The sequence below is a fragment of the Bradyrhizobium barranii subsp. apii genome (assembly GCF_011516635.5).
GTDB classification, from domain to species: domain Bacteria; phylum Pseudomonadota; class Alphaproteobacteria; order Rhizobiales; family Xanthobacteraceae; genus Bradyrhizobium; species Bradyrhizobium barranii.
In genome coordinates, this window is the sequence record NZ_CP096255.1 from 1,085,929 (window position 1) to 1,197,846 (window position 111,918).

A 111,918-nucleotide genomic window follows, 5' to 3' on the forward strand; every position below is an offset into this window, starting at 1 on the left:
CGCACAACCCCGGTTGCGCGATCAACGATCATGATCTTCTTGCCGGAGTAATCGACAAAGACCTTGTCGCCGGCCGGATGGTCCTGCCGCATCGTCGGAGACAGCCGCCGCTCGAATTCCCGGAATAAATCGCAGAACCGGCTGTAGCCATAACCTTCCGGATGGACCGCCCGGTACTCCTCCCACAGCACCATCAGATTGACGCCAGGCCGCTTCAGCTCACAGGCCAGCGAGGCCCAATCCGGCTCCCGGCGCCGGCGGAAGCCGCGCCTGACGCCGGCATGGGCAAACAGACGTTGTTCAAGAACGGCGTCGGTCAGATCGCCCGCCAAAGGCCACGCCAGCCCGGCAGTCGAGGCACGCTTGAGATTGTCCTGGATCGTGCTGCGCGCCACCCCGAGCGTGCGCCCGATCTCCCGGGCGCTCACCCCATCACGGGCAAGCCGCAGCATCTGTCGTATCTGTCGCATGGTCAGTTCTCTCTTGGCCGGCATCCGCTTCCCCTCGTGGATCAACGAGGGACTTGATGCCTGAAGGACTGACCCAAACGAAAACGCCGACTTCCAAAACCCGGCCGGCTTCAAATCGGAATGCCGGCCGGTTTCATTTCGGAATCGTGGCCGGCTTCAAATCGGAACGATGGCCGGCTTCAAGTCGGAATACCCGGCCGGAATAAATCGGAATCCGCATGCAGTGCACGTGGCGGGACAGGACCGATCGCACGGCGTAGCTCTTGCGGCCGAAGAAGAGCTTATTCTGCGGTGTCTTGGCGCAGCCATCATCATGCAATGGAATGCTCTGCCGACGACGCTGCAACGGGAGATCTTCGACACCGCCGGGTCGATTGGCAAGTTACTGGAGACAGCGGCGCTCCGCGGCCAAATCGCCCGATTTCTTCACAACCACAAGGATGATGCCGGTCGCGGCAAATTTCCGTTAACAGAAGACATGCCTGCCGATGCGAGATCGCGCAGTTTGGCTCTGTCACGGTGGGACAACGAGGGAGGCGCAGTTCGCGACGGGCTGCCGATATAACCGGACGCCAACAACAGGAGGGTTTCCATGTCACTTACACAGTTTCGGGTCGATGACGGCCCACATGCCATGGACGGGCTACGGCTTCTTGCTCGGGATGGAAATGAACAGATCGAGGCGTTCATGGGCCGGAAGGTGATGGACGTTTGGGCGGAGTCTGTCGAGCATCGCGGAGGACGACAAAGCCTGTTTCGCGATCAATACAATGCCCTTGGCAGACTGAACCTTGCCGCACTTCAGCGGATTGTGAGTGCGAAATATCAGCGAGGCGCTGCATTCAACCGCCAACATCCCTTTGTCGAGATTCTATTCTCCGACATTACGGAAAGCGGCGAGGCTCTAAATTTAAGTGAGCTCGTGCGAGAGGCGTTGCCGTCAGCATTTCATCGGATGACCTGAAAGTTGCGCACCAGAGTGCCGCCACTGGAGTCAAGGGAACGATGCGCGTCCCGCCGCATTATCAATCATCGTGATAAACGCGATCTGAGGGATAACCCATCATGAAACGGTTTCTATTAATCGGAGTTGCAGCTTGCAGTTTTGCGCTCGTTCCAATTCTATCTGCATCGGCAATGCCGAGCGCAAATCCGAATGCACTTGTCGGCACCGACACCTCGATCATCCAGGTGCACGGCTGGGGCCATCACGGAGGCCGAGGTCATCACTACGGATGGGGTCGAGGCCATCACTACGGGTGGGCCCACCATCGTCGTTGGTGAAGCGTCACTGGCGAATAATGATGACTCTCGTGGAAGCCGCCAGTCTGGCGGCTTCTTTTTTGCGACAGTTCGCATCGGGGGCACCGATTGGCCGGACGACAAGCATCAACGTGGCTCAACTGGCCGGTCAGCGACTAACAAGCTCAGCTAGGTCTTACCTGGCACCCCTCCGGCCTCGATAGCCGCGACAAGCTCGGGCGCGAGGTGCGCGGACAAACGCTGAATGATGTTGAGCAACTGCAGGATTTCTTGCTCACGCAGGGCGTCAATCTTGTTGTGTAGCAATTCTATCTCTAGTTCAGCCTTCACGTTTATCCGGTAATCGTGTTCGGCGTGCCTGCGGTCAATCTCCGATTGCCGGTTCTGGCTCATCATGATGATGGGTGCTGCGTAGGCTGCTTGGAAAGAAAGCACCAGGTTGAGCAAGATAAAGGGATAAGGGTCCCAATGGTTGATGAATGCTATCATGTTCAGAATGATCCAAATGCCAAGTAGGACGCTTTGGATGATGATGAAGCGCCAGGAACCAACTGTTTCAGCAACCCGGTCGGCAAGCATCGCGCCCGGCGTCAGTGCGAGCTTGGGTACATTGCGGGCTGGCTTTTGCGACCGAAGTTCTCGCAATCGCTCTTGGTCTTCCTGGCTTAAATGCACTTTGTGGCTTTGCTCGTCGGTCATTCGTTGCATCCACCGTTAAGAGGGCCATGACAATCTGACTCAGGCCGCTTTGGGATGAGAAGTTGCCGATCAGGCGTGCGGCGCGCCGAGCCAGGATGAAAACGTTACTACGTTGACGCAAGACGGAGAAAGCTGTGGGCGATTTGCCCTTAGTCTATCTAGTCCAGTGCGACGATGAAACGGATACAACTTGTCCTGTCACTCGTAGATCATTTCCGCCCCCACATGGTTCGAAAAGAGACACCTTAACGCCTGGGCATCCTCGTGACGGATGAGATTGTCGTTGAGCTGCTGCCGACGCGACATTCCTATCGGACGACATCCCGAACTAGGGGCCGAGGGCACCAAGGAAAGGCGAGAGAATGAGCACGCCAGGGTCATCGGGGTTCTGTGCAGCGACATACTCCTTGGCGACCAGGTTCATCCCGTCGCGCAACGGAGTGACAAGAGCCGCGCGGCTGAGCCGAAAGAAGCCGGCGAGCGAGCGCTGGGAAAAGCTCCGGTTCAAGTATTGAACCGGTGCTTGAGACCCTTGCTGTAATCGAGCCGATCCACCCCAATGATGAGTTGGCGCCCGCGCAGGCTCTCCTGCAGCTGGCCATCAGAAATAGTGCCCCCTGCACGGCGAAGGATGGCGTCATGGAAGGCGGTCAACTCCTCCGCCGTCTGGAAGCCGAAGAGATCGTAAGCGCACAGTGATTTCAGCAGGTCGCCGGAGTGAGGAAGGGTCGCCAGCACACCCAAGGAAGGAAACGGCGTATGCAAGAAGAACCCGATCCGTTGTGTGGCACCGCCGCATGACAGGATCTTCGGGAGAACGCCCGGTCTACGCAGCCCACACCGACAGGATCAAAGCCGCCCCAACAGCAGCAATACGAGGAGGACGACCAGGATGGTACCGATGACACCCATGCCACCGTGGCCATAGCCGTAGCCGCCGAAGCGGCCGCTGAAGCCACCAAGCAGGAAGATGACGAGGATAATGATGATGATAAGTCCGATCGACATTTGTCCGGCTCCTTTGGCGTCTCTTGGTAGATCGAGTTTGACGATGTCCGGCGCCCGACATTAAGTGGCCGGTACCCGGTATTCCCCTGCTGGACAGGGCTACTCCTATTGGCCGCCGCGCAAGCGCGCTGAGCGGGACGATCTATTGCCGAGACCGCCGCGCCCAACAGCGTCGCTCATGCGCTCAATAAGGGGAGTAGTATTGGCGGCGATAGGGATAGGGGTCGCCGTAGTAACCTGGCGCGTACCCCGGCGCGTAGCCCGGCCCGTAATAGCTGGGGCCGTAAGCCCCATAGGCGGCGACTCCGGCCGCGGCACCCAGGATGCCAAGGCCAATCGCAGCCCCCGGAGCGCCATAGTAGCCGCGACCACGGTAGTGGCGCCGGTAGTAGACCTCCGTCGCGCCGGACGAAGGCGCCGCTTGTTTCAGAAGAGCTGCGCTGGGCGGGATCGGAGCAGCTCTCGATGGGAGCACCGAGCCGAGCATCGCCGCAGCGAAGAGCGCGACGGCAAGCGAGCATTTCATTGTCTGCTGGTACATAATCGTATCCTCTCGAATTTGGAGCATCTCAAGCGGCAAGTCGTTCGCCTGCCGCTGGCCGCCAAAGAACATCAACGCAGGGCGGCTCTTGAGGAGCGCCGATGCGGCGGCGGATCCGAGGATTCGTCGTTCTAGCGAACCATAGACCCGCCTCTGTACTAGCGCCCCGACGTAACCGACTACTTGGCGCAGGTCTTGTCGGCCTTCAAAGCCGCCTGTGCCGAGGCCTTTGTCGTGTGAGCGGCGCCGACAACCTTCATGCTGCCGCCGGCAGCAGGCTGGCTCTCGACGATCTCACACTTCATGGTCGCGGCATCCTGAGCCAGGTAGAACGATGAGGGCGATTGGCCCACGGTTGCATGTTTCGCGGGATCGTGAGCACGGATTTCAGGGGATCGTGAGCAGAGATTTCAGACGATCGTGAGCACGGATTTCGCGGGATCGTGAGCAGCTTTTCAGCAACTCAGCCCGCTTCGGCCGACAACTCAACCGGCTTAGGAACTGCCTCGTCAGTGAACGAGGAAGGCCGATGCCCACCCAGAGATTGTCGATGCGCCGGATCAAAGAGGTTCTCCGCTTAAAACATGTTCAAGGCTTGCCGGAGCGAGCCATCGCGCGCACCTTGGGCATCAGCAACGGCGCCGTGCACAGCTATCTACGCCGAGCCGGGGCTGCCGGGCTGAAGTGGCCGTTGCCGGCCGGAATGAGCGACGAGGACCTGGAGCTGCTGCTTTTCCCGGCGCCGAGGCCTGCGTCGCAGAGCCCCCAGCGGGCCGTTCCCGACTGGGGCTATGTCGACAAGGAGCTGCGCCGACGCAACGTGACCCGTCGGCTGCTGTGGGACGAGTATCGCGCCACCCATCCCGATGGCTTCGGCTACACCTGGTTCTGCACGACGTACGAGGCCTGGAAGGGGCGAGCCCGGCCTTCGATGCGGCAGACGCATCTGGGCGGCGAGAAGGTTTTCGTGGATTTCGCCGGCGACACCATCGACGTCATCGATCCCTCAAACGGGGAAGTGCAGTCGATGAAGCTGTTCGTCGCGGCGATGGGCGCCTCCAACTATACCTATGCCGAGGCCTGTCCAAGCGAGGGGCTCGCCGACTGGATCCGGGTCCACATCAATCTTTTCGCCTTCCTCGGCGGCGTGCCGACATTCGTAGTCTGCGACAATCTCAAGGCCGCCGTCACCAATCCCGACCGCCACGATCCCGGCCTCAACCGAACCTATGCCGAGATGGCGAGCCATTACGGCACGGCCATTCTCGCAGCCCGGCCGCGGCGCCCAAAAGATAAGGCAAAGGTCGAAGTTGCGGTGCAAGTCGCCCAGCGATGGATTCTGGCGCGGCTGCGCAACCAACGCTTCTTTTCGTTGGCGGAGCTGAACGCAGCCATCAAAACACTCGTCGTCGAACTCAATGCAAGGCAGATGCGCGACTTTGGCGCCAGTCGCGCCGAACTGTTCGCCGAGCTCGACAAGCCCAAGCTTACAAAGCTGCCGGACCAGGCTTACGCTTTCGCACGCTGGAAGCGATGCCGGATCGGCCCCGACTATCATATCGAGATCGATGGACACTGGTATTCCGCGCCGTATCGGCTCATCCGTGAGCTTGTCGACGCACGCATCGATGACAGAACGGTCGAGATCTTCCACAACGGCCGCAGGATCGCCAGCCACGCCCGCGCGCCCAACCGGCGGGGCCACACCACCATCGCCGACCATATGCCCAGCGCCCATCGGCGCTACGGTCAATGGACGCCCGCCGGAGTGATCGTCGCCGGCGAGCGGATCGGTCCGTCGACCGCCGCCTTCTTCCAGGCCGTGATCGCGGCCCGGCCGCATCCCGAGCAAGGCTTTCGCACCTGCCTCGGCATTCTGTCACTGGTCAAAAGCTACAGCGCGGAGCGCGTCGAAGCGGCCTGCCGGCGCGGCATTCTGATCAAGGCGCGATCCGTCGCCTCGATCCGCTCCATCCTCCAGAACGGTCTGGATCGTACCTTTCTCGACGAGCCCTCCGAACACCAACCCCTGCGCCACGGCAACATCCGCGGCCGCGATTATTTTCACTGAAGCCAAGGAGACCTGTATGCTCAACCATCCCACCCACGAACGCCTGATCGAGCTCGGCTTGAGCGGCATGGCCAAGGCCTTCGAGGAGCAGCGACGATCGCCTGATCTCGAAGCCTTGCCGTTCGAAGATCGCATCGGCCTGCTGGTCGACCGGGAAGCGGCGGAACGCGACACCAGGCGGCTCACCACGCGCCTCAAGCTGGCCTCGCTCCGCCAGAATGCCTGCGTGGAGGACGTCGATTTGCGCACGCCGCGGGGTATCGACCGGGCCGTCTTCGCCAAGCTCGCCAGCGGCGACTGGATCGATCGCCACGAGAATTTGCTCATAACCGGGGCGACCGGATTGGGCAAAAGTTGGTTAGCCTGTGCCCTCGGCCACAAGGCCTGCCGAGATAATCGCTCGGTCCTCTATCACCGCGTCCCAAGATTGTTCGAAGCGTTGGGGCTCGCGCGGGGCGATGGACGTTATGCCCGCTTGCTCAAAACCCTTGGCCGCGCCCAGGTTCTGATTTTGGATGATTGGGGATTGTCGGTGCTCACCGCTGCCGAGCGGCGCGATCTACTGGAAATCCTTGACGATCGCCATGGCCGCTCCTCCACCATCGTAACCAGCCAACTCCCTGTGGACACATGGCACGAAGTTATCGGAGATCCCGTCGCTAGGCGACGCGATTCTGGATCGCCTCGTCCACAACGCTCACCGCCTCCAGCTTGCTGGCGAAAGCATGCGAAAACGCAACGCCAAAACCATCACCCTTGACGAGCAGCCAGAACGCTGACCCTATCACCGCCTCGGCCGGAGCGAGGCTGCTCACGATCGTCTGAATTCGGCGCTCATGATCGCGCGAAATCGCTGCTCACGATCACTGAAATATGCACACGGTCTTGCCCGTTTCAGCCGCGAATGAGGGCGTACCGAATGCGAGAACAGCGATCGTCGCTAATAGAATTATTTTCATAGTATCCACCAATTCTTGTGCGTCCGGAGTCGGACAAGGAGTGAACAGCGCGCACCTGGTAAGGGTTCCAGCTCTGGCGGATTTGTTTGCGTCTGAACTTGACGTGGATCGATCACAGCTCTCATCCGTCAGCGTTTTCAAAGCACTTTCCACTCTCTCGTAGCCGGATCGTGCGGCTACCGTCTTTTCGAAGCGACCCCGCACCTTGACGGCTTGAATTTGGCTGCGCTGAACTTTGGCATAAAGCGCCTCGGGCGGAGCACAATGCTCTCAATCACCGATGGATACGAAGAATAAATCGTGATGATATTGTGCCCCAACCCAACGCGCATTTATGATCAAAATTGCTCAGTCACGAAAATCGGAACGGGATTTTGCTGTCGATCGGTCGGGATCATTCATCTTAATATCCCCCTCAGGCCCCACGTGCCCGAAGGACAGCTCCTCTCTTGTGACCCTATTGGGAGACGAGCGGACACAGCGGTGACGAGTAGTTGGAGTGGCACGCCGGAGAAGCGGCGGCGCAACAGGAAGCGCCCATCATGAGCACGAGAAAACTGTTCCAGAAAGGCGCGCGCGCCGCGAAACTGAACGACTGATCAGTGTGGCTGCCGACGGTCCTGCGTCGATCTATGGTGTGACGCGAACTTCTATGGACATCCCGGCGAAGGCGCCGGTGCTGCCGACGAAGCTGCCAGACACCGGGATCGTCTGCCGAATGTCGCGCGCGACCGCGACCGGAATCAGGTTGAAGCCGCCGAGGCTGCGGTTGGTCGGGTCGAACGTGATCCAGCCGGCTCCCGGTACGAAGACCTCCGCCCAGGCATGGGTTGATCCTGCATCGCTCGATCCCACGCTTTGTTGTTCTGGATTGTAAAGATAGCCGGAGACGATCCTGGCTCCGAATCCGAGCATGCGTGATGCTTCGGTGAACAGCACCGCGAAATCCCGGCAAGACCCCCAGCCGCGATTTAGCGTTTCTGCCGGCGTCTGGGTCCCCTCAACCTCACGGCTCTGGTACTGGACGGCTTCTGAAACGCCGACGCTGAGGTCCTTTAGCAGCGACAGCGTATCGGTCCGACTTCCTCGAACGAACCTTTGTGCCCAGCTTCGCAGAACCTCTGCCGGGTCCGCGAACTGGGGGAGAGCCAGGGCGCCAAGATCGGTCCCATCGTCGTCAGAATAGCGGAATGGATAAGACATGGCCGAGACAGCGATATCGAACAGCGGCCATGCAACCGCGTCGAGCTGAAGCTCCGCGACGCTGGCGATCACCAGGTTGGAGGCTGTCTTCTGAAACGTGGCCGTTGCGATTGCATTGCCAAACACATCGTGCGCCCAGGTGAGGTCTGCATGCGGTGTTACCGTGACGTTGCTTGAAATCAAACGAAGCTCGCGGCTTTCGCGCGGACGAAGCATCAAGCGGTGCGGTAACAGGCGCACGTGTTCGTTGAATCGATAAGTCGTCGTGTGAAGAACCTTCAGCGCAATCAACGAAAGCTCCAATCAGCGGCAGGGTCTGACCAGGAACCTCATCAGGTGGTCCCCTCGGGAAGTATGGCCGAGTTGAACGTGCCCATGCAAATGTCGATCCAGGCGACCCAAACCCGGATGGGTTTGTGGTCGAGACACACGGCAAGAATCCACGCGGCAGCTATGGTGTCGACTCCCAATACATGGTGACAGCTCTCCTGATCAGCAGGACGGCGATGGTCGCCGAGCCGTCGCCCGGTTCATTTCATAAGCTCCGACCGAGGGGCAGGTCATGAGTCTTCGAATATTGCCCTAGCTAGGTTAGCGCCTAATATTCTCAGATAGCTGGAACGATTGATCTTGGGAGTTCTTGGTCCTCAGCGATCGGAGATTTATCTCCGAGAGCCAAGCCCACCGACCGGTCGACATTTTGCCCCAATGCCCGGCGGAAGCTTAGCGGCCTCAGATGTCCCCGCACTGAGGCCGTTGCCTTGATCGAGGCGAACGTGTTCACGTGGCGCGAAGACGGCTTGACGAACCGTTTCAGGAATAGTGCGAGCAGCCAAGCGTAATCCCGTCTTGCTATGTGGCCAGGACTGACAAGAGAACCGGCCGAATTTCGCCAAGGGCGCCTCAACCAGCCGAGGAAGGGGAGGTTCAGATGATGATGCCAGCGAAAGCTGAGGCGCCACCTCAGACCGTCTTCTTGCTGGAGATCGACGGTCAGCCGATTTTGGCGTTCAGAGCCGCGACGTTTCACCACGCCAGAGAACTCGGCAAAAGGAGGACTGGCTGCAAGAGGACTTGAAACGCATGACGTTCGGGCACAGGCCGCTTTGGGATGGGAAGTCGCCGATTAGGGTGCGTCGCGCCGAGCCAGCAGAAGAAGTGTATTACGTTGACGCGAAAACGGAGAACGCTGCGGGCGACTTGCCTTTGGTCTATCTGGTTCGGCGCGACGATGAAACGGAGACAACTGTATAGCGCGACAATCTGGATGGGAAGCACTGTCACCCTGATTGATGTGGTGGAACGGCCCGCTCCGACAGCATCATCGTGCTAAAACGTGGTCGTTGTTCGAACGCCACAAGGAGGGACCGTTCCATGAAGCAGGTTAGCACCATCGGGTTGGATTTGGCGAAGCACATTTTTCAAGTTCACGGCGCGGGTGCCGATGGCTCGCCGGTGTTCAACCGGAGACTACGGCGCAGCGAGGTCCTGCATTTCTTCTCGAAGCAGCCGGCCTGCCTTGTCGGAATAGAAGCCTGTGGCAGCGCTCACTATTGGGCACGCGAGATTGCAACTCTCGGCCATGAAGTGCGGCTGATCCCACCAGCTTACGTCAAGCCGTTTGTGAAGCGTGGAAAAACGGATGCGGCGGATGCCGAGGCCATCAGCGAAGCCGTGACTCGCAAGACCATGCGCTTCGTTCCGATCAAAACGGCCGAGCAACAAGCCGGAATGATGGTCCTGAAGAGTCGCGCACTTCTGGTGAAACAGCAAACGCAGACGATCAACGCCCTGCGCTCGCATCTGGCTGAGTTGGGCATCATTGCCGCCGCCGGCCGGACAAAGGTCGAGGCGTTGGTTGCAATCGTACGGGATGTAGCAGATATCCGCTTGCCTGCGGCAGCGCGCTTCGCGCTGACGGCAATTGCCGATCAGATCGAGGCTCAGGCGGACCAGATTGACAAGCTCGAGCGAGCCATTGTTGCCGCGGCAAGGACCGACAAGGACATGCGCCGACTGACTACCATCCCCGGCATTGGAGCCATTACAGCGGCGACCATCAAGGCGCTGGTGCCAGATCCCGGCGGCTTCAAATCCGCTCGTCACTTTGCTGCCTGGCTGGGACTGACGCCGCGACAGCATTCGAGTGGGGGCAAGGAGCGGATGGGGCGAATCTCGAAGATGGGAAACCCCGAACTTCGGAGCCTCCTCGTTCTTGGGGCGACATCCGTCCTGCGAATTGCCCGGAAGGCTGATCGGGCGCCGCCATGGTTGAAGTCGTTGCTCGCCAGACGTCCGTACAAGGTGGCAGCGGTCGCACTGGCCAACAAGACAGCGCGAATTGCCTGGGCGCTCTTGAACAGGGGCGGGATTTATCGGCATCCGGAGACGCTAGCGACGACTACGGCTGCCGCTTGATGAATACAGCAGTTGTCAAAGATATCTGACCGGCGCGGGCCGGCAGAGGGCAAGGAGCAATAACAGGCGATGAACCCACGGGACGAAATCCCGACACGAGTGAGGCTGGCGCGACAATGCGCTTCAAGCGCGTCTGATTGATTTAGCCCCTTGTGTCGCGGACTTCATCGAGGCCAGCGGTCATGCGCCGCGCTTTACAGGCCGTATACATGACCGCACCGCTCCCATGTGTGAAGTCGACTGAGAAAGCTCTTGCGCCCGCGGGCCGTTCCATACATGCCTGCGCGGCAGACAACTGGTCCCGTCACTCGTGGATCATTTCCACCCGGGAGATGATTTCGAAGTAACACCTTATCGGCGGAGGCAACCTCGTGACGAGCGAGATTATCGCGACCTGCTGCAGCGCTGCCACGTTCCTGCCGGACGACATCCCAAGTTAGCGGCTGAGAGCGTCAAGAAAACTCTCGCGCCATGCCGCAATGCTATTGCGACGCAGTACCGCCATCATGGACCGCCAACGCTCGCATCGCTCCCCAAGTGGCATCCCCAGCGCTGTCTGCAATGCTTCGGCGACGGCATCGGGGTCATACGGGTTGGCGATCACGGCAGCGTCGAGTTCGTGGGCCGCGCCGGCGAAAGGCGAGAGAATGAGCACGCCAGGGTCATCGGGGTTCTGTGCAGCGATATACTCCTTGGCGACCAAGTTCATTCCGTCGCGCAACGGAGTGACAAGAGCCACGCGGCTGAGCCGAAAGAAGCCAGCGAGCGAGCGCTGGGAAAAGCTCCGGTTCAAATACTGGATCGGCGCCCAATCGAGTTCCGCGTAGCGACCGGCCACGTCGCCCGCCAGCGCACCGAGCCTCTGCCGCAGCGCACGGTATTCAGGAACGTCGCTGCGGGTTGCGGTGGCGATCTGCAGCAAGCGGACATGGTTGCGGTATGCGGGATAACCCTCGAGAAAGCCGGCGAACGCTTTGAACCGGTGCTCGAGGCCCTTACTGTAATCCAGCCGGTCCACCCCAATAATGAGCTGGCGCCCCCGGAGACTCTCCTGCAGCCGACGTGCCGTTCGGGATCTCACAGCGCGACTGGCCATTTCGGCAATGCCTTCAGTATCGATCCCGATCGGAAAGGCGCCGGCGCGCAGAACCCGATCGAAAGCCTGAACGTGGCCATCGGACAAAACCGTGCCGCCTGCGCGACGAAGGATGGCGTCATGGAAGGCGGTCAAATCCTCCACCGTCTGGAAGCCGACGAGATCGTAAGCGCACAGTGATTTCAGCAGGTCGCCGTAGCGAGGAAGGGTCGCCAGCACCCCCAAAGACGGAAACGGCGTATGCAAGAAGAACCCGATCCGTTGTGCGGCCCCGGCGCGGCGAAGTTCCTCGGCCATCGGGATCAGATGGTAGTCATGCACCCAGACAAGGTCACTCGGCCTAAGCAGGGGCGCGAGGGCGTCGGCGAGCAGGGCATTCACCCGCCGATAGGCGGCCAAGTCCCGGCGGGTAAAGTTCATGAGATCGAGCCGATAGTGGAATAAGGGCCACAGTGCCGCGTTGGAGAAGCCGCTGTAGTAGCCGTCATGGTCCGCGCGGGTAAGATCGACGGTGGCGTACGTCACTCCCTCGGTCTCGAAAACGTTCGGCTGTGGTGTTGTTTCTCCTAGCTTGCCGCTCCACCCAAACCATAAGCCTCCAGCCTGATGCAGAGCGTCGACGAGGCCGGTCACAAGCCCGCCGCTGCGCTGCGCAGCTTCTGCCGGCAAGGCGACACGGTTGGAGACGATGACCAGGCGGCTCAAGCGGGTTCCCTCCGCGCTATCAGGGCTGCGTCAAACCGAGCCGCTAAAAGATCTCGGCCAACACGGCAGTCGCGAACGATCGAGCGGTGGATCCGCCGGGAGCCCACATTCGTCGCCCCCAGTCATCACGCGAGAAGCCACACTTCTCTCTAACGGAACCGACGGTGCCGTTATGGGCATTCTGGACGCTTGAGGTCGGGCGCGCGCAACGCATGGATATTGAGCGGCAAGATCAGGGCGTTACCTGTAAAATACATAAATCTTCTCGCAGTAGTCATGAATTCGCACAGGATACGCTGACGAGGTGGATTGTCCGGCGCCGTCTCAAGCTGTTCTTCGCCAGGACTGCGCCGGCAGACGCCCCGAGTGCGCCTTTCGATCTCAGCCAATGCGACGCCGAGCGAGGGCACGGTCCTTGCTGTATGCCGAGGAGTGGTCCTCCGAATAGATCAAGAGTTGACGGGGAGGGCTTGCCGCGATGCGGCTCCATCGAGCGGCCGAGCAGGTTCGTCAGCTGCCAAACTGTGTCTCCCTCTGCGGGTGGTGAACCTTGGGTCCGTACGCCGCGCGAGCAAACCGTTGCAACCGCGGCATTCACTGCCGGAAGGATCGGTGCTTCGGATCGAACCCGCGATCGAGCGAATGGCGCTTATTGCCAAGATGTGCGACTATACAGAATGATCAAAAAGAAAGGTCGAAGGCCAACTTCGGGAGAAGAAATGGCAACCGCTCTCGACCGTTGGGACGAGGAAGGCGGAGCGCAGGACGTGGCGTGGCCTTTACCCTATGACGCCAGCGATTTGCGCGACGTGGAGCGCAGAGTCTTGGAATGTCTGGGTGCCGCCCTTGTCAGCGAATGGAATGATCTGCCTACTGACGTCCAGCGCAGGCTCTTCGAGCACGCGGCCTCGGGTAAATCGCACGACGCCACCCTGTTGAAGACGCGGATCGCCCGTTTCCTGCACGATCATAAAGACGCTTCGGATAGGCGCTAAGTGTCTGTTCCAAAACATGTTGAGTCGAATGAATCGGTTGTGATTCAAGGTGAGCGGCCTGATTCGATGGGGACGCGCCGCCAATGTGGACTACCGAGAACCGTGCACGCTACGACCGCAGCCGCCTGCGCTATCCGAGCGACTTGACCGACGAGGAGTGGGCGCTGATCGCGCCTCGCATCCCGCCGGCCAAGCGCGGCGGCAACAAGCGTACGGTGGACCTGCGCGAGATTGCCAACGGGCTGATGTACATCCTGAGCACAGGTTGCCAGTGGCGCGCGATCCCCAAGGACCTGCCGCCGCGCTCGACGCTGTATGGCTACTTCGATCTGTGGAGCTGGAACGGCACGCTCGATAAAATTCATCACGCCCTCTATGTCGAATGTCGCGAAAGGGCCGAGCGCGAGGCTTCTCCCACCGCCGCCATCATCGATAGCCAGAGCGTGAAAAGCGCTGAAAAAGGGGGCCTCATGATCTCCATGGCTACGACGCGGGCAAGAAGATCAAGGGCAAGAAGCGGCACATTCTCGTCGACACGCAAGGCCTCTTGATGCACGCCATCGTGCATGCGGCGGACATCCAGGATCGCGACGGCGGCGTGCTCCTGATGGCAACGTTGTTCGGCCTCTATCCCTTTCTTCTGAAGCTCTACGCCGACGGCGGATATCAAGGGCCACATTTCCAGAAGGGGCTGCGTAGCGCTCTGAAGCGCGTGAACCTCGAAATCGTCAAACGCTCCGATCAGGCTCACCGTTTCGTCGTCTTGCCCAAACGCTGGATCGTCGAGCGTACCTTTGCCTGGCTCGGGCGATGCCGAAGACTGTCCAAAGATTGGGAATGCTTCAATCACAGGGCGCTCGCCTTTCTCAAGCTGGCCTCCATCCGACTCATGCTGCGAAAGCTATGCAATCCAAGGTAATCTTTCCGGACAGACTCTAAGTTCCTGCGATCGCTAAAGGTGAGCCGATCGCGTCCAAACGTCATTTAAGTGATCCGGTATTCTGATCGGGGGCGGGCATCTGGTTGAATTCGCCTCAATGCATCTTCGTTTACAAGAAATGATGCTTCTATGGCGTCGTCGTCGGTCCACGACCGTGTCGGGATTGGAATCAACTAACCCCTATTGTCGAACAGGCGTTGCAATATTCGCTCGGTCGCCACGATAATTTTGGTCGTGGACGTGTCTTGCGTTCAACCCACTGCCGTTCCATGCGGCGAAGGAAGTTCAACGGATATTTGTCAACGTTAGGTCAGCCTCGCTGACACGCTTTTACGTGCCTCAAAATCATCAACTAGAGTAGAGGGCACTCGCCGGAGCCGCGCCCTCGGCGTTTCCTCCCCCGGTCCCTTACCCTGGGTCCGCGCGAACCAATGTGGACTGGAGAGATCGTTGATGGACGCAGCCTTCCGGAAGTGGCCGGCCAAACCTGGATACCGCTTCGATGCGCAGCAGGATGTGCGGCGGATCTTTGCACCTTGGCGAAGATCGCTCATGCCGGCTTCCCGTGATGCCTCAGTTTGCATCGAGCAAAATTTTGTAGCCTGCATTTTTGAGAGCGGAGAGGACGGCTGTTGCGATAGTCTTGCATTCGTTGGGCTCTTTGTAAGTTTTCGGCCACACCGTCCCGTTTCCCGCGTCCGGAAAATCAACGAAAGCTGATTGAATAGCGCGTTCGATGATCCTTTGGAGCTTCTCATCCCGTATCATTGCCTTGGCTCCCGCTTCTCGACGATCGTCGCAATATCACCAGTTTACCTAGAGCCGTTGCGGTACGCTGCCAATCGCTGGAGCGCACGATATCCTGAAGGAGCAAAACCTATTTTCGTCCCTCGGATGATCAGCGCAGGCGAGCGTAGGCCTCACCTATTTGCGACGCTCAAGCCAGGCCTCTTTGCGGCTGGCGACGTGGCGGACGGCGTCTATCGACGGGCTGTTACGCCGGTCTCGGGTGCATGACGGCACTTGAAGCCACTCGCTTCCTCTTGGCCCAATGTCCTTCCAGCCGGCGTGCCTATTCTATTGAAGATCGGCTCAACCCTTAGTGTCTGTTCCAAAACATGTTGAGTCGAATGAATCGGTTGTGATTCAAGGTGAGCGGCCTGATTCGATGGGGACGCGCCGCCAATGTGGACTACCGAGAACCGTGCACGCTACGACCGCAGCCGCCTGCGCTATCCGAGCGACTTGACCGACGAGGAGTGGGCGCTGATCGCGCCTCGCATCCCGCCGGCCAAGCGCGGCGGCAACAAGCGTACGGTGGACCTGCGCGAGATTGCCAACGGGCTGATGTACATCCTGAGCACAGGTTGCCAGTGGCGCGCGATCCCCAAGGACCTGCCGCCGCGCTCGACGCTGTATGGCTACTTCGATCTGTGGAGCTGGAACGGCACGCTCGATAAAATTCATCACGCCCTCTATGTCGAATGTCGCGAAAGGGCCGAGCGCGAGGCTTCTCCCACCGCCGCCATCATCGATAGCCAGAGCGTGAAAAGCGCTGAAAAAGGGGGCCTCATGATCTCCATGGCTACGACGCGGGCAAGAAGATCAAGGGCAAGAAGCGGCACATTCTCGTCGACACGCAAGGCCTCTTGATGCACGCCATCGTGCATGCGGCGGACATCCAGGATCGCGACGGCGGCGTGCTCCTGATGGCAACGTTGTTCGGCCTCTATCCCTTTCTTCTGAAGCTCTACGCCGACGGCGGATATCAAGGGCCACATTTCCAGAAGGGGCTGCGTAGCGCTCTGAAGCGCGTGAACCTCGAAATCGTCAAACGCTCCGATCAGGCTCACCGTTTCGTCGTCTTGCCCAAACGCTGGATCGTCGAGCGTACCTTTGCCTGGCTCGGGCGATGCCGAAGACTGTCCAAAGATTGGGAATGCTTCAATCACAGGGCGCTCGCCTTTCTCAAGCTGGCCTCCATCCGACTCATGCTGCGAAAGCTATGCAATCCAAGGTAATCTTTCCGGACAGACTCTTAAGCGGCCGGCCCAAAAATGTATGGTTGAATTACATAGTGATTTCAATTACATAAGAGTTCGCGGTTTTGTTCTGAGTGGCGCGCCAGTCGCACAACTTCCCATTGGAAATCAATAACTAACGCAGATACAAGCGCTTAGCTGCCGCGCGGTGGTATGAAGCGGTGGTTGGAAATGCGTGTGCTAATGGGCGTTATCAAAGACCGACACAATACCTACTACGCATTGAAAACTGTGCCTGCGAAGCCGAAGGGACTGCGAGCGGCTGTCGCGCTTGAGCTGAAGAACGGCAAGACCTCACAGGCAAACCTGAAGCGGTCGCTGGGCACCAAGGACCTCCGCGAGGCGAACATACGCGCCAAGCCGGTGTTGGCGGAGTTCGACCAGATCATTGCCAGGGCGAAAGCGCGCCTTGCGGCAACCACGGTGCCTGTGGTCAAGCGCACCAGCCTGAACGATACCGAAATCAAGCGTGTGACCGAGTACGTGTACGCAACGGCGCTGAAGGAAGATGAGGCGCTAAGATTTTCGGGCAGGCTAGAGCTAATAGGGCCACATGGCGAGAATGTTGACGCGGATGCACATGGGGACATCTTACGAGACTTTCAGCAGCAGTTTGCTGTCGGGGATGTTTCTTTCGCCGAGCAGCGCGCCCAAAATGCCCTAGCTAGCTTCGGTATTACGTTGGACCAAAGCTGCACGGCCTATCACAACCTTTGTATCGAAAGCGCCAAGGCGCTCCTTAATGCCCTTGATGATATTGGGCTTCGTTATGCAGGTGCAGTTATTGAAACGCCGCGCCTACCAGATTCCAAAGCCTTAGAGGGCCATGGAGAAGGCGGGACGCTGCAAGATGCGCTAGCTGGCTGGAAGCGTCACCGGACGCGCCCCAAGCGCACCGTGGACGAGTTCGGGCGCAGCGTGGATATGTTTATCCAGCTTCACGGCAACATGTCCGTAGCGGCGATCAAGAAGGCCCACGCGCTGGAGTTTCGCAAAGCTCTTCAGGACGTGCCCCGCAACCGAACTGGCGACTTGCTGCGCGCAACCCTTCCGGCTCAGGCCACCTGGGGCAGAGAGCACCCAGAAGAGCCAAGGATCACCGCAGCCACCATCAACAAGCAACTTGGCGCTGTGCAGTCCATCTGCATCTGGGGCAGCGATAACGGGCTCGTGCCGGACGATGTGCAGTGGACGGACCCCTTCAGCAAGCTGCGATTGCCGGAAGAGCGTTCGGAGCGAACGTCGTTCGATGTTGCTGAATTGCAGCAACTATTTAGCACACCGCTATTCACCGATCACCGCTTTCCCCTCGGGGCCCATGGGGCCGCTGGGTTTTGGTTGCCGGTGCTGGCGCTATTCACAGGCGCACGGCAGGCGGAATTAGGCAGTCTCACCGCAGCCAACGTGCAGACAGACGGCGAGACGGGAGTGCCTTTGCTCTACTTCGTAACCGAGAGGGCACGGGGGAAGCGCGTTAAGACGGATGCCTCCGAGCGTGTTGTGCCCGTGCATCCCGAAGTGATCCGCTTGGGCTTCCTCAGCTATGTGGGGGAGCGACGTAAGGCCGATGGTGCAGACGCTTGGCTATTCCCCTCGGTGTCTCCGGACGAGGGCCGCGCAGGCGTACCTGCATGGTCACAGTGGTTTGGCCGTTATCTGCGCGCGGCGGGCGTGACGGACAAGGCTAAGGTTTTTCACTCCTTCCGCCACACGGTGAAGGACGCGCTACGGCGTGGACGCGCCGATCACGAGATACGCGAGGCCCTTATCGGGCACGCGCAGGCATCCTCGGTGAGCTGGGGCTACGGCGCTAACGCCATGTTGTCGCGGTTCGGTGCGGCAGCACTGTCAGATGCCATCAACCGCATTTCCTATCCCGGCCTTGTCCTGTCGCGGGTCAAGCCACTGGGCGTACCACCGCGTACACGCGACAACACCGAGACAACTAAGGGACACCGGACGCAGACCGGGGAACAAGGATAGCACGGAGTTTCTAGCTATGGCATACGCAGAGACGCGAGACGGCAAGCCAACGGGCTTGTGGGTAGGCGAGGTGGAGCGCAAAGACGCGGGCAGAGTGTTTAGTCAGACATTCGCGACACAGAAAAAAGCCGAGGACTACGAAGCGTTCGTGCGCAGCGTCAAGCCCGCCAAGATGAAGCGGGTTTTGGCCGTGCGGCTGCCCGTCCGCAAAACCAAGAAGGAGGGCTGACCGATGCCCATTCGTACAGCTACACGCGGCACCAAGGTAAGCCGATGATCGCGCAAGTCGGCTAATCTACGAGAAGCGGACGAGGCCCTAGCAATCGTTTTGACTCTTAGAGCCTGACTCAAAATTGCATTGCTGTTTTTATCGCTGCGATGCGCCTTGTCATGAGTTGGACAGAGGCGAGGAAGAGCCAGGCAGTTGCGCTTTCGATGGTTCGCTCGAAGTCCTTGGCCAATCTGCGGTTGCGGCCGAGCCAGGCGAAGGTTCGTTCGACCACCCAGCGGCGCGGAAGCACCTCGAAGCCCTGTGCGGCATCGGAGCGCTTGATGATCTCGACAGTCCACCGGCCGATCTTTTCCAGCACCGCCTTGAGCTTTTCGCCGGCATAGCCGCCATCGGCGAAGATATGGCGCAGCCAGGGGAAGCGGTAGCGAATGCTGCACAGGACATCTGGCGTGCCGTCACGATCCTGGACGTCGGCAGCGTGAACGATCGCTCCGACCAGGAGCCCTTGGGTGTCGGTGACGATGTGGCGCTTTCGACCCTTGATCTTCTTTCCCGCGTCGTAGCCGCGAGGGCCGCCACTTTCCGTGGTCTTGACCGATTGGCTGTCGATCACGCCGGCCGTCGGCGAGGCCTCCCGGCCGATCGCCTCGCGCGCCAGCATCAGGAGTGCGTGGTTGATCGATTGCCACAATCCGCTGTCGCGCCATTGGTAGAAATAGTACTGCACCGTGGTCATTGGTGGAAACAGAGTGGGCGGCAGCATGCGCCACGGCAATCCGCCGCGCAGCAGATAGAGTATTGCCTCGACGATGTCGCGATAGCTCCATTTCGGGCGCCGCCCGCGCTTGGCCCGCACAGGAAGCAACCTCTCCAGCACGCCCCATTCCGCATCCGTCAAGTCGCTTGGCAAACGCAGCTCCTCTCGGGCAAACTGTGCCCGGGTGATATCAGTCCACATTCTCGATCCCTTTGATGCTTCGCAACACCGATGGAATCAGAACTCGCTGATATCACTCAACTTATTTTTCGGTCGGACACTTAGAACTTTCAGTCAAAAATTACACGCCGCCAGTATGGCTTTTTTCGAAATGTAATCACTAAGCATAAACATATTTAGACGGAGCTTGTTATGACGACAAATATTAGTATCACCGCCACTGATGTCGATGCTCTTGCGCGTATTGCGTACGCCGAGGCCGGAAATATCTTCAACGACTACAAGACCGCAGGATATAGCGACGCCGACGCTGCGAAGATGTCCTATGGAATGGTGATAGATATAATAATTAATCGTGTCGCAGCTGGTTCGTCTACAATATACGGGTCCACCATCCAGGCCGTGATTGATAAGAACAATGGTTCGGTCTGGCAATTCTCAGCAGTCCAGTTTGCAGGGGATGTCCCGATCGCTGTTGAACTACGTCGGGTCGACGTTGCCGGAATGAATATTACGCAGCCCTCGTGACGTGGGCAACGGACTTGATTGTCATGCGATCGTGGTGAGCTTGAAGGGCCGCACGCAGAACCGACAATTGCTTATGCGCCTTCAATCGTCGGAAGCCCTTGTTGGCCTCGATCATACCGGCCGCGACCCATCGCAAGGCCATACCGGCATCCCGCCAGCGTTTAACGTTGCGCGTGACGCGGCGAATGGTGCCCATCATGTTCTCGGCGATATTGGTACAGGCGAGCGATCGGCGAAGCTCCTTCGGCAACTTCAACCGGACGACAGTCAGGATTTCGTCGAGGCCTTCGAGGATACTGGCCGCAACGCCGGGCCATTGCTGGTCGAGTCGACGCGCGAGATTGCGGATCAATTTTTCAGCCTTGTCGGCGTCATCGAGCTCCCAGGCCTGGCGCAGCACCCGGCGGGTGGCCGCATGATGCTCTTTCGGCAGGCGTTCCATGATGTTGCGCGCCTTGTGGATCTGGCAGCGCTGGATCGCAGCGGCCGAACCGAAGGTGCGGCGGATCGCCTTCGACAACGCCTTCGCGCCGTCGGCGATGAACAGTCTTGGCACCGTCGGGTCGAGCCCGCGCGAGACCAGGTTGTCCAGCAGGGCCTGAACCGTTGCTGCATTCTCGGTCGCCCCTTCCACCAGCGCCAGCGGATGCTTGTTGCCTTCGCCGTCAACCCCGATCGCGGCCACCAGCACGAGATCGTCGTCGAGATGCAGCCCGTCGATTTGGACCACCAGAAGGTCGAGCGCGGACAGATCGGCAGCCATGAAGTCGGCCAGCCGCGCCGCCGACAGAGCCACGAACCTCCGCGAGGCCGCCGACTTCGAAATCCCCGATCCGGGCGGTGCCGGCACGTCACCCTCGGGCAGCCGGACGGCGCGGCCGAACCGGCGCGTCGACACATTGATCAGCATCAGGTTCATCGCCCAGCGACCGAGCCAGTCCTCCTGCGCCGCCGTTTCCCAGCTCGGGATCGTGACCTCGCGGCCGTCCATGCCCCGGACCCGCGGGCGATCGACCTCGATCTTGCCGCCGTGGAAACCGATCCGCCCCCGCGTTCGGCCCCAACGGTGCGCCCGCCGCGCCGCATCACGACCGTGGCGCGGCCCGCAGGCCGCTGTCACATCCGCCTCCATCATCGTGCCGAGCGCCTCGATTCCTGCCGCAAGGCAGAACCGATCGAAGCTCGCTCGCACTTCCGCAAATGATTTCTCCACAGCCCCGGTCGCCGGCCAACCAGCCGGTGTGATATCTCTCGTCATGGCGTTGCTCTCCTTTGTGGAATCAGCACCCCGAGCCTACCGGCTCAAGGTGGGCAACGCCGACCTCTTCAGAAATTCAACAGAACCCGGGACATCCCCAGTTTGCAGGCGGGTCTTGGACAGACCTCAATGCGCCAAGCCCTTCAATGAAAACGTTGGTCGAGGATTATTTGGAAAGTCGCGCTAGCGGCGTGTCATCCATCATTGGGAAAGCAACTGATTATTTGAACCCGACCACCCCTGATGGACTGGACGCTTGGCAGGGTACGGACCCCGGTAAGGGTTGGGGTCAGATAATGAAGAATATGTCGTACGTCGGTGCGTTTCCCTTCAATTCCGATGGCACGATTAACACCGGAACAGGAAACGGCATTGTCACTCACGTGGCAGGTAACGCGAATAACCTTCGTCCAGACCCCTACACCATCACCTATGATGGTAACACGTCTCCCGAGTTTACATACGGACATGATCGTGTAACTCCTTTCTTAGCTATACCGGAGGGCCCCGGGGCCGTTGACCTATCGTGTCCACTTCCCACGGTAATTACGTCTGATATTCAGCCCTGCTTCAATTCGGCAATTTCTGCCGCAAGCCCGCTTGTCATTGACTTGTCTTCCGGTCACACGGGCATAACGCTCACAACGTGGAACGCTTCGACCAGTGAGACCTTTTTTGATCTGAATGCGAATGGCTTCGCCGTCCAAACCGCATGGGTGAGCGGCGATACCGGGCTGCTCGCGAGAGACCTCAATAGCAACGGCACAATTGACTCCTCGGCGGAGCTTTTTGGCTCGCCTACCGTTGACGGATTCGCAAAGCTCGCGGCGCTCGATTCCAACCACGATCTGCGCATCGACAACAACGATACCGACTGGAGCACGCTTGTCGTCTGGACCGATGATAACGGGGATGCCGTCACCCAGAGCGGAGAGCTTCATTCGCTCGCCTCGCTCGGTATCGCGAATATCGACCTGGCGGGCGTTGCCTCGTCAACGTCCACTATCTCGGGCAACCCGATCAGCCACACGAGCAAGGTGACTTTCACGGGTGGCGCGACGGCGACAATCGCGGATGCATGGTTCGTGCACGACAATACGAATTCCTATTACGCGAGCGATTACACGCTCGATGTCGAAACCCTGTTCCTGCCGGCGCTGCGCGGCTATGGCACGCTGCCTGATCTAACGATTGCGATGAGCCAAGATTCTGATCTCAAGGACTTGGTCACGGCCTTTGTGAGCAATTTCTCGCTCGCCGATTTCGTAGATGCCGTAAGCTTGAGATCCGACCTGACAGACATCCTCTATACCTGGGCGGGTATTTCGAACGTCGATGCTCACAGTAGAGGCCCCTATGTAGACGGCCAGCACCTGGCTTTTCTTGAGCATTTCCTTGGCACCGAATTCTTGCTTTCGGGTACTAATAACCCGAACCCCTACAGCCGCGCAGGCTCGATGCTGGAAGAGGCTTATCAGACGACTTTCAACATGCTCTCCACACATATCTTGTTGCAGGTCGGTGCAGCACAACTCTTCGAAGGGCCGGTTACATACAACGCCGCGACCGGCGTGGTCGATGGTGACATGGCCTTGTCGCAGGACGCGCTCGACACACTCGCCGGGCTGGCTCCGGCCCCAGGTTCAGACAATGCGGCGTTCTGGGTCGCAGTCGGCAGATTTCTCGAAGATACCAAAGGGATTGCCAATCTTACCGGCACGGAACTTTCTTGGCTGGATGATGCCGTGAACGGTACGGACTCGTCGCTGCATTGGACGGATGTGTCCGGCTTAGTGTTCGCTGAAATCCAAGGTAGCGGCACTGACGATACCCTGGTTGGCGACGGCAGCGCAAACATCATCCACGGGAACGACGGAAACGACACGCTCTCTGGGTCTGACGGCAACGACACTCTCTATGGAGATGCCGGAAACGACACCCTCTCCGGCAACGGAGACAACGACACCCTCTACGGCGGCGATGGCAATGACACGCTCTATGGCGGCTCCGGCAACAATGTTCTAGATGGTGGCGCGGGAGGCAACATTCTGAATTCCACTACCGGCAATGATACCTTTGTTTATGGTGGTGGTGAGGATTTGATCCAGGACACGGGCGGCACGGACACGATCTTGTTGCCCACTGGCGTAGTGGCCGGAGATTTATCGTTCAAGCGGGTTTCAACCGCGAATACTACAAACCAGTTTGACGATCTACTGATCGAGATCGATGGAGCTGGGTCGATTCAGCTCGAAGCCCATTATTACTATACAACTCTCCACAGCATTGAGACGATCACTTTCTCAGACAGCTCGACGCTCAATCTAACCACTATCAATCCCGATGTGCTTTTGACCTCGGGCAACGACTCTTTCACTTTTAACCCGAGTGCTAATATTAATATCAACGGCTTTGAAGGCGATGACATCATCACCTTCCAAAATGGAGGAACGCATACGATCGACGGCGGTCTGGGTAACGATACGCTGAACGGCGGATACGGCAACGACACCTATATAGCGGGCGCTGGCTTCGATACAATCAACGACGCTGGGGGAACCGACACGATCGTTATACCCGTAGAGTTTGATGCGGGTGATGTAACTTTCTACCGGATTAACAATTCGAGCGGCCCTACTTATAACTTAGTGTCCGACCGAAAAATAAGTTGAGTGATATCAGCGAGTTCTGATTCCATCGGTGTTGCGAAGCATCAAAGGGATCGAGAATGTGGACTGATATCACCCGGGCACAGTTTGCCCGAGAGGAGCTGCGTTTGCCAAGCGACTTGACGGATGCGGAATGGGGCGTGCTGGAGAGGTTGCTTCCTGTGCGGGCCAAGCGCGGGCGGCGCCCGAAATGGAGCTATCGCGACATCGTCGAGGCAGTACTCTATCTGCTGCGCGGCGGATTGCCGTGGCGCATGCTGCCGCCCACTCTGTTTCCACCAATGACCACGGTGCAGTACTATTTCTACCAATGGCGCGACAGCGGATTGTGGCAATCGATCAACCACGCACTCCTGATGCTGGCGCGCGAGGCGATCGGCCGGGAGGCCTCGCCGACGGCCGGCGTGATCGACAGCCAATCGGTCAAGACCACGGAAAGTGGCGGCCCTCGCGGCTACGACGCGGGAAAGAAGATCAAGGGTCGAAAGCGCCACATCGTCACCGACACCCAAGGGCTCCTGGTCGGAGCGATCGTTCACGCTGCCGACGTCCAGGATCGTGACGGCACGCCAGATGTCCTGTGCGCAGCATTCGCTACCGCTTCCCCTGGCTGCGCCATATCTTCGCCGATGGCGGCTATGCCGGCGAAAAGCTCAAGGCGGTGCTGGAAAAGATCGGCCGGTGGACTGTCGAGATCATCAAGCGCTCCGATGCCGCACAGGGCTTCGAGGTGCTTCCGCGCCGCTGGGTGGTCGAACGAACCTTCGCCTGGCTCGGCCGCAACCGCAGATTGGCCAAGGACTTCGAGCGAACCATCGAAAGCGCAACTGCCTGGCTCTTCCTCGCCTCTGTCCAGCTCATGACAAGGCGCATCGCAGCGATAAAAACAGCAATGCAATTTTGAGTCAGGCTCTTAGGAATATCAATCGAAGGTTTGGGACAAATCTCTGTAGCCGCAATGTTTTACGGCAGCGGTTACGCAATTGAGAACATGCATTTCCTTTCCGACAATAGCACATTGTCCCTGACTTCTCTTTCCATTACGACGCTCGGCACCGCGGGAAACGATGCGCTCACCAAGCCGAGCTATAATGCCGGATCGAATGATATATTCGATGCCCGCGAGGGTAACGACACCATGAGCGGGGGCGCTGGCGACGATACCTACATATTCTCAGCGGGCAACGACACGATTTATGAAGACGGCGGAGATGACACGATAAGAATTCGCGATCAGTACGCACCTGAAGATGTAACAATCGCGTTCGTTCAGGGAGGCAATTCCAACGATTACGCTCTGCGTCTCACCGACAGCGACGGCAACACGGTAACGGTTTATAACGACACTTACTCGACCGCATTCCAGATGGAGCATGTCGCTTTCGCGGACAGCACCGTCTGGAATCTCTCTTCCATGGAGATCGAAACGCACGGAACCTCCGGAACCGACTACTATCTCAACGGTCATGATGCAGGCGATGCCAGCAGCGCGGATGCTATTTATGGTTATGCTGGTAACGACACGATCAACGGCGGCAACGGCGACGATCTGCTCTATGGGGGGATGACAATGATTACATGGGCGGTGAGGCAGGCAACGATATCGTTCATGGGGACGCGGGTGCCGACACCATTTTTGGCGGCGATCACGACATGCTTTATGGGGATGATGGTGACGATCAGATCACCAACAACGCGGGTTCATCCTATGCGGCGTCAACAGAGGTATATATGTTCGGCGGAGATGGTGCTGACACCCTGCATGCAGGTTTCGGAGCCAACATCATGAACGGCGAAGCAGGGGCCGATATGATCTACGCTAAGTCGGGCGCTCAGGACACCATCGTATTCGACGCCGCGACCGCCTTCAGCGGAGTGGATTACATTGATGGATTCACTTCCTCTGTAGGTAACGATAAGCTCGATATTTCCGACATTCTTGATGGTCACTATGATCCGAACAATGACGTGATCACCGATTTCGTGCAAATCCAGACGAACGGGAACGATTCCGAACTTTATGTTGATGTGACAGGAACCGGCACCTTCGGCTCTAGCCAACACATAGCGACCATTGGGTGGTTAACTGGGCTGACTGACGAGGCAGCGCTTGTGACAGCTGGAACGCTCTTGGCGGCTTAAAGCCAAGATCAGAGGCTATGGGATTTTCCTTAGCTGCCACCCCGGCGGGCGAAATGAAATGCTCACGGATAGCAGTGTTGCCTACCCTGAATGCCGCGGTGCCAGTGCTCCCTTCCTGCTGAGTAGGCTCGACTGTTACGCCGTGACCTGACAGGGCGCGCTCTCGGTTCAATTGTAAGCGTAGCTCTGCGGCCCTTTTGAATGGCGCTTGACGCCTATTTTGTTCGCGTGGCGCGTCGCCGCGGCTTCCTTGTGTCGGACAACGCGTTGACGGCGGCTTCGAGTGCCTTCCGGTCGACGACGTTGGGATCGAACCGCTCCGGGCCCCAGAGGCGCATGTGTCCGTGCTCGGGATGGGCGGGGTCGCTGATGGCGGCGAGGTATTCGGCATAGCCTGGCGCACCGCCGACGTCTTCCGGAGGACAACGACCGGCGGCCTCGAGCAGGAAGGGAAGCCCCTCCGTCGTGGTGTTCTCGAACCATTTTTCGAGCTTGATCACATGGTCCCAGCTGTCGCCGAAGTCATAGAGATAGTGGATCGTCTTGGCGCCGGTCTCGCGAACGATATCGCACAGCCGCGCTTTGCGGGCATCCATGGGCTGGTGACCGTAATCATTGTCGGGGTCGGGAATCCCCCAATGTGCCTCACCAGCAAAGAACTCGAAGAGGTGACTGTTCGTCCAGCCGAATGCCTCCTGAAGCGTCAGATGCAGCCGATCAAGGCGCAGGGTGACGGGTACGACAAGGCGACGCATCACCTCCGGCTTCACATCCTTGAGGGTCACCTTGATCCGGACCGCGGTCGTGTTCAGGCTCATGCCGCCAGCCTCGGATCGCGTGTATGCATCGTATAGGTCGACGCCCAGGGAAGCAGTTCGTCCAGTCGCGCTGCAGGCCAACCATTGACGAGCTTGGCGAGAACGTCAGCGAGCCAGTGCTCGGCACTGACGCCATTGAGCTTACAGGTCTCAATGAGCGAAGCCAGCAATGCCCAATTCCCGGCGCCTTCGTCGCAACCGGCAAAAAGAGAGTTCTTGGCGTTGAGCTTGATCGGTCGCATCGCACGCTCGACAGCATTCGTGTCCATTTCGATGCGCCCATCATCAAGATAGAGCGTCAGGCCGTCCCAATGACGTAGTGCATAGCGCAAAGCCTTCGCCGTGTCGCTCTTCTGCGCAAGGTGATCGAGCTTGGCCTCAAACCACTGCTTCAAGGCTGCAACCAGAGGCCGGGTATGCGCTTGTCGGCCAGCACGGCGCTCGTCCGCAGATCGGCCGCGGAGGGCCTTCTCGACCGCGTAAAGCTGGGCGATGCGCTCAAGAGCCTCGCGGGCAACCGGAGCTGGCGCAGGCGCAGCCTCCCGCTCGATCTTCACAAACTGGCGCCGCAGATGCGACCAGCAGAAGGCGAGCGTCCCGGACAGGGCGTCCGCACGCGTCTCTCGGGTCATGGTCTTGTAAGCCTGATAGCCGTCGCAGTGGATGATGCCGCGATAGCCCTCCAGCAGCCGCAAGCCATGAACGGCGCCGCGGCCCGGTGCATAGGCATAGACTACCCCAGGCGGATCAGGTCCGGCCCAAGGCCTGTCATCGCGTGACAGCGCCCAGAAGTAGCCGGTTTTTGTTCTGCCGCGCCCCGGATCCAGCACCGGCGCCGGGGTCTCATCGACACAGAGCTTCGAGGAGGCGAGCAGAAGCTGGCGCAGACGATGCCACACGGGCTTCAATTCCTGGGCGGCATAGCCGACCCAGAAGGCGAGCGTGGAACGATCCAGCGCTATTCCGTGCGTCGCCAGCATCTGCGCCTGGCGGTAAAGCGGCAAATGCCAGTGATACTTGGCATCGATCACATGCGCGACCAGCCGCTCGGTGGGCAATCCTCCCCTGATCAATCGCTCGGGAGCCGCGTGCTGCAGGACGACGCCATGACAGGCGCGGCAGGCCAGCTTGGGACGGCGGGTGATGATGACGCGATACTGCGCCGGAACGACGTCGAGCCTCTGGCTCTCATCCTGACCAATCTCGAAGAGGTTGCCCTTACAAGACGGGCAGCAGCTCTCGGCCGGCATCATAGTCTCGATGACGCGCGGCAAATGCTCCGGCAGCTGACCACGGTTGGCTCTGCGCGCGGCAGCTCTCTTCTCGCCTGTTTTGGGATTGGCACGATTCTCGGCGGCTTCGAGAGCCGCAACGGCCTGATCGATATCCTCCAGAACAAGCTGCAGCTGATCAGCGTCCAGCTTTTCCGAGGACCGACCGAACTGCGCATCTTTCGCAAGCTTGAGCAACCGCTCGAGCCGGGCGCAGCGATCCAGCAGAGCCGCGGCAAAGGCACGCAACTCGGCTGGATCGCTCGGTAGCTCATCAGGCAAATCACTCATTGGCCCGAGCTTGCCATGCTTCGCGTCACGATGCAGCGATGATTTGCATTTTTACGCAAGCGCTTTCGGCTGCGGGATCCGAGGCGCGTGCATGCGCGTCCAATCCATGCCGGCCAGCAGTGCTGACAGCTGGGCCCCATTCATCCGCATCACACCGGCCACGATGGGTGGCCATTTGAAGCCGCTGCCATCGAGCCGCTTCCAGTACATCACAAGGCCGCTGCCATCCCAGACGACGATCTTCACCCGATCGGCGCGCTTCGCACGGAACACCACCGCCACGCCCTTCATCGGGTCATGGCCCAGCGTATCCTTCGCCAGCAGCGCCAAGCCCTCTGCACCCTTCCTGAAGTCCACAGGTTGCGTCGCCACGTAGATCATGAGGCTCGCCGGCATCGTCAGCATGAACGTGTCCGTCGCAGCGCAATGAACACATCGCTCAACGCAGCAAGGCCAGGCGCCCCGCGCACCTCCACGCGCGCGCCCTGGAACTCAACCGTAACAATGGCTGCTTCCGGCGAACCGGAGGGCTCTGCGGCCGCAGGCAACGCTAATTCCGACACCACCGGCACGAACGACAGCGTGTCCGCCGACGCCGGCAATACCAACTGGCCCAAACGCGCCCGGCGCCGCCAATCATGCACCTGCTGGGGCCGGCAGCCATGGCGACGAGCGACGTCTGTTACAACCGCCCCCGGTTCGAGGCTTTCCGCCGCAATCTGCGCCTTCAAATCATCCGGCCAGCGCTTTCGACCTGCGCCAGCGAACACTTCAATACGCGGTGACAACGGTCGTCTTATGTCGTCAGAATGGTCGTCCATTGTGAGCACCCTTCCAGAAGATGACTCTTCTAACGGTGCTCTCAAGACTCCGCACAAACAATCAGACGGGCCTCGGCGCTACGCTTACGTTCAATTCCAAGCCCTTGCGGGTTCTGACCGCGTTTCCCCACCTTCCGTGCTGCGCGTGTGCAGGCGGGAGATGCCCCTCCCGTTCAGAAGAGTTGAACCGCTCCCTTTGCCGCCCTGTCTTCGGTTGGGCGTGTCGAACAATTCAGCAAAGGAGCAAATCATGGCACGCAGCTTCAATCACAAGGCAGGCAACAAGGCCCGCGAAACCAAAGCCCCCGCATTCATCGCGTGGCACGTCGCGGAGAAATCCGACAGCAAGTCCTTCTGGACCCGCATCGGCGCAGGCTGGGATCACGAAGACGGCAAGGGTCTCACATTGCAGCTCGACCTGGTTCCTGTCTCTGGCGGACGCATTGTTCTTCGCACTCCTGCGGAAGCAACCGAGGAGAGGGGCGCGTAAGCGCCTCTCTTCCTTTTGCGGAGGAAATTGCAATGACCCTGTATATCGTAACCTTCACAGAGCTGCGCCATTACGAGATGGCCGTCGAAGCCGACGACGAGAAGAGCGCCATCGCGCGCGCCAGGATTGCGCCGGAGAATCCGGTCTGGATTGCGGTCGAGCTGGACCGCTATGAGGCAACGCCTGTTGCGAGAGGTGCGGCATGAGCGCGCTTCCCGCCCGGCCTCTCGCCGAGGCTGACCGCATCGCCGGTTTCCGGCGCGCGACTTGCAGCATGGCGGGAGCAAAGGAACGCTGGCGAGAGCGGTCAATTACGGGCCTTTCCAATCAAGCGCTTGCCGAGGCTCTTTCCTATGAGCTCGGCATTTTTGGCGGATGCGGCGGCCCGGATTGCCTGTCGCTGACCTACAAGGGCGCTGGTCTCAAAATCTGGATAAGCTGGGAGACCCATAACAGCCACCAGATGAAACCAACTTTCTCTGGCGAGACAACCATCGCAATGGCGCGTCTCGTTTACGGTGTTCGCGACTCCGAGGAGGTTCAGCTCGCATTGTTCTAGGGGGCCGGGTGCGTCACACCCCGTGCTCGTCAGCGGCGCTGCGATACGGGTAGATCGTCAGCTCGTTCGCATCGTTGATGCGGACAGGCTGGCCGTTCTCGTCGACCATGGTGAGATAAATCGTAGTGAACTTTGCGCGGTAGCCAGCTTCGTATTCCCGCATCTTGCGCGCGGCCTCGATGAGGCCCTCGCGCAGCTCGTCCATGCCGAGCGGCGCATTGTCTTTGCCCCGTATCTTGATTTTGAGACAGCTGCTCTCGTCCTTCGCTGAAGGTGGCTTGCCGCTGCTTTTTCGGTATCGTGGAGCCATACCTCTATTGTACGTCGCCGCGGTCATGGACGGTAGAAAATTTCGGGCATGGCTTCACCATTTGCGGTGCGTCAGCAGGCTTGCGCGCCCCGCCTTGGGCAGCGCTGGCCTTCCTGAACCCGAAGGGAGCTTTGCGCGTCCGCCGCCGCCTGTGCTTGCCTGCATGCTGCGCAGCGTACCTAGCTCACCCACCGAGCCGCAACCGGGTTCGCATGTGTGATAGCTGCGGCCATCATCCGCGCGCCAGATTTTTGCCTGACAAGAATTCTGGCCGCAGGCGCAATGGACAAAGGTGCCATTGCCGCAGCAAGGACAGCGCCAAGCAGCGAATGAAAATTCCTTCACATCGAAGCTGCGCAAGGCGGGAAGAGAAGAGGCGGCAGTCGCGGCCTTTGCCGTGCCGATCTTCTCAATGCTGGCGACCGCGAACTTTTCAGCGGCGCTTGCACGGTCGAACAGGACGCTAACCCGCCCTATTCGTGAGAGCGCGGTATTTTGGTCCGACTGGTGCATCCGCACACCTCCGCTGACGAGGCGCACAGGATTGCCTTCGGCTTTTCACCGCCTGACGACCGGTACTTTGCAACGCGCTTGAGGGATGGGTTGGGTGAACGCGGGCGGACGCCCCACCGGTCAAGGACCGAGCGGCAGCAGCGCGCCGGGCAAGCTGCGGATCAGGTCGGCTTCGGGACATGCCGCGGCGAACGCAAGGCGAATGCGGCTCTTGGTCTCGACAACCCGGGCGGCGATTTTCAAGAGCCGAAGACGCAGCGTCGCGAACTCGGCAGTGGCCAATTCCCGGACTTTGGGAATGGCGTCGCGCACGGTCAGCATCAGCCAATAAGCGGCGGTATGGAGAACGAGGCGGACTTGATTGGCGAGCGCCGAACGGCAACTGGTGCGATCGGAGGCGAGCTGCGTCTTATGCAGCTTGATCAGATTCTCGGCTTGGCCGCGCGCGCAATACAGGCTGTCGTAGATCCACTCGGCCGAGCCGACATCGAGGCTGGTGACGACGAAGCGGATGTCGAGGCCGAGCATCGTCGCCTCAATACGGGCGACGGTGCGTCGTTCGCGATCCCGGGACTTTGCCTTGTGGCGCGTCTCGGTATAGCCGCGCAGAACCGGCAGGTTCTCGATGGCGCGTCGCGTGCGGATGTCGTCGGCGACCGCGTCGACTTTTCTGGCGAGCGGCTTGGTGCCGGACAGACCGAAGATGTAGTCGATGCCGTTGGTCTCGCACCACGCCATTGCCTCCGGCCGGGCATAGTGCCCGTCGCCACGGAACGTAATTCGCGTGTTGTGCCACCGCGTCCGGATATGCCGTACCAGGCGGCGCAGATGGGCACGCACCTCGACGCCGCCCGGCGTCTTGCCGGGCCGCAGCACGACCGCCACGGGCCGGCTCTTCTCCGTGTCGTAGACGTGGATCGGCAGGAAGCAGCGTTCGTCATAATGAGCGTTGAACAGCGAGAGCTGCTGATGGCCGTGGACGACATCGCAGGTATCATCGATGTCGAGCGTGACGGATGCCGGCTCGCGCGGGTAGCTATCCATCCATGCGTCGACCAAAGTGTAGGTCAGTCGGATCACGTCGCGCAGGCGCGGAGCATTCTCCAGGCGCGACAGCGTCGGTTGGGAACACAGATCGCGACCCGTGTCCGGCAGCCGTCCGCAGGCCAGCTTGAATGCGGGATCGGACCGCAGATGATCGAGGTCGTCGGCGTCCTCGTAGCCGCAGCAGATCGCGAACATGCGCGCGCGGAACATATCGACCAGGCTGTGCACGACCCGCGTCGGATCGCGCCGATCCGGGAACACCCGGGCCAAATTGTCGGCCAAGCCGAGACGCCGCTCGGCCATCGCCAGAAGCATCACGCCCCCGTTCGAGGTCAGCCGACCGCCATCGAAGGCAGCTGTGACTTTCTTGGCGTGAACGGCTGGAAACGAGAAGGGCAGAATCGTATCGTCGGTCATGGCGGGCGTGGTGTTCGCGGCTGAAGGTGATGGGGTTGGCTTTGCAACCGAATCCTACGCCGCATCAGCGCTTTACACCACGCTCGCCAGCCTCTCAGGCGCCCTCTGACGAATAAGACGGGCTAAATGGCTCTGCCGTTTTTGCGCAGACAAAGTCAATCCGGCAGGATTCGACCTTGCCGGACGCTCTTCGGAATTCCGCAACCTTTCGGTCGAAATCCGCTTTCGTCGCGAGTTCGGAGGAAGCCTTTTTCGCTGGTAACGCGGCAGGCTTCAATGTCAGCCAGTTTTTCATCATTTCCATCCTTTGCGCGCCCTGATGATCTCGCGCGCTTCGTTGATCTGTGTTGCAAAGACGTTTGGCCCGATGACATCGGGATGTACCGCCTTCATGAGCTCAAGAAAGCGCGCCTTCAGCTGAGCTTGTGTAAGCGCATCAGAGCTCAGCCCGAGGGTGCGGCAGGCAAACTCGAACTTGTCGACTGGTTCAGGCTTGCGTTCCTCTTCTTCGCGCATGGTCTCATCTTTTGCATCTGCCTTGCCGCCGCCGTGAAAAGCGCGAAGGAACTCTTCGAAGCTCGCATAGTCGCCGCGCACCTCTTCGTAGAGGCGGCGTAGCTCAGCGCGTTGCCGCCTTTGTTCAAGGAAAGGCGCGAGGTAGCGCGCATGGAGCCAAGAGGCCGCAATGCGCACAGGCAGAAGAGGAAGCGCGAGCGCTGACTTGAGCGCCGTCCGCCCGTGATCGACGGCGGCGGTCAGAAGTGTTTCAAGCGCGGAGATCGCAAGGCGAACGAACCATTCGATTGAAGCGAAGGTGAGCGTGAGAAGCCGCGCGAACACAAGGACGGCTGCGAGGAACGCCGCGTAAGAGAGTGCAACGAAGAGCGCGAACACGGCCACGCGGACAGCCATGTTGTCGGCGGCAGGAATACTGTAGCCGAGCCAAGTCAGCAGCTGGCCCGAGAATCCCATGCTCATGAAAACGCCGATCAAGATCGTCCAGAAGCCACCCCGGTCATTGCCGGTCTCAGCTTTCAGTCTCATGCCAGCCATGCCTGCGCTCCTATTCCCCATATCCAAGATTGAGAGCGATCCAGGTGCAGTTCTGCCCGCGTGATATGTCCCGCGCCTGGTAGTCGAGCGCGCCGTGCGTTGTTAGGTAGGTGCAGATGGTCCCGCGCTTCGATCCGCCGCTAGCGGTTTTCAGCGAGATGCCGAGCCCCATTGCGTTTACCAGCCAGAACAACAGGAGCGCCATGACGACAGGAGATGGCCCTGCGAGCCACGCGCACAGGCGCAAGGCGAGCCCCTGAACCGCCCAGTAAGGCACTCGCGTATCAAGAGGAGGCGTACTCGTCTGATAAGGGTTCTGGTTGAAATGTCCACGAAGGCCAGCCCGCTGCCAATACTCTGTTTTGCGAAGGAGAAGAGGCTTCAGATTATCGACGAAAACGATCTGCGACTTGCTCTCGATGTGCATGACCTCTTCGATGGTCGCGAGGCGGCGCTGCGCGTGAGACGATGAAACCCCGCTTGGCGTTTGCGTCGTCACCTCAATCGTCCCGTCACCGCAGAGCTCCGAGATGTATTGAGCGGTTTCAAGGTCGCTCGCGCCGATGAACTGCTTTAGGCCCGCATTCGAAATGAAGGTTTGCCAGTTCTGGCCGTAGAGCTGCTTGAGCTGCCCGAGGTTCTGAATGACAGGCCACAGCCACACCCGGTATTTGCGGAGCGTTGCAAGCCCGCCCGCAATGCGGTCCATGCGCTTCAGCGCAGGGAACTCGTCCATGACGAAAAGGACGCGCCCGCGTGAGAGAGGCTCCTTTTGCATCGTCCAGAGGGCACAGCCGACGATGAGCCGAGCATAAGCCGCATGAGTTTCGACATATTCGAGCGGAATGACGACCGAGACGACGCAGCCAGGCAAGCGGCCTTTACCCCCCGAACCTTTGAGCTCGGAAAGCTGCGCCGTCGAGGTCGCGAGCGCGCGCTGCATGACAGGGTCTTCGATGAAGTTCGTGTCTTGCTTCATCGTCGAGAGGATTGCCGAAAACTCCTCCGTCGCTTGCGCCTCGCGCCTTTCCAGCTGCGTTGCCTCACGCTCTATGATGCCGCCAGCAGCCGTGTTGCTTTTCATAGCGGTAAGCAGCCCCCCGCCATTCGGCGGGGCCTGCCGAGATGTATTTGCGCAGGGTCAGCAGGGTCTGCCGCTCGACAGGCTCGCTTGTCATGATGTGCATGAGGAAGGCGCGAATGCCGCTTCGCGCTTCCTCCTTGAAGTAGGCGGACGAGCCGTTCTCGTTTCCCGTCCGGGTCACGATCATGTCGGCGATCAGTTCAGCATCGCTTGAAAACGTCTCGCTCTCTGGATCGAGAATTCCGAGGGGATTAATGCTGTGCGAAGGTAGCGACCATGGCGCAGCGGTGTGCATTCCCCATGGATTGAGGCAGTGGAAGCCATAGCCTTTCTCGCGCCATGCGCGGGCGGCAATCGCCGTGTTCTCCCCGCCGGGGTCGATCAGGAATATCCAAGGATGCTGAAGGAGGTTGGGGATGATGGCGGACGTTCCCTTACCGGAGCCCGTGGGGGCGACGGTCAGGACGTGGCCCGAGCCTCGGTAATAGACAGGGAGGTGCCCCGTCCAGTCGCCCAGCATGAGGCCGCCCTTGCGGAACATACCCTTGCGGCTCGCGACCCAAGGTGCGAGCCAATCGGCCGAGCCGAAGGTTGTAGGCCGCTCCTTGCTGCGCCATCCCCAGATGGCGGCCCCCGCGACACCAACGGCAATATATGCAAGAGTGCTCGTATCCATGGCCGCATAGTGAAGGCGGCAGGGTACGAAGGTCTTGGCCAAGGATTGGTCAGATAATGAGCGATGCGCAAGCGGCTACAAGGAAGCGCGCGCCCCGCAAGACCCAGTTCAATCTGGCGGAGCGGGAACGGCTACGCGCGGCGCTGCGAAACTACATGCAGGAGAACAGGATTGGCGTGCCCGCGCTTCAGCTGCGCATCGCGGAAGGGACAGACAGGTCGCCCGACCTTCTGCCCTTGAAGACGCTACAGCGCTTCCTTGCCGATTGCGGGCGGACGAACGATGCCTTCTTGCAACCCTGTTTTCAGTTTGCACAGAGCTTACCCAGCACCGGGAGGTCAGACGACTTTGCCCGCGAGCTCGCGGGCTACTTTGGGCTTCTGGCGGCAGGTGAAGGAGGAACGCCACGGAGCGCGCCGGTCCGGTTCGCCGGTCGTTATAAAGTTTCGGCGAAGCGCCGCGAAAGGAAGGTGCGGGTTTTCGAGGGCGATGAAACCGAATTCGCGCTCGGCTACTCGACATGCACAGTTCAAGGGAACGAGCAGGCGCGATTTTCCTTCCGAGAAGACGTGTTCAATCCGGGCATGGTCGACCCGGTCCCAGCGAGCGGCGCACGGCACAGCTTTGAGGGCGCGCTTCTCTTTTTTGACCCTCTCGTATTTGTCGTCGCGAAAAATCTCCTGACCCGGCTGCCGCGTGCCTATTGGCTGCGTGAGTTCGAAGGAGGAACGCTCATGGGGTACGGAATGGAAGCCGCGTTTCTTCATGAGACGGATACCGCACGGCCATACAGCAACCCGGTCGATTTCTCGTTCGAACGAATTCATGAGGAGGCAACGTCGTGAGCGCGAAGGCCGCACCTAGCGCACGGACCGGAGACAGCGCAGGAACGGCGCGGCTCAATGCGGACCTTTTGCAAGCGGCTTATCTTGGCGATTTACCAAGCGTCGCGCGCGCGATTGATGAGGGAGCGGACATTGACTGCGTGCATGAACAGACGGGACTAAGCCCGCTGCATATCGCCGTAGGCACAAACAACCTCGCGCTGACAAAATTTTTCATCGACGCAGGAGCCCTTATCGGTCCTGACAGGTCCGGCAGATGGCCGACTGTGATTGCTGCCGAATGCAGGGCCGATGAAAATCTTTGCGACTACATCGTTGAAGAGGAAGCAAAACTGCTTCACGTTAAGTGACCAATGTTTGACCAACGCACTAAACAGTGCTATTTTCAGTTACTTCTCGCATGTGGTTGCGTCCGCTTCAGCCGATACAACCTTTACATGTTTGTAAATCTTCCCAACTACAATCAGAAAAAGAGTCGTTAGTGCGGATTACAAGATGTGCGCGGAGAGTCCGCGCAATCTTGGCAAGGGGGCTTCTTGAAGCCAGCCCCCGTTGCATCCCCCGCATGATCGGCAGCTCCCAGGCATCGAGCCGGTAACTGCCGAAGCAGCGTTTCGCCGCTGCAACACGACCAATGAAGCGCGTCATTGGATGCGCGGTTAGGGCGGGCATGTCGCGGAGTGGTTCTGATACGAGACAGCGTCAGCTGACGCTCTCTGCACGTTTCAACGTCGCGGAGGCCGAGGCGATACGGCTGATGGCCGATCGCACCGGCACGAGCGTTGCCTCCGTCATCCGCTCGGCGACATTGAACCTGCCCGCCCCACGACAGTCCCGCCGCCCAACGGTGAACCATCAGGCGGCTGCCCGCATTCTCGGCGAGCTTGGCCGTATCGCGGACACGCTGCGTGCGGCAGCCGCGTCGGGCCGTATCGATCCGAACGAGCCCCACGTTGCCGCCGCGTTCCGCGATCTCGCCGAGATGCGCACGGTCTGCTTTCTAGCCATGGGCCGCGAGCCATGATCTTGAAAGGCAACCAGCGCGCAGGCGGCGCTGATCTCGCGAGCCACCTTCAGAACGAGTTCGACAACGAGCTTGTCGAGGTGGCCGAGATCAGGGGTACGGTCGCGCAGGATTTGCATGGCGCGTTCGGCGAGTATGAGGCCATTGCCGCGGGTACGCGGTGCAAGGAGCCTCTTTACAGCCTCTCGATCAATCCGTCCGCGCCGCTCTCCCGCGACCAGTACCGGGCCGCCATTGACCGCGTCGAGCAGGGCCTCGGGCTCAGCGGCCAAGCTCGTGCTGTGGTGTTCCATGTCAAGCACGGGCGCGAGCACTGCCATGTCGTCTGGTCGAGAATAGACACCGCGAAGATGCGTGCGGTGCAGCTCTCTGACGACCGCCAGAAGCTCCGTACCCTTGCGCGCGAGCTTGCCCATGAGTTCGGCCTTCCGCTCCCTGATGGGCTTGCGCGAGATGCGGGCCAGGACCGCCAGCGCAAGAAGGACATGACCCTTCAGGAGAAGGCGCAGGCCGAGGCGACGGGGATTACTCCCCCTGACCGCCGCGCGGAAATCACGGATGCCTTCCGCCGCTCGGACAGTGCGACGGCGTTCCGGGCGGCGCTGAAAGAAAAAGGCTATGTCCTTGCCCGAGGCGACAAGCGCGGATTTGTGGTCGTCGACCGTTTCGGCAAGGTGCATAGCCTTGCCCGCCAGATCGATGGCGTGCGCACGCGCGAGCTGGAGGACAAGCTCGCCCCGCTTGCGTCCGAGGCAATCCCCTCCGTCGATGGGGCGCGAGAGGCTGTCCGCCAGGATGCCTCGGATATCGAGACGCTCGTCGATGCCCGTGTAGCGTCGCGAATGGCCGAGCATTCGGGCCAGCTCGATGCCCGCCAGGCCGAGCGCCGGAAGAAGCTCGACTTACGCAAACAGGATATGCTCATCGTCCAGAGCGGGGAGCGCATGGCGCTTCATGCCGCTCATAAGTCCGAGGCAGGAAAGCCTTTTGCGCGGGTTGCAGGCGCAATCTTTGCACTGCTTGACCGGGTGCCCGGCCTTCGGTCTGTTATCGCGCCGCTCCGCAGAAATACGAAGATCAATGCAGCTGAGCGTCATCGCGTTGAGTGCGAGGCGCTGGAGCGCCGTCATCAACGCGAGCATTTCATGCACGAGCGGCGGTGCAAGGCGTTGGGCCGCCTTGAAGCCCGTGAAAAGCGGTCCCTTGAAACCTTGGTTCGGCGACAGCTACGTGCCGCCGAGAGCCTGAAAACCGAGAAGTGGCAGGCTCGCCAAAGGCAGCTTGACGTGAATAAACTCGACATGACAGTTCCAGCCGAAGGTTTAAGTACACCCGCGAAAGACGGCTGGAAAAAACGCGCCAAGGGTATTGGCCACAACAAGGGACAGAAGCAGGATGGCCCTAAGGGCTATCGTTACAAGAGGGAGGACTGATGCCGCGGAAACGATCAGACCCGCCCGAGGCGGGCACAATGTTGCAGCCAGATCAGGCCGCGCTTGTCTTTGACATGAACGGGCGAATGTCGCTCGTGCTGCCTAATCTGCCGGATGACGCGCCAGTGCCACCGGCCTGGTCGCTCTTGCTCGCCATAGCCGCCCGCTGTGAAGACCCGGAATGGGTGATGGCTACGATTGAAGCGGGCTCGCCTTCGCGGCCTCATTGAGAAGCACCGTTAGGCCCAACTGACGGCGGCTCGCGCCGCTTCAGCGCTCCGGCGTTTTTACCGAAGTTGCACTCGTAACACTCGGGCTGGATATTATCGATGTTATCGGTCCCGCCGTGAAAAACTGCGAGCTTATGGCCCTTCGTCCAGACGGTCTTATAGCGAGGGTCAGGCCGCTTCGAGATTTCATCCCAAGGTCTATTGCATTCCACGCAGCAAGGGGTCGCCGCAAGAAGGGCTTTCCATTCCTTCGCTGTGTGGCTTCCTCCATTCGCGACTTTGCGCTGATTGCGGACTTTGCCCCGAGCGTTTCGGCAATCCATGCAGCGGTTCCAGCTATTGAAACGGCTGCCGCCGCATTTCGTGCAAATACGCCCTTCCGACACTGAAGCTCTTTCCCCAACAAGCCTCGCCGCGCGGCTACTGCGGCGGCCAGCGACGATAAATCTCAGTCAGCAAGTGACCGTAGATGCTGATTGGCCCGTGGCCAATGATGCCTAAAGAGCCCGCGATTTCATCCTGCCAGTAAGCTACGCCGGTAAGCCGCGATTCAAGTGGGCTATACCGGCCCTCGGCATCCTTCTTGAGATAGACGCGCCAGATGCCACCGCCGCTTGTTCCGCGAAAGTTGGTGGGCAGGACGGCCTCGGACTGTGGCTGAGGTTTGAACTGCAATTGGTCCCATTGCCCGACCTTTGGTGCGGCGATGACGCTGCCTGGGCAGACCAGGCCCTCGACCGCCAATGTGCTTTTCCTCCCGTCAGAGCTTGCGGGTGCTGTCAATTGACCAACCACCCCTGCCACGGCTTCAAGCACCTCAGCGCCTTCCGGCCTCTCAGAGCTTGCCTTATCCTTGCCTATGTCAAGGTCGAGGACGGAGCCGCTCGCTGATAAATCTGAAAACTGCGCAGGCGGGATGGGGATGAAGGCCAAATCCGGGCCGTCCTTGCCACCGGGCGCTGTATAGAAATTCACGGCATGGGCGACTGTCGCCTCGCCTGCAATGCGCATCCTCTGGTCCCGCGTCTGCGGAAGACCGAACAGAGCAGCGCCGAACTCGCCAGCCTGCGGCAATTCAGCGAGGACATGCCCGCATGTAAGAATGCCTTGAGTTGACCGGCAGCGAACCAGCGTTCCCGAGCCAAGGGGTGCCGGATTCCCCCCGTCAATCAACACGAAGCCAATGGTGTATGGAGAAATTCGACTATCGATTATCGGCCCAAAATCAAAGCTCACTCGCAACCTCTTTCTGCAATGGCAGAAAGATACGCGAATGGGCGAGGAGCCTCAAGGTCGTAACTAGTTCTATGAAATCATAGCACAGACAAGGACATAGCTGTTCCCAGTTTCATCCTCTGTGGCGCGCCATTCCGCTACAAAACTGGGCACTCCAAAACCTCCCATTTCTGCGCCGGGCGAGATCGTCGCACCGCTGCTCACTGTTCGTCACCGCGTAAGCCTGGAGCTGGTGACGGCCTTTCCGGCCGGCCTCGGCGGAGCGAAAAATCGCGTGGCATCGCCGAATGTGCGGCCGGTGCGCTTGGTCGGCCGCAGCGTCATGGCACCACGGCGAAGGAGTCGTGCCCATCTTTATCGGCCGTGTGGCGCCGGTTAGATTGAGGACTCGTCAGAGACGCCCGGACATGTCGGTGAATATGGAGATGACCCATGAAGCTCGCGCATGACGGAATCCAGCTGTCCTTCGACGTTGCCGGCACGGGACCGCTTCAATTCCTGTTCGTCCATGGCCTCGGCGGGGATCGCACGCATTTTGCGCCGCAGATGGAGTATTTCGCCCGTCAAGGTCGGGCATTGAATGCCGAGCTGCGGGGGCATGGTGAGAGCGACAAGCCGCAACAGGCGTATTCGATCGAAGGCTTCGCCGATGATCTCGTCTTTCTGTGCAACCGACAGCAGATCACAAAGCCGATCATCGTGGGTCAAAGCATGGGTGGCAACATGGCGCTCGAAATCGCCGCCCGCTATCCGGACTTTCCTGCAGGCCTGGTGCTGCTCGACTCAGGGGTGCTCTTCCCTGCCTCGGCAGGGACGGTGTTCGCCGGGTATCTGGAGGGCTTAAGGGGCGCGAATTTTGCGGACGAGGTACGGAAGATCGTGGCGGACTCCTGTCTGCCGACCGACCGATGCCGCGCCCATGTTGAACAGACCTTTCTGGCGACGCCACAGCACGTGCTGGTGTCCACGTTTACAAGTCTGTTTCCCTGGGATGTGCATCGGGCGCGTGAATGCGCCCAGGCGTGTCGGGTCCCGGTGCTCTACATCGAAGCGGCCCATCGGCTCGCGGATCTGGATCGTTTTGCGGAGCTGTGCCCGCAGCTGGTCACGGCCAAGGCCGTCGGCTCCGGACATTTCCTGTCGCTGGAGGTGCCGGAGCAGATCAACCCGATGATCGACCGGTTTATCTCGCTCTACGTGCGAAGACCCGGGTAAGCTTCGTCATCGGCCGTGACGCGCCGCGACCGGCGTCCGTCGGGAAGCCACAATGCGCTGCCGGGCAAGAACGAAACCCTTTGCCGGCCGGGCGAAGCCGGCCGGAAACAAACCGGGCCTAACCTCCCCGGAGCTTTCCCGTCCAACCCGATTCAAGGGAGGATTTTATGAAAGCAGCGCTCTTTGTCCTGTCGCTTCTTGGCCAACCCACGATTCCGATTTCAGACCGTGTGCCCATCTTCAATGTGGAAGCCCTTTGCCGGGATGTTTCCGCTGACGACAAGGCCTCAGGGCTCACCCTGGCGCAGGACGCCGGCGAGTGCGTGCGTGACGAGACAATTGCGCAGCAACAGCTGAGCTCGACTTGGCTGACTGTTCCGGGCCCCGCGCGCGATAGTTGTGAAGGCGAGGCTGCGGCAGGGGGAATAGAAAGCTATGTCGATCTGCTCACCTGCCTGCAGATGGCAGGCTGGGCGAATCCGACTCCGCCGCCGAAGCCCCCGCTCAGGGGAGCGAGCAAGATGCGGAACGCCAAGAATGAGCTGCAGAACGAATTGAAGAATTAGCTGCGCAGGTGACAATGGGGACGAGAAGACGGCGGAGCAGCTTCTTGGCAGGTCGCGTATCATAGCGTGCGCGTTCGCCGGCAGCGGAGTCCTGCGAGCGATGCGACGAAGTTCCGGGCGCCGGGTGGCGGTCGCCATCAATGATGGGCCGACACGCCCTTGACGCATTGGGTCAACAGATCAACGCTGGCGAATTGGCTGACATCGCCCAGGCTGATCATGCCGACCATCCGCCTGCTCTTGTTGATCACGGGCAGCCTGCGGATTTTCAGCGTCTCCATGTGATGCACGGCTTTCGCCAGATCGTCGTCTTCCCGGCAGCAATGGATGCCTTCGGTCATTACGTCCCGCGCCGTCATGCGCGCGGCGTTGAAGTTCTTGCTCGCGAGGCCTTTGCAGACGATGTCGCGATCGGTCACCATCCCGATCAGATGGTCGTCATCGCCGATCGGAATGCAGCCGATGTCGTGCCCTTGCATCAACTTCGCGATCTCGGTGATCGGGGTGTCCGGGCTGACCCAATCGACACCCTTGTGCATCACGTCCTTGACCTTCATGGAGGACCTCCGTTGCGAACGCAGCCCCCGTGACGCGATTATACTACGAACCGGGCGCGACCGCACGCGCGCCGCGACGAAGGCGCAGGAAAAATCATCCCGCTGCCATGCTGCGTCAACCGTGCGTGCTGAAGCGTCCATGCGGCGCATTGGCCGTCAGCCGTTCGAACTGTGCATGCGTCAGGTGAAGCAGCGTCTCATGGTCGCCGGCCTCGATATAGATCTCGGGCTGCGCCCGGATGCTGTCATCGACGATGAGATCGAGCCCGTAGCATCGGCCTACCGCCGGAACGGCTCCATGCGCGCAGTCCGCGAACAGCCTGTTGATCTCGGTTTCGTTCGCCATCACGAGGTCCGCGCCGAGCTTCTTCTTCAAGTCCGGCAAGTTGAGACGGTGCGATGCCGGAACGATCGCGAGCATATAGCCGCCGTCATGGCGCAGCACGACGGCCTTGGCGAAACGATCGCCCGAGACGTGGCAGGCCTGCGCCGTGCGCGCGGAGGACATGGTGAAAACGTGCGGGATCTCGACATACTGGATGTTCTCGGCAGCCAGGTATCGGTGGAGCGTGGGGGCAATGGTCATGGCGCAGCCTTTCGGATGGATATGCGAGCCATCCACCGTGGGGCTGCCCCGCCGCACGATGGGCGGCCGCATGATTGCCGGATGCCAACATAGGCCTCGCGCTCGAATGCCGCAATCGGGTCGGGCGTTCGGATCGCTCCGGGCGCGCCTTTCCGCTTCGTTTGCCGCCGATCGATTGTGGCCTTTGCTGCGCTTCCTGTGTCTTACGGGATCCTTGCCACAACGTTGGGCCGGTTCTCCCTGAGCCACGCGACGGCCTCGGGTCCATCGACGACGCACGCGAAGGTTTCCCAGGTCGGGTCCTCCAGGGATTCCGATTGCAATCGCTTCGCCGCATACTCGACGAGGTCGTGCAGGCCTTCGTATCCTCGTCGGTGCTCGAGGGACTCTGCAATCGCCGTGCTGGTCCAGCCTCGTCGGGCCAGATCGACAATGCTCGGAGCGTCAGCCTCGCTGAACCAAGGTGTGGCATCGAACTCGATGCAGCGGACATTATCGGCGGTGTGGCAAGTGGCGTGGATCATGGGGCTCCTCCGTTCGCCGGCTAAGTTTCACATCGCTGCCTCGCACGCTCTCAGACTTTGACCAGATCCCCCAGCAGGTTCGCCGCCACCGTCAGCTTGGCAAGCGTCAGGCCGCTGGCAGCAATCTCCTCGACCGAGCGGCGGATGCGCGCCGCTTCGGGGTGAGCCGCGAGCCAGGTCTCGACAGCCTGCTGGCCGGACTGGCCGGTTGCCAGCATATCCGCGGCCAGTCTTCTCTCGGCGCTGGCGATCTGCTCGACGGCGCGATCGACCGCCATACGTTCGAAATAATCATTTGCCGGCACGCTGCGCGCGGCGGCGATGATGCGGTCGAGACGGAAATTGGCTTCCGCAGCGAAGAAGGTCGCGGCGGCATCGCCGATGGCGCGGGAGGTGCGCTCGGCGACCGTCACGATATCGGGTGCCGCAATCAGAGGGTCGAGATCGGCGAGCTCGCCGGCGAGGCCGGCCGGGACGCCGGCATCGGTGAGCTCCTGGCGCCGCTTGCCGCGCGCGGCCTGCAGGTCCGGCGGCAGGGTGGTGTCGAGGGAGGCCGCGATCTCGCGGATACCCGGGCCAAAACGTCCGATCACCGCCTCGAGGCCGTCCTTGAAATCGACATTGCGCACGTACCAGACCATGCGGGAAATCAGGAGATCCTGGACCGTCGCGTAGAGGCCGAGCTGCACCTGCCCGTCGATCCGGGTGTCGAGCGCGTCGATCGCGTCATTGAGCCGCCTGAGCTCGTAGATCGCGTCCACCGCCACCTGCGCCATGACGATGGTGGGGATATCGGCGTCGGTCTCGTCGGTCAGGCGCACGATACACGCCGGGCCGCCGCGGTTGATCACGGCATTGACGAGACTGGTCGCGATGATTTCGCGTCGCAGGCGATGGAGCTCGACCGCGGCCGGGAATTTATCGGGAACCTCGCGCGGAAAATACAGGGACAGTCTGCGGGCGAGGTAAGGATCATCAGGCACGCTGGTGAGGAGCAGGTCCTCGTAGAGCGTCAGCTTGGCGTAGGCGAGCAGCACGGCAAGCTCGGGCCGTGTCAGGGCCTGGCCGCGCCGCGTACGCTCGGTGAGCGCTGCGTCGTCGGGCAGGAATTCCACGGCGCGGCTGAGCAGGCCGCGCTGCTCGAGCGACTGCATCAGGCGGGTGAGGAAGCCGGTCTCGGCCACGCCCTTGCGCTCGGCGAGCGAGAGCGCCAGCGTCTGCAGATAGTTGTTGCGCAGCACCAGCGTGCCGACCTCGTCGGTCATCGCGGCCAGCAGGCTGTTGCGGTCGGCGAAGCTGAGGCGTCCCTCGCGTTCGGGGCGCGCCAGCGCGACCTTGATATTGACCTCGACGTCGGAGGTGTTGACGCCGGCCGAATTATCGATGGCGTCGGTGTTGAGCTTGACGCCCTTCTGCGCCGCTTCGATCCGGCCGCGCTGGGTGACGCCGAGATTGGCGCCTTCGCCGATCACCCGGGCGCGAACGTCAGTGCCTGCGATGCGGATCGGATCGTTGGCGCGGTCGCCGGCCTGATCGTCGCTCTCTGCCGATGCGCGGATATAGGTGCCGATGCCGCCAAACCACAACAGGTCTGTGCGCGCTCTCAGGATCGCCGTCATCACCTCGAACGGCGTGGCCTGCTCCTTGTCGAGATCGAGCAGGCTGCGGACTTCCGGTGCGAGCGGGATCGCCTTGAGCGTGCGCGAGAATACGCCGCCGCCCTGCGAGATCAGCGACTTGTTGTAGTCCTGCCAGCTCGATCGCGGCAGGTCGAACAGACGCTTGCGCTCGGCGAAGCTGGTCGAAGGGTCGGGGGAGGGATCGATGAAGATGTCGCGGTGATCGAACGCCGCCACGAGCCTTGTCGCCGGCGAGAGCAGCATGCCGTTGCCGAAGACGTCGCCGGACATGTCGCCGACGCCGGCAGCGGTGAACGGCATGGTCTGAATGTCGGTGCCGAGCTCGCGGAAGTGGCGCTTGACCGCCTCCCAGGCGCCGCGCGCCGTGATCCCCATCTTCTTGTGGTCGTAGCCCTGGCTGCCGCCGGAGGCGAAGGCGTCGCCGAGCCAATGGTTCTTCTCGGCCGAGATCGCGTTGGCGACGTCGGAGAAGGTGGCGGTGCCCTTGTCGGCGGCGACCACGAGGTAGGGGTCGTCGCCGTCATGGCGCACGGTGGAATCGGGCGGCACGACGGCGTCGCCGTCGAGATTGTCGGTGAGCTCGAGCAGCGAGCGCACGAAGATGCGATAGGCCTCGGTGCCTTCCGCGAGCCAGGCGTCGCGATTGGACGGTGGCGGCAGGCGCTTGGGCACGAAACCGCCCTTGGCGCCGACCGGCACGATCACGGCGTTCTTGACCTGCTGCGCCTTCACGAGACCCAGGATCTCGGTGCGGAAATCCTGCGGCCGGTCGGACCAGCGCAAGCCGCCGCGCGCGACCTTGCCGAAACGCAGGTGAATGCCTTCAACCCGCGGCGAGGAGACGAAGATCTCGTAGAGAGGCCGCGGTGCCGGCAAATCGTCGATCCGCCGCGCGTCGAACTTGAAGGAGATGACCGGACGCGGATGTCCATCTTCGCCGATCTGCCACAGATTGGTGCGGATGGTTGACTGCACCAGATTGGTGAAGCGGCGCAGGATGCGGTCTTCATCGAGCGAGGCGACGGATTTGAGCTGCTCCTCGATCTCGGCAAGGAGTGCTGTCTCGCGCGCCGAACGCTCGCGATCGGTAAGCACGAGGCGCGGATCGAGGCGGGTCTGGAACAGTGCGACGAGGGTGGCCGTGATCGCGGCGTTCTTGCGCAAGGTCTCCCACATGTAATCCTGGGTGAACGGAGCGCGGATCTGGTGCAGGTAGCGGGACAGCGCCCGGATCGTCGAGACCTCGCGCCAGCCCAGGGCAGTGCGCAGGATCAGGGCGTTGTATCCGTCGGATTCGGCGCGATCCGTGACCACCGCCATGATCGAGGCTTCCAGGCGATGGCTGAATTCCGGATTGATCTCGATCGGCTGGCCGTCGCTGGTCTCGATCGTCATCTCATGCATCCAGACCGGTTCCGGCCGGTTGCCGGGCACGATCTGATAGGTGCGTTCGTCGACCACGCGCAGGCCGTGATTTTCGATCACCGGCACGCGATAGGACAGCGATAGCGGTGCGGCGTCGGAGAACACCTTCAGGCCGAAGCGCCTGGGATCGTCCTCGCCCTTGTCGCGGTGCACCGAAATCGTCACCGGGCGGGCCGGCGTCAGCCTTTCGATGGTGGCGATATCGGCGATGGCCTGCTCCGCCGTGAAAACCTCGGTATAGCCGCCGCTAAAGGCCTGGGCATAACGATTGGCGATCATGCGCGCCCGCATGCCGTCGGTCGACGCGGTGAGCGCGGCCTTCAGCTTGTCGGTCCACGTCGCGGCAATGGCGCTGATGCCGGCTTCGAGCGCGGTGCGCTCGACGACGGGCGTTTTGCCTTCATAGCGTCCGATGATGAAGTGGACGCGCGCAAGCGCGCCCTCGGGAAACGATACGTAGGACGCCGACAGGGTCCCCTTGTAGACCTGCGACAGGAAGGCTCCGACGCGCGTGCGGACGTCGGTGTCGTATTTGTCGCGCGGAATGAAGGTGAGAATGGAGACGAAGCGATCGAACTTGTCGACCCGCGCCAGCGCCCGGACGCGCGGGCGCTCGTAGAGGATCAGGACCTCGATGACGAAATTGTAGAGCGTGTCGACGTCGATCTGGAACAGCTCGTCACGCGGATAATCTTCGAGGATATGCATGAGCGCCTTGCCCGAATGGCCGTTCGGGTCGAAGCCGGTGCGCTGCAGCACCCGCGCAACCTTGTGGCGCACATAAGGGATCTGCCGCACCGAGCGGGTATAGGCGCCGGAGGTAAACAGGCCGACGACGCGCAATTCGCCCTCGAGCCGGCCGTCGGGTGCATAGAGCTTGATACCCACGTAATCCATCCGGATGCGCCGATGGACGAGGCTTGAGACATTGGCCTTGATGACGATCAGCAGCGTCGGCTCGTGCATGAACTCGCGGATTTCCGAGGTCATCACCACCATTTCGTTGCCGCGGCGCAGGACCTTCACGTCGGGATCGCGCAGGATGCCGAGGCCTTCGCCGGTCGTGATGTCGTCGGACGCATCGCTGTCGGGCGAGAAGCGATATTCGCGCACGCCGAGGAAAGTGAAATTGTCCGCGCAGAGCCATTGCAGGAACTGATTGGCTTCGGCGACCTCGTCGATCGGCAACGGCGGCGGATTGGAAGCGAACGTCTTGATCGCTTCCTCGACGCGGTCACGCATGGCGCGCCAGTCGGTGACGCAGGCGCGGACGTTGTTCAGCGCCCTGGTGAGCCCGTCGATCAGCTTCTGGCGATCGGCGTCGGCGTCCAGGCGGGTGATGTGGAGGTGAATCAGGCTTTCGCGCGCGCCTCTTGCTCCGTCCGGCAGTGCTTCGCCGTAGAACCGCAGCAGCTTGCCCTCGGCATCGCGCTCCACGGCGATGATCGGGTGGGCGACGAGGGTGACTTCGATGCCCTGCTCGGCGAGTTCCGCCATCGTGGAGTCGTACAGGAAAGGCATGTTGTCGTTGAGAATCTCGAGCACGGAAATCTCGCGCCCGTTCGGCAACGTCGGATTGACCACGCGGATATCGGCGCTGCCCGACGTGCGCCGCTGCACATGCTCCCAGGCTTGCTCCGCCAGGACGGCAAGCGAGGCGGCATCGTAATTGTCGAGATCCTCGATATTGCTGTAGCCGAACAGGGGCTCGGCAAAGGCCCGCGGGCTCTTGCCCGGCGGCACGCTGCCCGCTGCATCGCGGATCAGGGTTGCCCGGGCCTTGTCGTCACGCCACGCCATCATGTCCTCCATTTGCCGCGCCGTCCGACCGCAGTCGCGATCCTCAGCCTAATTCTGGAGTGCATCCCGTCGAGCGCCGCGATCGAGCGGATACGCAAGATCCTCGGTCTCGTGCGTCGGCAGCTTCCGACGACAATACTACGATCCCGGAGCGAAAGGCGCACGCTGTTGTGAGGTGTGCCGTAATTCCCTACGGCAGCGGCCCCCACGGCCGCCAAATCATAGAGGTGAGAAAATCACAAGCAATTTCAAATCTGTATGAGCTCGTGGTTTTATTCTGAATGGCGCCGGAACTCCGTTCCGATTGCGCTGCAGCGGGCTCTAGTGAGTGCGGGTCAGCTCCACGCCATCGACCACCATTTTTCAGGTTCCCGCTTCCCGGTGAGGCGGCGTCGACACCTCGAATGTCGTCGAGAGGAATGCAATGCCGACGACGAAATGATCGCCCTCGAACTGCCGCAGCGGAGCGTTGATCGACGTCGTGGTGGTCGCGCCAGCCCGGTTCAACCGAAGGCGCCGATGCCGCGCGGCGCATCGGCACGCGCGTTAACAGATTGTTCATTGACCACGGCGCGCCAGCCGTAACCGCCGGTTAACCATGGATATTTACGGTGTAGCAAGCCTCTGAACCGGGGCTGTCAGTTGATTTCGAGTCCAATCCTATGGCGTTCGGTAGAGGTGCATCTCCGCGAAGCATCGCCCCGACGGAGCCTGCGGCTTCGTGGGAAGCGCCGCGGGCTGCGACGGCGAAGCCTGACAGCGCTGCTCCTGCGCTGATCAAGGGATCGCTGACCGTCACCGGTGCGCTCTCTTTCCTGCGCGAGAATGGCCGGCGCATCCTGACGCTGGCGCTGGCGCTGTTCGCCCTGGGCGTCAATGTCCTGATGGTCTTGCCGGTCCGGTATGCCGCGACGGCCCTGGTCGTCGTCGATCCCCGCGAGCTGCGCGTCACCTCGGAGCAGGACGTGTTGCCGGGCATCGGCCAGGATGCCGCGGCACTTCAGAGCCAGATCGAGATCGCCAAATCGGACGGCTTTCTCCGGCCCCTGATCGAGCAGCTCAAGATCGCCGACGACGCGGACATCGCGGGCGGTTACACCGACATGACGCGCCTGCTCGAAAAATTCCGCAACCGTCTCGATATCTCGCGCCGCGGACTGACCTACGTCATTGCGATCTCATTCACCTCGAACAATGCGGAACGGGCCGCGCATTACGCCAATGCCATCGCCGAGGCGTTCGTCGCGAGCCAAGGTCGTGTCCGCACCGAGGCGACGGACGAGGCGGCGGACTGGCTCAAGGACCGGCTGAAGGCATTGAACGAGCGCCTGCGCGTATCGGAAGATGCCGTCGCCGCCTTCAGGTTCGAGCACAAGATCCTCAATGCCGGCAAGGATTCCACGACCCAGCAATTGCGGGTGACCGATCTCAATCAGCAGGTCTCCGCCGCTCGCGCGCGCACCGAGGAAGCCAAGGCGCGTTACGAGCAGGTGCAGCGCGATCTCAAGGCCAATGTCGAAGGTCCGGTGAAGCAGGACCTGCTGAGCATGCTGCGCGCGCAGCGCTCGACCCTGAACGATCAGATCGCGCAGAAGAAAGCGGTGTACGGCGACCGCCATCCCGACCTCGCGATCTCCTACAGCCAGTTGGCTGATCTCAACAGGCAGATCGAGGTCGAGCGGAAGAAGAACATCGACACGGCGAAGTCCGAATATGAGGCTCAGTTGGAGCAGCAGAACGCGCTGGAAAAGCAGCTCAGGGCGGTCGAGACCCAGATGTTGGTCGACGGCCAGGCGCTCGTGAAGCTGCAGGAGCTGCAGCGTGACGCCGATGCCAACAAGAACATCTACGAGCAGTTCCTGTCGCGGTTCAAGACGACCAACGAGCAGCGCCAGCTGCAGAGCTCCCAGACCAAGATCGCCTCGCTCGCCATTCCGCCGATGCGCTCGACGCGTCCGCCCCTCGCCTTGCTGCTCGCGGCGCTCGCGATCGGCTCGATCCTGACCTCGACGGCGGCCGTTGCGGCGATGGGAAGCATGTCCGACGGGCCTGCGCCTGCCGAGGCTCCTGCTCAAATTCCTGCTCAAACTCCTGCTCAGACTCTTGCGCGTGCTGAAGCGGCGGAGACGCAAGTCCAGCGACCGGGCCCGGCCGCGCGCCAGCCCGAGGCGATGCCGAACCTGCCTGTCTGGGCCCGCATTCCCGATCTGGCGCCTGGCGCCGTGGCCAACACCGTGTGGCAAAGGCCGATCACTGCCTCGGCCGAGCTCGACCTCGGCGCGTATCTGCGTCCGCTTCTCGAGCGGATCGATCGCGCGCCGGTGCGCGGCTGCAAGGTCGCCCTCGTGTTGTCGGTCGGCAAAGGCGCCGGCGGTAACACCGTTGCGCGCTCGCTCAATCGCGCGGCGGTGAATCGGGGCATGATGAGCGTGCTGATCCGGCTCCAGCCGGAATTCGCAGGTCACCAGCCTCCGGTAACCGAATGGCAGGACGGCTCCACCACGGCGGGGCTGCAGTCGATCGACGAGCTGTTGAGCGCCGGCAGAAAAGCCGATGCGCGGCCCGAGGACGATATTCGCTCGGAGTTCGATCTGATCGTCGTCCATGCGAGCAATCTCGCACTTCAGCCCGACGCCATCGCGCTGGCCGCGCACGCGGATCTGATCATCCCGGTGGTGCGCGCCGGCGAACTCGGTTCGGCGGCGATGCGGCGGGTGACCGCTGCGCTGTCGAGATATGGCACCGTGCCGACCGGTCTCGTCGTCAATCACGCGCCTGCGGGTTCAGTGGCGCCTCACCCTGAGGGCAGCGCGTTGAGCCGGGCGGTTTGACGATGCCGACCCATGGCGAAGCTGCGGCTCATGCCTGAGGCGCAGCACGCAAGCGCACCTGTAATCTGCTTCACACGCAAACGCGCCCAATGACGCTAGATGAATTAGGGCCCGCCTCCGCGCGGCCCGGTTCGGAGCTGGCGATGATGGCTGCACTGGCAAAGGCGATATCCCGCGCGACGAGAACCAACGTTGATGTCGAAACCGTAAAGGTACTCGTGATCTTCTCGGGTGCGGGCTTGCTGCTCTCCCTCGTGGCCGCGATGATCTACGGACAGGCCCTCAACGCCGCCTTGTTCTGAGATCGCGCGCGGCGATCGCGCTTCGAACCCGAAGCAGGTCCTCATCCCCAGGAACCCGCCCAAAGCGGGCGTCTCCAAGGTGCCGGCCTTGTATTCGAGCCGTCATTGACGCCGCGAGGCACCACCCGCAGGATGCAGCGTCTCCAATGCGCGACTATCTCGGCTCGGGCTTGCGGCGATGACCTGTCAAGCTCACTCCGTAACGCTGGTGCTCATTGCCCGAATACCGCCTGAGGGTATCGAGGCCTTCCGCGCCTACGAGGATGCCGTCTTGCCGCTACTCGCTGCGTTCAGCGGGCGTGTGGAGCGTCGTCTTCGAAATCCGGATGGCACGATCGAGGTGCACATCGTCAGCTTCGCATCCGATGCGGACTTTCAGGATTATCGCAATGATCCCCGACGCCTTGCGCAAGCCGGGTTGCTGGAAAAATCGTCCGCGAAGCTGGAATTGCTTGCGATGGCGGACGTCTCGCAATGGCCGGTGGCGTCGGCGCAGGGATGATCGTCGGCGCAATGACCGGGATGTAACAGGGCGCGCCGGGTATCATCGAACTGTCATCGCTTCGTCATGCGCGCTCTATGGATCGCTGCTCCCTTCGCCGCGCATCGTGGGGGCTGATATGCATCTGAATGAGACAATGTCGTCCGACCGCCGGTCGATCCTGAAGGGCCTCGCGGCCGCAGCCGTCACGTCCCTGGCGGCTCCGGCCATGGCAGCCGACGGCCTGCCGGCGCAGCCGACCGGAGCGGCGGCCGCCATCGCCACCGACAATGCCTATTGGGCGGCGGTGAAGGGGCTCTATGCCGTGACGCCGGATGTCGTCAATCTGGAGAACGGCTTTTGGGGCATCATGGCCGAGCCGGTGAGGCGCGAGTTCATTCGCCAGACCGACATGGTCAACTATCAGAACACCTACTACGCGCGGCAGCGCGCGGGTGCGGATTTCGAGGCCGTGCGCATCAAGGTGGCCCAGGCGGTCGGCACGGCGCCCGAGGAGATCGCGCTCACCCGCGGCGCGACCGAAGCGCTGCAGCTCCTGATCGGCGGCTACAACAAGCTGAAGCCCGGCGACAGCGTTCTCTACGCCGACCTCGACTACGATTCGATGCAGTACGCGATGAACGCGCTTAAGGCGCGCCGCGGTGTCGACGTGGTCAGGTTCGATGTGCCGGAGCCGGCCACCCGCCAGGCCGTGCTCGACGCCTATGCCCGCGCCCTCGAGGCGAATCCCAGGACCAGGCTCCTCCTCCTCACCCATGTCAGCCATCGCACCGGCCTCGTCATGCCGGTCGCCGAGATCGCCCGCATGGCCAGGGCCAAGGGCATCGATACCATCGTCGACGCCGCGCATTCCTGGGGGCAGATCGACTTCAGGGTAGGCGAGCTCGACGTCGATTTCGTCGGCTTCAACCTGCACAAATGGATCGGCGCGCCGCTCGGCGTGGGCTTCCTCTACATCAGGAAGGATCGCCTCGCCGACATCGACCGCGACATGGGCGACGAGGACTTTGCGGAGACCGATATCCGCTCGCGGGGGCACACCGGCACGGTCAATTTCGCGACGGTCCTGACGGTGCCCGCGGCCGTGGCGCTCCATCAGCAGATCGGCGCGGCGGCAAAGCAAGCCCGGCTGCGATATCTGCGTGATTACTGGGTGAGCCGCGCCCGCGGATTCAAGGACATCGAGATCCTGACGCCGGATGAGGTCGGCTCATATGGCGCGATCACGTCCTTCCGTCTCGCCGGCAAGACCAGCAAGGCGGACAACGACGCTATCGTCGTGAAGCTGAGGGACAGCCACAAGGTCATGACGGTACGCCGGGCCGGCGTTGCCAAGGGCCAATGCATCCGCGTGACGCCGGCGCTCTTTACTGACGAGGCCGATCTCGACCGCCTCGTCGAGGCGCTCGCCGTGGTCACGGGGACGAAGACGGGGTGAGCCGACGCGTGGTGGGTGCAAGGGCTATTTAGCTGCCGACTCTGACCCAGGCTTGCGCCTTCCTCCGCCATTCCTCGTCGAAGCGAGCGATGATGTCCTTTGCCGCATCCTGCGACAGAAGCTGGTCGATAGCGGACGTCCTGACCTCGTCGATGTCAGGAATGCCGGTGTATCCAAGATTGGCAAGCCGCGCGGCAAAAGGCGGATGCGTCGCGTCCGGATCGTGCTCACGCGTCAGACCGGCGATGGCAGCTGCGGCCATCGGCTCCGGCGCCCTGATGTCACCAAGCTGCTCGAAGACGCGCTCGAGGGGCGGGCGCGGTGCATTGATTGCGCCGAGCACTTCCTTCTCCAGAGGAGCGTATACGAGATCGGTGAGACGTGTTCCGCACGCTTCCGTCAGCACCAGAGCGCGCGCCATCTCGGCACGTCCAACCTGTTCGGCCGCGCCGAGATCGGCGTAAAGCTCGTTCTCCCGCGACAGCGCGCGATATTCCTTGTCGAGCCATTCGATCATGGAACGGAGCAGGGCCCGGGCAATGCGCCCGGTGACGGTTCGGTCCGGATCGGCGTAGAAGAGGACATTCACCGAAGCCGCGATGAAATCCGCGAGGTTGATGCTTCCCGAGGTGTGCCGAAGCCGGGCATGTGCCACCTCATGGGCGATGACGGCGCGAAGTGCACGCTCATCCAGGACGATCAGCAATGGCAAGCCGACGGTCATCGTGACGTGTCGCCCGAACAGGCCTGCATATCGGCTCACCTCCCCGATCGAAGCGTTGAAGTCGGTGTCGATCCGCAAGCTGCGGCTTGATCGGGCAACGCTGCGATCGAGCTCCTTCCACATTGCCCAGAGGCCTGGAGCGGTATCCTCGTTCGCCTCGAAACTCCCATGCTTTCGCGAGGGCAGGAGCAGGAGGCCAATTGCGAGCGCCACCGCGGCCATGAATATGGAGAACACGATCGGTGCTGTGGCCAGCGTCGTGATCGTGTAGCGATCGAGGGCCCTCAGCCAAATGGCCAGGATCACGCAGGCCAGCGCCACGGCGGGAAGAACGGCGTAGCGACCGAGACGCAGGATGGTCTTCAGAACAACGCGTCTCATCCCCGCTTTGACACCGGAATGATTCGAATCAGGCCTTGCCACATGAGCCGTTGCTCTGATGTAAGCTGGCGACGTCGGCGCGGCCCTGGCTTTCCGTGACCTGGATCAGCGTGATCGCGCCGGGTGTCACGATTCCCATCTGCGGCTGGGCGGAGAGATAGGTCGTGCTGCCGGCGCGCAGATCGAGGCTCACCTTCTCGCTTCCCTGCCCGAACAGATTGCTGCTCAGCGGCAAATTGTTGACGGCAACCTCGTGGCGGCCTGGAGGCAGGTCGCACGCCACGAACCCCGCGGCTTGACTGCCGCCAATCACGCGTCCATCGACGGCATAGTTGGGCTGGACAGCAAATCCCAGGGCCGACGTGCGATAGACCACCAAGCGTGCAGTATTCGACCTGACGTTGTCAGTCAGCGCCGCGCCGCCCAGCGGCCCCGATGCGCACCCCGCAAGCAACGTAGCCACGACAAAAGCTCCCAGACAACCACCACGCATTTTCGCCCCTGATAGATTCCAAATCCCCGGCGGCATCATTGTCAGGGTAGTGGGCGAAGTCAATCGCGACCTCAAGTCGAGCCATCGCAGATCGCGTCAACGCATTGGAGCCTCCTCCCGGACGATCCGCGCACCCTCACGCCGTGGCGAGCGCCGGCTGCACCGGCCGCCGGCCGATCATCAGCGACAGCATGGCTGCGACGATGCCCATTGCGCCCGCGATCATGAAGGCCTGCAGATAATCACCCTGTGTCGAGCGCATGATGCCGGCGAAGAAGGCGGCGCAGGCGGTGCCGAGTTGATGGCCGGCGACCACCCAGCCGAAGATCAGCGGCGCATTCCTGTCGCCGAAGGCTTCGTTGGCGATACGCACAGTCGGCGGCACAGTTGCGATCCAGTCGAGCCCGTAGAACACCGCGAACACTGACAGGCTGACCAAAGAGAAATCCGAGTAGGGAAGGTAGATCAGCGAGAGCCCGCGCAGGCCTTAGTAGAAGAACAGCAGCTTGCGCGGATCGAAACGGTCGGTGAGCCAGCCCGACAGGGTGGTGCCGAACAGATTGAGAAGATCAGGGGTCAGCAAGAGACGGCCTGACTTTCGCAATGAACCGGTCGACGGTCTCACCGCCAGCCAAGCGCCGGCGCGACGTGCTTCAAGATCGCCTCGATCGCATGCGCACAATAGTCGACGCCGAGCTGGTTCGGAATCGTCAGCAGCAGCGTGTCGGCCTCGGCGATTGCCTCGTCCTGCTTGAGCTGCTCGATCAACGCCTCCGGCTCAGCGGCATAGGAGCGGCCGAAGATCGCGCGCGTTTGCGGGTCGATGAAGCCGATCTGGTCTTCGCCTCCGCGCTCCCCGCCGAAATAGGCGCGGTCGCGATCGTTCATCAGCGCGAAGATGCTGCGGCTGACGGACACGCGGGGCTCACGGGTGTGGCCGGCCTCCGTCCACGCGGCGCGATAGCTGCGGATTTGCGCCGCCTGCTGCACATGAAAAGCTTCGCCGGTCTCGTCGTTCTTCAGCGTCGAGCTCTGCAGATTCATGCCGAGCTTCGCCGCCCACACCGCGGTCGCGTTCGAGCCGGCGCCCCACCAGATCCGTTCGCGCAGGCCTGCCGCATGTGGTTCGAGGCGCAGCAGTCCCGGCGGATTGGGAAACATCGGCTGCGGATTGGGCTCGGCAAAACCTTCGCCACGCAACAGGTCCAGAAAGACCTCCGCATGGCGCCGGCCCATGTCGGCATCGCTCTGGCCGTCGGCCGGGCGATAACCAAAGTAGCGCCAGCCGTCGATCACCTGCTCCGGCGAGCCGCGGCTGATGCCGAGCTGGAGCCGACCGCCGGCGATGAGATCGGCGCTGCCTGCATCCTCGATCATGTAGAGCGGGTTCTCGTAGCGCATGTCGATCACGGCCGTGCCGATCTCGATTGTGCTGGTCTTCGCGCCGACGGCGGCGAGCAGCGGGAAGGGCGAGGCCAGCTGGCGCGCGAAGTGATGCACGCGGAAATAGGCGCCATCCGCGCCGAGCTGTTCCGCCGCGACGGCCAGCTCGATGGATTGCAGCAGCGTGTCCGCAGCGGAGCGGGTCTGCGATTGCGGCGAGGGCGTCCAGTGTCCGAAGGACAGAAATCCGATCTTTTTCATGGGCGTCATTTAATGATGGCGGGGACGGCGTCAACCGCCCGCGCCGGCGGTACCGGTATGCGACGGCGCTGGCGCGAAATGCTCCGCGCGGTCGACCAGGAGATCCAGGAAGCTTCGCGCGCGCAGGGACATCCACTGCGTCTCCGGATAGACCGCGTGCAGGGGCAGCGCGGCGATAGTGTAGTCCGGAAGCACATGTTCGAGCTCGCCGCTGCGAAGGCCCTCCGCGGCATTCCACTCGGGCAGGATTGCGATGCCGAGATGCTGCATCGTCGCCTCCTGCATCGCATCGGCGTCGTCGACGTGAATGGGTCCGTTGATCGATGCGACGTGACGGCCATGCTCGGATTCGAAGGCCCATTGCTGCGCCGGCGACATCCGTGAATAGACGATGCACTGGTGCGAGCTGAGATCGTCAGGTGTCCGCGGCAGCGGGCGGCCGTGCAGATAGGTGGGTGTCGCAACAAGATGGCGCTGCACGGTCCCGAGCCGGCGGGCGACCAGCTTGCTCGCTTCCAGGTTCCCAATGCGCAGCGCCAGCTCGATGCCTTCTTCCACCAGGTTGACGAAGCGTTCGCTGAAGCGGATGTCGATCCGCACTTCCGGATAATTCCGGACGTACTCGGCGATGACGGGCATCACGTAGCGCCGTCCGAACGACGACGGCACGCCGATCCGGAGCGTGCCGGTCGGGCGGGGTGCGGACTGCTCGACACTCGACCGCGCCATGTCGAAGCTGTCGAGGATCTGCCGCGCGAGATCGTAGATCCGGTGCGCTTCGGCCGTCGGCTTCAGTGTGCGCGTCGTGCGCAAAAACAGCTGCGTGCCGAATTCGCTTTCCAGCATCGCAATGCGCTTGCTGATCGCGGGCTGGCCGATCCCGAGCTCCTTGGCCGCAGCCGAGAAGCTGCCACCCTCGAGGGCGCGAACGAAAGCGCGCAGGCAATCGATCCGGTCCATAATTCATTCCAATCTGGAATAAATTATATCCCATCTATTCCGTAGTGCGCAACACGGCGGATCGCTAGGCTCCGTCAAAACAAGCAATCACAGGGGAGGAGACGAAATTGGCACGCCATATCGGAATTGTCGGCGCCGGCATCGCCGGCCTGCATCTCGCGCTTTACCTGCAGAAGCACGGCGTGGACGCGACGATCATCACGGATCGGCCGCCCGAGGAATACAAGAACATCCGCCTGCTCAACACCGTCGCGCATCACCACGTGACGATCGCGCGCGAGGACTATCTCGGCGTCAATCACTGGAGCGGTCCGAAGGACCATTATTACTACCACGACCACGTCTTCAATTTTCCGCAGCCGCTGAGCTTTCGCGGTGATTTCTCGAAGCCGAGCCGCGCCGTCGACTACAGGATCTATCTTCCCGCCCTGATGCAGGATTTTGTCAGCCGCGGCGGCAAGATCGAATATCGCCGCATCGAAGAGCGCGACATCCGTCCGCTGGTCGCCCGCTTCGATCTCCTGGTCGTCTCGACCGGGAAGGGCCCGCTAGGCCAGCTCTTCACTTATCGGCCGGAGCACACGCCCTATTCGCAGCCGCAACGGCGGCTGTGCGTCGGGCTTTACACCGGCGTGCGGCAGCCCGATCCCATGAACGTCACGCTCTCGGTGTCTCCAGGACATGGCGAGATGATCGTGATCCCGACCATTACGTTCGGCGGTGTCGCCAACGCGCTGCTGATGGAGAACGTACCCGGCGGCGACATGGAGGAACTGGCGACGCTCAGCTACGACGACAACCCGAAGCACTTCTTGAAGGTGCTGCTGGGCAAGCTCGAGAAGCATCACCCGACGACCTACGACCGCATCGACACCGCGCGCTTCGATCTCGCGCAGCCGCAGGATCTGCTGCAAGGCGGCGTGGTCCCGACGGTGCGCAACACTGTGGTCGAGTTCGACGACGGCAAATGCGCGATCGCGCTCGGTGACGTCCATGCGATCGTCGATCCCATGATGGGCCAGGGCGCCAATGTCGCCTCCTATGCGGCCTTCGTGCTCGGCGAGGAGATCGTCAACGCGGATGCGCTCGACTTGCGCCTGTGCGAGAAGATCGAGCTGAAACGACAGGATCGCGTGCTGGCGGCCTCGCGCTGGACCAATGTGATGCTGCAGCCGCCGACGGAAGCGCTGGGCATGCTGATCGGCGCGATGAGCCAGAACCCGGCGCTGGCTAACGAGTTCACCGAGAATTTCAACTACCCGGACCGGCAGTGGGACCGCATCTGCACGCCGCAGCGCATCCAGGCCTGGATCGAGCGCATGTCGGCGCCGCCTGAGCCGGTCAGGGCGATTGCGTGAGGACCGATGCGAGTGGGGATTGACATGCCGCGCGCCAATCCGGCCTCGTTCCGCGAGGCCGCATCGCGCTTCACGACCGGCGTCGCGGTGCTGACCGCGCTGGACGAGCACGGCCGCGTCTGCGGCATGACCGCGAACAGCTTTGTCACCGTCAGCCTGTCCCCGCCGACCGTGCTGGTGTCGGTCATGCCGGGACGCATGCATCGGGCGATCTCGGCAACCGGACGCTACTGCGTCAACGTCCTGCCCGAGCACGGCCGGGACCTGTCGCGGCACTTCGCGAGCCAGCCGAACACCGGCGCTGCTCCTGATTACGACATCGTCGACGGCCTGCCGCGTCTGTCCGGCTGCATGGCCTGGTTCGCCTGCGAGGTCACACGCCACGTCGATGTCAGCGACCACACGCTGATCATCGCCGAAGTCTCGAGCTGCGACTATCGCGACACCACGCCGCTGGTGTTCTTCTCGAGCCGGTATCATCTCGGGCCGGGCGTGCCGGTGGATCGGTGAGGGTTGCAGCGGTCCGCGGCTTGAGTGGATCTGGTGTTTTCCTGGCTGCATCGGGGCGCTTTGGCGTTACCGCCGGGACTAGCTTGCCCTGGCGTTCTTTGCGCGAGGGGGCGTATCGTTGACGTTGTCGGCGCGCTTGGGATCGTCCGCGGCACGCCATTGTCGTGGCGTCATTCCGGTCCAGCGCCTGAAGGCGTGGGTGAATGCGCTGACTTCGCCATAGCCGAGCAGCCAGGCGGTTTGCGAAATCGGCAACTCGTCCTTTTTCAAATAGCTTTTGGCGAGGTCGATTTTCAGCTCGTCCATAATGCCGGTGAAGGTCAGTCCTTCCGACGCGAGGCGCCGCGCCAACGTGCGGTGGCTCATGCCGAGCCGGCGCGCGATCTCCTCAGCCCGTGCCTCGCGATGGGGAAGCAGTGGCGCGATGGCATTCTCGACGCTCGATCTGAGCGAAACTCCCCCAGGCTTCCGATGTGCAAGCGCCTCCTCGCAGAAGGTCACCAGCAGATCGTTCAAGTGGTGATCGGCACTTTCGATGGGCATCTGTCCCACGGACTGAGGGAAGGCGATCTCATCGACGTCTGATCCGAACTCGATCTCGCAACCAAGGAACGACCTGACCTCCGCGGGCATCGCTCGACGGCGATGGGCGACTTTGACACGGCTTGGCACCACGCGGCGGTTGGTCAGTGCGCGGTTGATTCGAATGATAGAGGTCACCCAGAATTCGATCTGGTGCCGATCCGACCGCCGTTCCACGCCGACATAGCTCAACGCAATCGCCATGTCCTTCGCGGCAAATCGCAGTGAAATTCCCTCGTTCGCGAGGCGGCAATAGCGCTCCGTCTTTGACAAGGCTTCAGCGACTGTCCCGGATGAGGCCGCGACATAGTAGAGCAGGCCGATCTCACGAAGGTCGAAGTCCCGTGCCAGGTGAAATCCCAGGGCGTCGTCGTGCAGCGCCTCGGCACCAAGCTCCAGAAACTTGATCTGGCTTTCAACGCTCAGCCGCGCCTTGCGGTCTTGGATCTGCTCGAGGGTCAATCTGGCCTTGGACAGCAAGCCGTCCGCCTGAATGCCGGCTTCGCGCAGGCGGGCCCAGACCAGGCGGGCGATGCCGCCGGTCGCACTGGGCATGGCTTGCAATTGGGGCGAACGGGCAGCAGCCACATCGAACCCTTTCGTCGTTGCCGCTGCGGCCTTGAGTCCTCGGCTCGCGCATCGGGATCGCGGCATAGAAAATCAAGTTATTGGCTCACGATAACAAGAAACCGGGTGTCATGTGACTTAAATCGGCGATCTGTCCCCCTAGGTGCGTCGTCTGTACTCGGGGGCGAACCCACCCCGAAAAAGCCCGAAGGCCTTGATGTCCAGCTGCGATGGCGCGCCGCCTATAAACGTGAAGATATTGCGAAGTTACGGAAAATTGCTCGGAATTCCTCATATCGCTCATGGCCCACGGACGGTTGCGCTTGAGCGCGTTGGCGATTGCGAGATCAACATGTTCGAAACGCTTGAAGCCGGTTCAGCTGCGGCGCCCCTGTTCTGGATGGAGCTGTTCGATCTTCGCGTTCACGCCTCGCGCGACAGCCGCGGATGCCACAACATGAGCGACGCAGTCGCAGCGTTCAACGATTTTGCTTCGCAGGCGAGCCGCCTGGCGGAGGTGCCGCCGTGCGACACCGGCGAAGCCGTAGGCTGACAATTGCCGCGTCCACCGAGAGTATCCCCAGCGGAAAACGCAGCGCTTCTGACGCGCGGCCAGATTCTTGGCTACGACACGGAGCGGATGGCGTTTCTGTTTACGATGACGTATGGCGCCAGCCTCGTCGACTGCGAGATAAGCGGCGTCGCGCTGGACGACCTTCACGGCTCGAAGGGCACGCGTCCCGACGAAAGGGAGACCCAATTCAGGTGTCTCCGCGACGCGGTCGAGCGCCTTGCATCATACGCTTTCGAACAGCAGGGCAGGCGGCAGCGCGAGCGGCTCCGCATCTTCTCCAAGCACGTCAAGGCGCTCTGACGACCGCCAAAGCAAGGCCGCCGCCGCAACGGCAACGCATATGCAATTTGTGCCACGTGAGATGCTCGACATCTCCCTCTTAAACATTTCACTCGACCATGGTCTGCAAGACCGGGTTCCGCAGTTGTCGCCGGCTGGGTGTTGCCGCGCCGTGACATCCAGGCACGCTCAGCCGGTATAGACTGGTCGATATCCGGTGCCCCTTCCGTTGCCCGGATGGTGAGTTATCGCGCTCTTGCGTCCAGTTGTGAGTGTTGCCGGTGGTCCGGACGAGTCGCATCAGTGCTCCAGCAGTTTTGTTGGCTTTGTCGATCGCAGCAGTCCTGGGCGGCTGTGCAGGACGTCCGTCGCAGGGCGTGCTTGTTCCGACAGCGCAGGTCGCCCCCGGAAACACAAATGTCCCGATCTACGTCGTCACCAATCGCAAGCGATCCGACGTCGATCCCGGTGAGATGTTCAGCGGGGACCGTTCGGACGAGCTGTCCTTTGCCGAGGTGACTGTCTCGATCCCGCCAGATGCCGCGCGGAAGATCGGCGAAGTGCAGCGGCCCGCGAGCCTGCCCGGCGACCCCCAACGGGAGTTCACGACTGTGTCGGCCGACTATCTCGACAAGACGTATTTCGCTGTGTCTGTCGCCGCGGCGATGAAGCAGTCCGGTCGCAACAAGGTGCTTGTCTTCGTCCACGGCTTCAACAACCGCTTCGATGATGCGGTCTATCGCTTCGCGCAGATCGTGCACGACTCCAAAGTGCCGGTCGTTCCCGTGCTTTTCACCTGGCCATCGCGCGGCGAGCTGAGGCTGCGCGCGTATACCTATGACCGGGAAAGCGCCAATTTTTCGCGTGACGCGCTCGACAATCTGTTGAGCACGCTCGACGCCTCGTCTGCCGTCGGCGAAGTTTATCTCCTGGCTCATTCGATGGGCAATTGGATCGCACTGGAAGCACTGCGAACGCGGGCGATCCGCGCCCCGGCTGTCGCGTCGAAGCGCAGCAAGCTGAAGAATGTGATGCTGGTGGCACCCGACGTGGATGTCGATGTCTTCCGCTCGCAACTGAACCGGATGAGCGGCGCGCGGCCCCCCATCTCGTTGTTCGTCTCGCGTGACGACGGCGCGCTCTCGCTGTCGAAGACGATCTGGGGAGACGTCGCCCGCCTGGGCGATATCGACCCGACCCAGGAGCCTTATCGAACTGAGCTCGCGCGCGACCGGATCGACGTCTACGACCTGACGAAACTGGCGGTCGCCGGCGACGACGCCCACGACCGGGCTTTCGAGCAGGTAGGCCCGGTTGTCGCAATGATCCGCCAACGCATGGCCCAGGGCCAAGCGCTGGGTGAACAGAAGGCGGCCGCGGGCCCGCTCGCGCGGCTTGCGGAGTAGCGCGAGAGGCAGGCCCTGCCTGGCTTCTTCATGGCGACGTGTTGACGAGGCCGTGACGTCTCAGGCGTAGGCGACCCAGCCGCGGAACGTGAAGCCGATGTAGAACAGGGTTGGGACGGAGAAGCCTGCGTCGCGCAAAATTGCTTCGTCTCGCGCGGGCGCCAGAATGCTCAACTGGCCGTCGACCGCCTTTCGCGCGGCGGCCGCCTTGTCGGGCTCGACTCCGGCTGCGGCGAGAAAGGCCGAATAGCGCGAGAGCCAAAGCGGCCGTTCATCGTCGTCGCCGGGGATGCTGAAATGGGCCGCGACGAACGGCGCGCCGGGCTTGAGGCGGCGGCGGATTTCGGACGCTATTCGCAGCCGTTCCTCGACATCGACGAAATGCAGGGTCAACAGGCACGTCGCGCCGTCGAATGGCCCCTCCGGCGCATCGTCGATATAGCCTTGATGTAGATGTGCGCGCGACGCGAGCGGGCCCAGCGTCTGCTTCGCGAGATTCAGCATCGCAGCGGACGGGTCTACGCCATCAAAGGTCCAGCGCGGCTGCGCTTGCGCAAAGGCATTCAGCTCCAGGCCGCCGCCGGCGCCAAGAACGAGTATTCGTGCATCTTCACGTGCACGCTCGCCCAAAAGGATCGCCGCCATAGACAGCATCGAATTGTAGCCGGGAACGAACCGTGGCGGCCCTTCGGTGTACTTCGCCACCATCTGCGGATCGGAGAACGCGTTTTGAATGTCGGTCACGATGTTGTCCTGCTGAGGGGAGTGGGTCACGCGTGATGCGCGCTCATGCCTTGAAGCTTTCGCGCACCCAGGCGCCTGCGCAGATCGTTGCTCAGCATCGCCAGCGTCACTTCGCCAAAGTGCGACAGCAGCAACGCCTCTGCATCGTCAAAGGCCTGATCGAGCGCGGCATTGACGGCCTGCTCGACGAGGCAGCCAGGCGCCTCGGTCCGGTTGCCCATGGCCAGAATCGAGGGGCTGCCGAGCGCGGTGTAGACGTCGCGCAGCGTCACCCTCGACAGATCGCAAGCCAGCGTCCAGCCGCCGCCGTGCCCCTTCTCGGAGCGGACGTAATTGAGGTCGCGCAGGCCCGCCATGATGCGGCGGATCACCACCGGGTTGGTGTCCATGGCCTTCCCCAGCGTCTCGGAGGTGAACGGGCCAGGCTGCTGCGCCATGTGCAGCAGGACGTGGAGGACCCCCGATAATCGGCTGTCTCGTCTCATGTAACTTCGTATGTTACATGATGGCGCCGAGGTCAACTGGTTTCGGAGCGTGCCTAAGGAACGCGTTGCCATCCCGCGCCCGTTTTGCCCGACGGGTCAACGTCGCCGCAGACCGCCTAAGCCATTGATCCCGCTCATGCCGTCTACTGTGCATGGGGTTGTTTTCGACATTTTTGTTTTGGAGGCACGACAGCCGCGGGCTGAACCGGATCTCGTCCGGCTCTTGCCTACTTCATCACCCGCAGGCCCTTGGTCGTGAACCGCTGCGTCTTGCCGCCGGGCCGCACCGGGCGCCGCGTGCCGGCGGCCTTGCCGGTGCCGGGCGGCTGATGCGCGGGCACGAGCTGGTCGGGACGCGAGCCGATCAGATCGCGCCGGCCCATCTCGATCAAGGCCTCGCGCAGCACCGGCCAATTGTCGGGGTCGTGATAGCGCAAAAACGCCTTGTGCAGGCGTCGCTGGCGCAGGCCCTTGATCGCCTCGACCTTGTCGCTGCCGCCGCGGCGCACGCCGCGCAGCGGGTTGACGCCGGTGTGGTACATCGCGGTCGCGGTCGCCATCGGCGAGGGCAGGAAGGTCTGCACCTGATCGGCGCGATAGCGGTTCTTCTTGAGCCAGAGCGCGAGGTTCATCATGTCCTCGTCGGTCGTGCCCGGATGCGCCGCGATGAAATAGGGGATCAGATAGTATTTCTTGCCGGCCTGCTCGGCCGCGGCATCGAACATCCGCTTGAACTGGTTGTAGGCGCCGATGCCCGGCTTCATCATCTTGTCGAGCGGGCCGCGCTCGGTATGTTCGGGCGCGATCTTCAAATAGCCGCCGACGTGATGGGTGACGAGCTCCTTGATGTATTCGGGGCTCTCGACCGCGAGGTCGTAGCGCACGCCCGAAGCGACCATCACCTTCTTGATGCCCTTGGTCTCGCGCACCTTGCGATAGAGCCGGATCAGGTCGTCATGCGAGGTGTTGAGGTTCGGGCAGATCTCGGGGAAGACGCAGGACGGCCGCCGGCACGCCGCCTCGACCTTCGGATCCTTGCACGCCATCCGGTACATGTTGGCCGTGGGGCCGCCGATGTCGGAGATCACGCCGGTGAAGCCCGGCGTCTTGTCGCGGATCTTCTCGATCTCGCGCAGGATCGAGCCTTCCGAGCGGTTCTGGATGATGCGGCCTTCGTGCTCGGTGATCGAGCAGAAGGTGCAGCCGCCGAAGCAGCCGCGCATGATCGTCACCGAGAACTTGATCATGTCCCAGGCGGGGATTTTGGCCTCGCCGTAGGACGGATGCGGCGCGCGCGCATAGGGCAGGTCGTAGACCGCGTCCATCTCGTCGCTGGTCAGCGGGATCGGTGGCGGGTTGAGCCAGAGATCGCGATCGCCGTGACGCTGCACCAGCGGCCGCGCATTGCCGGGATTGCTCTCCCGATGCAGCACGCGCGAGGCGCGCGCATAGGCTTCCTTGTCCTGCTCGACCTGCTCCAGCGCCGGCAGGCGGATGACGGTCGCACCCTTCTGGCGCGTTGCGCCCTCGTCGGCGGAATCGAGATCGTCGGCGTGCAGCTCGGAATAGTCCTCGGGCACGCGGCGGAACAGCGCGACGCCCCTGATGTCGCTGAGGTCGCGCGGTGCCTCGCCGTCAGCGAGCCGCTGCGCCACTTCGACGACGGCGCGCTCGGCATTGCCGTACAGCAAGAGGTCGGCCTTGGCGTCGGCCAGCACCGAGCGGCGCACCTTGTCGGACCAGTAATCGTAATGCGCGATCCGGCGCAGCGAGGCCTCGATGCCGCCGAGCACGATCGGCACGTCCTTGAACGCCTCGCGGCAGCGCTGCGCGTAGACGACGGTGCAACGGTCGGGCCGCTTGCCGCCTTCGCCGCCGGCCGTATAGGCGTCGTCGCTGCGGATGCGCCGGTCCGCGGTGTAGCGGTTCACCATGGAGTCCATGTTGCCGCCGGTGACGCCGAAAAACACTTTTGGCTTGCCGAGCACCTTGAACGGATCGGCCGAATGCCAGTCGGGCTGGGAGATGATGCCGACCCGAAAGCCCTGTGCCTCCAGCAGCCGGCCGATGATGGCCATGCCAAAGCTCGGATGGTCGACATAGGCATCGCCCGTCACCAGCACGATGTCGCAGGCGTCCCAGCCGAGCGCATCCATCTCGGCGCGGCTCATGGGGAGGAACGGCGCCGGCTTGCGCGGGCGCGCCTGCGCCATCAGGGGCTTTTCGGCGGTGATGATCTGGATGTCCATGGCGCCTACGCATAGGACTCCGGGGCCGCGAATACAACCGACAGGCGCGTGAAGATTTGCGGTTCCGCCAGGGGCAAACCGGCTTGCGGGAGCGCGTTAACCGTTCGTGAACCCCTGCCGGACCTCGGCAGTCGTGGCCGGCTCGCCCGCCATGCTGGCGGACCATCCGTACGGCGTCCGCGACGAGGCGGAGTTTGGTCGCCGTCGAGCCCAGCAGCGCCGTCTCGATCCAGACCTTGCGCATGGCGCGCATCGCCTCGCCGCCCTGAATGGTACGCGTGCCGCATATGCCCACGAGCGATCCTCTTCCGGGTTCTCACCGCGGCCGACATCGGATATCCGATTGCTCCATGGGCAAGGAAACATTTGACGGCGGTGATGGCGCCGGCGCGGCGCCGTCCACCGAGGCCTGGCTCGGTGCGGTTGCGCTGATCGGCTTCATCCTGGTGGCGACCGCGCAGGCCTCAAATCAGATTCTGGCGCGGGGCCTCGCGGGCGCGGTCCCGCCCTTCGCGCTCGCCTTTTTCCGCTGGAGCATCGTTGCCATCGGGCTCGCGCCGATCGCGTTCGCCGAAATCCGCGCCGGCCGCGTGCCACTCGGCAAGAACATCTGGCCGATCCTCGCCGCCGGCTTCATGGGCATGTTCCTCTGCGGCGGCCCGGTCTATGCCGCGGGCATCTCGACGACTGCGATCCACATCGCGTTGATCATGGCGCTGTCGCCGATCACGGTGCTGATGATCTCCGCGGCGCTTGGCATCGAGCAGGTCGGCCCGCTGCAATGGCTCGGCACGGCGCTTGCGCTCGCCGGCGCCTTGCTCATCATCTCCGGCGGTCATCCGGAGACCTTGTTCGCACTGGAGACCGCAGCGGGCGACGGCCTGGTCGTGATCGCGATGCTCGGCTGGTCCGGCTACACGCTGCTGCAATCGCGCGCGGCGCCCAAGGCGTCGCTGCTGGCGCGCATGAGCCTGTTCGCAGGCGCCGGCGCGCTGTTCTCGCTGCCGCAGGCGCTGATCGAGATGTGGACCACGCCGGCGCAGGTCTTCAGCACGAAAGCGGTGTCGGCTTACGTCTTCGCCGGGATCGTTCCCGGGCTGCTCGCCTATGCCGGCTTTGCCTGGCTCGGCGGCAAATTCGGTTCGGTCCGAACCTCGCTCGTGCTTTATCTCGGACCGATCGCGAGCGCCCTGCTGTCGTTCGCAATTCTCGGTGAACCGCCAAAACTGATCCATCTGTTCGGCGGTGTGCTGATCCTCGGTGGGGTCTGGGCGAGCCTGCGCAAATAGTTCCATTGATCGGAGTTGTGGTTCATTCGCAGGAACCAACCGCCTCCGCGAACATTCTGATCAAGGGACCGATGCGAGCCATGCTCGCGCGCGCCCCGACCATCCCGGCGCCAGTGCCGTAACCGGATTTTGCCTCGACGCTTCGTTTCGGGGCGATGGGGGACTTGTGAGTACGGTCATAGAGAACTTGTTGTCACGGAAGCAGAAGCTTGTGGAACAGCTCGAGAAGGTGCAGTCGGTCGACGATCGCGACAAGATCGAGCACCAGCTGGAACAGATCAACACCGCGCTGGATTTTCTGGACAGGCCGGGATCGAAGGACGCGGGGTAGTAGCGCTCAGTCCACCTTCAGCGCCTCTACTTTCAAGGCCTCCACTTTCAAGGCCTCCACTTTCAAGGCCTTGGCGTAAACCAGGCCGGAATTGGTGATGTGCGTCGTCATCAGCGCTTCGAAGGCGGCGAACTCGCTGCGTGCGAACAAATCGAGCAGCTTGCGATGCTCGTCGAAGGACGAGCGGGTGCGCACGTCGATCGGCGACGTCAGGTTGGTGCGCAGCGCGGCGACGCGGCCCGAGACGAGCTGGTAGGATTCGATGAGATAGCGGTTGCCGCAATGCGCGAACAACCCTTCGTGAAAGCTCGCATCGGCGCGGCCATAGGCGATGTTGTCCTTCGCCGCGATCGCCGGCTCCATCGCCGCGATTGCCTCGCTCATCGTCGCAATCGTGCCGTCGCGATCATGACGAAACGCGAGCTCGGCGCCCTTGGGCTCGAGCGCGATCCGGAAGGTGCAGAGCGCAGTGATGTCCTCCGCGCTCGGCGTGAACACGAAGCTGCCGACCTGCGGCCGGATCACGACCAGGCCCTGCGCCTGCAACTGGCCCATCGCCTCGCGCACCGGCGTGCGGCTGACGCCGAAGGAATTCGCCACCATCTCCTCGGAGATGGCGGCGCCGAGCGCGAACTCGCCGTCGATGATGGCCTGACGCAGCCGCAGCACCACCCGCTGCGACAGCGATTTCGGCGTATCGAGCTTGAGCGATCGCATCTGCTGTCTCAGATCACCTTGCCGGGATTGAGCAGGTGATCGGGATCGAGCGCGGCCTTCAGCGTCCGCATCAACGCGATCTCGGCTTCGCTCCTGGCATGGCCCAGCCACTTCTTCTTCAGCGTGCCGATGCCGTGCTCGGCGGAGACGCTGCCGCCCAGTTCACGCACCAGACCGTAGATGATCGCGTCCATCTCTTCCTTCGGCTGCCGCTCGACGGAAAGACCGGTGACCCAGGACACGAGGTGCAGATTGCCGTCGCCGATATGGCCGTAATAGACGCTCTCGCATCCCTTGATTCCATCGGCGAGCGCGGCCTTGCAGCGGGTGACGAACTCGTCCATCTGCGCCACCGCAAGCCCGATGTCGTAGGAGATGTGCGGGCCCAGCACCTGGCCGAACTCGGCGCAGATGTCGCGCACGCGCCAGAACGCCTGCGTCTGCGCCAGCGATTGCGCCACAGCGGCATCTGCGAGCAGCCCGCGCTCCATCAGCTCTTCGAGCCAGGCCTGGAAACGCGGTGCATCCAGGCTCTCGTCGGTGCCTTGGGCCTCGACGAGCACGTAGAGACCGTGGCCTGCGGCGACCGGCGGCTTCACGCCGGCGCGATTAGTGATCACGTCCCAATAGTCCGGCCACATCACCTCGAAGGCCGACAGCAGCGGCCCGAGCCCGCTTCGCGCGGCATCGAGCAGGGCGATCACCGCGGCATAGTCCTTCAGCGCGCACAGCGCCGCCATGGTCGAGCGCGGTTTCGGGAATAGCCGCAACACCACGCGGGTGATGATGCCGAGCGTGCCTTCGGAGCCGATGAAGAGATGCTTGAGGTCATAGCCCGCGTTGTTCTTCATCAGCTTGTTGAGGCTGGTGATGATGGTGCCGTCGGGCAGCACCACCTCCAGGCCGAGCACCAGTTCGCGCGTCATGCCGTAGCGGATCACGCGGTTGCCGCCGGCATTGGTGGAGAGATTGCCGCCGATCGCGCAGGAGCCGCGCGAGCCGAGATCGAGCGGAAAGAAGAAACCGGCTTCGTCCGCGGCCTTCTGGATCGTCTCCAGCGGCGTGCCCGATTTCACCGTCATCGTCATTGACGCCCGATCGATCTCCTCGATGCCGGTCATGCGCTCAAGCGAGATCGCGACCCAGCCTGCTTCGGGCGATGCGCCGCGGCACAGCCCGGTCAACCCACCCTGCGGCACGAAGGGCAGCCGCGCCTGCCGGCAGGCCGCAATCGCATCGGCAACGCCTTGCGCATCGACCGGCCGGATCACCGCAAGCGGCGTTTGCGGCAGGCTCGCGCTCCAGTCATTGCAATTGCGCGCCGGCACGTCGGTGCCGATCAGCACGGCGGCCGCGCCGAGCTTCTCGCGCAAGGCGCCAAGCAACTGATCGGGATGCTCAATGGGGCTCACCATGTTCATGCGAGACCTCCTCGGAATCTGGCTGCGTCTTATGCGCGCCGTGATGGTGGAAAGGATTTGCGTCCGTCTTGTATGTAAGGTACAACATAAAAAGTAAAGCAAAAACAAGGCTCGGAAAGCTTCCTAAGATCGTTCGAGATCAGAGGCTTAGTCCGGGACCGCAACAATGGGTGGTGAGATGACGGAGGCAATTCGCGGGTTCTGGGTGGCGTCGGCGACGCCGCTGGCGACGCCGCTGGCGACGCCGCTGGCGACGGATGGCAGTGTGGACTCCGCCAAGCTCGCCGCTCACGCCAGGCAGCTCTTCGGCAAGGGCGTCGACGGCGTTGTGCTGTTCGGCACCACCGGCGAGGGCACCTCCTTCAATGTCACCGAGCGTGTCGCGACCATCGAGGCCGTGCTCAAGGCCGGCGTCGCGCCCGAGCGTATCGGCATCGGCGGCGGCTTTCCCGCCATCACCGACAGCATCGCGCTGACGCGCACCGTGCTCGGCCTCGGCCTGCGCCACGTGCTGTATCTGCCGCCTTATTTCGATCGTGGTGTCACGCCCGAAGGCATCGAGGATGCTTTTGCCGCGATCATCGATGGCGTCGCCGACGATCGCCTGCGCGCCTCGCTCTATCACATCCCGCAGGTCTCCGGCGTTGCGATCCCGACCGGTGTCGCGGCAAACTTGCGCAAGCGTTACGGCAAGGTGGTTGCGGGCCTGAAGGACTCCAGCGGCGACTTCAAGCAGTTCCAGGCGTTCCGTACTGCTGCTCCCGATCTCGCCATCACCGTCGGCAACGAAGCCGACATCACCCGCGCGATCGCCGCCGGCGGCGCCGGCACCATCTGCGGCATGGCCAACGTCGTGCCCGAGCTGGTCAAGGGCATGGTTGACGGCAAGCACGTCGAGGCGCGCATGCAAGCCGCGACCGATGTCGTGCTGAACACGCCGTCGTTCCTTGCGACGCTGAAGGCAATCCTCGCCGCACAGACGGGCGACGCGGGCTGGCTGCGCGTGCGCCCGCCATTCCGTGCCTCGTCCGATGGCGCAGCGCTCAAGCGAAAGATTGACGAGCTGATTGCTCCTGCCATCGCGTGAGATATGAAATCTTCGTGACACGTTGCCGCGGATTCGCGTGCAGCGTGTTGCGATAACTGCGACGTCTATTGGTGATTGCCGTTCGGTGCGCTGATGCGCTTAGAACGATTCAACACTAGAGCGATTCAAGCTCGCCTACGGTTCTCTTCGATCCCGCCGACTGTTACAGGCGCACACTTCAATGTTCTTGACTTGAAGTGGAATGAAAGTGCGTGCCCCCGTGGATGGCCAGCGCGTCAGCGGCCATCGTCATCGTGCCGGCAAGAGCCGTGCAGGTCTTCTCATCGGCGCAGCGGTGCTGCTCGTCGAATCCCCCTCGAACACGACGAGTGCGCAGGCGCAGTCGGCGCTGCCACCGGTGACAGTGGAAGCGCCGGTGCAGCGGCCGAAGCCGGCCCGCGCGTCCGAATCGCCCCAGCGCCGGACGCAAGCCGCCGCGCGCCAGCGCAGCCGGAATGCCGCCACACCAGCAGCACCGACAATATCGGAACGTGCGGCAGCCGCGGCCGCCGCGCAGCAGGCTGCCAAGCTCGGTTACCGCGCGATGCCGAGTTCGACCACACTGCGCAGCGGCGCCTCGCCCCTCGATACCTCGCAGGCGGTCAACATCGTGCCTGAACAGGTGTTGAAGGACCAGCTCCCGCGGAACATCGACGATGCGCTCATCAACGTCTCCGGCATCACTCAGACCAACACGCTCGCCGGCAGCCAGGACGCGGTGATCCGCCGCGGCTTCGGCGATAATCGTGATGGTTCGATCATGCGCAACGGCATGCCGCTGGTGCAGGGCCGCAGCTTCAATCCCGCGGTCGAAAGCGTCGAGGTGCTGAAGGGGCCGGCCTCGTTGCTCTACGGCATCATGGATCCCGGCGGCATCGTCAACACCATCAGCAAGCGGCCGGAGCTCTATCAGCACGGCTCGGTCACGCTGCTCGGCTCGGCATTCAGTGCCTCGAAAACCGGCGCCGACGGCCTGCTCGACGTTACCGGTCCGATCGGCGATCAGGGCCTTGCCTATCGCTTCATCGGCTACGGCGTCAGCGAGGATTACTGGCGCAATTTCGGCCGTCACCGCGAGATGCTGGTCGCACCGTCGCTGGCCTGGTACGGCCAGGACACGACGGTCCAGCTCAATTACGAGCATCGTGAATTCATCTATCCGTTCGACCGCGGCACGGCGTTCAATCCGGTGACCAAGGCGCCGCTCGCGGTGCCTTCCACGCGCCGGCTCGATGAGCCCTTCAACAACACCTGGGGCACCTCGGACTTGATGCAAGCCTCGGTCGAGCACCGCTTCAACCAGGATTGGAAGCTTTACGCCGGCTACAGCTACAACACCGAAACCTTCAGCGCCAACCAGCTCCGCATCTCCACCCTCAACTTCACGACGGGCGTCGAGACGCGCAGCAACGACGGCACGCAGGGCTCGCTCAGCAATGCCAGCTACGGAACGTCGTACATTTCCGGCAGCTTCTGGCTCGGCAACATGCGCAACGAGGTGGTATTCGGCGGCGACGGCCAGTATCGCACCATCTACCGCGACAATCTGATCCGGCAGGCCACTCCCGCCATCAACGTCTACAATCCCGTCTACGGGCTGGTCGGACCGGGCACGACGGTGTCGAACAGCGATAGCGCACAGACCGACAAGCTCGGCCAATGGTCGCTGTTCTTCCAGGACACCCTGCATCTCACCGAACGGTTCGCGCTGGTCGGCGGCGTCCGTTACATGGACTACGACCAGATCGCCGGGCGCGGGAAACCGTTCATCACCAATACCAACGTGTCGCAAGACAAGGTGCTTCCCCTCGGCGGCGCCATTCTCAAGCTGACCGAGGAAGTCTCGCTGTATGCGAGCTACACCGAATCGCTGAAGCCGAACTCGACCATTGCACCGATCGGCATCGTGATCGACTCCAATGTCGCGCCGGAGGAAGGCGAGTCATACGAGACCGGCGTGAAGTTCGATTTGAACAAGCGCATCTCAGGTACGCTGGCGCTCTACGATCTCGACAAGAAGAACGTGCAGACGACGAAGACGAACAGCGCTGGCGTGGTGGAACTCCATACCGTCGGCCGCGCCCGCTCGCGCGGCGTCGAGCTGGACGTGACCGGCAGGCTCACCGACAGTTGGGCCCTGATCGGCAGCTATGGCTATACCGACGCGCGGGTGACGGCATCCGAAGATCGGTCGCTCTACGGCATGAAGCTGCAGAACGTCGCGCTGAACACGGCCTCGCTCTATCTGGTCTATGATTTCGGTACAGCTTTGCCGGGCCAGCTCCGCCTCGGCGGCGGCGCGCGCTATGTCGGCGACCGTCCCGGTGATGCGATCAACAGCTTCTTCTTGCCGTCCTATGTGGTCGCCGATATTTTCGCGACCTATGAGACGAAATACCAGAACGCGCCGGTGATCTATCAGCTCAACGTCAAGAACCTGTTCGACACCGTCTATTATCCCTCCGCCGTCAACAATCTGAACGTCGCGATCGGCGATGCGCGCCGCGTGTCGCTGTCGGCAACGGTGAAGTTCTAGCGATGGCGGTGCGGCACAAAGCCATCGCGGTCCTGATCGCGGCGGCGTCTGCCTGCCTTGCTGCCACAGGTGCGAGCCGCGCCGAGGAGATCACGCTCTATTCGACCAGGGAGGTTGCCCTGGTCGAGCCTGTCGTTGCGGCCTTCACGGAAGCCAGCGGCGTCAAGGTGAAAATCGTCTTCGTCGAGGACAGTCTCGTCAAGCGCTTGGTATCGGAAGGTGACACGTCGCCTGCCGACCTATTGATGACGATCGGGCTGGACAAGACGACCCAGCTCTCCACCCGCGGTCTGACGCAAGCCTTCACGTCGTCGCGTCTCAACCAGGTCGTCCCTCCAAATCTTCGTGGTAACGGTACGCAATGGCTTGCGCTTTCCGTCCGACCGCGTGTTGCATTTGTGCGCAAGGACAGCGCGCTTGCTTCGATCGACTATGAAGACCTCTCCGATCCCAGATGGCGCGGCAAGCTCTGCATGCGCTCGCCGCTGCATCAGAACAATGTCGCGCTGGTTGCGGCCTATCTCGTCCATCACGGCGAGGCCGCGACGGAGGCCTGGCTCGCCGGCCTGAAGGCCAATCTCGCCCACAAGCCTGATGGCAAGGACAACGACGTGATCCGCGAGATCGCGCAAGGCACGTGCAAGATCGGCATCGGCAACACCGTGGCATTGGCGCAATTGCGCGATGGACGGGAAGGGGCCGATTGGCGTGCCTGGGCGATGGAGGTCAAGGCGGTGCCATCGACATTCAAGGGCGGCGGCACGCATGTGAACCTTACCGGCGCGGCCATCGCGAAACGGGCGCCGCATCCGGCGTTGGCGCGAGAGTTCCTCGAATTCCTTGTCACGCCGGCGGCGCAGCGGACCTTTGCCGCTGCCGAGTTGGAATACCCCGTGCTTGCAGCAGCGGAGCGTGCACCCATCGTTGTCGAAATGGGCACGTTCATCGCCGATGCAACGTCGATCGACCAGATCGCTGCACGTCAGCAGGCCGCGATCTCGCTTATCAAGAAGGTTGGCTTCGATGAGTAGGGTGGGGCATCACATCAAGGCCGCTCTGCACCAGGTCCACTCGATCGCGGGCCTCGTGCTCGCGCTGCTGCTGGCCCTGATCGCGCTGACCGGCGCGATCATGAGCTTTGAGGACGAGATCGGCGACTATCTGAATAGCGGTATCATGCAGGTCGCGCCGCGCCAGGCGCCGGCGCTGATGCCGGACGAACTGGTGGCCCGGCTCAAGGCGGGGCAGGACCTCGGCAAGGTCTCGGCCGTCACGCTGTCGAGCGATCCGGCCGCGGCGGTGCGTGTCCGCTTCGCGCGTGACGAGCAGGGCGCGCGGCCGACATCGCTCTATGTCGATCCCTACGACGCGCGCGTGCTGGGTGCGCCGCGTGGCGAGGAGTTCTTCGCGACTGTGCGCAGGCTGCATCGCTGGCTGTTGATCTCCGGCGATGCCAAGGGGTGGGGACGCCAGATCACCGGCATCGCCGCGCTCGGCCTGATCGTCATGCTCATCTCGGGCCTCGTGCTGCGCTGGCCGCGCCGCGCCGGCAGCGTGAAGATGTGGCTGAAACCCAATCTCGGACTCAGCGGGCGCGGACTGCACCGTTCGCTGCACGCGGTGATCGGCACGTGGGTGCTGCCGGTCTATCTGGTGATGACACTGACCGGGCTGTGGTACTCGTTCGACTGGTACAAGGACGGCGTCGTCTGGCTGCTGTCGCGTCCAGAGGTCACTGCTGCGAAGATGCAGCCCAAGATGTCCGCAAAGGCGCCGCGCGGAGCCGGCCGGGCCGAGCCGGCTCAGCCAGTCGGATTCGATCGTGCATGGACGACGCTGCAGCATGAGGAGGGGAAACATTTCTCCAGAGCGTTGCTGACGCTGCCCGCCGGACCCGGCACGGTCATCCGGATCCGGTCGTGGCCGAAGGATTCGACGCTCGATACCACGCGAGACGAATTCCGCGTGGATGCGGTCACGGGGCAGGTGGTCTCGGCGGAGCGCTATGCCGACAAGACGCTTGGCGAGAAGATCATCGCGAACGTGCTCGACATCCATCGCGGCGCGTTCCTGGGCTGGCCGGGCAAGCTCGCCTTCATGATTGCAGCAGCGTTGATGCCGCTGTTCTCGGTCACCGGCATTTTGCTCTATCTGTCGCGCCGCAGGCTGCGGCGCCCGCGCAGCCGCCGCTTGGCCGGCTGGTTCCGGGCGAGTGAACGGCCGCGAAGGCTAGCCAAGCGCGCGACAATCGTTCAAAAGCCCTTGGCCGTACTTGCCAGGGTTCACCCCATGAAGCTCCCCACCGTCACCCCCGCCGATATCCGCCGCGCGCTGCTGCTCCGCGAGGAGATCGCGCTGCTCGATCTCAGGTACGAGGCCGGCTTCGCCACCGGCCATCCGCTGTTTGCCGCCAACATGGCCGCGGACCGGATCGCGATCGAGGCCGAGGTGCGGTTGCCGCGCAAGGACGTCGCGATCGTGCTCTATGATGATGGCGAGGGACTTGTTGCAGCCGGCGCCGAACGGCTTGCCGCGCTTGGCTACACCAATGTCAGCGCCCTCGACGGCGGGCTGAAGGCCTGGCGCGATGAGGGCTATCAGGTGTTCGAGGACGTCAATTCCTATTCCAAGGCATTCGGCGAGCTCGTCGAAGCGCGGCGGCACACGCCCTCATTCAGCGCCGACGAGGTGGCAAAGCTGATTGCGGACAACGCCAACATCGCGATCCTCGATGTTCGCCGCTTCGACGAATATGCGACCATGAACATTCCGGGCTCGGTCAGCGTGCCCGGTGCTGAGCTGGTACTGCGGGCAGGGCAGGCCGCGCCCGATCCTGGGACCACCATCATCGTCAATTGCGCCGGGCGCACGCGCTCGATCATCGGCACGCAGTCGCTGATCAATGCCGGCGTGCCCAACAAGGTGCGGGCGCTGCGCAACGGTACCATCGGCTGGACGCTGGCGCGGCACACGCTCGATCATGGTGCCAACCGGCGTGGCGCGATCGGGCCGTTCGAGGGCGGCCCGGCCAATGCGCGCGACGTCGCCTATCGCGCCGGTGTTCGCCATATCGGCGCGAACGAGGCGAAGGCGCTCGCAGCGCAGACCGATCGCACGCTCTATCGTTTCGACGTGCGCGACGCGGAGGAGTTTGCGGCCGGCCATCTCCCGGGCTTCCGTCATTATCCCGGCGGTCAGCTCGTCCAGGAAACCGACATGGCCGCGCCCGTGCGCGGCGCGCGCATCCTCCTGACCGACGACCAGGGCGTGCGTGCCGACATGACGGCATCCTGGCTCGCGCAGATGGGCTGGGAGGTCTACGTCCTGGAAGGCGGTTATGAGAGTGAGCTCGAGGTCGGCCTGCCGCGCGTGCTGCCCAAGCCCGACCCGGCGCATCGCTACCGCCGGCCCTATGAGGGCACTGACGTCGCCGAGCGCGCGATGCAGGCCTATCTCGACTGGGAATACGGTCTCGTCGAGCAACTCCGGCTCGACGGTACGCACGGGTTTTACGTCATTTGACTGGGCGGCCACCGTAAACACTTACCGCCCCGCCATCTTCTCCCCATATCCAAACCCTATTGTGCTGCATCTCCCCCGCGGTCTATGAGCTGCGGCAAAGCTGTGACCTACGGAGATTCCATGCCAGCCCCAGGCCAAAGCCCCGAGCGGGACGCGAAGGCGCTGTTGCTCGAAGGCGTCAATGACAGCGCCGTGGACCTGTTCCGGAGCGCGGGCTTCACCAATGTCGAGCGGTTGACCAAGGCGCTGGACGGCGAGGACCTGCGGCGCGCGCTGAAGGGCGTGTCGCTGCTCGGCATCCGCTCGCGCACCCAGATCACCGATGAGGTGCTCGCGGCCGCGGATGGGCTTCTCGCGGTCGGTTGCTTCAGCGTCGGCACCAACCAGGTCGATCTCATGGCGGCGCGCAAGCGCGGCATTCCCGTGTTCAATGCGCCGTTCTCCAACACGCGCAGCGTCGCCGAGCTCGTGATCGGCGAGATCGTGATGCTGCTGCGGCGCATCTTCCCGCGCTCGGTGTCGGCGCACGAGGGCGGCTGGGACAAGTCGGCGACCGGCAGCCGCGAGGTGCGCGGCCGCACGCTCGGAATCATCGGCTACGGCAATATCGGCTCGCAGCTCTCGACGCTGGCCGAAGCGATCGGCATGCGCGTGATCTATTTCGACCGCACCGACAAGCTTCGCCACGGCAATACCGAGCCGGTCGAGAAGCTGGAAGAGCTGCTGGCGCAGAGCGATGTCGTCAGCCTTCACGTGCCCGAGACGCCGGAGACATCAGGCATGATTGGCGAGACGGAGCTGCGGGCGATGAAAGCAGGCTCGTTCCTGATCAACAACAGCCGCGGCACCGTGGTCGATCTCGATGCGCTCGCGGGCGCCCTGCGCGACGGCCATCTCGCCGGCGCAGCCATCGACGTGTTTCCGGTCGAGCCGTCGTCGAACTCGGATCGCTTCAAGAGCCCGGTGCAGGGCCTCGAGAACGTCATCCTCACCCCGCATATCGGCGGCTCGACCGAGGAAGCACAAGAGCGCATCGGCGGGGAAGTCGCGCGAAAACTGGTCGACTATTTCATCACGGGATCGACCATGGGCGCGGTGAACTTCCCGGAGGTGCAGCTGCATTTACGTCCCGCCGGTGCGCGCTTCAGCCATGTCCATCGCAACGTGCCGGGCATGCTGCGGCGGCTCAACGAGGTCTTCCTCCAGCGCGACATCAACATCGTCGCGCAATATCTGGAGACCGCCGGGGACCTCGGTTACGTCGTGCTCGACGCTGACCTGGGGGGCGAGGATTCAGGCGCGCTGCTTGCGCAGATCCGCGCGCTTGAGGGCACGGTTGGCGCACGGCTGGTATTCGAGCACTGAAACGTCCCACGTTCCGGTTGCATCTTGCGGTCGCAGCTCCCACACTGCTGTCATCCTCGGCGTGCTACAATCGCGTCGAATTTGAGCTTCAGTTGCGTGGGTGCCGCCATGGAACGGGACGCCGTACTGATCGATCTCGCGCTTCAAGGTGGCGGCTCGCACGGCGCCTTCACCTGGGGCGTGCTCGACCGTCTTCTGGAAGAGAAGTGGCTCACCATCGCCGCGATCTCCGGCACCTCCGCGGGCGCGATGAATGCGGCCGTGCTCGCAGACGGGTGGATCGCGGGGGGCGCCGAGGGCGCGCGCGACGCGCTCGAAAAATACTGGCGCCGCGTCTCGAAGGCTGCCGCCTTTAGTCCGCTCCAGCGCTCGCCGCTCGATCGATTGATGGGGCGCTGGACGCTCGATACGTCGCCCTTCTACATTCTCACCGATCTGATGTCGCGCGTGCTGTCGCCCTACGATCTCAATCCGACCGGCTACAATCCGCTGCGCGCGGTGCTGGCCGAGAGCATCGATTTCGAGCGGCTCGCGAGCTCGCCAATAAAGCTGTTCGTCACCGCGACGCGGGTGCGCACCGGCCGTGGACGGATCTTCCGCAATGCCGAGATCACGGCGGACGTGCTGTTGGCATCGGCCTGCCTGCCGACCATGTTCCGCGCGATCGAGATCGACGGCGAGCCCTATTGGGACGGCGGCTTCGCCGGCAACCCCACGATCACGCCGCTCATTCGCGAAAGCGATGCGCACGACACGATCCTGGTGCAGATCAATCCGACCGAAACGCTCGAAGAGCCGCGGACGGCTGCGGAGATTCTCAATCGATTGAACGAGATTTCGTTCAATTCGCCCCTGATGAAGGAATTGCGCATGATCGCGCTGCTGCGCCAGGCGGCCGACCCCGGCAGCGGCGAGGGCGCGCGCTGGGCAAAGATGCGGACCCACCGCGTCAAGAGCGACATGCTGGCGAAGTTCGGCGCCTCGTCAAAGCTCAACGCCGAATGGGAGTTCGTCTCGATGCTGCGCGCCGAGGGGCGCTTGGCCGCGGACGCGTTTCTCGCCGCGCACGGTGCCGACATCGGCCGGCAATCGACCGCCGATCTCGACGTCCTGCTGTCGGAGTGCTGAGGCATGGGTCTTCTCGGCCTCCTCGTCGGGCTCGCCCTGCTCGTCCTGTTCGCTTTTCGCGGCTGGAGCGTGCTTCTGCTGGCGCCGTTTGCAGCGCTCGTTGCCGCGTTGTTCGGCGGCGAGCCGCTGCTTGCGAACCTGACCCAGGTGTTCATGGTGCATGCGGCGGGATTTCTGGCGCAGTTCTTCCCGATCTTCCTGCTTGGCGCGGTCTTCGGCAAGCTGATGGACGATAGCGGTGCGGTCACGTCGGTCGCCGCCTTCATGGCGGAGCGCCTCGGCGAGCGTCGCGTGATCCTGGCGGTGGTGCTCGCCGGTGCCGCGGTGACCTATGGCGGCGTCAGCCTGTTCGTTGCATTTTTCGTCATCGTTCCCATGGCCCGGTCGCTGTTTCGCGCGGCTTCGATCCCGCGTCGCCTGATTCCGGCTGCGATCGTGCTGGGGACGTCGACCTTTACCATGTCGGCGTTGCCGGGCACGCCGTCGATCCAGAATGCGATCCCGATGCCGTTCTTCGGCACGACGCCGTTCGCCGCGCCAGGTCTCGGCATCATCGCCTCCCTCATCATGCTCGTGACGGGGTTGTGGTGGCTGCACCGCGCTGAAGCCGCAGCGCGCCGCGCCGGAGAAGGCTATGGCGACGACATCGAGGGCGCGACCGAGCGCGCCGCCGCCGACGAGCTCGTGCGCGAGCGCGCCACGACCGCGCGCGAGTTCGATCCGGCGGAACTCCAGCACGGTCAGCGCAGCGAGCGGCCGTCGCCCGTGTGGAGCGCGATCGCGCCGCTGATCGTGGTCGTCATCGTGAATCTGGTGATGTCGCTCGTGGTGCTGCCGCGACTCGATGTCGGCTATCTCGCCGAGCAGCGTTTTGGTGAAACGACGCTCGCGGCCGTCGCGGGCGTGTGGTCGGTCGCGGTCGCGCTGACTGCGGCCATCGTTACGACCATTGCGCTGAACCGGGCCCGCCTGCCGGCGCTTCGCCGCACCATGGACGCCGGGGCCAATGCATCCGTCCTGCCTGCGTTCAGCGTCGCGAGCCTCGTCGGATTCGGTGCGGTCGTCGCCTCGCTGCCGGCGTTCACGATCGTGCGCGACTGGGTGCTGGCGATCGAAGGCGGACCGCTGGTCTCGCTAGAGCATTTTCCGACCGGAAAGAATCGGGTGGGGATTCCCAAAACGGCGCGAGTCAGATTCAAGCTGCATGCTGGCGAGGGAGGCCAGCATGTATGGCCAGGGCGCTTTCGGTTGATCTTCGCCAAAGGGTGGTAGCCGCGATTGACGGTGGCATGTCCTGTCGACAGGCTGCTGAGCGCTTTGGTGTCAGCGCGGCCAGTGCAATCCGCTGGCGCGGTCGCCTCAAGAAAGTTGGCGACATCGTTCCTAAACGCCAGGGCGGTGACCGCAAATCGCAGCGCATCGAAGCGCATTCGCAATTGATTCTGGAGGCGGTGACAGCGAGGCCGGATATCACGCTTGCCGAGTTGCGAGAACTGTTGAAACGTCGTGGAATATCGACTGGCATCGCGTCGCTCTGGCGTTTTTTCCAGCGCAGAAAGATCACACTTAAAAAAAGACAGCGCACGCCGCCGAGCAACGGCGCGGCGATATAAATGCCGCACGTGAGGAGTGGTTCGAAGGGCAAATCGACCTTGACCCTGAGCGTCTCGTCTTCATCGACGAAACCAGCGCCAACACCAAAATGGCGCGGCGTTACGGGCGCTCGCCACGCGGCGAGCGATGTCGTGCAGCTATCCCACACGGACATTGGAAGACGACGACGTTCACCGCTGGATTGCGCTCCGACGGTCTGATCGCGCCGCTTGTTCTGGACGGTCCAATGGATGGCGACGCTTTCCTGGCCTACGTCGAGCAATTGCTCGCCCCATCGCTGCGGCCGGGCGATACCGTTATCATGGACAACTTGCCCGCTCACAAGGTCCATGGCGTTCGAGAGGCCATCCAGGCGGTCGGAGCTAGCCTGCTCTATCTTCCGCCCTACAGTCCAGACTTCAACCCGATTGAAATGGCCTTCTCCAAACTGAAAGCGCTGTTGCGGACCGCCGCAGCCCGCACCATGCCCGATCTCTGGCAAGCAATCGCCAACGCTCTCAAACGCTTCTCACCCGAGGAATGTCAAAATTATCTCGTCGCGGCTGGTTACGACGCAACGTGATCGGAAAACGCTCTAGCGGTCGCGACCAACATCCTGGCCGCTCTGACCGGCTCGGCGTCAGGCGGCCTGACCATTGCGCTGGACGCTCTCGGCCAGACCTATGTCGAGCTCGCCGCGCGGACGGGCATCGCCCCTGCGTTGATGCATCGCGTCGCGGTGATCGGTTCGGGGACGCTCGACATCCTGCCGCACAATGGTGCGGTGGTCAGCCTGCTCGCGATCTGCGGCCTGACGCACCGTGACAGCTATTTCGACATCGTGATGGTCGGCATCGTGACGTCGCTGCTGGCGCTGGTCGCCGTAATCGCATTGGGTAGTGCGCTGGGATCGTTCTGAGCAGAATGCGAACGTAAGCGATTGACGGAAGGGCGAAGGTTGCATTGAATGCGGCCAACCGTCGGATACAAAAATAGGGAAAGCCAGGGTGGAAACGATGACGCGAAAGAACGCGAAGCGGTGTGCATTGCTCGTGGGTGCGGCGGTCGCGCTGAGTGCGAATGCCGTGTCGGCGGCGACGCTGGCGGAGGATGCGGAGATGGTCTGCAAAAGCCTCGCTGGCGGCGCCGATGCCGTGAAGATCGTTTCCGCGACATTGCTGGCGCCGTCGCAACTGGCTGTCGCCGAGCGCGGGCCGACGCCGTCTGGGCGCATCACGCCGGCCAATCCCGGTTTCTGCAAGGTGCTGGGTCACATCGACCCAACCGATCCCAAGGCGCCGCCGATTAAATTCCAGGTCAACCTTCCCGTCGAATGGAACGGGCGCTCCGTTCAGTATGGCGGTGGGGGCTTTAACGGCGTGCTGATCACCGGCCTTGGGCTGCCGCCGGCCTATCCGTTCGACAAGCCGTCGCCGCTGGCGCGCGGCTTCGTCACCTACGGCACCGATTCCGGCCATGAGTCCAAGCCAGGCGAGCCGCCGCAACTGTTCGCGCTGAATGACGAAGCCTTCGAGAATTTCGCCCACCGTGCCTACAAGAAGGTGCGCGACGCCGCGGTTGGGCTGATGGAGCGCACATACGGCAAGAAGCCGGAAAAAATGTACTTCATGGGCTCGTCCGAGGGCGGCCGCGAAGGCCTCACCATGGCGCAGCGTTACCCCGACGATTTCGACGGCATCTTCGCCCGCGTGCCCGTGATCAACTGGGTCGGCCTGCAGCATGCCGGTACGCGCTCGGGCCTTGTGACCATGGGCGAGGGCTGGATCAATCCGACGCAGGTCAAGCTCTTTGCCGATGCGGTGCGCACTGCCTGCGATAAGGCCGACGGCTCCGATAAGACGCTGGTGCACGATCCCGTGGCCTGCAAGGCCGTGTTCAAGGTCGAGACGTTGCGCTGCGAGGCCGGCAAGGCCGGCGATCAGTGCCTGACCGAAGCGCAGATCAAGGCAGTCAGCACGCTGCATGGGACCTACAAATTCCCGTTTGTGCTCGCCAATGACCTCGATGACTATCCGGGCTGGGGCGTCTCGGGCGAGGATACGCCGGCGATCGGTCCGACCGGCGGCTGGTCCGCGTGGTGGCTCGGCAGCGCGCCGCCAGCGCAGCCGCCCGCACCCAACAACGGCATCGCCTGGATCTACGGCGCCGGCGGCATTCAATATGTGTTCGCGCGTGATCCCAAGCTCGACGTCACCACTTACAAGGTGGAGGACCACAAGGTGCGGCTGCTCGAGGTCTCGAGCCTGATGGATTCGACCGACCCCGATCTCAGCCGTTTTCGCGGACGCGGCGGCCGGCTGATCATGCTCGAGCACATGGCCGACTATGCGCAGAGCCCCTATGCCGGCATCCGCTATTTCGAGAGCGTCGAGCGCAAGCTCGGCAAGGCCGAGACGGCGGAATTCGCGCGGCTCTACACCGCCCCCGGCGTCGATCATGTCGGCTCCGGCGCGCCGGCCAATGTCGATATGCTGAGCGCGTTGGTCGACTGGGTCGAGAAGGGCAAGGCGCCCGGCGATCTCGAGGTCTCCGAGCAGAAGGTCGAGGCGCCCACATTCGCGACGCTCCGCGCGATGCCGCTGTGCCGCTGGCCGTCCTGGCCGCGTTACAAGAGCGGGCCGGTGACGGAAGCGTCGAGCTTTACCTGCGCGCCGTGAGGAACGGCGCGCCATTGACTAATGTGCCGGGCCGCCGGCCGCTTTGACGCGCCGCGTCAGCAGCACCGCGATCGCGGCGATCACCAGCACGATGCCGATCACGGCAAAGGCGTCGGAATAGCCCATCACCAGCGCCTGGCGCTTGACCGTCTTGCCGAGTGCGATGATGGCCTGCTCGCGCGCGGCGTGGGGGTCGGGCACGCCGTGGTTCATGAAGTAGTCCGTCATCTGCGCGATGCGGGTGCGGACTTCCTCGCGGCCGAGCGTGACCGACTGGCCGATGATGTTGGAGTGGAACTGCTCGCGCTTGGTGATGATGGTCGCGAGCGTCGCCGTGCCGATCGCGCCACCGAGATTGCGGAACATGTTGCTGATGCCGGAGGCCGCGGCCGCGTCCTGCGGCGCGATGCCGCCTGTCAGCACCGAGGTCAGCGGCGTCAGCACCATGGCCTGTCCCACGGCACGCACGATGTTCGGAATCCAGAGCTGGTCGCCGGCATAGTCCGGCGACATCGCCGTGTTCATGAAGCAGCTATAGGCGAAGATCAGAAGGCCGGTGATCGCGATATAGCGCGTGTCGAAGCGTTGCATCAGCTTCGGGATCAGCGGGATCAGCACGAGCTGCGGCAGGCCGGTCCAGGCCAGCACGTTGCCGATCTGCTCGGCGTTGTAGCCTTGCGCCTGGCCGAGATAGGCGGGCAGGATGTAGACCGAGCCGAACAGCGCGAAGCCGACCATCGTCATCGCAATGGTACCGAAGCCGAAATTACGCTGCGTCAGGAGACGCAGCCGGATCAGCGGCTTCTCGATCGTGAGCTCGATCGTGACGAACAGCGTCAGGCTGACGGCCGCGATCACGGCGAGCTTGACGATGAAGGGCGAGGAGAACCAGTCGTCCTTGTTGCCTTCCTCGAGCACGGCCTGCAGTGCCGACAGCCCGATCGCCATGGTGAAGATGCCGGCCCAGTCGCCTTCCTTCAAGAGACCGAGCTGCATCTTCTGCTTCTCCAGCGTCAGATAGAGCGCCGCCACCATCACCGCGGTCGGGATCACGTTGACGAAGAAGATGGTACGCCAGCCGTAGTTCTCCGTGAGATAGCCGCCGATGGTCGGTCCGATCGCGGGGGCGAAGGTGACGGACAGCGCGAAGATCGCAAGGCCCACCGGCTGCTGCGGCTTCGGCAGCTTGGTCAGCACCAGCGTGAACGCCATCGGGATCAGCACGCCGCCGGCAAAACCCTGCAGGCCGCGCATCGCGATCATCGACGGCAAATCATGGGTGAAGGCGCAGGCGACCGAGAACGCCGCGAACAGCGTCGCGCTCGCCAGCATGTAGCGGCGGAACGAGAACACGCGGCTCAAATAATCGGTCAGGGGGATCACGATGATCTCGCCGATCAGATACGACGTCGAGATCCAGGAGCCGTTGTCGGCGCCGGTACCGATGCCGCCCTCGATGTTGGCCAGCGAGGCGTTGGTGATCTGGATGTTCAGGATCGCCATGAACGAGCCGATCATGGCGGCGAGCACGGCGATCCAGATCGCGGCACTCGCGCGGTTCGGGTCGGCTATTGCCGGATCAGGCGTCGCGGCCGGTGTTGCTGGCGTCGAAAGTGAGAGGCTGTTTGACATGGTACGACCCTCCGGAAACGAGCTTCGCCTTTACGTTTGCCTTGGGCGCCGCGGCCGCATTGGCGGTCGGCGCGATCGAACGTGTTGCAATGGTTGGGATCACGGACATGCCGGGGCGCAGCGCGATCGCGGGACCGTGCGCGGCATCGAGCGCGATCTTGACGGGGATGCGTTGCACCACCTTGGTGAAATTGCCGGTGGCGTTGTCGGGCGGCAGCAGCGCGAATTCCTGGCCGCTCGCCGGCGCGATGGAATCGACGTGGCCGTGCACGACCTGGCCCGGGAAGGTGTCGACCTCGATATCGACGGCCTGGCCGGCCTGCACGTGGGTCAGCTGCGTCTCCTTGAAATTGGCGACGACATAGGCGCCCTCGGCCGGCACGATCGCCATCAGCTGGGTGCCCGCCTGCACGAACTGGCCGACGCGCAAGGAGCGGTTGCCGACCACGCCGTCGATCGGCGAGACGATCGTGGTGTAGCCGAGATTGAGCTCGGCCTGACGCTGGAGTGCGGCCGCGCGTGCGGCGGCGGCCCTGGCTTGCAATATCTCGGCATTGAGGAGATCGACCTGCTTCAAGGCGGAGGTGAGATTGGCGATATCGCGCTGGATCGCCGCGTCTGCGCCGGCGTCGCGCGCTTGCGCCTGCTGCGCGTTCTGCACGCTGCCGAAACCCGTTGCCGCGAGATCGGTGTAGCGCTTGTTCTCCTGCTTCGCGAAAACCTTCGCGGCATTGTCGACATCGATGGTCGCTCTTGCCGCCGCGATCACGGCTTGCTGGACCTCGAGCTGCGCTTGCTTGCTTGTCACCGTCGCATTCGCGGCGGCGACATCGGCCTTGGCCTGGTCGAGCGCGACCCGGAAGTCGCGATCGTCGATCCTGGCGAGCACCTGGCCGGCCTTCACATGCTCGTTATCGCCGACCAGGACGCGGTCGAGGTAGCCGCTGACCTTCGGCGCGATCGTGGTGTTGTCGGCCTTCACATAGGCGTCATCGGTGGAGACGAGGTACTGCCCAACGGTCCAGTAGTCGTAGCCGTACCAGCTCGCGCCGGTCAGCGCGACGATCGCCGCGCCCATCAGCAACAGCTTGCGGAGATTGAGTTTTTGCCGGCGGACGCCGGTTGCCGTGGTGGGCAGGACGCCCTCCGGCACGGTTGCTGGAATAGCGATTTGGGTCGCAGCAGATGGGGTGGTGTGGACGGTCATGGCCGGCTCCCCTGAATTGGGAAACTTGACGATTTCCAAAATGCGACTAGCTTTGGAATTGTCAATGGAATGACAGGCGTCATTTAAAAGCATGGCTCAGGCAAAACCTTCAGGTGAATGCCGCCCCCGCGGGCGGCCGCAACTGCGCAGCGACGAGGAGACGAGGCGGATCGTCTTCGATACAGCGCGCAACGCCTTCGCCGTCGACGGCTATGCCGCGACCAGCACCGAAGAGCTGGCACGCCGCGCCGGCATCTCGACCAAGACGCTCTATCGCCTGTTTCCGGGCAAGGCCGCACTGTTCGAGGCGATGTGCGCGGACAGGCTCGAGCAGCTGCTCTCCGCCGTCGATCTGCAAGGAAGCGACGAGGTCGATATCGAGACGGGCCTGCGTGCCGCGCTGCTGGCCTGCGCCGATCTCGCACTCGATCCGGAGGTCGTGGCGCTGCAGCGCATGGTGCTGCAGGAATCCGCCGCGTTCCCCGAGCTCGCCGCCAACTTCTACAGCAACGGCATTTCCCGCACCGTCAGGACGCTCGCGGGCTGGCTGCGCGTCCAGGTCAAGCGCAAGCGCATCGCCATCGACGATGCGGAGGAAGTTGCCGGCATGCTGATCGGCATGGTCGCATCGGCGCCGCAGCGCGCGGCGATCTATGGCGGCATGCCGCTGCCGTCACGCAAGCAGATCGAGCGCCGCGTGCAGACCTGCGCGTCCCTGTTCCTCGATGGCTGCCGCGCCGCGTAGCCGTCTCCCTTTGACAATCCGGTTTGGTTCGGCTATCTATGTCGCATGCGAAATAAAGAAGCCGCAGCGAGGCATCATCGGCTGATTTACCTCCTGAACGTCGCGCAACGCCGTTTGCAGCGCTGGATGGCGGCGCAGCCGCAGAACGAGGTCACGCCGGCGCAGGCGGGGCTGTTGTTCATCCTCGGCAAGCAGGACGGCGTGCTGATGGGCGAGGCGGGCGCGGCGCTCGACATGGGGCCGGCCGGAATTTCCGGACTCGTCGATCGCAGTGCTGCGGCAAGGCTGGTCGAGCGGCGGGCCGATCGCGAGGATGGCCGGGCCTGGCGCGTATGGCTGACGCCGAAGGGGCGCACCGTGCTGACGCAGGCGAAGACTGACGCGGCGCAGATCAACGCCGCGCTGACGGACGGCTTTACCAGCGCGGAGATCGACATCGTCGCGCGCTGGCTGACCAGCATTCAGGACAAGTTTCCAAGACCTTCCGACGAATAAAGGAGAGAACCATGACCGAGCACGTCCGGATCGAGAACAACAACGGAATTCTCACCCTCACGCTGGCGCGCCCCGACAAGAAGAACGCGCTGACGGATGCGATGTACGGCAAGCTCGCCGACACCATCGAATCCGCCGAGTTCGATCCGTCCACCCGCGTGATCCTGATCCGCGGCGAGGGTGACATGTTCACCGCCGGCAACGATGTCGGCGAATTCGCCGCCGTGGCAGCCGGCAAGTCCGAAGGCAGCCGCAACGTCGTGCGCTTCATCCAGTCGCTGGCGCGCTGCACCCGGCCGCTGGTCGCGGCCGTGCAGGGCCGCGCCGTCGGCGTCGGCACCACGATGCTGCTGCATTGCGACCTCGTCGTGCTCGCCGACAACGCGCAATTGTCGACGCCCTTCGTCAGCCTCGCGCTGGTGCCGGAGGCCGCCTCCAGCCTGCTGATGCCGGCGCGCATCGGCTACGCCCGCGCCTACGAGATGTTCGCGCTGGGCGAGACCGTACCGGCGAGGTCGGCGCTGGAATGGGGCCTTGCCAATCGCGTGGTGCCGCTCGACAAGCTCGATGCCGAGGCGCTCGCGCTGGCGCAGCGGCTCGCTCGCCAGCCGGCCGGCGCGCTTACTGCGACCAAGAAGCTGATGCGCAACGGCGAGGCGCTGGTCGCGCAGATGCAGGCCGAAGGCGAGCAATTCGCGCAGCGTTTGCGCACCGCTGAGGCGCGTGAGGCCTTCACCGCTTTCGCCGAGCGCCGGCCGCCTGACTTCACCAAGGTTGCCTGATTTCGCTAGTCTTAAAGCGCTTACAGACCGGGCACTTCCGGCAATTTGACTAAAACCTTAACCGATCCTTGGCATGTCGCGATGCAGGGTGGCCGGCAGTACAATGCAGGCCCCCTGACTCATGGTAATGTTTAAGAAATCGGTAAGCTCGCTTCTCCTGACCTTGATGGCCCTGCTGGCCGCCGGTGCGCTCGCCTCTACGGCGATCCAGATGTTCGGAGCGTTCGGTCGCTACAGCGACAGTCTCGAGACGGCGCGGCTCGCCGCTGCCGACAAGGCGATCTTCCATGGCGTGCTCGCGTTGCGCAACAATCGTGGCGATGCCCAGAGCGCCATCCTTGGCGAGGACGATCCAAAGGCAAAACTCGCCGAAGCCGAGAAGGCAGAGCAGGGCGGCTATGAAGGGATCAGCGCTGCACTCTCGACCGTCGATTTCGCACGCCGCGACGAGCTCGCCGGCACGCTGAAGCAGCGCTGGAACGAAGCCGCGCCGCAATTCCAGCTGTTCTACGACGAGGCCAGGCTTCCGCGCGCCGAGCGCAAGATGGAGCGAACCAATTCCTGGTACGATGCCGTCACCAAGGTCATCGACACTGCGAACTTCGCCTCCACCGCGGTGTCGAACCGCGCCTGGATGAACGATCCCTACATCGCTCGCATGATCCAGGTCCGCCGCTTCGCCTGGCAGGTGCGCGACCGCTATGGGGTCCATTGTTCGTCGCTTCGCTCGAACATCAACAGCAGCAAGCCGCTCGACGACGTTCAGAAGCGGTCGGTGGCGCAATGGGACGGCACGATCGCCTCCGGCTGGGCGGGCATGGCCGAGTTGCTGGCCGCGCCCGACGTGACGGCGGAGCTGGTGACGGCAGCGTCGGACGCGAAGACCAAGACCGATGGCGTCCTGAAGCAGATCGGCGATCTCACCAAGAATCTCGACGGCAGCGGCAAGCCCGCGATGCCCGCTTCGGAGTGGAATACGCTGTGCCAGTCGCCGTTCCCGCTCATTGTCGGGGTCGCGACCAAGGCGCTGGATCAGTCGATCGCGCGTGCCGAGGCCGTGCAGACCAAGGCGCTCACCAACCTCATCGTGCAGTCGCTCGCGTTTCTGCTCGCGCTCGCCGTGACCCTCGCCGGCGTCTACGTGGTGCGCAATCGACTGATGCGCCCGGTCCGCGCCATCCTCGACGCCATCGCGCGAATCGGCGCCCGTGATTATGCGACGCCCGTGCCGCGATCCCGATATCCCGACGAGTTCGGCACCATGGCTGCCGCGCTCGAGAGCCTGCGCGAGAGCGCGGCGACCGCCGAGCGGCTGGGCCAGGAACGCGAATCGCAGCAGGCGTTGCAACTCGCCCGCTCCGGCACCGTGGACGACGCATGCCGCAGCTTCGACGACACCGTGCAGGCGGTGATCCACAGTGTCGCGGCTTCGGCGAGGGAGCTCGATGCCACCGCGACCGATGTGCGCACGCTGGTATCAGAGTCGACCAGCCAGACCGCGGCAGTCTCTTCCGCAGCCGAGCAGGCCACCAACAATCTCGAGACCATCGCGGCCGCGACCGAGGAACTCTCCGCATCCGTCGGCGAGATCTCCGCACAGGTGCAGTTGAGCGCCCGCGAGGCGCGCGAGGCGGTGTCGCAGGCCGAGCGGACCAACGCGACGGTCGAGATCCTCGATCAGACCGCGAGCCGGATCGGCGAGGTCGTGAAGATGATCAACGCCATCGCCGGCCAGACCAATCTCCTGGCGCTGAACGCGACCATCGAGGCGGCGCGTGCGGGCGAGGCCGGCCGCGGCTTTGCCGTTGTCGCCGGCGAGGTCAAGAGCCTCGCCGCGCAGACCGCAACCGCAACCGAAGAAATCTCGCGCCAGGTCGAGGAGATCCAGGGCGCGACGGGCCAGGCCGTGACCGCCATCCGCTCGATCGGGGGCGCCATCAGCGGCATCGACGAGAAGATGACGGCGATCGCAGCCGCCGTCGAGGAGCAGCGCGCGGCCACCACCGAGATCTCGCGCAACTTCCAGCAGGCCGCCCAGGGCACCCGCGAGGTCACCGATACCATCGGCAGCGTCGCGAGACTCAACCAGGAAACCGGCAACGCCGGCACGGTGCTGTCCGAATCCGTGAAGAAGATGTCGGGCGATGCCGATCGTCTTCGCGTCGCGGTCGAGGGCTTTTTGGGTGCCGTGAAGACCGCATAACTTCGATCGTCATCCGTCTGGGCGTCGCGCGAACGGCATTGCCGCCGCTTCACGCGGCGGGTACATCTGTGGCGCTGCGGGAGTGCAGCAACAGACGTATCAAGGATGGAGAGTTCGATGCCGGTCACCCCACACAAGGCCCAGCGCCCCTATCGCGGCGTGTTCCCGGTCGCGCCCACCATCTTCGACGAGTGCGGCGAGCTCGACCTCGAGGGCCAGCGCCGCTGCATCGATTTCATGATCGATGCGGGCTCGAATGGTCTCTGTATCCTCGCCAATTTCTCCGAGCAGTTCGTGCTCACCGATGCCGAGCGCGAAACCGTGATGCATGCGGTGCTGGAGCATGTCGCGGGCCGGGTTCCCGTGATCGTCACCACCACGCATTTCAGCTCGGCCGTCTGCGCGGCGCGCAGCCAGCAGGCGGAGGCGGCGGGGGCCGCCATGGTCATGGTGATGCCGCCCTATCACGGCGCGACCTTCCGCGTGCCCGAGAAGGGCATCGTCGAATTCTTCAAGGTGCTCTCGGGCGCGATCAACATTCCAATCATGATCCAGGATGCACCGGTGGCGGGCACGCCGCTGTCGGTCGAGCTGCTCGCGCGGCTGGCGCGCGACTTCGCCAACATCCGCTATTTCAAGATCGAGGTGCCGGGCGCGGCTGCAAAGCTGCGCAGCCTGATCGAGGCGGGCGGCAAGGATATCGAAGGCCCGTGGGACGGCGAGGAAGCCATCACGCTGCTCGCCGATCTCGACGCCGGCGCCACCGGCGCGATGACGGGCGGCGGCTATCCCGACGGCATCCGCCAGATCATCCATCCCTATTTCGCCGGCAAGCGTGAGGAGGCAAAGGCCGCCTATGAGCGCTGGCTGCCGCTGATCAACTACGAGAACCGCCAATGCGGCCTGATCGCCTGCAAGGCCATGATGCAGGCCGGCGGCGTGATCAAATCGGACGCCGTGCGGCATCCGCTCCAGCCGCTGCACCCGGCGACGCGGGCAGGGCTGCTGGAGCTCGCCAAGGAGCGGGATGCGCTGGCGTTGCGGTGGGGGAAGTAGCGCCGTACCCACTCGGTAGTCGCCAGGTCTCTCGGCAGTCCCCGCCTTCGCGGGGGCGACGCCGAGTGTGAGGTGCGCGCTGGCCTGATCCCGCCGGCTTCCGTCTGGCTGAGGGCGTCGAATTAGCGCGGTTCGCGCGGTTTCCCGCAGTCCGGCGATGACATATTGTACGCTCCTTGCACGCTCGCCAACCAGGTCCGCGGAGCTTCTCAAGACGTCGCTGAGCAGCTCTTCATTATGCCGCTATTCCGAGCCAGGTTGGAGCGAGCCGACGAAACAGGGAGGCAGTGCCATGACGATGAGGCCGGATCCCACCTTTCACGCATCGCCCAAGCTGGCGATGGAAGCACCTGCAGAGAACTTTGCCTACACGCTGCTGCTCAGTCCGGATTTCTCAAAGCCGGATGCTCTCGCGGTCATCGACGTCAAGCCGGGATCGCCGACCTACAGCCAAATCGTCCACACGGTGACGATGCCCAACAAGGGCGATGAGTTTCATCACTTCGGCTGGAACGCCTGCTCCTCCGCCTTGTCGCCGCTCGCCGGACATGCCTTCATCGAGCGGCGCTATCTCATCATCCCCGGGATACGCTCGTCGCGGATCTACATCATCGATACCAAGCCCGATCCGACCAAAGCCAAAATCCATAAGATCATCGAGCCCGAGGAAATCTTCAAAAAGACCGGCTACTCGCGGCCGCATACCATCCATTGCGGGCCGGACGGCGTCTATGTGAGCACGCTGGGCGGCGGCGGCAAGGACGGCACCAACGGGCCTCCAGGCGTCTTCATCATGGATTGCGAGACGTTCGAGGTCCTTGGACGATGGGAGATCGACCGCGGTCCGCAGACACTGCACTATGATTTCTGGTGGAACCTGCCGCGCGACTACATGGTGACGAGCGAATGGGCGTTGCCGCCGCAGTTCGAGAACGGGATCGTCGCGGAAGACCTGCTGGCGAACAAATATGGCCATCGTCTCCACTTCTGGGATCTCCGCGCCCGTCGCAACGTGCAGACCATCGACCTCGGCGCCAATCATCAGATGGCGTTGGAGGTGCGGCCCGCGCACGATCCGGTTCGCGAATACGGCTTCGTTGGCGTTGTGGTCGACACCACCAACCTCGAAGCATCGATCTGGACCTGGTGGCGCGAAGGCGGAAAATTCCACGCGGAGAAGACGGCGACGATTCCGCCCGAGCCCGCGCCAAAGGAGCAGCTCCCGCCGCTGCTGCAGGGATTTGGCGCCGTGCCGCCGCTGGTGACCGACATCGACCTGTCGATGGATGACCGGTTTCTCTATGTCTCGTGCTGGGGCACGGGTGAAATGCGCCAGTACGACGTGAGCGATCCGCGAAAGCCGAAGCTTGCGGGCTCGGTTCACATCGGCGGCATCGCGCGCCGCACCCCCCATCCGAACGGCAAGGCATTTGCGGCCGGTCCGCAGATGGTCGAGATCAGCCGCGACGGCAAGCGCGTGTACTGGACCAATTCGCTGTATTCCACCTGGGATGACCAATTTTATCCCGATGGAGTTCCGGGCGTGGAAGTCATGGCCAATGCAGGTCGCGACGGCGGCCTCGAGCTCGCCAAGGACTATTTCGTGAGCTTCCCCGACGGATATCGTGCGCACCAGATCAGGCTGGAGGGCGGCGATTGTTCGACGGACTCCTTTTGCTACCCGTCGGCCTAGGCTGGCAGCACGGGAGTTGGCCGCTCGGCTGGCTGTGGCTCGCTCTTGTTGCGAGCGGTCTCTATCACGGCGTCAATCCGGGAATGGGATGGCCGCTCGCCGTGTCGGCCGGGCTCATGGACAAGAGCCCGCGCGCGCTGTTCCGCGCGTTGTGGGCTCTGGCGGCCGGGCACCTCCTGGCAACACTTCTCGTGCTGCTGCCATTCGCGTTCCTGCTCGTGCTGGCGCAGTGGCAGCGTTCGATCCAGCTTGGCGCGAGTCTTCTCGTCATCGGCTTCGGCGTCTATCGGCTGATCGAGCGACGCCATCCGCGCACGCTGGCACGAATTCCGCCAACGCAATTGGCGCTCTGGTCATTCGCCGTTGCCATTGCTCACGGCGCGGCCTTGATGCTCGTGCCGATCTATCTCGGGCTCTGCCAGGCCTTCGAGCTCGATGCCGGCCATGAGGCGGCGGGCGCGCTGATGAAGGCAAGTCTCGGGATGGCGGTGCTGGTGTCCCTCGTGCACGTTGTCGCCATGGTCAGTGCCGGCGGATGTCTGGCGTGGCTGGTCTACCGCTATCTGGGATTGAGGTTCGTCGCGCGAAGCTGGTTCAATCTGGATGCAATCTGGGCGGCCAGCCTCATTCTGGTTGGCGCCGTGGCGCTCGCCTTCAATCTCGCGAGCTGGCGCTGAGGCCTACTTCGCCAACGCCCACTCGCCGACAAAGCGGAAGCGCGCCCTGGCATCATCCTGCTTGAACAGCGCGATCCGGTCGATCGCCAGCGTATCGAGACCGAGCGCCGCAAACCTCGCGCGCAGCATCTCCAGGATCGGCCCGCGCCGTTCCGCATTCAGCCGTCCCGTCAGCGTCATGTGGAAGCGGAATTCTTCCATCACGTACGGGTAACCCCAGCGGTCGAGATAGTCGCGCTGCCGCTCGGTGAGCTTGTCGGGCTTGCGCCGCGCGCGGTCTTCCGCCGTCATGGGCGCGCGGAAGTCGTCGAATTCGCGGACGCAATCGGCGGCAAGTTGCTGGAGCGTACCCACGGGCTCGGTCGGAATCACCGCAATGAAGCCGCTGATGGAGTCGACGACCGGACGGATTGACGGCATCGGCCGCGCCTTGCCGGCAAAGGCGGCGCAGGCTGCGATGAGCTCGGCTTCAGTCCTGCCGGGCGCCAGTGCCATCGGCGCCTTCAGCGTGCCGTGGAAACCGTATTTGCGGGGATCGGCCGTGACGTCGCGCCAGTCCGGCGCAACACGCGATGCGTCGGCAGGGAACGGCATCTCCTCACCGGTGTAGACATCATAGCCGAGCAGCTTGGCGCCGAAGCGGGAGAGGGCGCTGTCGGCGCCGGCGGCAAAATAGATCGCGTAGCGGGGAAAATCTGTCATCGCCCGAGCATAACCGGTTCAGGCCGCAACAACAGCCTCGCGCGGCGTCGTCGCCGCAGCGAGCAGTCGCGTCGCATCGGTGAGATGCACGAGCTTTCCGCCTGATACCACCGCGATCAGCCGCGGCCGCAGCGGCACGCTGTCGTCGACCAGCAGCATGTCGGCGCGGCATCCTTCTGCGAGCACGCCGCGATCGGCAAGGCGGGTCGCGCGCGCTGGTCCCGCAGAGACCAGATCCCAGGCCTTCGGCAGCGGCAGCACGCCGTCGGCGACAAGGCGGAACGCGGCGAGCAGCTGCGCGGGATAGTAATAGTCCGACGCCAGCACAGAGCAGAGCCCCTTCGCGATCATGTCGGATGCCCGGGTCCAACCGGTATGGCTGCCGCCGCGCACGACGTTCGGCGCACCGTAGACGATGGCATCGCCCTGGCTTGCAGCCGCCCGCGCGGTCTCCTCGTTGATCGGAAACTCCGCGATGTCAGCGCCCAGCTCGCGAAACGCCTGCCGCATCGCCGGCGTCGCATCGTCATGCGAGAGCATCCGCACCTCGGCTGCGCGAGCAGTTGCGGCAAGCCGCGACACGGAAGCCGGCACTTCACTGGCCCGCGAAAGCACACGCTCGACCAGCCGGTCGAATTCCTCGCCCGAGAGGCCGGTGCGCTCCACCATGCGGTTGCGCTTGCGCGGCTTGGCCATGTCGGCAACGGTGCCGTCCATGTGGTCGTTGAAGGCGAACAGGTCGACGCGGCCCTCGGCGAACCACTGGCCGATCTCGGCCTCTGCATCGAGATTGTAGGTCTCGTGCCGCAGGTGGAAACGGGTATCGGCGGCGAATTGCGGGCGCTGCCGCTCGATCGCCTCCATCAGGGCGCGCGCATTGCCGGCGCTGCGCAGGCCCGGCTCCCACGAACAGGTCGTGGCGTGAAAGACGGTGGTGATGCCGTTGCTGATCGCCTGGCGGTCACTGTCGGCGAGCGCGACGTCGATCGGGAAGTCGACGCCGGCGCGCGGCATCATCTGGCGCTCGAAGGCATCGCCATGCAGATCGACGATGCCGGGCAGCATCAGCAAGTTGCGCGCATCGATGGCCAGCCGCGCACGGCCGCGAGAGGCATCGACCTGCGCAATGTCCGCGCCGGACACGAGAATGGAAGTTTCGACGAGCTCGGAGCCGATCAGGGCCCGGCCGCCCTCAAGGAAGATGTCTGTCAAGCGACCGCGCTTCGTTTGCTGGCAGGGGAACGGGTGAGGGAGCTTGCCCGTGCTTCATATGCCGAGAGGAAATCTTCAATCCCGAGCTTGCGGAAATCGGGCAGTGCTTCACGCAATTTGTCGTGATCCCAGTCCCACCAGGCGAGCCGGGCCAGCCGGCGACGTCTTCCGAGAACCGCCGCCGCACGATGCGCGCCGGATTGCCGGCGACGATGGTGTAGGCCGGCACGTCCTTGGTGACGATGGCGCCGGCCGCGATCACGGCGCCGGTGCCGATGTTGCGGCCGGGCAGCACGATCGCGCCATGGCCGATCCAGACATCGTGGCCAATATGGACGTGATGCTGGCGCCGCCAGTCGAAGAACTCGGTGTCGTCGCTCTCGCCTTCGAAGTAGGCGCTGGAACGATAGGTGAAATGCGCCTGCGTGGCGCGATGCATCGGATGATTGCCGGGATTGATGCGGGTCATCGCCGCGATCGAGCAGAAATTTCCGATGGTGGTGTAGGTGATCTGGGCGTCGTTCACGACATAGGAGTAATCGCCCATCGTGACTTCAGTGAGGATCGTGCGCGCGCCGACTTCGGTATAGGTGCCGAGCCTGGTCTCATGCAGCTTCGCCGAAGGGTCGATGGTCGGTTGAACCGAGAGCGTTTTGCCGGCCATGCTACATCCGATAGGTCGAGGGCGGGCGTACCTCTTCGAGCGGCCTGATGACAACGTCATGACGATGCGATGACAGGGGAAGAGGTGTGTAGGATCGCCGCACTGCGATCCGCGTGTCACACAAGTGTCAAGTGCCGGCGTTAGCGGTGGCAGCCAGCTACTCTGGAGCCCTCTATGCTGGTGGTTGAAGGTCTGACGTGCCGCTTCGGCGCAAAAGCCGCGGTGGACGACGCTTCGTTTCAAATCTCCCCCGGCGGCTTCGTCGGTGTGATCGGGCGCTCCGGCGCCGGCAAGTCGACCATGCTGCGCATGATCAATCGCCTGGCGACGCCGACGCAGGGCCGCATCCTGTTCGACGGCCTCGACGTCACCGCGCTGCGCGGCAAGGAGCTGCGGCAGTGGCGGGCGCGCTCGGCGATGATTTTCCAGCAGTTCAACCTGGTTGGCCGGCTCGATGTGCTCACCAACGTGCTGATGGGGCGTCTTGCCACGATGCCGGCCTGGCGCTCGCTGACGCAGACCTGGCCCGAGCACGACAAGGCGCTGGCGATGTCGGCGCTCGAGCAGTTCGATATCGCCTCACTCGCCGCCCAGCGCGCCGACCAGCTCTCCGGCGGCCAGCAGCAGCGTGTTGCGATCGCCCGCGCACTGGTGCAGCAGCCCGACATCATCCTCGCCGACGAGCCGATCGCCTCGCTCGACCCGCGCAACACCAAGATCGTGATGGATGCGCTGCTGCGCATCAACAAGCATTTCGGCATCACCGTGCTCTGCAACCTGCATTCGCTCGATCTCGCCCGCACCTATTGCGATCGCCTGATCGGCATGGCGCAGGGGCGCGTGGTGTTCGACGGCGCGCCGGCCGAATTGACCGACCACGTCGCGCGCGAGCTCTACGATCTCGAAGCCTCCGACGTCATGGGCGGAATGCCCGTGCCGGCGCCCGAGGGCGTGCCGGCGCTCGGAACGGCCGCGGCCGCCTGAGCCGCGCCTGTAGTTGCCAATTTTTGCGTCAACCGACCCCAACCGATGAAGAGGGTATCATGATCACTCGCAGACTGGTTCTTGCCGGCGCCGCCGCGCTCGCGTTCACGACCTCGGCCTCCGCCGACGACTGGAAAGCCAAATATCCCGAACTGACCTTCGCGGTCATTCCGGCGGAAAACGCCTCGGGCGTGACCGAGCGCTGGGCGCCGTTCATGAACTAGAGCATTTTCCGACCGGAATGAATCGGGTGTGGATTGAACGAAGCCGCTGCCGCGGCGTAGGGGGCAAGGTGGCATAGATCGCCTCCTGGCTGAGAGGATGTGGGTGTTGGAGCCCACCCCCTCAGACAGGAGTATCGAGATGGCCGATTTGAGCCCTCTTCGCCGCCGCATGATCGAAGACATGACCGTCCGCAATCTGTCGCCGGCGACGCAAAGATCCTACATCAGCGCGGTTTCGAAGTTCAGCCGCTATTTTGGCCGATCGCCTGACCGGTTAGAGCTGGAAGACGTCCGCGCCTTCCAGGTGCATTTGGTCTCGACCGGCATCTCATGGCCGGCGCTGAACCAGATCGTCTGTGCGCTACGGTTTTTCTACGGCGTCACGCTCGGCGAGGCGCTCATCCCAGAGCGCATTCCCTATGCGCGAGAACCGCGCAAGCTGCCGGTCGTTCTCAGCGCCGACGAAGTGGTTCAGTTTCTTGAAGCGGTATCGAGCCTGAAGAGCCGCGCCGCGCTCACCACCGCCTATGCGGCCGGGCTCAGGGCCTCGGAGGTTGCGGGACTGCGGATCGAAGACATCGACAGCGCCCGCGGCGTCATCCAGGTGCGCCACGGCAAGGGCGCGAAGGATCGCAACGTGATGCTGTCGCCCCAGCTGCTGGGCATCCTGCGCACCTACTGGCGGCTCGCCCGGCCGCGGCTTTATCTGTTCCCTGGTCGTGACGAAGATCATCCGATCGATCAGACCGTGCTGCATGCCGCCTGCCGGTCGGCGGTGAAGGCTGCGGGCCTGACCAAGCGCGTCACGCTGCACACGCTGCGCCACAGCTTCGCGACACATCTTCTCGAGAACGGAACCGATATCCGGATCATCCAGGTCTTGCTCGGGCACAATAATTTGTCGTCGACAGCGCGCTACACGCAGGTCGCCACCGATACGATCCGAGCGACGCAGAGCCCGCTCGATCGCCTGTCGCTGGAGGTGACGCCACCTGGATGACCCGCAGCGGGATGCGGGTCATGACCCGCTCCGACATCCGCTCCAACAGGCCCGCCATCGAGATTGCCGATATTCTGCGCCGGCATGGCGACGCCTATCGCCGTGTACATGCCGGTCATCTGGGGCGGGTCGAGCGGCGCGTGATGAGCGCGATCGTTGCGTGCCGGACCGAGGCGCTCGGCGGCCACATGCAGGCTTGCGACGACTGCGGCACGACACGCGTTGCCTATAATTCCTGCCGCAATCGGCACTGTCCGAAGTGTCAGGGGAGAGCCCGAGCCGCGTGGCTCGCCGCGCGTCAAGCCGACCTGCTTCCGGTTCCCTATTTCCACGTCGTCTTTACACTTCCCGCACCGATCGCCGCGATCGCTTTCCAGAACAAGGCCGTCGTCTATGCCATCCTGTTCAAGGCTGCCGCCGAGGCGATGACGACGCTCGCCGCCAATCCACGCCGGCTCGGCGGTGCGATCGGCGGCGTCGCCGTCCTCCACACCTGGGGACAGACGCTGATGCATCATCCCCACGTCCATTGCGTCGTTCCGGGTGGCGGCCTCTCGCCCGATGGCGCGCGCTGGACCGCTTGCCGACCGAACTTCTTCCTGGCCGTCAAACCGTTGTCCAGACTATTTCGCACACTTTTTCTCAAACGTCTGTCGGCAGCCTTCAACTCCGGTGCCTTGCGTTTCTTCGGCGATCTCGGAGCTCTGGCCGAGCCGGCTGCCTTTGCGGCCCACCTCGACGCCATGCGACGCATCAACTGGGTTGTTTACGCCAAGCGGCCCTTCGGCGGACCCGCACAGGTCCTGGCCTATCTCGGCCGCTACACCCATCGCGTCGCGATCGCCAACAGCCGGCTCGTCGCACTCGACGACGATCATGTCGCCTTCTCATGGAAGGACTATCGCCAAAACAGCGCGACAAAGATCATGAATCTCAAGCCCGATGAGTTCATTCGCCGTTTCCTGCTTCATACGCCGCCTGACGGCTTCCACCGCATCCGCCACTTCGGCTTCATGGCCAACCGCCATCGCGCTGCCAAGCTCGCCCTTTGCCGCGAACTTCTCGATCATGAGCGAACAGCCCCAAACGATGGCCAGCCGTCGCCTGTGGATTCGGAGGCTCAAACCTGGGCCGAGGTTCCTGCCTGTCCCGATTGTGGTGGCGTCATGCGCATCATTGAGCGCTTTCGACATAGCTTCAGACGCCCCAGCCCTCGAACATCACCGTTCCGATGCGACACATCGTGAGCCAAGTCATGTCGTGCACGACGATCATCATTCGTCATTTCGCTCCCAGCGTCTCGATCATCGCGGACGATGTCGAATCCGTGCTGTCACACTGCGCGACAACAACCGTCCGATGCAGCAAAAGGCCTATCGCGATCTCAGGCGAAGCGCGTCTGATCTCAACTCTTCCAGGATGCGCACTCCTGTGTCTCTGCCTCACGCGCCGAGCCAGCAGATCGGGCATGGCGATCTCGAACAATCCCCATAGCTGCAAAACCGCGAATAGCCTCCCGCGCCTTCGTTCAATCCGGCTTCAATGAGGTCGCGTCATAAGCGCCTGCCGCGCCCTCGCGTGAGCGCGACCTCACAGAACCCTCCAGATTCCCAAAACGGCGCGAGTCAGATTCAAGCTGCATGCTGGCGAGGGAGGCCAGCATGTATGGCCAGGGCGCTTTCGGTTGATCTTCGCCAAAGGGTGGTAGCCGCGATTGACGGTGGCATGTCCTGTCGACAGGCTGCTGAGCGCTTTGGTGTCAGCGCGGCCAGTGCGATCCGCTGGCGCGCTCGCCTCAAGAAAGTTGGCGACATCGTTCCTAAACGCCAGGGCGGTGACCGCAAATCGCAGCGCATCGAAGCGCATTCGCAATTGATTCTGGAGGCGGTGACAGCGAGGCCGGATATCACGCTTGCCGAGTTGCGAGAACTGTTGAAACGTCATGGAATATCGACTGGCATCGCGTCGCTCTGGCGTTTTTTCCAGCGCAGAAAGATCACACTTAAAAAAAGACAGCGCACGCCGCCGAGCAACGGCGCGGCGATATAAATGCCGCACGTGAGGAGTGGTTCGAAGGGCAAATCGACCTTGACCCTGAGCGTCTCGTCTTCATCGACGAAACCAGCGCCAACACCAAAATGGCGCGGCGTTACGGGCGCTCGCCACGCGGCGAGCGATGTCGTGCAGCTATCCCACACGGACATTGGAAGACGACGACGTTCACCGCTGGATTGCGCTCCGACGGTCTGATCGCGCCGCTTGTTCTGGACGGTCCAATGGATGGCGACGCTTTCCTGGCCTACGTCGAGCAATTGCTCGCCCCATCGCTGCGGCCGGGCGATACCGTTATCATGGACAACTTGCCCGCTCACAAGGTCCATGGCGTTCGAGAGGCCATCCAGGCGGTCGGAGCTAGCCTGCTCTATCTTCCGCCCTACAGTCCAGACTTCAACCCGATTGAAATGGCCTTCTCCAAACTGAAAGCGCTGTTGCGGGCCGCCGCAGCCCGCACCATGCCCGATCTCTGGCAAGCAATCGCCAACGCTCTCAAACGCTTCTCACCCGAGGAATGTCAAAATTATCTCGTCGCGGCTGGTTACGACGCAACGTGATCGGAAAACGCTCTATCTCTCCAAGGAATTGGGCGTGAAGGTCACGCTGCGCATCGCCAACGACTACGCCGCGGTCATCGAGGGCCAGCGCGCCGGCAACATCCATATCGCCAGCTACGGCTCGGCGTCGTTCGCCCGCGCCCGCCTGACCGGCGTCAAGACCGATGCCTTCGCCAACGACATCAACGCCGACGGTTCGACCGGCTATTACTCGGTGTTCTTCGTCAAGGCGAGCAGCCCCTACAAGAGCGTCGACCAGCTCAAGGGCAAGAACCTCGGCCTCGTCGACCCGAACTCGACCTCCGGCAACAACGTGCCGCGCTTCGAGCTCGACAAGATGGGCATCACGGATGCCGACACCTATTTCAGCAAGGTCGTCTTCACCGGCAGTCACGAGAACGCGATCCTGGCGCTGGCGCAGGGCACGGTCGACGTTGCGGCCAACCAGTGGACCAGCGATGACGATTCCACGCTGGCGCAGATGCTGACCAAGGGCATGCTGAAGAATGCCGACGGCTCGCCGATGAAGAAGGACGATTTCCGCATCATCCACAAGTCGGCGCCGATCATCAACGGCCCCTACGCCTACAATTCCGACCTGCCGGAAGATGCCAAGGCGGCGATCGCCAAGGCGTTCTTCGACGCGCCGGCCAAGGACAAGGCGGCCTTCGATCGCCTCCAGGACGGCCAGAAGAAGGGTTTTCATCCCGCCACCACCAAGGACTGGGATGGCACGATCGAGCTGATCAAGTTCGTCGATGCACTGCGTAAGAAGAAGGCGTCCTGAGTTTCGGGACGATAGCACTGGAGCCGGGTCGATGGATCCGGCTCTTTCTCTTTGATCGACCACCTTCCCTGGCCAGATGACCGTCGCGGTTTCGATCCTTCCCGAGCAGCAGCTCGCCGTGCTCAACGCGGCCTATCGCCAGGCGGTCGCGCGCAAGCGGCTCCGACTCCTGTTGGGGCTGGTGATCTTTGCCGCAGCGCTGTTTCTTGCCGCGATCGGCGCGGAAGTGAACCTGCGCACCTTCTTCGCCCATTTCGGTAATTTCATCAGCTATTTCGACCGCATTCTCACGCTCGACAGCGGCCAGCGGGTCTGGACCGATGCCGGCGAGTGGCTGTGGGGCTGGCGCAAATGGCTGAAGATGCTGGGCGAGACGCTGCTGATCTCCTATGTCGGCACGCTGATCGGCGCGACTTTCGCCTTCTGCCTGAATTTCTTCGCGGCTGAGAACACCTCGCCGTCGCCCTGGCTGCGCTTCGTGGTGCGTCGCCTGCTCGAATTCGCCCGCACCGTGCCGGGCATCGTCTTCGCGCTGATTTTCGTGATCGCCTTCGGCCTCGGGCCGATGGCCGGCGTGCTCGCGATCGCGATCCACTCCACCGGCGCGCTCGGCAAGTTGTTCTCCGAGATCGTTGAGAATGCCGACATGAAGCCGGTTGAAGGCATCCGCTCGACCGGCGCGAGCTGGCTCTCCTGCATGCGCTTCGCCGTGGTGCCGCAGGTGACCGCGGGCTATGCCAGCTATGCGCTGCTGCGCTTCGAGATCAACGTCCGCGAGGCCTCGGTCATGGGCTTCGTCGGTGCCGGCGGCATCGGCCAGGAGCTCGTCGTCGCCATCCGCAAGTTCTATTACTCCGACGTCAGTGCCATCCTGCTCACCATCATCATCACGGTCTTCATCATCGACATCACCACGGGCTGGCTGCGCGGCCGTCTGTTCGGCAAGGAGGCACGGACGTGACGAGGCCGCAGGAGGTCGACACGCGAGAGCTTCGCGCGCGCTACCCCGATGTGTTCGACCGCCCCGCCTCGGCGCGGCTCGCGATGCCGGCGATGATCGTCGCGGCGTTTGCGATCCTGGTCTACGGCCTCGTCGATCTCGACTTCTCGCCGTCGCGATTCTTTGCAGGGCTGAGCCAGCTCGGCTGGATCAGCCTGATGATGATCCCGCCCGATCCCGGCACCTCGCTGCCGGTCTATCTGAAGGCGCTGGGTGAGACACTGTCGATCGCGCTGCTCGGCACCACGCTGGCGGCGGTGTTCGCGCTTCCGGTCAGCCTGCTGGCCGCTCGCAACGTCATACCCTCGCAGATCCTGCGTTTTCCGGTCCGCCGTTTCCTCGATTCGATCCGCGGCGTCGACACCCTGATCTGGGCGCTGGTGTGGATCAACGTGGTCGGGCTCGGTCCGTTCGCCGGCGTGCTCGCCATCGCGGTGTCGGATTTCGGCGCGTTCGGCAAGCTGTTCTCGGAGGCGATCGAGGGCGCCGACCAGAAGCAGGTCGAAGGCGTCCGCGCCTCCGGCGGCAGCGCTTTGCACGAGATCCGCTTCGGCCTGCTGCCGCAGGTGCTGCCCGTGATCGCCGGCCAGGTGCTCTATTTCATCGAATCCAACACGCGCTCGGCCACCATCATCGGCATCGTCGGCGCCGGCGGCATCGGGCTCCAGCTCGCCGAGCAGATCCGCGTGCTGGAATGGCAGCGGGTGTCGTTCCTGATCCTGATGATTCTGGTCGCCGTCGCCGCGATCGATTTTATTTCGAGCAAGTTGCGGTTTGCGATCATTGGGCGGCGAGCTGTCGCCTGATCGCCGGCGCCGTAGGGTGGGCAAAGCGAAGCGTGCCCACCACTTCTGCTTAGATATCGGAGGTAGATGGTGGGCACGGCGCAAGTGCGCCTTTGCCCACCCTACGATTCCTGCGCGAGCGGGGAGCTCACCCGTTCTCCACCAGAAACTCCACCCGCTCCGCCGCGAACCGCGAATGCTTCGTCACCAGCGGCTTGCCGGCGAGGTCGTGGTCGGTCGCGTCGACCACCAGGATCGGCCGTCCCAGCGGCAGATCGAGCCGCGCGGCATCGGTTGCGTCCACGATGCCGGCGGTGATCCGGGTCGCGCCGCGACTGTAGTCGCGGACCCCGTAGTGCTCGAGCAGTTTCGTCATCGAGCGCGTCGCGGCGAATACCTCACCCGCGCCCGGGAACAATTCCGCTGACAGCCAGGTGGTGGAGACGCAGATCGGCGTGCGGTCGGCGAGGCGGATCGCCTCGATACGCACCAGCGGTGCGCCGGCCTTCAATCCCAGTTCGCGCGCGAGTTCGCGGGTTGCGACGTCGCCGGACGCTTCGATCAGCCGGCCATGCGGTTCGCGGCCATCCGCGCCGACGATCTCGGAGAAGCGGGTGCGCGAGCGCAAGGGATAAGCAAGGCGCTGCGCCTCGACATAGGTTCCGCTGCCGCGTTCGGCGCGCACGATGCCGCGCTCGGCAAGCGCGGCCAGCGCGCGCCGCACGGTGTGGCGGTTCACCCGATAGGTTTCGGCGATCTCCATCTCGCCCGGCAGCTTGTCGCCGGCCGCAAAGCGGCCGTCGGCGATGCCACGCTCGATGCCGTCGGCAACGAGGCGCCACAGCGCGACGCCCGAAGAGGCTGTGTCCTGCATGCTCATGTCGCCGAGAAGCCTACTTCAGAAATCACACGTTTGTCACGAAACAGTCATGGCGCTTCCGTATCAAGTTGTCTATTATCATAGACAACTTGGATTCGGCAAGTTCTGTCAAAAGCTCGGTGGATTTGGTGACCCAGCACAATAACCAGCAAGTCCAGCGCAAGGCCGCGATGGCCGTGCTGGCGCACGCGGAGGCGGGCGAGATCGCCGCTCGCCTCCGCGCTTTCGCCCTGCCGGCGCATCAGGAGCTGCGCGCGCCGGAAAACGGTCTCGTCATGCTGCGCGGCCGGGTCGGCGGCGACGGCGCGCCTTTCAATCTCGGTGAAGCCACGGTGTCCCGCGCCGCGGTCCGGCTCGCGAGCGGCGAGGTCGGCTTCGGCTACACGCTGGGGCGCGATGGCGAAAAGGCGCGGTTGATCGCGCTGTGCGACGCACTGGCGCAATCCAGTGATTTCGGCGAGGCGGTGGAGCGTGACGTTATCGCGCCGTTGCGCGAGCAGCTTATGATCCAGCGCAAGCAGGCGGCGACCGAGACCGCCGCGACGAAGGTTGATTTCTACACCATGGTGCGCGGTGAGGGGTGAGGCCATGACCACGATTGCGGAACTACCGCCGGGTTTCGTCGACAAGGTCTTGTCGGCGCAATCGACCTTTCGTTCCGTCATGGACGCGATGGCACGGCCGGGCTCGGTCCAGCGCATCGTGCCGATGGCGGGATCGCCCGGCCCGATGATGCGCGGCACCACTGCGATCGCGCTGACGCTGTTCGACCACGACACGCCGCTCTGGCTCGATGCCCGGATGGCGGAGAGGTCGGACGTGGTGAAATGGCTCAAGTTCCACACCGGCGCGCCGGTGGTGCAGGACTCCTCGATCGCGAGTTTCGCGCTGATCAGCGACGGCGCAGCGCTGCCGTCGCTCGAGCGCTTCGCACTCGGCACGAATGAGTATCCGGATCGTTCGACCACGGTGATCCTTCAGGTCGAGAGCCTGAATTCGGGGCGCAGTTTCGAACTGCGTGGCCCCGGCATCGACGGTGTCGCGACGCTTCAGGCCTCGATCAGGCCTTTCGACCTGTTCGAGCGGCTGCGGTTCAACGAGACGCTGTTTCCGCGCGGCATCGATTTGGTACTGGTCGCCGATGATGCCGTGGTTGCGATCCCGCGCACCACGCGTGTCGTGAACAAGGGAAGCTAGCCGCATGTATGTCGCAGTCAAAGGCGGCGAGCGCGCCATCGAGAACGCCCATCGCCTGCTCGCCAATGCGCGGCGTGGCGACCAGAGCGTTTCCGAGGTCACGCTGGATCAGATCTCGGAGCAGCTTGGCCTCGCCGTGGACCGCGTCATGAGCGAAGGGTCGCTCTATGACCGCGAGCTCGCGGCGCTCGCCATCAAGCAGGCGCGCGGGGATCTGATCGAGGCGATCTTCCTGGTCCGCGCCTTCCGCGCCACCCTGCCGCGCTTCGGCGCCAGCGAGCCGGTCGAGACCGGCGCGATGCGGGTGCAGAGGCGGGTGTCGGCGACCTTCAAGGACATTCCCGGCGGCCAGATCCTCGGGCCGACCTTCGACTACACGCATCGTTTGCTCGATCCCTCGCTTGGCCAGGGCTTTGTGCCTGAAGTGCCGGCGACGGCCGAAGCTTCGACGGCGCCCACGCCGCGTGTGACCGACATTCTGGGCCGCGACGGGCTGATCGAATCCTCGCCGCAAGCCGAAGACGGCGCCAGCGTCGGCGATCTTACGCGCGAACCGCTGAACTTCCCGGCCGATCGCGACCTGCGCCTGCAAAACCTCGCGCGCGGTGACGAAGGCTTTCTGCTGGCCATGGGTTATTCCACCCAGCGCGGTTACGGCCGCAACCATCCCTTCGTCGGCGAGATCCGCTTCGGCGAGGTCGAGGTCGAATTTTTCGCGGAAGACGTCGGCTTCGCCGTGCCGCTCGGCTCCATCGAGCTCACCGAGTGCCAGATGGTGAATCAATTCAAGGGTTCGGCGACGGAAGCGCCGTGTTTCACCCGCGGCTATGGTCTCGCCTTCGGCCAGAGCGAGCGCAAGACCATGTCGATGGCGCTGGTTGACCGCGCGCTGCGTGCCCGCGAGCTCGGCGAAGAAGCCGTGGCCCCGGCGCAAGATGAAGAATTCGTGATGTCGCATTCGGACAACGTCCAGGCGACCGGCTTCGTCGAGCATCTGAAGCTGCCGCACTATGTCGACTTCCAGTCCGAGCTCGGCCTGCTCCGCAAGCTGCGTAAGGAATTTGCCGAGGCCAATGCGCCCGATGCCATGAAGGAGGCCGCGGAATGAACGCGCCCGCCTACAATTTCGCCTATCTCGACGAACAGACCAAGCGGATGATCCGCCGCGCCATCCTCAAGGCGATCGCTATTCCGGGTTATCAGGTGCAGTTCGCCAGCCGTGAAATGCCGATGCCCTATGGCTGGGGAACCGGCGGCGTGCAGGTCACGGCCGCGATCCTTGGGCCCCAGGATGTGCTGAAGGTGATCGACCAGGGCTCGGACGACACGACGAATGCGATCTCGATCCGCAAATTCTTCGCCAAGACCGCGGGCGTCGCCACGACCACGGCCACAGAAGATGCGACCGTGATCCAGACCCGTCACCGCATCCCGGAGACGGCGCTGCACGCAAACCAGGTGCTGGTCTATCAGGTGCCGATCCCGGAGCCGCTGCGTTTCCTCGAGCCGCGCGAGACCGAGACGCGGCGCATGCATGCGCTCGCCGAATACGGCCTGATGCATGTGAAGCTTTACGAGGACATCGCCCGCTTCGGCCACATCGCCACCGCCTACGCCTATCCGGTGAAGGTCAACGCGCGCTACGTGATGGATCCGTCACCGACGCCGAAATTCGACAATCCCAAGATGGACAATTGCCCGGCGCTGCAATTGTTCGGCGCCGGTCGCGAGAAGCGCATCTATGCGATCCCGCCCTATACGCAGGTGGTGTCGCTCGATTTCGAGGATCACCCGTTCGAGCCGTACCGCTTCAACGCGCCCTGCGCACTGTGCGCGGCCGAGAATTCCTATCTCGACGAGATCGTCACGGACGACAAGGGCGGGCGCATGTTCGTGTGCTCGGACACCGACTATTGCGAGGGCCGTCAGGCCGCCGGCCATCACGGCAGCCTCAGCGCCGCGCCGTACAAGGACAAGGCGGGTTCACATGGCTGATCAAGACATGGCTGATCTCGCCAAGCTCGAAAACGACCAGCCGCTGCTGCTCGCAGAATCCCTCAGCAAGTCCTACGGCCGCATCGCCGCGTGCCGCGACGTCTCATTCTCGCTCTACCCCGGCGAGGTGCTGGCGATCGTCGGCGAGTCCGGCTCGGGCAAGTCGACACTGCTGCAAATGCTGTCGGGCCAGCTCGCGCCGAGCGCCGGCCAGGTGTCGTACCGGATGCGCGACGGCATCACCCGCGATCTCACTAGCCTCGGCGAAGCCGAGCGGCGCTTCCTGTTCCGCACCGACTGGGGCTATGTGCACCAGGATCCCGCGCAGGGCCTGCGCATGGCGGTCTCGGCCGGCGCCAATGTCGGCGAACGGCTGATGGCGGTGGGCTGGAATCACTACGGCCGCATCCGCGATACCGCGTCGGACTGGCTCACCCGCGTCGAGATGGACATCGCGCGCATCGACGATGCGCCGCGCACCTATTCCGGCGGCATGCGCCAGCGTCTCCAGATCGCGCGCAACCTCGTCACCGAGCCGCGGCTGGTGTTCATGGACGAGCCGACCGGTGGCCTCGATGTCTCCGTGCAGGCGCGCCTGCTCGACCTCGTGCGCAGCCTCGTCGCCGAGCTGCACCTTGCCGTCATCATCGTCACCCACGATCTCGCGGTGGCGCGACTGCTGTCGCATCGCGTGATGGTGATGAAGGGCGGCCGCGTCATCGAGACCGGTCTCACCGACCAGGTGCTCGACGACCCCCGCGAGCCCTATACCCAGCTCCTCGTCTCCTCGATTTTGCCGCCATAAGCCTTCCAAGATGAGTTTTCCGATGACCGCCATGATCGACATCGCCGCCGCGAAAAAGACCTTTACGATGCACCTGCAGGGCGGCATCGAGCTGCCTGTCGTCAGCGGCGTGACCTTCCACGTCAACCCCGGCGAATGCGTCGTGCTGTCCGGGCCGTCCGGCGCCGGCAAGTCGTCGATCCTGAAGATGATTTTTGGCAACTACCGCTGCGACTCCGGCCGCATCGGCATCCGCCATCGCGGCGCGGTGGTCGATCTCGCCACCGCCGAGCCGCGGCAGGTGCTCAACATCCGCCGCTCCACGATCGGCTATGTCAGCCAGTTTTTGCGGGCGGTGCCGCGTGTTGCGACCATTGACGTCGTCGCGGAGCCACTGATCGTGAACGGCCTGGCACGCGCTGAGGCGCAGCAGCGCGCCGGCGAGTTGCTGTACCGCCTCAACATCCCTGAAAGGCTCTGGCAGCTGCCGCCCGCGACTTTCTCCGGCGGTGAACAGCAGCGCGTCAACATCGCGCGCGGCTTCATCTCGGAGCTGCCGATCCTGCTGCTGGACGAGCCGACCGCTTCGCTCGATGCCGCCAACCGCGCCGTCGTGGTCGATCTGGTCGCCGAGAAGAAGCGCCAGGGCGTCGCCATGGTCGCCATTGTCCATGACGACGAAATCCGTCATTTGATTGCCGACCGTATTGTTGACGTCACCAGCTTTGCCGCCGCCGCCTGAAGGAAATGGAAATGAACGCCAAGCCGAAGGACACAGTGATCGCCAACGCCAGGATCGTGCTGGCTGACCGGGTGATCGAACAGGGCTGGCTCGCTCTCGCGGATGGACGCATCGCCGAGATCGGCGAGGGCAGGGCCCCCGCGGGTGCGGAGGATGCCGGCGGCGACCTCATCATGCCCGGCCTGATCGAGCTCCACACCGATCATCTCGAAGCGCATTACGTGCCGCGCCCGAAAGTGTTCTGGAATCCGGTCGCCGCCGTCATCTCCTATGACGGCCAGCTTGCGACTTCAGGCATCACCACTGTGTTCGACTCGCTCCGGGTCTGGCGCGAGGACGGCGCCGAGGAAGTCGACGGCCGCGCCGGCGTGCTCGCCGCCGCGATCACGACCGCGCGCGATGCCAGCCTGCTGCGCGCCGACCACTTCCTGCATCTGCGCTGCGAAATCCCGATGCCGAGCGTGGTCGAGGAAGCCAAGGAGCTGATCGACCGTCCCGACGTCAAGCTGATGTCGCTGATGGACCACACACCCGGCCAACGCCAGTTCCGCGACGAGGTCAAGCTGCGCGACTATTACCGCGGCAAGGGCGGCGGCAAGACCGATGCCGAGCTCGACGAGCTGTTCGCGAAGCGCTTCGAGTATCAGAAGCTCTATGCCGCGACCAACATGCGCGAGATCGTGTCGCTTGCGCACAAATACAACATTCCGCTGGCAAGCCATGACGACACCACCGAGGAGAACGTTGTGGACGCCGTGCGCGATGGCGTTTCGGTGGCGGAATTCCCGACCACGCTGGAGGCCGCGCGCGGCCTGCATCAGGCCGGCATCGACATCCTGATGGGTGCGCCGAACGTCGTGCGCGGCGGCTCGCACTCCGGCAACATCGCCGCGGTCGATCTCGCCCGCGAGGGCCTGCTCGACATCCTGTCGTCGGACTACATCCCGTCCAGCCTCCTGATGGCCGCGCTGCAATTGCCGGAGCATGTGCCCGCGATCAGCCTTCCGGCGGCGGTTCGGACCGTGACGAAGGCGCCGGCCGAGGCGGTTGGCCTGTCGGATCGTGGCGAGGTCGCGATCGGCAAGCGCGCCGACCTGATCCGCGTGCATGTCGCAGGCGACGTTCCCGTGGTCCGCAGCGTCTGGCGCGAAGGAAACCGCGTCGCATGAGCGAGACCGCGACCATGGCACACGATGAGGCCAGCGGGATCGGACCCGGGCGGCTCGTGCTCGTGGTCGGTCCCAGCGGCGCCGGCAAGGACACGCTGTTGCGGCTCGCACAGGCGGCCTGCGTCGACGATCGCGACATCGTCTTTCCGCGCCGCGTCGTGACGCGCGAATCCTCCGAAGCCGAAGACAACATGGCGATGAGCCAGGACGAATTTCGCCGCGCGCGCGAGCACGGCGATTTCGCCGTGCATTGGGAAGCGCATGGTCATTCCTACGCTCTTCCGCTCGAAATCAACGATGACATCCTTGCCGGCCGGGCCGTCGTCGCCAATGTCTCGCGCACGGTGATCGGCGCGCTGCGCCAGGCCTATGCCAACGTCGTCGTGGTCGCGATCACGGCGCAGC

The 111,918-nt window shown here is 62.9% G+C and carries 103 protein-coding genes and 12 pseudogenes (2 of these 115 cut by a window edge); 70 read left to right on the forward strand and 45 right to left on the reverse strand.

Translation table 11 applies throughout. The annotated features are described in order from the left end of the window. Positions 1–470, reverse strand: partial view of an IS21 family transposase gene (gene istA, locus HAP41_RS05140; protein ID WP_166105319.1) — the start only. 1,042 nt of this gene lie to the left of the window's left edge; 470 of the gene's 1,512 nt are visible here — the first part of the coding sequence; its start codon is at positions 468–470; its stop codon lies off the left edge, out of view. Positions 471–639: 169 nt separating this feature from the next. On the opposite strand from istA (HAP41_RS05140), the gene HAP41_RS05145 reads away from it, so the two are divergent. Both HAP41_RS05145 and HAP41_RS05150 read left to right on the forward strand, forming a co-directional pair. After that, positions 640–1,035 carry a hypothetical protein gene (locus tag HAP41_RS05145; RefSeq protein ID WP_224580961.1) on the forward strand — a complete coding sequence of 132 codons (396 nt, stop codon included), beginning with the start codon at positions 640–642 and terminating at the stop codon, positions 1,033–1,035. 27 nt (positions 1,036–1,062) lie between these two features. Beyond that, the gene (locus tag HAP41_RS05150) at positions 1,063–1,434 is read left to right on the forward strand and encodes a signal transduction histidine kinase (RefSeq protein WP_166104759.1); all 372 of its coding nucleotides are present in this window, start codon (positions 1,063–1,065) and stop codon (positions 1,432–1,434) included. Between the two features lie 467 nt (positions 1,435–1,901). On the opposite strand, the gene HAP41_RS05155 is transcribed toward HAP41_RS05150, so the two are convergent. From HAP41_RS05155 to HAP41_RS49960, 5 genes and pseudogenes are all read right to left on the reverse strand, one after another. Further along, the gene (locus HAP41_RS05155; protein WP_166104756.1) at positions 1,902–2,432 is read right to left on the reverse strand and encodes a DUF1003 domain-containing protein; all 531 of its coding nucleotides are present in this window, start codon (positions 2,430–2,432) and stop codon (positions 1,902–1,904) included. A gap of 340 nt (positions 2,433–2,772) precedes the next feature. Then, positions 2,773–3,224, reverse strand: a pseudogene (locus HAP41_RS50630) (trehalose-6-phosphate synthase); the annotation flags it as partial. A gap of 57 nt (positions 3,225–3,281) precedes the next feature. Further along, the gene (locus HAP41_RS05165; RefSeq protein WP_166104753.1) at positions 3,282–3,440 is read right to left on the reverse strand and encodes a DUF3309 family protein; all 159 of its coding nucleotides are present in this window, start codon (positions 3,438–3,440) and stop codon (positions 3,282–3,284) included. A gap of 184 nt (positions 3,441–3,624) precedes the next feature. Further along, a complete protein-coding gene (locus HAP41_RS05170) occupies positions 3,625–3,981 on the reverse strand; it encodes a hypothetical protein (RefSeq protein ID WP_224580960.1) in 357 nt (118 codons plus the stop codon). A gap of 179 nt (positions 3,982–4,160) precedes the next feature. Beyond that, on the reverse strand, positions 4,161–4,286 hold the full coding sequence (locus HAP41_RS49960; RefSeq protein ID WP_256478576.1) for a hypothetical protein: 126 nt from the start codon (positions 4,284–4,286) through the stop codon (positions 4,161–4,163). Positions 4,287–4,510: 224 nt separating this feature from the next. Here HAP41_RS49960 and istA (HAP41_RS05175) point away from each other — a divergent pair, with 224 nt between their 5' ends. Continuing rightward, positions 4,511–6,052: an IS21 family transposase gene (gene istA / locus HAP41_RS05175; RefSeq protein WP_166063394.1), complete on the forward strand. Its 1,542-nt coding sequence runs from the start codon at positions 4,511–4,513 to the stop codon at positions 6,050–6,052. Positions 6,053–6,068: 16 nt separating this feature from the next. Further along, a pseudogene (gene istB / locus HAP41_RS05180) lies at positions 6,069–6,831 on the forward strand (IS21-like element helper ATPase IstB). Between the two features lie 810 nt (positions 6,832–7,641). Here the strand turns inward: istB and HAP41_RS05185 are convergent. Next, positions 7,642–8,505, reverse strand: coding sequence for a transglutaminase family protein (locus HAP41_RS05185; protein ID WP_166104745.1), 864 nt, complete (start codon positions 8,503–8,505; stop codon positions 7,642–7,644). A gap of 1,083 nt (positions 8,506–9,588) precedes the next feature. On the opposite strand from HAP41_RS05185, the gene HAP41_RS05190 reads away from it, so the two are divergent. Then, positions 9,589–10,632: an IS110 family RNA-guided transposase gene (locus HAP41_RS05190; RefSeq protein WP_166073103.1), complete on the forward strand. Its 1,044-nt coding sequence runs from the start codon at positions 9,589–9,591 to the stop codon at positions 10,630–10,632. A gap of 436 nt (positions 10,633–11,068) precedes the next feature. Here HAP41_RS05190 and HAP41_RS05195 read toward each other — a convergent pair whose 3' ends face one another. Next, entirely contained in the window at positions 11,069–12,433 is a 1,365-nt protein-coding gene (locus HAP41_RS05195; protein WP_166104742.1) for an alpha,alpha-trehalose-phosphate synthase (UDP-forming), read from the reverse strand. A 677-nt stretch (positions 12,434–13,110) separates the two neighbouring features. Here HAP41_RS05195 and HAP41_RS05200 point away from each other — a divergent pair. Together HAP41_RS05200 and HAP41_RS05205 are read left to right on the forward strand one after the other, a co-directional pair. After that, positions 13,111–13,428 carry a hypothetical protein gene (locus tag HAP41_RS05200; RefSeq protein WP_166104739.1) on the forward strand — a complete coding sequence of 106 codons (318 nt, stop codon included), beginning with the start codon at positions 13,111–13,113 and terminating at the stop codon, positions 13,426–13,428. 83 nt (positions 13,429–13,511) lie between these two features. After that, positions 13,512–14,347, forward strand: a pseudogene (locus HAP41_RS05205) (IS5 family transposase). 594 nt (positions 14,348–14,941) lie between these two features. Here the strand turns inward: HAP41_RS05205 and HAP41_RS05210 are convergent. Next, entirely contained in the window at positions 14,942–15,136 is a 195-nt protein-coding gene (locus tag HAP41_RS05210) for a hypothetical protein (RefSeq protein ID WP_166104734.1), read from the reverse strand. 417 nt (positions 15,137–15,553) lie between these two features. On the opposite strand from HAP41_RS05210, the pseudogene HAP41_RS05220 reads away from it, so the two are divergent. The 3 genes and pseudogenes from HAP41_RS05220 to HAP41_RS05230 all read left to right on the forward strand — a co-directional run bounded on the left by HAP41_RS05220 (position 15,554) and on the right by HAP41_RS05230 (position 18,622). Then, positions 15,554–16,389: pseudogene (locus HAP41_RS05220) on the forward strand (IS5 family transposase). 192 nt (positions 16,390–16,581) lie between these two features. Beyond that, positions 16,582–18,393 carry a site-specific integrase gene (locus HAP41_RS05225; protein ID WP_224581061.1) on the forward strand — a complete coding sequence of 604 codons (1,812 nt, stop codon included), beginning with the start codon at positions 16,582–16,584 and terminating at the stop codon, positions 18,391–18,393. A 16-nt stretch (positions 18,394–18,409) separates the two neighbouring features. After that, a complete protein-coding gene (locus HAP41_RS05230) occupies positions 18,410–18,622 on the forward strand; it encodes a hypothetical protein (protein WP_166104728.1) in 213 nt (70 codons plus the stop codon). A gap of 118 nt (positions 18,623–18,740) precedes the next feature. Here the strand turns inward: HAP41_RS05230 and HAP41_RS05235 are convergent, their stop codons facing one another. After that, the gene (locus HAP41_RS05235; protein ID WP_166073871.1) at positions 18,741–19,583 is read right to left on the reverse strand and encodes an IS5 family transposase; all 843 of its coding nucleotides are present in this window, start codon (positions 19,581–19,583) and stop codon (positions 18,741–18,743) included. Between the two features lie 171 nt (positions 19,584–19,754). On the opposite strand from HAP41_RS05235, the gene HAP41_RS05240 reads away from it, so the two are divergent. Next, the gene (locus HAP41_RS05240; RefSeq protein ID WP_166104724.1) at positions 19,755–20,090 is read left to right on the forward strand and encodes a hypothetical protein; all 336 of its coding nucleotides are present in this window, start codon (positions 19,755–19,757) and stop codon (positions 20,088–20,090) included. On the opposite strand, the gene HAP41_RS05245 is transcribed toward HAP41_RS05240, so the two are convergent. Further along, complete coding sequence (locus HAP41_RS05245) at positions 20,074–21,348, reverse strand: IS256 family transposase (protein WP_166064748.1); 1,275 nt, start codon at positions 21,346–21,348, stop codon at positions 20,074–20,076. The genes HAP41_RS05240 and HAP41_RS05245 overlap by 17 nt on opposite strands. Before the next feature lie 146 nt (positions 21,349–21,494). On the opposite strand from HAP41_RS05245, the gene HAP41_RS05250 reads away from it, so the two are divergent. From HAP41_RS05250 to HAP41_RS05270, 5 genes and pseudogenes are all read left to right on the forward strand, one after another. Then, complete coding sequence (locus HAP41_RS05250; protein WP_166104721.1) at positions 21,495–24,020, forward strand: calcium-binding protein; 2,526 nt, start codon at positions 21,495–21,497, stop codon at positions 24,018–24,020. 56 nt (positions 24,021–24,076) lie between these two features. After that, a protein-coding gene (locus tag HAP41_RS05255) for an IS5 family transposase (RefSeq protein WP_166060442.1) occupies positions 24,077–24,921 on the forward strand; the annotation gives its coding sequence in 2 pieces (ribosomal slippage) (positions 24,077–24,601 and positions 24,604–24,921; 843 coding nt in all). Between the two features lie 234 nt (positions 24,922–25,155). Continuing rightward, positions 25,156–25,548 (forward strand): annotated as a pseudogene (locus HAP41_RS50635) (hypothetical protein); the annotation flags it as partial. A gap of 47 nt (positions 25,549–25,595) precedes the next feature. Continuing rightward, a pseudogene (locus HAP41_RS50640) lies at positions 25,596–25,802 on the forward strand (calcium-binding protein); the annotation flags it as partial. Further along, positions 25,803–26,159: a type I secretion C-terminal target domain-containing protein gene (locus HAP41_RS05270; RefSeq protein WP_248577179.1), complete on the forward strand. Its 357-nt coding sequence runs from the start codon at positions 25,803–25,805 to the stop codon at positions 26,157–26,159. A gap of 215 nt (positions 26,160–26,374) precedes the next feature. On the opposite strand, the gene HAP41_RS05275 is transcribed toward HAP41_RS05270, so the two are convergent. The 4 genes from HAP41_RS05275 to tnpA are packed head-to-tail and all read right to left on the reverse strand — an operon-like array spanning position 26,375 to position 29,360. After that, entirely contained in the window at positions 26,375–26,977 is a 603-nt protein-coding gene (locus tag HAP41_RS05275; protein WP_166055583.1) for a plasmid pRiA4b ORF-3 family protein, read from the reverse strand. Next, the gene (tnpC, locus tag HAP41_RS05280; RefSeq protein WP_166055670.1) at positions 26,974–28,539 is read right to left on the reverse strand and encodes an IS66 family transposase; all 1,566 of its coding nucleotides are present in this window, start codon (positions 28,537–28,539) and stop codon (positions 26,974–26,976) included. The genes HAP41_RS05275 and tnpC overlap by 4 nt, the downstream gene beginning before the upstream one ends. Positions 28,540–28,590: 51 nt before the next feature. After that, on the reverse strand, positions 28,591–28,944 hold the full coding sequence (tnpB, locus tag HAP41_RS05285; RefSeq protein WP_166065968.1) for an IS66 family insertion sequence element accessory protein TnpB: 354 nt from the start codon (positions 28,942–28,944) through the stop codon (positions 28,591–28,593). Continuing rightward, on the reverse strand, positions 28,938–29,360 hold the full coding sequence (gene tnpA / locus HAP41_RS05290) for an IS66-like element accessory protein TnpA (protein WP_166055731.1): 423 nt from the start codon (positions 29,358–29,360) through the stop codon (positions 28,938–28,940). The genes tnpB and tnpA overlap by 7 nt, the downstream gene beginning before the upstream one ends. Positions 29,361–29,610: 250 nt before the next feature. On the opposite strand from tnpA, the gene HAP41_RS05295 reads away from it, so the two are divergent. From HAP41_RS05295 to HAP41_RS05305, 3 genes are read left to right on the forward strand one after another with little or no spacing between them, the layout of a single operon-like run. After that, the gene (locus tag HAP41_RS05295) at positions 29,611–29,850 is read left to right on the forward strand and encodes a hypothetical protein (protein ID WP_166104711.1); all 240 of its coding nucleotides are present in this window, start codon (positions 29,611–29,613) and stop codon (positions 29,848–29,850) included. A 32-nt stretch (positions 29,851–29,882) separates the two neighbouring features. Continuing rightward, positions 29,883–30,056: a hypothetical protein gene (locus HAP41_RS05300; RefSeq protein ID WP_166104707.1), complete on the forward strand. Its 174-nt coding sequence runs from the start codon at positions 29,883–29,885 to the stop codon at positions 30,054–30,056. Continuing rightward, complete coding sequence (locus HAP41_RS05305) at positions 30,053–30,409, forward strand: hypothetical protein (RefSeq protein ID WP_166104703.1); 357 nt, start codon at positions 30,053–30,055, stop codon at positions 30,407–30,409. The genes HAP41_RS05300 and HAP41_RS05305 overlap by 4 nt, the downstream gene beginning before the upstream one ends. Positions 30,410–30,422: 13 nt before the next feature. Here HAP41_RS05305 and HAP41_RS05310 read toward each other — a convergent pair whose 3' ends face one another. The 7 genes from HAP41_RS05310 to HAP41_RS49965 all read right to left on the reverse strand — a co-directional run bounded on the left by HAP41_RS05310 (position 30,423) and on the right by HAP41_RS49965 (position 35,551). Beyond that, the gene (locus tag HAP41_RS05310; protein WP_224580959.1) at positions 30,423–30,746 is read right to left on the reverse strand and encodes a hypothetical protein; all 324 of its coding nucleotides are present in this window, start codon (positions 30,744–30,746) and stop codon (positions 30,423–30,425) included. A gap of 27 nt (positions 30,747–30,773) precedes the next feature. Beyond that, positions 30,774–31,232 carry a hypothetical protein gene (locus HAP41_RS05315; RefSeq protein WP_166104701.1) on the reverse strand — a complete coding sequence of 153 codons (459 nt, stop codon included), beginning with the start codon at positions 31,230–31,232 and terminating at the stop codon, positions 30,774–30,776. 120 nt (positions 31,233–31,352) lie between these two features. After that, positions 31,353–32,696 (reverse strand): IS1380 family transposase, encoded by a 1,344-nt coding sequence (locus HAP41_RS05320; RefSeq protein WP_166104698.1) that lies wholly within the window; start codon positions 32,694–32,696, stop codon positions 31,353–31,355. Positions 32,697–32,790: 94 nt separating this feature from the next. Further along, on the reverse strand, positions 32,791–32,991 hold the full coding sequence (locus HAP41_RS05325) for a hypothetical protein (RefSeq protein WP_166104694.1): 201 nt from the start codon (positions 32,989–32,991) through the stop codon (positions 32,791–32,793). Beyond that, positions 32,991–33,749: a J domain-containing protein gene (locus HAP41_RS05330; protein ID WP_166104691.1), complete on the reverse strand. Its 759-nt coding sequence runs from the start codon at positions 33,747–33,749 to the stop codon at positions 32,991–32,993. Before HAP41_RS05330 ends, HAP41_RS05325 begins: the two co-directional genes overlap by 1 nt. 10 nt (positions 33,750–33,759) lie before the next feature. Beyond that, a complete protein-coding gene (locus HAP41_RS05335; RefSeq protein ID WP_256478578.1) occupies positions 33,760–34,833 on the reverse strand; it encodes a type IV secretory system conjugative DNA transfer family protein in 1,074 nt (357 codons plus the stop codon). After that, positions 34,793–35,551 (reverse strand): type IV secretory system conjugative DNA transfer family protein, encoded by a 759-nt coding sequence (locus HAP41_RS49965; protein WP_256478579.1) that lies wholly within the window; start codon positions 35,549–35,551, stop codon positions 34,793–34,795. The genes HAP41_RS05335 and HAP41_RS49965 overlap by 41 nt, the downstream gene beginning before the upstream one ends. A 14-nt stretch (positions 35,552–35,565) precedes the next feature. On the opposite strand from HAP41_RS49965, the gene HAP41_RS05340 reads away from it, so the two are divergent. The 4 genes from HAP41_RS05340 (at position 35,566) to HAP41_RS05355 (ending at position 38,811) form a co-directional block, all read left to right on the forward strand. After that, complete coding sequence (locus HAP41_RS05340) at positions 35,566–36,354, forward strand: hypothetical protein (RefSeq protein ID WP_166104688.1); 789 nt, start codon at positions 35,566–35,568, stop codon at positions 36,352–36,354. Next, complete coding sequence (locus HAP41_RS05345; protein ID WP_166104684.1) at positions 36,351–36,704, forward strand: ankyrin repeat domain-containing protein; 354 nt, start codon at positions 36,351–36,353, stop codon at positions 36,702–36,704. Before HAP41_RS05340 ends, HAP41_RS05345 begins: the two co-directional genes overlap by 4 nt. Before the next feature lie 320 nt (positions 36,705–37,024). Next, positions 37,025–37,378 (forward strand): plasmid mobilization protein, encoded by a 354-nt coding sequence (locus HAP41_RS05350; RefSeq protein WP_166104682.1) that lies wholly within the window; start codon positions 37,025–37,027, stop codon positions 37,376–37,378. Beyond that, positions 37,375–38,811, forward strand: a complete 1,437-nt coding sequence (locus tag HAP41_RS05355) for a relaxase/mobilization nuclease domain-containing protein (protein ID WP_166104676.1) — start codon at positions 37,375–37,377, stop codon at positions 38,809–38,811. The genes HAP41_RS05350 and HAP41_RS05355 overlap by 4 nt, the downstream gene beginning before the upstream one ends. Before the next feature lie 650 nt (positions 38,812–39,461). On the opposite strand, the gene HAP41_RS05360 is transcribed toward HAP41_RS05355, so the two are convergent. Further along, on the reverse strand, positions 39,462–40,277 hold the full coding sequence (locus HAP41_RS05360; RefSeq protein ID WP_166104672.1) for a hypothetical protein: 816 nt from the start codon (positions 40,275–40,277) through the stop codon (positions 39,462–39,464). Positions 40,278–40,709: 432 nt separating this feature from the next. Here HAP41_RS05360 and HAP41_RS05365 point away from each other — a divergent pair, with 432 nt between their 5' ends. Both HAP41_RS05365 and HAP41_RS05370 read left to right on the forward strand, forming a co-directional pair. Continuing rightward, positions 40,710–41,492 carry an alpha/beta fold hydrolase gene (locus tag HAP41_RS05365; RefSeq protein ID WP_166104667.1) on the forward strand — a complete coding sequence of 261 codons (783 nt, stop codon included), beginning with the start codon at positions 40,710–40,712 and terminating at the stop codon, positions 41,490–41,492. Positions 41,493–41,659: 167 nt separating this feature from the next. After that, positions 41,660–42,058 (forward strand): hypothetical protein, encoded by a 399-nt coding sequence (locus HAP41_RS05370; RefSeq protein ID WP_166104664.1) that lies wholly within the window; start codon positions 41,660–41,662, stop codon positions 42,056–42,058. 137 nt (positions 42,059–42,195) lie between these two features. Here HAP41_RS05370 and HAP41_RS05375 read toward each other — a convergent pair whose 3' ends face one another. The 5 genes from HAP41_RS05375 to HAP41_RS05395 all read right to left on the reverse strand — a co-directional run bounded on the left by HAP41_RS05375 (position 42,196) and on the right by HAP41_RS05395 (position 49,097). Continuing rightward, the gene (locus tag HAP41_RS05375; RefSeq protein WP_063979803.1) at positions 42,196–42,615 is read right to left on the reverse strand and encodes a CBS domain-containing protein; all 420 of its coding nucleotides are present in this window, start codon (positions 42,613–42,615) and stop codon (positions 42,196–42,198) included. Between the two features lie 115 nt (positions 42,616–42,730). Beyond that, positions 42,731–43,201: an aminoacyl-tRNA deacylase gene (locus tag HAP41_RS05380; protein WP_166104661.1), complete on the reverse strand. Its 471-nt coding sequence runs from the start codon at positions 43,199–43,201 to the stop codon at positions 42,731–42,733. A 203-nt stretch (positions 43,202–43,404) separates the two neighbouring features. Beyond that, the gene (locus tag HAP41_RS05385; protein ID WP_063979802.1) at positions 43,405–43,725 is read right to left on the reverse strand and encodes a hypothetical protein; all 321 of its coding nucleotides are present in this window, start codon (positions 43,723–43,725) and stop codon (positions 43,405–43,407) included. Positions 43,726–43,775: 50 nt separating this feature from the next. Next, positions 43,776–48,602 carry an NAD-glutamate dehydrogenase gene (locus tag HAP41_RS05390; RefSeq protein ID WP_166104657.1) on the reverse strand — a complete coding sequence of 1,609 codons (4,827 nt, stop codon included), beginning with the start codon at positions 48,600–48,602 and terminating at the stop codon, positions 43,776–43,778. 351 nt (positions 48,603–48,953) lie between these two features. Next, on the reverse strand, positions 48,954–49,097 hold the full coding sequence (locus HAP41_RS05395) for a hypothetical protein (RefSeq protein WP_166104654.1): 144 nt from the start codon (positions 49,095–49,097) through the stop codon (positions 48,954–48,956). A 155-nt stretch (positions 49,098–49,252) separates the two neighbouring features. On the opposite strand from HAP41_RS05395, the gene HAP41_RS05400 reads away from it, so the two are divergent. The 4 genes from HAP41_RS05400 (at position 49,253) to HAP41_RS05415 (ending at position 53,663) form a co-directional block, all read left to right on the forward strand. Continuing rightward, positions 49,253–51,421 carry a GumC family protein gene (locus HAP41_RS05400; protein WP_166104651.1) on the forward strand — a complete coding sequence of 723 codons (2,169 nt, stop codon included), beginning with the start codon at positions 49,253–49,255 and terminating at the stop codon, positions 51,419–51,421. 143 nt (positions 51,422–51,564) lie between these two features. Further along, positions 51,565–51,723, forward strand: coding sequence for a hypothetical protein (locus tag HAP41_RS05405; protein ID WP_166104648.1), 159 nt, complete (start codon positions 51,565–51,567; stop codon positions 51,721–51,723). 178 nt (positions 51,724–51,901) lie between these two features. Then, on the forward strand, positions 51,902–52,225 hold the full coding sequence (locus HAP41_RS05410) for a hypothetical protein (RefSeq protein WP_166104645.1): 324 nt from the start codon (positions 51,902–51,904) through the stop codon (positions 52,223–52,225). A gap of 136 nt (positions 52,226–52,361) precedes the next feature. Next, complete coding sequence (locus tag HAP41_RS05415) at positions 52,362–53,663, forward strand: aminotransferase class V-fold PLP-dependent enzyme (protein ID WP_224580956.1); 1,302 nt, start codon at positions 52,362–52,364, stop codon at positions 53,661–53,663. Positions 53,664–53,691: 28 nt separating this feature from the next. Here HAP41_RS05415 and HAP41_RS05420 read toward each other — a convergent pair whose 3' ends face one another. From HAP41_RS05420 to HAP41_RS05440, 5 genes and pseudogenes are all read right to left on the reverse strand, one after another. Further along, on the reverse strand, positions 53,692–54,465 hold the full coding sequence (locus tag HAP41_RS05420; protein WP_224580955.1) for a M48 family metallopeptidase: 774 nt from the start codon (positions 54,463–54,465) through the stop codon (positions 53,692–53,694). 331 nt (positions 54,466–54,796) lie between these two features. Beyond that, a complete protein-coding gene (locus HAP41_RS05425) occupies positions 54,797–55,231 on the reverse strand; it encodes a DUF2846 domain-containing protein (protein WP_224580954.1) in 435 nt (144 codons plus the stop codon). A gap of 166 nt (positions 55,232–55,397) precedes the next feature. Beyond that, positions 55,398–55,871: pseudogene (locus HAP41_RS05430) on the reverse strand (MFS transporter); the annotation flags it as partial. A gap of 11 nt (positions 55,872–55,882) precedes the next feature. Further along, complete coding sequence (locus HAP41_RS05435; RefSeq protein ID WP_166104635.1) at positions 55,883–56,905, reverse strand: LLM class flavin-dependent oxidoreductase; 1,023 nt, start codon at positions 56,903–56,905, stop codon at positions 55,883–55,885. Between the two features lie 30 nt (positions 56,906–56,935). Continuing rightward, on the reverse strand, positions 56,936–57,865 hold the full coding sequence (locus HAP41_RS05440) for a LysR family transcriptional regulator (protein ID WP_166104632.1): 930 nt from the start codon (positions 57,863–57,865) through the stop codon (positions 56,936–56,938). A 107-nt stretch (positions 57,866–57,972) separates the two neighbouring features. Between HAP41_RS05440 and styA the strand changes: the two genes are divergently transcribed. Further along, positions 57,973–59,223, forward strand: a complete 1,251-nt coding sequence (gene styA, locus HAP41_RS05445; RefSeq protein WP_166104629.1) for a styrene monooxygenase subunit StyA — start codon at positions 57,973–57,975, stop codon at positions 59,221–59,223. Between the two features lie 24 nt (positions 59,224–59,247). Next, on the forward strand, positions 59,248–59,733 hold the full coding sequence (gene styB, locus HAP41_RS05450) for a styrene monooxygenase NADH-dependent flavin reductase subunit StyB (RefSeq protein ID WP_166104624.1): 486 nt from the start codon (positions 59,248–59,250) through the stop codon (positions 59,731–59,733). Between the two features lie 78 nt (positions 59,734–59,811). On the opposite strand, the gene HAP41_RS05455 is transcribed toward styB, so the two are convergent. Beyond that, positions 59,812–60,903, reverse strand: coding sequence for an AraC family transcriptional regulator (locus HAP41_RS05455; protein WP_224580953.1), 1,092 nt, complete (start codon positions 60,901–60,903; stop codon positions 59,812–59,814). 331 nt (positions 60,904–61,234) lie between these two features. Between HAP41_RS05455 and HAP41_RS05460 the strand changes: the two genes are divergently transcribed. The 3 genes from HAP41_RS05460 to HAP41_RS05470 all read left to right on the forward strand — a co-directional run bounded on the left by HAP41_RS05460 (position 61,235) and on the right by HAP41_RS05470 (position 63,141). Next, positions 61,235–61,435 carry a hypothetical protein gene (locus HAP41_RS05460; protein WP_224580952.1) on the forward strand — a complete coding sequence of 67 codons (201 nt, stop codon included), beginning with the start codon at positions 61,235–61,237 and terminating at the stop codon, positions 61,433–61,435. Between the two features lie 87 nt (positions 61,436–61,522). Next, the gene (locus HAP41_RS05465; protein WP_166104621.1) at positions 61,523–61,756 is read left to right on the forward strand and encodes a DUF1488 family protein; all 234 of its coding nucleotides are present in this window, start codon (positions 61,523–61,525) and stop codon (positions 61,754–61,756) included. A gap of 251 nt (positions 61,757–62,007) precedes the next feature. Further along, complete coding sequence (locus HAP41_RS05470) at positions 62,008–63,141, forward strand: alpha/beta hydrolase (protein WP_166104618.1); 1,134 nt, start codon at positions 62,008–62,010, stop codon at positions 63,139–63,141. Between the two features lie 60 nt (positions 63,142–63,201). Here HAP41_RS05470 and HAP41_RS05475 read toward each other — a convergent pair whose 3' ends face one another. The 3 genes from HAP41_RS05475 to HAP41_RS05485 form a co-directional block, all read right to left on the reverse strand. Further along, positions 63,202–63,915: a class I SAM-dependent methyltransferase gene (locus HAP41_RS05475; protein WP_176400449.1), complete on the reverse strand. Its 714-nt coding sequence runs from the start codon at positions 63,913–63,915 to the stop codon at positions 63,202–63,204. Beyond that, the gene (locus tag HAP41_RS05480) at positions 63,912–64,370 is read right to left on the reverse strand and encodes an Rrf2 family transcriptional regulator (RefSeq protein WP_166104615.1); all 459 of its coding nucleotides are present in this window, start codon (positions 64,368–64,370) and stop codon (positions 63,912–63,914) included. The genes HAP41_RS05475 and HAP41_RS05480 overlap by 4 nt, the downstream gene beginning before the upstream one ends. Positions 64,371–64,597: 227 nt before the next feature. After that, entirely contained in the window at positions 64,598–66,619 is a 2,022-nt protein-coding gene (locus HAP41_RS05485; protein ID WP_166104610.1) for a YgiQ family radical SAM protein, read from the reverse strand. 350 nt (positions 66,620–66,969) lie between these two features. Here HAP41_RS05485 and HAP41_RS05490 point away from each other — a divergent pair, with 350 nt between their 5' ends. Next, positions 66,970–67,908, forward strand: coding sequence for a DMT family transporter (locus HAP41_RS05490; RefSeq protein WP_166104607.1), 939 nt, complete (start codon positions 66,970–66,972; stop codon positions 67,906–67,908). A gap of 190 nt (positions 67,909–68,098) precedes the next feature. Continuing rightward, positions 68,099–68,239 carry a hypothetical protein gene (locus HAP41_RS05495; RefSeq protein ID WP_166051956.1) on the forward strand — a complete coding sequence of 47 codons (141 nt, stop codon included), beginning with the start codon at positions 68,099–68,101 and terminating at the stop codon, positions 68,237–68,239. Positions 68,240–68,245: 6 nt separating this feature from the next. Here HAP41_RS05495 and HAP41_RS05500 read toward each other — a convergent pair whose 3' ends face one another. Beyond that, positions 68,246–68,956, reverse strand: coding sequence for a GntR family transcriptional regulator (locus tag HAP41_RS05500; RefSeq protein WP_166104605.1), 711 nt, complete (start codon positions 68,954–68,956; stop codon positions 68,246–68,248). A gap of 8 nt (positions 68,957–68,964) precedes the next feature. Beyond that, complete coding sequence (locus HAP41_RS05505) at positions 68,965–70,377, reverse strand: FAD-binding oxidoreductase (RefSeq protein WP_166104603.1); 1,413 nt, start codon at positions 70,375–70,377, stop codon at positions 68,965–68,967. Positions 70,378–70,555: 178 nt separating this feature from the next. On the opposite strand from HAP41_RS05505, the gene HAP41_RS05510 reads away from it, so the two are divergent. The 11 genes and pseudogenes from HAP41_RS05510 to HAP41_RS05560 all read left to right on the forward strand — a co-directional run bounded on the left by HAP41_RS05510 (position 70,556) and on the right by HAP41_RS05560 (position 84,286). Continuing rightward, entirely contained in the window at positions 70,556–71,464 is a 909-nt protein-coding gene (locus tag HAP41_RS05510; RefSeq protein WP_166104601.1) for a dihydrodipicolinate synthase family protein, read from the forward strand. Between the two features lie 202 nt (positions 71,465–71,666). After that, a complete protein-coding gene (locus HAP41_RS05515) occupies positions 71,667–74,000 on the forward strand; it encodes a TonB-dependent siderophore receptor (RefSeq protein WP_166104599.1) in 2,334 nt (777 codons plus the stop codon). Positions 74,001–74,002: 2 nt separating this feature from the next. Continuing rightward, a complete protein-coding gene (locus tag HAP41_RS05520) occupies positions 74,003–75,031 on the forward strand; it encodes an extracellular solute-binding protein (protein WP_166104597.1) in 1,029 nt (342 codons plus the stop codon). Next, positions 75,024–76,216 (forward strand): annotated as a pseudogene (locus HAP41_RS05525) (PepSY-associated TM helix domain-containing protein). The gene HAP41_RS05520 and the pseudogene HAP41_RS05525 overlap by 8 nt, the downstream one beginning before the upstream one ends. 73 nt (positions 76,217–76,289) lie before the next feature. Next, positions 76,290–77,522: a rhodanese-like domain-containing protein gene (locus HAP41_RS05530; protein WP_166104594.1), complete on the forward strand. Its 1,233-nt coding sequence runs from the start codon at positions 76,290–76,292 to the stop codon at positions 77,520–77,522. Between the two features lie 120 nt (positions 77,523–77,642). Further along, positions 77,643–78,887, forward strand: coding sequence for a phosphoglycerate dehydrogenase (serA, locus tag HAP41_RS05535; protein ID WP_166104592.1), 1,245 nt, complete (start codon positions 77,643–77,645; stop codon positions 78,885–78,887). 108 nt (positions 78,888–78,995) lie between these two features. Then, the gene (locus HAP41_RS05540; protein ID WP_166104588.1) at positions 78,996–80,015 is read left to right on the forward strand and encodes a patatin-like phospholipase family protein; all 1,020 of its coding nucleotides are present in this window, start codon (positions 78,996–78,998) and stop codon (positions 80,013–80,015) included. 3 nt (positions 80,016–80,018) lie between these two features. After that, a complete protein-coding gene (locus HAP41_RS05545) occupies positions 80,019–81,287 on the forward strand; it encodes a GntP family permease (RefSeq protein WP_224580951.1) in 1,269 nt (422 codons plus the stop codon). After that, positions 81,245–82,191 (forward strand): IS630 family transposase gene (locus HAP41_RS05550; RefSeq protein ID WP_166063836.1). Its coding sequence is split into 2 segments (ribosomal slippage): positions 81,245–81,584 and positions 81,584–82,191, totalling 948 coding nucleotides; the frame shifts between segments, so codons are not numbered across the junction. Before HAP41_RS05545 ends, HAP41_RS05550 begins: the two co-directional genes overlap by 43 nt. 9 nt (positions 82,192–82,200) lie before the next feature. After that, positions 82,201–82,527: pseudogene (locus HAP41_RS05555) on the forward strand (GntP family permease); the annotation flags it as partial. 97 nt (positions 82,528–82,624) lie between these two features. After that, positions 82,625–84,286: a tannase/feruloyl esterase family alpha/beta hydrolase gene (locus tag HAP41_RS05560; protein WP_166104585.1), complete on the forward strand. Its 1,662-nt coding sequence runs from the start codon at positions 82,625–82,627 to the stop codon at positions 84,284–84,286. An 18-nt stretch (positions 84,287–84,304) separates the two neighbouring features. Here HAP41_RS05560 and HAP41_RS05565 read toward each other — a convergent pair whose 3' ends face one another. Both HAP41_RS05565 and HAP41_RS05570 read right to left on the reverse strand, forming a co-directional pair. After that, on the reverse strand, positions 84,305–85,918 hold the full coding sequence (locus HAP41_RS05565; RefSeq protein ID WP_175618168.1) for an MDR family MFS transporter: 1,614 nt from the start codon (positions 85,916–85,918) through the stop codon (positions 84,305–84,307). After that, the gene (locus HAP41_RS05570) at positions 85,866–87,125 is read right to left on the reverse strand and encodes an HlyD family secretion protein (RefSeq protein WP_166104581.1); all 1,260 of its coding nucleotides are present in this window, start codon (positions 87,123–87,125) and stop codon (positions 85,866–85,868) included. Before HAP41_RS05570 ends, HAP41_RS05565 begins: the two co-directional genes overlap by 53 nt. A 91-nt stretch (positions 87,126–87,216) precedes the next feature. On the opposite strand from HAP41_RS05570, the gene HAP41_RS05575 reads away from it, so the two are divergent. The 7 genes from HAP41_RS05575 to HAP41_RS05605 all read left to right on the forward strand — a co-directional run bounded on the left by HAP41_RS05575 (position 87,217) and on the right by HAP41_RS05605 (position 94,776). Beyond that, positions 87,217–87,870, forward strand: coding sequence for a TetR/AcrR family transcriptional regulator (locus HAP41_RS05575; protein WP_166104578.1), 654 nt, complete (start codon positions 87,217–87,219; stop codon positions 87,868–87,870). Between the two features lie 45 nt (positions 87,871–87,915). Further along, the gene (locus HAP41_RS05580) at positions 87,916–88,365 is read left to right on the forward strand and encodes a MarR family winged helix-turn-helix transcriptional regulator (RefSeq protein ID WP_166104574.1); all 450 of its coding nucleotides are present in this window, start codon (positions 87,916–87,918) and stop codon (positions 88,363–88,365) included. Between the two features lie 11 nt (positions 88,366–88,376). After that, complete coding sequence (locus HAP41_RS05585) at positions 88,377–89,147, forward strand: enoyl-CoA hydratase (protein WP_166104570.1); 771 nt, start codon at positions 88,377–88,379, stop codon at positions 89,145–89,147. A gap of 121 nt (positions 89,148–89,268) precedes the next feature. Next, positions 89,269–91,350, forward strand: coding sequence for a methyl-accepting chemotaxis protein (locus HAP41_RS05590; RefSeq protein WP_166104565.1), 2,082 nt, complete (start codon positions 89,269–89,271; stop codon positions 91,348–91,350). 117 nt (positions 91,351–91,467) lie between these two features. Then, positions 91,468–92,406 carry a dihydrodipicolinate synthase family protein gene (locus HAP41_RS05595; RefSeq protein WP_166104562.1) on the forward strand — a complete coding sequence of 313 codons (939 nt, stop codon included), beginning with the start codon at positions 91,468–91,470 and terminating at the stop codon, positions 92,404–92,406. 292 nt (positions 92,407–92,698) lie between these two features. Further along, positions 92,699–94,099 (forward strand): selenium-binding protein SBP56-related protein, encoded by a 1,401-nt coding sequence (locus HAP41_RS05600; protein ID WP_166104559.1) that lies wholly within the window; start codon positions 92,699–92,701, stop codon positions 94,097–94,099. 83 nt (positions 94,100–94,182) lie between these two features. After that, the gene (locus tag HAP41_RS05605) at positions 94,183–94,776 is read left to right on the forward strand and encodes a hypothetical protein (RefSeq protein WP_206706269.1); all 594 of its coding nucleotides are present in this window, start codon (positions 94,183–94,185) and stop codon (positions 94,774–94,776) included. A gap of 3 nt (positions 94,777–94,779) precedes the next feature. Here HAP41_RS05605 and HAP41_RS05610 read toward each other — a convergent pair whose 3' ends face one another. From HAP41_RS05610 to HAP41_RS05620, 3 genes and pseudogenes are all read right to left on the reverse strand, one after another. Beyond that, positions 94,780–95,478: a DUF1045 domain-containing protein gene (locus HAP41_RS05610; protein WP_166104555.1), complete on the reverse strand. Its 699-nt coding sequence runs from the start codon at positions 95,476–95,478 to the stop codon at positions 94,780–94,782. A gap of 18 nt (positions 95,479–95,496) precedes the next feature. Continuing rightward, on the reverse strand, positions 95,497–96,690 hold the full coding sequence (locus HAP41_RS05615; RefSeq protein ID WP_166104551.1) for an alpha-D-ribose 1-methylphosphonate 5-triphosphate diphosphatase: 1,194 nt from the start codon (positions 96,688–96,690) through the stop codon (positions 95,497–95,499). After that, positions 96,687–97,354, reverse strand: a pseudogene (locus HAP41_RS05620) (LbetaH domain-containing protein). Before HAP41_RS05620 ends, HAP41_RS05615 begins: the two are co-directional and overlap by 4 nt. A gap of 174 nt (positions 97,355–97,528) precedes the next feature. On the opposite strand from HAP41_RS05620, the gene phnC reads away from it, so the two are divergent. The 8 genes and pseudogenes from phnC (at position 97,529) to phnE (HAP41_RS05660) (ending at position 104,767) form a co-directional block, all read left to right on the forward strand. Further along, entirely contained in the window at positions 97,529–98,338 is an 810-nt protein-coding gene (gene phnC, locus HAP41_RS05625; protein ID WP_166104548.1) for a phosphonate ABC transporter ATP-binding protein, read from the forward strand. A gap of 59 nt (positions 98,339–98,397) precedes the next feature. Further along, positions 98,398–98,559 (forward strand): annotated as a pseudogene (locus tag HAP41_RS05630) (phosphonate ABC transporter substrate-binding protein); the annotation flags it as partial. Positions 98,560–98,701: 142 nt separating this feature from the next. Then, positions 98,702–99,562, forward strand: coding sequence for a tyrosine-type recombinase/integrase (locus tag HAP41_RS05635; RefSeq protein ID WP_029085027.1), 861 nt, complete (start codon positions 98,702–98,704; stop codon positions 99,560–99,562). A gap of 20 nt (positions 99,563–99,582) precedes the next feature. After that, positions 99,583–100,809, forward strand: a complete 1,227-nt coding sequence (locus HAP41_RS05640) for an IS91 family transposase (RefSeq protein WP_166053869.1) — start codon at positions 99,583–99,585, stop codon at positions 100,807–100,809. Between the two features lie 418 nt (positions 100,810–101,227). Continuing rightward, a protein-coding gene (locus HAP41_RS05645; RefSeq protein ID WP_166055883.1) for an IS630 family transposase occupies positions 101,228–102,174 on the forward strand; the annotation gives its coding sequence in 2 pieces (ribosomal slippage) (positions 101,228–101,567 and positions 101,567–102,174; 948 coding nt in all). Positions 102,175–102,187: 13 nt separating this feature from the next. Continuing rightward, a pseudogene (gene phnD / locus HAP41_RS05650) lies at positions 102,188–102,961 on the forward strand (phosphonate ABC transporter substrate-binding protein); the annotation flags it as partial. Positions 102,962–103,037: 76 nt separating this feature from the next. Continuing rightward, positions 103,038–103,922, forward strand: coding sequence for a phosphonate ABC transporter, permease protein PhnE (gene phnE, locus HAP41_RS05655; protein ID WP_166104544.1), 885 nt, complete (start codon positions 103,038–103,040; stop codon positions 103,920–103,922). After that, on the forward strand, positions 103,919–104,767 hold the full coding sequence (gene phnE, locus HAP41_RS05660; protein WP_166104540.1) for a phosphonate ABC transporter, permease protein PhnE: 849 nt from the start codon (positions 103,919–103,921) through the stop codon (positions 104,765–104,767). The genes phnE (HAP41_RS05655) and phnE (HAP41_RS05660) overlap by 4 nt, the downstream gene beginning before the upstream one ends. A gap of 127 nt (positions 104,768–104,894) precedes the next feature. On the opposite strand, the gene phnF is transcribed toward phnE (HAP41_RS05660), so the two are convergent. After that, on the reverse strand, positions 104,895–105,626 hold the full coding sequence (gene phnF, locus HAP41_RS05665; RefSeq protein WP_071909231.1) for a phosphonate metabolism transcriptional regulator PhnF: 732 nt from the start codon (positions 105,624–105,626) through the stop codon (positions 104,895–104,897). 119 nt (positions 105,627–105,745) lie between these two features. Between phnF and phnG the strand changes: the two genes are divergently transcribed. The 8 genes in view from phnG to phnN are tightly spaced (at most 22 nt apart) and all read left to right on the forward strand, a layout consistent with a single transcriptional unit that may run on beyond the window. Further along, the gene (gene phnG, locus HAP41_RS05670) at positions 105,746–106,210 is read left to right on the forward strand and encodes a phosphonate C-P lyase system protein PhnG (RefSeq protein WP_166104536.1); all 465 of its coding nucleotides are present in this window, start codon (positions 105,746–105,748) and stop codon (positions 106,208–106,210) included. 4 nt (positions 106,211–106,214) lie between these two features. After that, the gene (phnH, locus tag HAP41_RS05675; RefSeq protein WP_166104533.1) at positions 106,215–106,823 is read left to right on the forward strand and encodes a phosphonate C-P lyase system protein PhnH; all 609 of its coding nucleotides are present in this window, start codon (positions 106,215–106,217) and stop codon (positions 106,821–106,823) included. Positions 106,824–106,827: 4 nt separating this feature from the next. Continuing rightward, the gene (locus tag HAP41_RS05680) at positions 106,828–107,931 is read left to right on the forward strand and encodes a carbon-phosphorus lyase complex subunit (protein ID WP_166104530.1); all 1,104 of its coding nucleotides are present in this window, start codon (positions 106,828–106,830) and stop codon (positions 107,929–107,931) included. After that, positions 107,928–108,818 (forward strand): alpha-D-ribose 1-methylphosphonate 5-phosphate C-P-lyase PhnJ, encoded by an 891-nt coding sequence (locus tag HAP41_RS05685; RefSeq protein WP_166104527.1) that lies wholly within the window; start codon positions 107,928–107,930, stop codon positions 108,816–108,818. The genes HAP41_RS05680 and HAP41_RS05685 overlap by 4 nt, the downstream gene beginning before the upstream one ends. Continuing rightward, positions 108,811–109,623, forward strand: coding sequence for a phosphonate C-P lyase system protein PhnK (phnK, locus tag HAP41_RS05690; RefSeq protein WP_166104523.1), 813 nt, complete (start codon positions 108,811–108,813; stop codon positions 109,621–109,623). The genes HAP41_RS05685 and phnK overlap by 8 nt, the downstream gene beginning before the upstream one ends. Positions 109,624–109,645: 22 nt before the next feature. Beyond that, the gene (phnL, locus tag HAP41_RS05695; protein WP_166104520.1) at positions 109,646–110,344 is read left to right on the forward strand and encodes a phosphonate C-P lyase system protein PhnL; all 699 of its coding nucleotides are present in this window, start codon (positions 109,646–109,648) and stop codon (positions 110,342–110,344) included. Positions 110,345–110,355: 11 nt separating this feature from the next. Beyond that, positions 110,356–111,513 carry an alpha-D-ribose 1-methylphosphonate 5-triphosphate diphosphatase gene (locus HAP41_RS05700; protein WP_166104517.1) on the forward strand — a complete coding sequence of 386 codons (1,158 nt, stop codon included), beginning with the start codon at positions 110,356–110,358 and terminating at the stop codon, positions 111,511–111,513. After that, on the forward strand, positions 111,510–111,918 hold the 5' portion of the coding sequence (phnN, locus tag HAP41_RS05705; protein WP_166104513.1) for a phosphonate metabolism protein/1,5-bisphosphokinase (PRPP-forming) PhnN. The gene runs 188 nt beyond the window's last position; only the first 409 of its 597 coding nucleotides appear in the window; its start codon is at positions 111,510–111,512; its stop codon lies beyond the right edge, outside the window. Before HAP41_RS05700 ends, phnN begins: the two co-directional genes overlap by 4 nt.

What these genes read in the sequence shown, in the direction of transcription:
- HAP41_RS05145 (WP_224580961.1), top strand. Translation starts at nt 640, where the DNA reads ATGGCCGGCTTCAAGTCGGAATACCCGGCCGGAATAAATCGGAATCCG.
- HAP41_RS05150 (WP_166104759.1), top strand. Translation starts at nt 1,063, where the DNA reads ATGTCACTTACACAGTTTCGGGTCGATGACGGCCCACATGCCATGGAC.
- HAP41_RS05155 (WP_166104756.1), bottom strand. Translation starts at nt 2,432, where the DNA reads ATGACCGACGAGCAAAGCCACAAAGTGCATTTAAGCCAGGAAGACCAA.
- HAP41_RS05165 (WP_166104753.1), bottom strand. Translation starts at nt 3,440, where the DNA reads ATGTCGATCGGACTTATCATCATCATTATCCTCGTCATCTTCCTGCTT.
- HAP41_RS05170 (WP_224580960.1), bottom strand. Translation starts at nt 3,981, where the DNA reads ATGTACCAGCAGACAATGAAATGCTCGCTTGCCGTCGCGCTCTTCGCT.
- HAP41_RS49960 (WP_256478576.1), bottom strand. Translation starts at nt 4,286, where the DNA reads ATGAAGTGTGAGATCGTCGAGAGCCAGCCTGCTGCCGGCGGCAGCATG.
- istA (WP_166063394.1), top strand. Translation starts at nt 4,511, where the DNA reads ATGCCCACCCAGAGATTGTCGATGCGCCGGATCAAAGAGGTTCTCCGC.
- HAP41_RS05190 (WP_166073103.1), top strand. Translation starts at nt 9,589, where the DNA reads ATGAAGCAGGTTAGCACCATCGGGTTGGATTTGGCGAAGCACATTTTT.
- HAP41_RS05200 (WP_166104739.1), top strand. Translation starts at nt 13,111, where the DNA reads ATGATCAAAAAGAAAGGTCGAAGGCCAACTTCGGGAGAAGAAATGGCA.
- HAP41_RS05210 (WP_166104734.1), bottom strand. Translation starts at nt 15,136, where the DNA reads ATGATACGGGATGAGAAGCTCCAAAGGATCATCGAACGCGCTATTCAA.
- HAP41_RS05225 (WP_224581061.1), top strand. Translation starts at nt 16,582, where the DNA reads ATGCGTGTGCTAATGGGCGTTATCAAAGACCGACACAATACCTACTAC.
- HAP41_RS05230 (WP_166104728.1), top strand. Translation starts at nt 18,410, where the DNA reads ATGGCATACGCAGAGACGCGAGACGGCAAGCCAACGGGCTTGTGGGTA.
- HAP41_RS05235 (WP_166073871.1), bottom strand. Translation starts at nt 19,583, where the DNA reads ATGTGGACTGATATCACCCGGGCACAGTTTGCCCGAGAGGAGCTGCGT.
- HAP41_RS05240 (WP_166104724.1), top strand. Translation starts at nt 19,755, where the DNA reads ATGACGACAAATATTAGTATCACCGCCACTGATGTCGATGCTCTTGCG.
- HAP41_RS05245 (WP_166064748.1), bottom strand. Translation starts at nt 21,348, where the DNA reads ATGACGAGAGATATCACACCGGCTGGTTGGCCGGCGACCGGGGCTGTG.
- HAP41_RS05250 (WP_166104721.1), top strand. Translation starts at nt 21,495, where the DNA reads ATGAAAACGTTGGTCGAGGATTATTTGGAAAGTCGCGCTAGCGGCGTG.
- HAP41_RS05270 (WP_248577179.1), top strand. Translation starts at nt 25,803, where the DNA reads ATGAACGGCGAAGCAGGGGCCGATATGATCTACGCTAAGTCGGGCGCT.
- HAP41_RS05275 (WP_166055583.1), bottom strand. Translation starts at nt 26,977, where the DNA reads ATGAGCCTGAACACGACCGCGGTCCGGATCAAGGTGACCCTCAAGGAT.
- tnpC (WP_166055670.1), bottom strand. Translation starts at nt 28,539, where the DNA reads ATGAGTGATTTGCCTGATGAGCTACCGAGCGATCCAGCCGAGTTGCGT.
- tnpB (WP_166065968.1), bottom strand. Translation starts at nt 28,944, where the DNA reads ATGCTGACGATGCCGGCGAGCCTCATGATCTACGTGGCGACGCAACCT.
- tnpA (WP_166055731.1), bottom strand. Translation starts at nt 29,360, where the DNA reads ATGGACGACCATTCTGACGACATAAGACGACCGTTGTCACCGCGTATT.
- HAP41_RS05295 (WP_166104711.1), top strand. Translation starts at nt 29,611, where the DNA reads ATGGCACGCAGCTTCAATCACAAGGCAGGCAACAAGGCCCGCGAAACC.
- HAP41_RS05300 (WP_166104707.1), top strand. Translation starts at nt 29,883, where the DNA reads ATGACCCTGTATATCGTAACCTTCACAGAGCTGCGCCATTACGAGATG.
- HAP41_RS05305 (WP_166104703.1), top strand. Translation starts at nt 30,053, where the DNA reads ATGAGCGCGCTTCCCGCCCGGCCTCTCGCCGAGGCTGACCGCATCGCC.
- HAP41_RS05310 (WP_224580959.1), bottom strand. Translation starts at nt 30,746, where the DNA reads ATGACCGCGGCGACGTACAATAGAGGTATGGCTCCACGATACCGAAAA.
- HAP41_RS05315 (WP_166104701.1), bottom strand. Translation starts at nt 31,232, where the DNA reads ATGCACCAGTCGGACCAAAATACCGCGCTCTCACGAATAGGGCGGGTT.
- HAP41_RS05320 (WP_166104698.1), bottom strand. Translation starts at nt 32,696, where the DNA reads ATGACCGACGATACGATTCTGCCCTTCTCGTTTCCAGCCGTTCACGCC.
- HAP41_RS05325 (WP_166104694.1), bottom strand. Translation starts at nt 32,991, where the DNA reads ATGAAAAACTGGCTGACATTGAAGCCTGCCGCGTTACCAGCGAAAAAG.
- HAP41_RS05330 (WP_166104691.1), bottom strand. Translation starts at nt 33,749, where the DNA reads ATGGCTGGCATGAGACTGAAAGCTGAGACCGGCAATGACCGGGGTGGC.
- HAP41_RS05335 (WP_256478578.1), bottom strand. Translation starts at nt 34,833, where the DNA reads ATGAAAAGCAACACGGCTGCTGGCGGCATCATAGAGCGTGAGGCAACG.
- HAP41_RS05340 (WP_166104688.1), top strand. Translation starts at nt 35,566, where the DNA reads ATGAGCGATGCGCAAGCGGCTACAAGGAAGCGCGCGCCCCGCAAGACC.
- HAP41_RS05350 (WP_166104682.1), top strand. Translation starts at nt 37,025, where the DNA reads ATGTCGCGGAGTGGTTCTGATACGAGACAGCGTCAGCTGACGCTCTCT.
- HAP41_RS05355 (WP_166104676.1), top strand. Translation starts at nt 37,375, where the DNA reads ATGATCTTGAAAGGCAACCAGCGCGCAGGCGGCGCTGATCTCGCGAGC.
- HAP41_RS05365 (WP_166104667.1), top strand. Translation starts at nt 40,710, where the DNA reads ATGAAGCTCGCGCATGACGGAATCCAGCTGTCCTTCGACGTTGCCGGC.
- HAP41_RS05370 (WP_166104664.1), top strand. Translation starts at nt 41,660, where the DNA reads ATGAAAGCAGCGCTCTTTGTCCTGTCGCTTCTTGGCCAACCCACGATT.
- HAP41_RS05375 (WP_063979803.1), bottom strand. Translation starts at nt 42,615, where the DNA reads ATGAAGGTCAAGGACGTGATGCACAAGGGTGTCGATTGGGTCAGCCCG.
- HAP41_RS05380 (WP_166104661.1), bottom strand. Translation starts at nt 43,201, where the DNA reads ATGACCATTGCCCCCACGCTCCACCGATACCTGGCTGCCGAGAACATC.
- HAP41_RS05385 (WP_063979802.1), bottom strand. Translation starts at nt 43,725, where the DNA reads ATGATCCACGCCACTTGCCACACCGCCGATAATGTCCGCTGCATCGAG.
- HAP41_RS05390 (WP_166104657.1), bottom strand. Translation starts at nt 48,602, where the DNA reads ATGGAGGACATGATGGCGTGGCGTGACGACAAGGCCCGGGCAACCCTG.
- HAP41_RS05400 (WP_166104651.1), top strand. Translation starts at nt 49,253, where the DNA reads ATGGCGTTCGGTAGAGGTGCATCTCCGCGAAGCATCGCCCCGACGGAG.
- HAP41_RS05405 (WP_166104648.1), top strand. Translation starts at nt 51,565, where the DNA reads ATGATGGCTGCACTGGCAAAGGCGATATCCCGCGCGACGAGAACCAAC.
- HAP41_RS05410 (WP_166104645.1), top strand. Translation starts at nt 51,902, where the DNA reads ATGACCTGTCAAGCTCACTCCGTAACGCTGGTGCTCATTGCCCGAATA.
- HAP41_RS05415 (WP_224580956.1), top strand. Translation starts at nt 52,362, where the DNA reads ATGTCGTCCGACCGCCGGTCGATCCTGAAGGGCCTCGCGGCCGCAGCC.
- HAP41_RS05435 (WP_166104635.1), bottom strand. Translation starts at nt 56,905, where the DNA reads ATGAAAAAGATCGGATTTCTGTCCTTCGGACACTGGACGCCCTCGCCG.
- HAP41_RS05440 (WP_166104632.1), bottom strand. Translation starts at nt 57,865, where the DNA reads ATGGACCGGATCGATTGCCTGCGCGCTTTCGTTCGCGCCCTCGAGGGT.
- styB (WP_166104624.1), top strand. Translation starts at nt 59,248, where the DNA reads ATGCCGCGCGCCAATCCGGCCTCGTTCCGCGAGGCCGCATCGCGCTTC.
- HAP41_RS05460 (WP_224580952.1), top strand. Translation starts at nt 61,235, where the DNA reads ATGTTCGAAACGCTTGAAGCCGGTTCAGCTGCGGCGCCCCTGTTCTGG.
- HAP41_RS05465 (WP_166104621.1), top strand. Translation starts at nt 61,523, where the DNA reads ATGGCGTTTCTGTTTACGATGACGTATGGCGCCAGCCTCGTCGACTGC.
- HAP41_RS05480 (WP_166104615.1), bottom strand. Translation starts at nt 64,370, where the DNA reads ATGAGACGAGACAGCCGATTATCGGGGGTCCTCCACGTCCTGCTGCAC.
- HAP41_RS05485 (WP_166104610.1), bottom strand. Translation starts at nt 66,619, where the DNA reads ATGGACATCCAGATCATCACCGCCGAAAAGCCCCTGATGGCGCAGGCG.
- HAP41_RS05490 (WP_166104607.1), top strand. Translation starts at nt 66,970, where the DNA reads ATGGGCAAGGAAACATTTGACGGCGGTGATGGCGCCGGCGCGGCGCCG.
- HAP41_RS05500 (WP_166104605.1), bottom strand. Translation starts at nt 68,956, where the DNA reads ATGCGATCGCTCAAGCTCGATACGCCGAAATCGCTGTCGCAGCGGGTG.
- HAP41_RS05505 (WP_166104603.1), bottom strand. Translation starts at nt 70,377, where the DNA reads ATGAACATGGTGAGCCCCATTGAGCATCCCGATCAGTTGCTTGGCGCC.
- HAP41_RS05510 (WP_166104601.1), top strand. Translation starts at nt 70,556, where the DNA reads ATGACGGAGGCAATTCGCGGGTTCTGGGTGGCGTCGGCGACGCCGCTG.
- HAP41_RS05515 (WP_166104599.1), top strand. Translation starts at nt 71,667, where the DNA reads ATGAAAGTGCGTGCCCCCGTGGATGGCCAGCGCGTCAGCGGCCATCGT.
- HAP41_RS05520 (WP_166104597.1), top strand. Translation starts at nt 74,003, where the DNA reads ATGGCGGTGCGGCACAAAGCCATCGCGGTCCTGATCGCGGCGGCGTCT.
- HAP41_RS05530 (WP_166104594.1), top strand. Translation starts at nt 76,290, where the DNA reads ATGAAGCTCCCCACCGTCACCCCCGCCGATATCCGCCGCGCGCTGCTG.
- serA (WP_166104592.1), top strand. Translation starts at nt 77,643, where the DNA reads ATGCCAGCCCCAGGCCAAAGCCCCGAGCGGGACGCGAAGGCGCTGTTG.
- HAP41_RS05540 (WP_166104588.1), top strand. Translation starts at nt 78,996, where the DNA reads ATGGAACGGGACGCCGTACTGATCGATCTCGCGCTTCAAGGTGGCGGC.
- HAP41_RS05545 (WP_224580951.1), top strand. Translation starts at nt 80,019, where the DNA reads ATGGGTCTTCTCGGCCTCCTCGTCGGGCTCGCCCTGCTCGTCCTGTTC.
- HAP41_RS05560 (WP_166104585.1), top strand. Translation starts at nt 82,625, where the DNA reads ATGACGCGAAAGAACGCGAAGCGGTGTGCATTGCTCGTGGGTGCGGCG.
- HAP41_RS05565 (WP_175618168.1), bottom strand. Translation starts at nt 85,918, where the DNA reads ATGTCAAACAGCCTCTCACTTTCGACGCCAGCAACACCGGCCGCGACG.
- HAP41_RS05570 (WP_166104581.1), bottom strand. Translation starts at nt 87,125, where the DNA reads ATGACCGTCCACACCACCCCATCTGCTGCGACCCAAATCGCTATTCCA.
- HAP41_RS05575 (WP_166104578.1), top strand. Translation starts at nt 87,217, where the DNA reads ATGGCTCAGGCAAAACCTTCAGGTGAATGCCGCCCCCGCGGGCGGCCG.
- HAP41_RS05580 (WP_166104574.1), top strand. Translation starts at nt 87,916, where the DNA reads ATGCGAAATAAAGAAGCCGCAGCGAGGCATCATCGGCTGATTTACCTC.
- HAP41_RS05585 (WP_166104570.1), top strand. Translation starts at nt 88,377, where the DNA reads ATGACCGAGCACGTCCGGATCGAGAACAACAACGGAATTCTCACCCTC.
- HAP41_RS05590 (WP_166104565.1), top strand. Translation starts at nt 89,269, where the DNA reads ATGGTAATGTTTAAGAAATCGGTAAGCTCGCTTCTCCTGACCTTGATG.
- HAP41_RS05595 (WP_166104562.1), top strand. Translation starts at nt 91,468, where the DNA reads ATGCCGGTCACCCCACACAAGGCCCAGCGCCCCTATCGCGGCGTGTTC.
- HAP41_RS05600 (WP_166104559.1), top strand. Translation starts at nt 92,699, where the DNA reads ATGACGATGAGGCCGGATCCCACCTTTCACGCATCGCCCAAGCTGGCG.
- HAP41_RS05605 (WP_206706269.1), top strand. Translation starts at nt 94,183, where the DNA reads ATGGGATGGCCGCTCGCCGTGTCGGCCGGGCTCATGGACAAGAGCCCG.
- HAP41_RS05610 (WP_166104555.1), bottom strand. Translation starts at nt 95,478, where the DNA reads ATGACAGATTTTCCCCGCTACGCGATCTATTTTGCCGCCGGCGCCGAC.
- phnC (WP_166104548.1), top strand. Translation starts at nt 97,529, where the DNA reads ATGCTGGTGGTTGAAGGTCTGACGTGCCGCTTCGGCGCAAAAGCCGCG.
- HAP41_RS05635 (WP_029085027.1), top strand. Translation starts at nt 98,702, where the DNA reads ATGGCCGATTTGAGCCCTCTTCGCCGCCGCATGATCGAAGACATGACC.
- HAP41_RS05640 (WP_166053869.1), top strand. Translation starts at nt 99,583, where the DNA reads ATGACCCGCTCCGACATCCGCTCCAACAGGCCCGCCATCGAGATTGCC.
- phnE (WP_166104544.1), top strand. Translation starts at nt 103,038, where the DNA reads ATGACCGTCGCGGTTTCGATCCTTCCCGAGCAGCAGCTCGCCGTGCTC.
- phnF (WP_071909231.1), bottom strand. Translation starts at nt 105,626, where the DNA reads ATGAGCATGCAGGACACAGCCTCTTCGGGCGTCGCGCTGTGGCGCCTC.
- phnH (WP_166104533.1), top strand. Translation starts at nt 106,215, where the DNA reads ATGACCACGATTGCGGAACTACCGCCGGGTTTCGTCGACAAGGTCTTG.
- HAP41_RS05680 (WP_166104530.1), top strand. Translation starts at nt 106,828, where the DNA reads ATGTATGTCGCAGTCAAAGGCGGCGAGCGCGCCATCGAGAACGCCCAT.
- HAP41_RS05685 (WP_166104527.1), top strand. Translation starts at nt 107,928, where the DNA reads ATGAACGCGCCCGCCTACAATTTCGCCTATCTCGACGAACAGACCAAG.
- phnK (WP_166104523.1), top strand. Translation starts at nt 108,811, where the DNA reads ATGGCTGATCAAGACATGGCTGATCTCGCCAAGCTCGAAAACGACCAG.
- phnL (WP_166104520.1), top strand. Translation starts at nt 109,646, where the DNA reads ATGACCGCCATGATCGACATCGCCGCCGCGAAAAAGACCTTTACGATG.
- HAP41_RS05700 (WP_166104517.1), top strand. Translation starts at nt 110,356, where the DNA reads ATGAACGCCAAGCCGAAGGACACAGTGATCGCCAACGCCAGGATCGTG.